At 60.0% G+C, this 112,450-nt stretch carries 108 protein-coding genes, 2 tRNA genes and 2 pseudogenes (2 of these 112 only partly in view); 55 read left to right on the forward strand and 57 right to left on the reverse strand.

From position 1 onward, the window contains the following. Positions 1-1,686, forward strand: partial view of a M23 family metallopeptidase gene (locus QA644_RS17220; RefSeq protein WP_074069794.1) — the 3' portion only. It extends 246 nt beyond the left edge of the window; the window shows 1,686 of its 1,932 coding nt (coding positions 247-1,932); its start codon lies off the left edge, out of view; its stop codon occupies positions 1,684-1,686. Between the two features lie 52 nt (positions 1,687-1,738). On the opposite strand, the gene clpB is transcribed toward QA644_RS17220, so the two are convergent. Continuing rightward, positions 1,739-4,342, reverse strand: coding sequence for an ATP-dependent chaperone ClpB (gene clpB / locus QA644_RS17225; protein WP_283069702.1), 2,604 nt, complete (start codon positions 4,340-4,342; stop codon positions 1,739-1,741). A gap of 283 nt (positions 4,343-4,625) precedes the next feature. Between clpB and QA644_RS17230 the strand changes: the two genes are divergently transcribed. Next, positions 4,626-5,222: a LysE family translocator gene (locus tag QA644_RS17230; protein ID WP_283069704.1), complete on the forward strand. Its 597-nt coding sequence runs from the start codon at positions 4,626-4,628 to the stop codon at positions 5,220-5,222. A 16-nt stretch (positions 5,223-5,238) separates the two neighbouring features. Here the strand turns inward: QA644_RS17230 and QA644_RS17235 are convergent, their stop codons facing one another. The 5 genes from QA644_RS17235 to QA644_RS17255 form a co-directional block, all read right to left on the reverse strand. Beyond that, on the reverse strand, positions 5,239-5,913 hold the full coding sequence (locus QA644_RS17235; protein ID WP_283069705.1) for a DUF4167 domain-containing protein: 675 nt from the start codon (positions 5,911-5,913) through the stop codon (positions 5,239-5,241). A gap of 340 nt (positions 5,914-6,253) precedes the next feature. Next, a complete protein-coding gene (gene prmC, locus QA644_RS17240; RefSeq protein WP_074069798.1) occupies positions 6,254-7,126 on the reverse strand; it encodes a peptide chain release factor N(5)-glutamine methyltransferase in 873 nt (290 codons plus the stop codon). Further along, positions 7,123-8,202: a peptide chain release factor 1 gene (gene prfA / locus QA644_RS17245; RefSeq protein ID WP_283069706.1), complete on the reverse strand. Its 1,080-nt coding sequence runs from the start codon at positions 8,200-8,202 to the stop codon at positions 7,123-7,125. Before prfA ends, prmC begins: the two co-directional genes overlap by 4 nt. A gap of 28 nt (positions 8,203-8,230) precedes the next feature. Then, positions 8,231-10,498: a phosphoenolpyruvate--protein phosphotransferase gene (ptsP, locus tag QA644_RS17250; RefSeq protein WP_074069800.1), complete on the reverse strand. Its 2,268-nt coding sequence runs from the start codon at positions 10,496-10,498 to the stop codon at positions 8,231-8,233. An 87-nt stretch (positions 10,499-10,585) separates the two neighbouring features. Next, the gene (locus tag QA644_RS17255) at positions 10,586-11,860 is read right to left on the reverse strand and encodes an aspartate kinase (RefSeq protein WP_074069801.1); all 1,275 of its coding nucleotides are present in this window, start codon (positions 11,858-11,860) and stop codon (positions 10,586-10,588) included. Between the two features lie 271 nt (positions 11,861-12,131). On the opposite strand from QA644_RS17255, the gene QA644_RS17260 reads away from it, so the two are divergent. Continuing rightward, positions 12,132-13,541, forward strand: a complete 1,410-nt coding sequence (locus QA644_RS17260) for an adenylate/guanylate cyclase domain-containing protein (RefSeq protein ID WP_283069707.1) — start codon at positions 12,132-12,134, stop codon at positions 13,539-13,541. 34 nt (positions 13,542-13,575) lie between these two features. On the opposite strand, the gene QA644_RS17265 is transcribed toward QA644_RS17260, so the two are convergent. Both QA644_RS17265 and QA644_RS17270 read right to left on the reverse strand, forming a co-directional pair. Beyond that, positions 13,576-14,019, reverse strand: coding sequence for a YetF domain-containing protein (locus QA644_RS17265; protein ID WP_039846247.1), 444 nt, complete (start codon positions 14,017-14,019; stop codon positions 13,576-13,578). A 12-nt stretch (positions 14,020-14,031) separates the two neighbouring features. Next, the gene (locus QA644_RS17270) at positions 14,032-14,532 is read right to left on the reverse strand and encodes a hypothetical protein (RefSeq protein ID WP_283069708.1); all 501 of its coding nucleotides are present in this window, start codon (positions 14,530-14,532) and stop codon (positions 14,032-14,034) included. Between the two features lie 159 nt (positions 14,533-14,691). Here QA644_RS17270 and QA644_RS17275 point away from each other — a divergent pair. The 3 genes and pseudogenes from QA644_RS17275 to ubiG form a co-directional block, all read left to right on the forward strand. Further along, positions 14,692-14,931: pseudogene (locus tag QA644_RS17275) on the forward strand (isochorismatase family protein); the annotation flags it as partial. Positions 14,932-15,010: 79 nt separating this feature from the next. After that, positions 15,011-16,438, forward strand: coding sequence for an amidase (locus tag QA644_RS17280; protein WP_283069710.1), 1,428 nt, complete (start codon positions 15,011-15,013; stop codon positions 16,436-16,438). 53 nt (positions 16,439-16,491) lie between these two features. Beyond that, positions 16,492-17,238 (forward strand): bifunctional 2-polyprenyl-6-hydroxyphenol methylase/3-demethylubiquinol 3-O-methyltransferase UbiG, encoded by a 747-nt coding sequence (gene ubiG, locus QA644_RS17285; RefSeq protein WP_239596726.1) that lies wholly within the window; start codon positions 16,492-16,494, stop codon positions 17,236-17,238. A 3-nt stretch (positions 17,239-17,241) separates the two neighbouring features. Here ubiG and QA644_RS17290 read toward each other — a convergent pair whose 3' ends face one another. The 4 genes and pseudogenes from QA644_RS17290 to QA644_RS17305 all read right to left on the reverse strand — a co-directional run. Further along, on the reverse strand, positions 17,242-17,670 hold the full coding sequence (locus QA644_RS17290; RefSeq protein ID WP_194728305.1) for a DUF1178 family protein: 429 nt from the start codon (positions 17,668-17,670) through the stop codon (positions 17,242-17,244). After that, the gene (locus QA644_RS17295; RefSeq protein ID WP_283069712.1) at positions 17,667-18,524 is read right to left on the reverse strand and encodes a carbon-nitrogen hydrolase family protein; all 858 of its coding nucleotides are present in this window, start codon (positions 18,522-18,524) and stop codon (positions 17,667-17,669) included. The genes QA644_RS17290 and QA644_RS17295 overlap by 4 nt, the downstream gene beginning before the upstream one ends. Positions 18,525-18,534: 10 nt before the next feature. After that, positions 18,535-18,792, reverse strand: coding sequence for a glutaredoxin 3 (gene grxC / locus QA644_RS17300; RefSeq protein WP_239596720.1), 258 nt, complete (start codon positions 18,790-18,792; stop codon positions 18,535-18,537). A gap of 114 nt (positions 18,793-18,906) precedes the next feature. Then, positions 18,907-19,364 (reverse strand): annotated as a pseudogene (locus QA644_RS17305) (double zinc ribbon domain-containing protein); the annotation flags it as partial. 76 nt (positions 19,365-19,440) lie between these two features. Here QA644_RS17305 and QA644_RS17310 point away from each other — a divergent pair. Next, positions 19,441-20,325, forward strand: coding sequence for a methyltransferase domain-containing protein (locus tag QA644_RS17310; RefSeq protein WP_283069714.1), 885 nt, complete (start codon positions 19,441-19,443; stop codon positions 20,323-20,325). Positions 20,326-20,348: 23 nt separating this feature from the next. Here QA644_RS17310 and QA644_RS17315 read toward each other — a convergent pair whose 3' ends face one another. The 6 genes from QA644_RS17315 to QA644_RS17340 all read right to left on the reverse strand — a co-directional run bounded on the left by QA644_RS17315 (position 20,349) and on the right by QA644_RS17340 (position 24,427). Then, positions 20,349-20,516 carry a Flp family type IVb pilin gene (locus QA644_RS17315; protein ID WP_239596715.1) on the reverse strand — a complete coding sequence of 56 codons (168 nt, stop codon included), beginning with the start codon at positions 20,514-20,516 and terminating at the stop codon, positions 20,349-20,351. Between the two features lie 37 nt (positions 20,517-20,553). Beyond that, positions 20,554-20,871: a hypothetical protein gene (locus QA644_RS17320; RefSeq protein ID WP_074069810.1), complete on the reverse strand. Its 318-nt coding sequence runs from the start codon at positions 20,869-20,871 to the stop codon at positions 20,554-20,556. 124 nt (positions 20,872-20,995) lie between these two features. Next, complete coding sequence (gene mutT / locus QA644_RS17325) at positions 20,996-21,409, reverse strand: 8-oxo-dGTP diphosphatase MutT (protein WP_039846256.1); 414 nt, start codon at positions 21,407-21,409, stop codon at positions 20,996-20,998. After that, complete coding sequence (locus QA644_RS17330; RefSeq protein WP_283069718.1) at positions 21,406-22,188, reverse strand: GNAT family N-acetyltransferase; 783 nt, start codon at positions 22,186-22,188, stop codon at positions 21,406-21,408. Before QA644_RS17330 ends, mutT begins: the two co-directional genes overlap by 4 nt. A 7-nt stretch (positions 22,189-22,195) precedes the next feature. After that, the gene (argJ, locus tag QA644_RS17335) at positions 22,196-23,437 is read right to left on the reverse strand and encodes a bifunctional glutamate N-acetyltransferase/amino-acid acetyltransferase ArgJ (RefSeq protein WP_239596713.1); all 1,242 of its coding nucleotides are present in this window, start codon (positions 23,435-23,437) and stop codon (positions 22,196-22,198) included. A 114-nt stretch (positions 23,438-23,551) separates the two neighbouring features. Beyond that, complete coding sequence (locus tag QA644_RS17340; protein WP_074069814.1) at positions 23,552-24,427, reverse strand: peptidylprolyl isomerase; 876 nt, start codon at positions 24,425-24,427, stop codon at positions 23,552-23,554. A gap of 247 nt (positions 24,428-24,674) precedes the next feature. Here QA644_RS17340 and secA point away from each other — a divergent pair, with 247 nt between their 5' ends. The 3 genes from secA (at position 24,675) to QA644_RS17355 (ending at position 30,242) form a co-directional block, all read left to right on the forward strand. Next, a complete protein-coding gene (gene secA, locus QA644_RS17345) occupies positions 24,675-27,389 on the forward strand; it encodes a preprotein translocase subunit SecA (RefSeq protein ID WP_194728310.1) in 2,715 nt (904 codons plus the stop codon). 163 nt (positions 27,390-27,552) lie between these two features. After that, the gene (locus tag QA644_RS17350; RefSeq protein WP_194728311.1) at positions 27,553-28,962 is read left to right on the forward strand and encodes an oligosaccharide flippase family protein; all 1,410 of its coding nucleotides are present in this window, start codon (positions 27,553-27,555) and stop codon (positions 28,960-28,962) included. Positions 28,963-28,964: 2 nt separating this feature from the next. Continuing rightward, a complete protein-coding gene (locus QA644_RS17355) occupies positions 28,965-30,242 on the forward strand; it encodes a GNAT family N-acetyltransferase (RefSeq protein ID WP_283069720.1) in 1,278 nt (425 codons plus the stop codon). Here QA644_RS17355 and QA644_RS17360 read toward each other — a convergent pair. Then, positions 30,217-31,866, reverse strand: coding sequence for an AMP-binding protein (locus QA644_RS17360; RefSeq protein WP_283069722.1), 1,650 nt, complete (start codon positions 31,864-31,866; stop codon positions 30,217-30,219). The genes QA644_RS17355 and QA644_RS17360 overlap by 26 nt on opposite strands. Before the next feature lie 208 nt (positions 31,867-32,074). Here QA644_RS17360 and QA644_RS17365 point away from each other — a divergent pair, with 208 nt between their 5' ends. After that, positions 32,075-33,052 (forward strand): aldo/keto reductase, encoded by a 978-nt coding sequence (locus QA644_RS17365; RefSeq protein WP_283069723.1) that lies wholly within the window; start codon positions 32,075-32,077, stop codon positions 33,050-33,052. Between the two features lie 23 nt (positions 33,053-33,075). Here QA644_RS17365 and QA644_RS17370 read toward each other — a convergent pair whose 3' ends face one another. Then, entirely contained in the window at positions 33,076-33,660 is a 585-nt protein-coding gene (locus tag QA644_RS17370) for a TetR/AcrR family transcriptional regulator (RefSeq protein WP_074069820.1), read from the reverse strand. Positions 33,661-33,785: 125 nt separating this feature from the next. Between QA644_RS17370 and QA644_RS17375 the strand changes: the two genes are divergently transcribed. Further along, complete coding sequence (locus tag QA644_RS17375; protein ID WP_194728316.1) at positions 33,786-35,081, forward strand: MFS transporter; 1,296 nt, start codon at positions 33,786-33,788, stop codon at positions 35,079-35,081. Positions 35,082-35,203: 122 nt separating this feature from the next. Then, positions 35,204-35,288, forward strand: a tRNA-Leu gene (locus QA644_RS17380). A gap of 329 nt (positions 35,289-35,617) precedes the next feature. On the opposite strand, the gene QA644_RS17385 is transcribed toward QA644_RS17380, so the two are convergent. Together QA644_RS17385 and QA644_RS17390 are read right to left on the reverse strand one after the other, a co-directional pair. Next, positions 35,618-36,196 (reverse strand): DUF1643 domain-containing protein, encoded by a 579-nt coding sequence (locus QA644_RS17385; RefSeq protein WP_283069727.1) that lies wholly within the window; start codon positions 36,194-36,196, stop codon positions 35,618-35,620. Continuing rightward, positions 36,193-36,453, reverse strand: coding sequence for a hypothetical protein (locus QA644_RS17390; RefSeq protein WP_283069729.1), 261 nt, complete (start codon positions 36,451-36,453; stop codon positions 36,193-36,195). The genes QA644_RS17385 and QA644_RS17390 overlap by 4 nt, the downstream gene beginning before the upstream one ends. 81 nt (positions 36,454-36,534) lie before the next feature. Here QA644_RS17390 and QA644_RS17395 point away from each other — a divergent pair, with 81 nt between their 5' ends. Then, the gene (locus QA644_RS17395; RefSeq protein WP_283069731.1) at positions 36,535-37,122 is read left to right on the forward strand and encodes a hypothetical protein; all 588 of its coding nucleotides are present in this window, start codon (positions 36,535-36,537) and stop codon (positions 37,120-37,122) included. A 65-nt stretch (positions 37,123-37,187) separates the two neighbouring features. Here QA644_RS17395 and QA644_RS17400 read toward each other — a convergent pair whose 3' ends face one another. Continuing rightward, positions 37,188-37,394: a hypothetical protein gene (locus QA644_RS17400; RefSeq protein ID WP_074069825.1), complete on the reverse strand. Its 207-nt coding sequence runs from the start codon at positions 37,392-37,394 to the stop codon at positions 37,188-37,190. A gap of 207 nt (positions 37,395-37,601) precedes the next feature. On the opposite strand from QA644_RS17400, the gene QA644_RS17405 reads away from it, so the two are divergent. Beyond that, the gene (locus tag QA644_RS17405; RefSeq protein ID WP_283069734.1) at positions 37,602-39,368 is read left to right on the forward strand and encodes a cation:proton antiporter; all 1,767 of its coding nucleotides are present in this window, start codon (positions 37,602-37,604) and stop codon (positions 39,366-39,368) included. Here QA644_RS17405 and QA644_RS17410 read toward each other — a convergent pair. After that, the gene (locus QA644_RS17410; RefSeq protein ID WP_074069826.1) at positions 39,338-39,637 is read right to left on the reverse strand and encodes a hypothetical protein; all 300 of its coding nucleotides are present in this window, start codon (positions 39,635-39,637) and stop codon (positions 39,338-39,340) included. The genes QA644_RS17405 and QA644_RS17410 overlap by 31 nt on opposite strands. A 199-nt stretch (positions 39,638-39,836) precedes the next feature. Between QA644_RS17410 and QA644_RS17415 the strand changes: the two genes are divergently transcribed. Then, the gene (locus QA644_RS17415; RefSeq protein WP_074069827.1) at positions 39,837-40,427 is read left to right on the forward strand and encodes a YqaA family protein; all 591 of its coding nucleotides are present in this window, start codon (positions 39,837-39,839) and stop codon (positions 40,425-40,427) included. A gap of 22 nt (positions 40,428-40,449) precedes the next feature. Beyond that, positions 40,450-40,965 (forward strand): disulfide bond formation protein B, encoded by a 516-nt coding sequence (locus QA644_RS17420; RefSeq protein WP_074069828.1) that lies wholly within the window; start codon positions 40,450-40,452, stop codon positions 40,963-40,965. A gap of 14 nt (positions 40,966-40,979) precedes the next feature. On the opposite strand, the gene QA644_RS17425 is transcribed toward QA644_RS17420, so the two are convergent. Then, complete coding sequence (locus QA644_RS17425; RefSeq protein ID WP_074069829.1) at positions 40,980-41,537, reverse strand: HNH endonuclease; 558 nt, start codon at positions 41,535-41,537, stop codon at positions 40,980-40,982. Positions 41,538-41,648: 111 nt separating this feature from the next. Then, complete coding sequence (locus tag QA644_RS17430; protein ID WP_074069830.1) at positions 41,649-42,338, reverse strand: DNA-3-methyladenine glycosylase; 690 nt, start codon at positions 42,336-42,338, stop codon at positions 41,649-41,651. On the opposite strand from QA644_RS17430, the gene gluQRS reads away from it, so the two are divergent. Then, positions 42,337-43,218, forward strand: coding sequence for a tRNA glutamyl-Q(34) synthetase GluQRS (gene gluQRS, locus QA644_RS17435; RefSeq protein WP_283069737.1), 882 nt, complete (start codon positions 42,337-42,339; stop codon positions 43,216-43,218). The two genes, QA644_RS17430 and gluQRS, sit on opposite strands and share 2 nt — an antisense overlap. On the opposite strand, the gene QA644_RS17440 is transcribed toward gluQRS, so the two are convergent. Continuing rightward, a complete protein-coding gene (locus tag QA644_RS17440; RefSeq protein WP_283069738.1) occupies positions 43,180-44,097 on the reverse strand; it encodes a YihY/virulence factor BrkB family protein in 918 nt (305 codons plus the stop codon). The genes gluQRS and QA644_RS17440 overlap by 39 nt on opposite strands. Positions 44,098-44,173: 76 nt before the next feature. On the opposite strand from QA644_RS17440, the gene QA644_RS17445 reads away from it, so the two are divergent. The 7 genes from QA644_RS17445 to QA644_RS17475 all read left to right on the forward strand — a co-directional run bounded on the left by QA644_RS17445 (position 44,174) and on the right by QA644_RS17475 (position 49,554). Further along, on the forward strand, positions 44,174-45,007 hold the full coding sequence (locus tag QA644_RS17445; RefSeq protein ID WP_194728323.1) for an SDR family oxidoreductase: 834 nt from the start codon (positions 44,174-44,176) through the stop codon (positions 45,005-45,007). Between the two features lie 18 nt (positions 45,008-45,025). Then, entirely contained in the window at positions 45,026-45,229 is a 204-nt protein-coding gene (locus QA644_RS17450) for a twin transmembrane helix small protein (RefSeq protein WP_074069833.1), read from the forward strand. Positions 45,230-45,251: 22 nt separating this feature from the next. Continuing rightward, positions 45,252-45,830: a cob(I)yrinic acid a,c-diamide adenosyltransferase gene (locus QA644_RS17455; RefSeq protein ID WP_183930785.1), complete on the forward strand. Its 579-nt coding sequence runs from the start codon at positions 45,252-45,254 to the stop codon at positions 45,828-45,830. 35 nt (positions 45,831-45,865) lie between these two features. Further along, positions 45,866-46,633 (forward strand): rhomboid family intramembrane serine protease, encoded by a 768-nt coding sequence (locus QA644_RS17460; protein ID WP_239596690.1) that lies wholly within the window; start codon positions 45,866-45,868, stop codon positions 46,631-46,633. A gap of 189 nt (positions 46,634-46,822) precedes the next feature. Further along, positions 46,823-47,572, forward strand: a complete 750-nt coding sequence (locus tag QA644_RS17465) for an electron transfer flavoprotein subunit beta/FixA family protein (RefSeq protein ID WP_074069837.1) — start codon at positions 46,823-46,825, stop codon at positions 47,570-47,572. A gap of 21 nt (positions 47,573-47,593) precedes the next feature. Continuing rightward, positions 47,594-48,523: an electron transfer flavoprotein subunit alpha/FixB family protein gene (locus QA644_RS17470; protein ID WP_283069743.1), complete on the forward strand. Its 930-nt coding sequence runs from the start codon at positions 47,594-47,596 to the stop codon at positions 48,521-48,523. A 149-nt stretch (positions 48,524-48,672) separates the two neighbouring features. Next, positions 48,673-49,554, forward strand: a complete 882-nt coding sequence (locus tag QA644_RS17475) for a 3-hydroxybutyryl-CoA dehydrogenase (protein ID WP_074069839.1) — start codon at positions 48,673-48,675, stop codon at positions 49,552-49,554. A gap of 2 nt (positions 49,555-49,556) precedes the next feature. Here QA644_RS17475 and QA644_RS17480 read toward each other — a convergent pair whose 3' ends face one another. Continuing rightward, the gene (locus QA644_RS17480) at positions 49,557-50,219 is read right to left on the reverse strand and encodes a TlpA disulfide reductase family protein (protein ID WP_074069840.1); all 663 of its coding nucleotides are present in this window, start codon (positions 50,217-50,219) and stop codon (positions 49,557-49,559) included. Positions 50,220-50,260: 41 nt separating this feature from the next. Here QA644_RS17480 and argH point away from each other — a divergent pair, with 41 nt between their 5' ends. From argH to QA644_RS17500, 4 genes are all read left to right on the forward strand, one after another. Then, positions 50,261-51,664 (forward strand): argininosuccinate lyase, encoded by a 1,404-nt coding sequence (argH, locus tag QA644_RS17485; protein ID WP_074069841.1) that lies wholly within the window; start codon positions 50,261-50,263, stop codon positions 51,662-51,664. 76 nt (positions 51,665-51,740) lie between these two features. Further along, positions 51,741-51,935, forward strand: a complete 195-nt coding sequence (locus tag QA644_RS17490) for a lipoprotein (protein WP_074070451.1) — start codon at positions 51,741-51,743, stop codon at positions 51,933-51,935. Between the two features lie 12 nt (positions 51,936-51,947). Next, positions 51,948-53,216 (forward strand): diaminopimelate decarboxylase, encoded by a 1,269-nt coding sequence (gene lysA / locus QA644_RS17495; RefSeq protein ID WP_074069842.1) that lies wholly within the window; start codon positions 51,948-51,950, stop codon positions 53,214-53,216. A 149-nt stretch (positions 53,217-53,365) separates the two neighbouring features. Continuing rightward, positions 53,366-56,029: a TIGR02302 family protein gene (locus tag QA644_RS17500; protein WP_283069746.1), complete on the forward strand. Its 2,664-nt coding sequence runs from the start codon at positions 53,366-53,368 to the stop codon at positions 56,027-56,029. Between the two features lie 149 nt (positions 56,030-56,178). On the opposite strand, the gene QA644_RS17505 is transcribed toward QA644_RS17500, so the two are convergent. From QA644_RS17505 to QA644_RS17515, 3 genes are all read right to left on the reverse strand, one after another. Beyond that, positions 56,179-56,538 (reverse strand): response regulator, encoded by a 360-nt coding sequence (locus QA644_RS17505; RefSeq protein WP_028740102.1) that lies wholly within the window; start codon positions 56,536-56,538, stop codon positions 56,179-56,181. A 119-nt stretch (positions 56,539-56,657) separates the two neighbouring features. After that, positions 56,658-57,200, reverse strand: a complete 543-nt coding sequence (hpt, locus tag QA644_RS17510; RefSeq protein ID WP_022718085.1) for a hypoxanthine phosphoribosyltransferase — start codon at positions 57,198-57,200, stop codon at positions 56,658-56,660. A gap of 59 nt (positions 57,201-57,259) precedes the next feature. Then, positions 57,260-57,919: a hypothetical protein gene (locus QA644_RS17515; RefSeq protein ID WP_283069750.1), complete on the reverse strand. Its 660-nt coding sequence runs from the start codon at positions 57,917-57,919 to the stop codon at positions 57,260-57,262. A 206-nt stretch (positions 57,920-58,125) separates the two neighbouring features. Between QA644_RS17515 and ftsE the strand changes: the two genes are divergently transcribed. From ftsE to QA644_RS17535, 4 genes are all read left to right on the forward strand, one after another. Beyond that, positions 58,126-58,785 (forward strand): cell division ATP-binding protein FtsE, encoded by a 660-nt coding sequence (gene ftsE, locus QA644_RS17520; protein ID WP_022718083.1) that lies wholly within the window; start codon positions 58,126-58,128, stop codon positions 58,783-58,785. Further along, the gene (locus QA644_RS17525) at positions 58,778-59,791 is read left to right on the forward strand and encodes an ABC transporter permease (RefSeq protein ID WP_022718082.1); all 1,014 of its coding nucleotides are present in this window, start codon (positions 58,778-58,780) and stop codon (positions 59,789-59,791) included. Before ftsE ends, QA644_RS17525 begins: the two co-directional genes overlap by 8 nt. 66 nt (positions 59,792-59,857) lie before the next feature. Beyond that, positions 59,858-60,574, forward strand: a complete 717-nt coding sequence (locus QA644_RS17530) for a YdcF family protein (RefSeq protein ID WP_183930982.1) — start codon at positions 59,858-59,860, stop codon at positions 60,572-60,574. 87 nt (positions 60,575-60,661) lie between these two features. Next, positions 60,662-61,459, forward strand: coding sequence for a 1-acyl-sn-glycerol-3-phosphate acyltransferase (locus QA644_RS17535; protein ID WP_194728333.1), 798 nt, complete (start codon positions 60,662-60,664; stop codon positions 61,457-61,459). On the opposite strand, the gene QA644_RS17540 is transcribed toward QA644_RS17535, so the two are convergent. After that, on the reverse strand, positions 61,456-61,986 hold the full coding sequence (locus QA644_RS17540; RefSeq protein WP_239596678.1) for a gamma-glutamylcyclotransferase: 531 nt from the start codon (positions 61,984-61,986) through the stop codon (positions 61,456-61,458). The two genes, QA644_RS17535 and QA644_RS17540, sit on opposite strands and share 4 nt — an antisense overlap. Positions 61,987-62,038: 52 nt before the next feature. On the opposite strand from QA644_RS17540, the gene QA644_RS17545 reads away from it, so the two are divergent. Then, positions 62,039-63,040, forward strand: coding sequence for a DUF2125 domain-containing protein (locus tag QA644_RS17545; RefSeq protein ID WP_283069753.1), 1,002 nt, complete (start codon positions 62,039-62,041; stop codon positions 63,038-63,040). 3 nt (positions 63,041-63,043) lie between these two features. Here the strand turns inward: QA644_RS17545 and QA644_RS17550 are convergent, their stop codons facing one another. From QA644_RS17550 to QA644_RS17560, 3 genes are all read right to left on the reverse strand, one after another. Next, positions 63,044-63,976, reverse strand: a complete 933-nt coding sequence (locus QA644_RS17550; protein ID WP_283069755.1) for a prephenate/arogenate dehydrogenase family protein — start codon at positions 63,974-63,976, stop codon at positions 63,044-63,046. After that, a complete protein-coding gene (gene hisC, locus QA644_RS17555) occupies positions 63,973-65,082 on the reverse strand; it encodes a histidinol-phosphate transaminase (RefSeq protein WP_283069756.1) in 1,110 nt (369 codons plus the stop codon). Before hisC ends, QA644_RS17550 begins: the two co-directional genes overlap by 4 nt. Before the next feature lie 87 nt (positions 65,083-65,169). Then, a complete protein-coding gene (locus QA644_RS17560) occupies positions 65,170-65,946 on the reverse strand; it encodes a class I SAM-dependent methyltransferase (RefSeq protein ID WP_039847020.1) in 777 nt (258 codons plus the stop codon). A gap of 53 nt (positions 65,947-65,999) precedes the next feature. Here QA644_RS17560 and gloB point away from each other — a divergent pair, with 53 nt between their 5' ends. Continuing rightward, positions 66,000-66,770: a hydroxyacylglutathione hydrolase gene (gene gloB / locus QA644_RS17565; protein WP_194728337.1), complete on the forward strand. Its 771-nt coding sequence runs from the start codon at positions 66,000-66,002 to the stop codon at positions 66,768-66,770. Beyond that, positions 66,770-67,192 carry a cupin domain-containing protein gene (locus QA644_RS17570; RefSeq protein ID WP_283069759.1) on the forward strand — a complete coding sequence of 141 codons (423 nt, stop codon included), beginning with the start codon at positions 66,770-66,772 and terminating at the stop codon, positions 67,190-67,192. Before gloB ends, QA644_RS17570 begins: the two co-directional genes overlap by 1 nt. 3 nt (positions 67,193-67,195) lie before the next feature. Here QA644_RS17570 and QA644_RS17575 read toward each other — a convergent pair whose 3' ends face one another. Both QA644_RS17575 and QA644_RS17580 read right to left on the reverse strand, forming a co-directional pair. Beyond that, complete coding sequence (locus QA644_RS17575) at positions 67,196-68,092, reverse strand: EamA family transporter (RefSeq protein WP_283072410.1); 897 nt, start codon at positions 68,090-68,092, stop codon at positions 67,196-67,198. Between the two features lie 28 nt (positions 68,093-68,120). After that, the gene (locus tag QA644_RS17580; protein ID WP_074069852.1) at positions 68,121-68,897 is read right to left on the reverse strand and encodes a DUF3108 domain-containing protein; all 777 of its coding nucleotides are present in this window, start codon (positions 68,895-68,897) and stop codon (positions 68,121-68,123) included. A gap of 240 nt (positions 68,898-69,137) precedes the next feature. On the opposite strand from QA644_RS17580, the gene rpmB reads away from it, so the two are divergent. Both rpmB and QA644_RS17590 read left to right on the forward strand, forming a co-directional pair. Beyond that, positions 69,138-69,428, forward strand: coding sequence for a 50S ribosomal protein L28 (rpmB, locus tag QA644_RS17585; RefSeq protein ID WP_022718069.1), 291 nt, complete (start codon positions 69,138-69,140; stop codon positions 69,426-69,428). 112 nt (positions 69,429-69,540) lie between these two features. After that, positions 69,541-70,176, forward strand: a complete 636-nt coding sequence (locus QA644_RS17590; protein ID WP_283069760.1) for a queuosine precursor transporter — start codon at positions 69,541-69,543, stop codon at positions 70,174-70,176. Between the two features lie 30 nt (positions 70,177-70,206). On the opposite strand, the gene QA644_RS17595 is transcribed toward QA644_RS17590, so the two are convergent. From QA644_RS17595 to QA644_RS17610, 4 genes are all read right to left on the reverse strand, one after another. After that, a complete protein-coding gene (locus QA644_RS17595) occupies positions 70,207-71,199 on the reverse strand; it encodes an esterase-like activity of phytase family protein (protein WP_283069761.1) in 993 nt (330 codons plus the stop codon). Positions 71,200-71,221: 22 nt separating this feature from the next. Then, positions 71,222-73,123, reverse strand: a complete 1,902-nt coding sequence (gene cobT / locus QA644_RS17600; RefSeq protein ID WP_194728340.1) for a cobaltochelatase subunit CobT — start codon at positions 73,121-73,123, stop codon at positions 71,222-71,224. A 12-nt stretch (positions 73,124-73,135) separates the two neighbouring features. After that, entirely contained in the window at positions 73,136-74,128 is a 993-nt protein-coding gene (gene cobS / locus QA644_RS17605) for a cobaltochelatase subunit CobS (protein WP_022718065.1), read from the reverse strand. A gap of 311 nt (positions 74,129-74,439) precedes the next feature. Continuing rightward, a complete protein-coding gene (locus tag QA644_RS17610; RefSeq protein ID WP_074069857.1) occupies positions 74,440-75,054 on the reverse strand; it encodes a J domain-containing protein in 615 nt (204 codons plus the stop codon). A gap of 104 nt (positions 75,055-75,158) precedes the next feature. Here QA644_RS17610 and QA644_RS17615 point away from each other — a divergent pair, with 104 nt between their 5' ends. Both QA644_RS17615 and QA644_RS17620 read left to right on the forward strand, forming a co-directional pair. Then, entirely contained in the window at positions 75,159-75,443 is a 285-nt protein-coding gene (locus QA644_RS17615) for a BolA family protein (protein WP_028740097.1), read from the forward strand. Positions 75,444-75,497: 54 nt separating this feature from the next. After that, entirely contained in the window at positions 75,498-75,821 is a 324-nt protein-coding gene (locus QA644_RS17620; protein WP_074069858.1) for a hypothetical protein, read from the forward strand. A 3-nt stretch (positions 75,822-75,824) separates the two neighbouring features. Here the strand turns inward: QA644_RS17620 and QA644_RS17625 are convergent, their stop codons facing one another. The 3 genes from QA644_RS17625 to QA644_RS17635 are packed head-to-tail and all read right to left on the reverse strand — an operon-like array spanning position 75,825 to position 78,849. Continuing rightward, positions 75,825-77,135 carry an HlyC/CorC family transporter gene (locus tag QA644_RS17625; protein WP_074069859.1) on the reverse strand — a complete coding sequence of 437 codons (1,311 nt, stop codon included), beginning with the start codon at positions 77,133-77,135 and terminating at the stop codon, positions 75,825-75,827. After that, a complete protein-coding gene (gene aroB, locus QA644_RS17630; protein WP_239596665.1) occupies positions 77,132-78,262 on the reverse strand; it encodes a 3-dehydroquinate synthase in 1,131 nt (376 codons plus the stop codon). Before aroB ends, QA644_RS17625 begins: the two co-directional genes overlap by 4 nt. Further along, complete coding sequence (locus QA644_RS17635; protein WP_194730246.1) at positions 78,259-78,849, reverse strand: shikimate kinase; 591 nt, start codon at positions 78,847-78,849, stop codon at positions 78,259-78,261. Before QA644_RS17635 ends, aroB begins: the two co-directional genes overlap by 4 nt. A gap of 146 nt (positions 78,850-78,995) precedes the next feature. Here QA644_RS17635 and QA644_RS17640 point away from each other — a divergent pair, with 146 nt between their 5' ends. From QA644_RS17640 to QA644_RS17660, 5 genes are all read left to right on the forward strand, one after another. Beyond that, entirely contained in the window at positions 78,996-79,172 is a 177-nt protein-coding gene (locus tag QA644_RS17640; protein WP_022718059.1) for a hypothetical protein, read from the forward strand. A 4-nt stretch (positions 79,173-79,176) separates the two neighbouring features. Then, positions 79,177-80,130, forward strand: a complete 954-nt coding sequence (xerD, locus tag QA644_RS17645) for a site-specific tyrosine recombinase XerD (protein ID WP_283069766.1) — start codon at positions 79,177-79,179, stop codon at positions 80,128-80,130. Between the two features lie 62 nt (positions 80,131-80,192). After that, positions 80,193-81,149, forward strand: coding sequence for an acetyl-CoA carboxylase carboxyltransferase subunit alpha (locus QA644_RS17650; RefSeq protein ID WP_074069863.1), 957 nt, complete (start codon positions 80,193-80,195; stop codon positions 81,147-81,149). Between the two features lie 198 nt (positions 81,150-81,347). Continuing rightward, entirely contained in the window at positions 81,348-82,580 is a 1,233-nt protein-coding gene (locus QA644_RS17655) for a murein L,D-transpeptidase family protein (RefSeq protein ID WP_283069768.1), read from the forward strand. A 5-nt stretch (positions 82,581-82,585) separates the two neighbouring features. Next, positions 82,586-82,810, forward strand: a complete 225-nt coding sequence (locus tag QA644_RS17660) for a sulfurtransferase TusA family protein (RefSeq protein ID WP_039846307.1) — start codon at positions 82,586-82,588, stop codon at positions 82,808-82,810. 2 nt (positions 82,811-82,812) lie between these two features. Here QA644_RS17660 and QA644_RS17665 read toward each other — a convergent pair whose 3' ends face one another. Further along, entirely contained in the window at positions 82,813-83,952 is a 1,140-nt protein-coding gene (locus tag QA644_RS17665) for a GTP-binding protein (protein WP_283069771.1), read from the reverse strand. Between the two features lie 10 nt (positions 83,953-83,962). After that, positions 83,963-85,045: a D-alanyl-D-alanine carboxypeptidase family protein gene (locus QA644_RS17670; protein WP_239599693.1), complete on the reverse strand. Its 1,083-nt coding sequence runs from the start codon at positions 85,043-85,045 to the stop codon at positions 83,963-83,965. 172 nt (positions 85,046-85,217) lie between these two features. On the opposite strand from QA644_RS17670, the gene QA644_RS17675 reads away from it, so the two are divergent. Together QA644_RS17675 and QA644_RS17680 are read left to right on the forward strand one after the other, a co-directional pair. Continuing rightward, on the forward strand, positions 85,218-86,381 hold the full coding sequence (locus QA644_RS17675; protein ID WP_239596662.1) for a M20 aminoacylase family protein: 1,164 nt from the start codon (positions 85,218-85,220) through the stop codon (positions 86,379-86,381). 72 nt (positions 86,382-86,453) lie between these two features. After that, positions 86,454-86,530, forward strand: a tRNA-Arg gene (locus tag QA644_RS17680). A gap of 36 nt (positions 86,531-86,566) precedes the next feature. Here the strand turns inward: QA644_RS17680 and QA644_RS17685 are convergent. The 4 genes from QA644_RS17685 to QA644_RS17700 form a co-directional block, all read right to left on the reverse strand. After that, positions 86,567-88,117 carry a SpoVR family protein gene (locus tag QA644_RS17685; RefSeq protein WP_283069774.1) on the reverse strand — a complete coding sequence of 517 codons (1,551 nt, stop codon included), beginning with the start codon at positions 88,115-88,117 and terminating at the stop codon, positions 86,567-86,569. Then, positions 88,114-89,391: a YeaH/YhbH family protein gene (locus QA644_RS17690; protein WP_039846312.1), complete on the reverse strand. Its 1,278-nt coding sequence runs from the start codon at positions 89,389-89,391 to the stop codon at positions 88,114-88,116. The genes QA644_RS17685 and QA644_RS17690 overlap by 4 nt, the downstream gene beginning before the upstream one ends. Positions 89,392-89,410: 19 nt before the next feature. Continuing rightward, positions 89,411-91,354 (reverse strand): PrkA family serine protein kinase, encoded by a 1,944-nt coding sequence (locus QA644_RS17695; RefSeq protein WP_074069869.1) that lies wholly within the window; start codon positions 91,352-91,354, stop codon positions 89,411-89,413. Between the two features lie 480 nt (positions 91,355-91,834). Continuing rightward, complete coding sequence (locus tag QA644_RS17700) at positions 91,835-92,374, reverse strand: DUF992 domain-containing protein (protein WP_194730247.1); 540 nt, start codon at positions 92,372-92,374, stop codon at positions 91,835-91,837. A 335-nt stretch (positions 92,375-92,709) separates the two neighbouring features. On the opposite strand from QA644_RS17700, the gene QA644_RS17705 reads away from it, so the two are divergent. After that, positions 92,710-92,874 (forward strand): hypothetical protein, encoded by a 165-nt coding sequence (locus QA644_RS17705; protein WP_194728349.1) that lies wholly within the window; start codon positions 92,710-92,712, stop codon positions 92,872-92,874. Positions 92,875-92,964: 90 nt separating this feature from the next. Here the strand turns inward: QA644_RS17705 and QA644_RS17710 are convergent, their stop codons facing one another. Next, complete coding sequence (locus QA644_RS17710) at positions 92,965-93,231, reverse strand: BON domain-containing protein (RefSeq protein WP_239596660.1); 267 nt, start codon at positions 93,229-93,231, stop codon at positions 92,965-92,967. Between the two features lie 76 nt (positions 93,232-93,307). Beyond that, positions 93,308-93,955: a hypothetical protein gene (locus QA644_RS17715; protein ID WP_283069777.1), complete on the reverse strand. Its 648-nt coding sequence runs from the start codon at positions 93,953-93,955 to the stop codon at positions 93,308-93,310. Between QA644_RS17715 and QA644_RS17720 the strand changes: the two genes are divergently transcribed. Together QA644_RS17720 and dxr are read left to right on the forward strand one after the other, a co-directional pair. Further along, complete coding sequence (locus QA644_RS17720; protein ID WP_283072459.1) at positions 93,894-94,139, forward strand: hypothetical protein; 246 nt, start codon at positions 93,894-93,896, stop codon at positions 94,137-94,139. The genes QA644_RS17715 and QA644_RS17720 overlap by 62 nt on opposite strands. Before the next feature lie 127 nt (positions 94,140-94,266). Beyond that, complete coding sequence (gene dxr / locus QA644_RS17725) at positions 94,267-95,460, forward strand: 1-deoxy-D-xylulose-5-phosphate reductoisomerase (RefSeq protein WP_074069873.1); 1,194 nt, start codon at positions 94,267-94,269, stop codon at positions 95,458-95,460. 290 nt (positions 95,461-95,750) lie between these two features. Here dxr and hemA read toward each other — a convergent pair whose 3' ends face one another. From hemA to QA644_RS17745, 4 genes are all read right to left on the reverse strand, one after another. Continuing rightward, complete coding sequence (gene hemA / locus QA644_RS17730) at positions 95,751-96,965, reverse strand: 5-aminolevulinate synthase (RefSeq protein WP_074069874.1); 1,215 nt, start codon at positions 96,963-96,965, stop codon at positions 95,751-95,753. A gap of 198 nt (positions 96,966-97,163) precedes the next feature. Continuing rightward, entirely contained in the window at positions 97,164-97,961 is a 798-nt protein-coding gene (locus QA644_RS17735) for a xanthine dehydrogenase family protein subunit M (protein ID WP_283069778.1), read from the reverse strand. Positions 97,962-97,973: 12 nt separating this feature from the next. Continuing rightward, positions 97,974-100,319, reverse strand: coding sequence for a xanthine dehydrogenase family protein molybdopterin-binding subunit (locus QA644_RS17740; RefSeq protein ID WP_283069779.1), 2,346 nt, complete (start codon positions 100,317-100,319; stop codon positions 97,974-97,976). Positions 100,320-100,403: 84 nt separating this feature from the next. After that, positions 100,404-100,895 carry a (2Fe-2S)-binding protein gene (locus tag QA644_RS17745; protein WP_074069877.1) on the reverse strand — a complete coding sequence of 164 codons (492 nt, stop codon included), beginning with the start codon at positions 100,893-100,895 and terminating at the stop codon, positions 100,404-100,406. Between the two features lie 271 nt (positions 100,896-101,166). On the opposite strand from QA644_RS17745, the gene QA644_RS17750 reads away from it, so the two are divergent. From QA644_RS17750 to QA644_RS17760, 3 genes are all read left to right on the forward strand, one after another. After that, positions 101,167-101,421 (forward strand): YMGG-like glycine zipper-containing protein, encoded by a 255-nt coding sequence (locus QA644_RS17750; protein ID WP_074069878.1) that lies wholly within the window; start codon positions 101,167-101,169, stop codon positions 101,419-101,421. A 155-nt stretch (positions 101,422-101,576) separates the two neighbouring features. Continuing rightward, positions 101,577-103,499 carry an autotransporter assembly complex family protein gene (locus tag QA644_RS17755; RefSeq protein WP_283069783.1) on the forward strand — a complete coding sequence of 641 codons (1,923 nt, stop codon included), beginning with the start codon at positions 101,577-101,579 and terminating at the stop codon, positions 103,497-103,499. Between the two features lie 62 nt (positions 103,500-103,561). After that, the gene (locus tag QA644_RS17760) at positions 103,562-110,629 is read left to right on the forward strand and encodes a translocation/assembly module TamB domain-containing protein (RefSeq protein ID WP_283069785.1); all 7,068 of its coding nucleotides are present in this window, start codon (positions 103,562-103,564) and stop codon (positions 110,627-110,629) included. Here the strand turns inward: QA644_RS17760 and QA644_RS17765 are convergent. Next, the gene (locus QA644_RS17765; RefSeq protein WP_074069881.1) at positions 110,626-111,054 is read right to left on the reverse strand and encodes an Lrp/AsnC family transcriptional regulator; all 429 of its coding nucleotides are present in this window, start codon (positions 111,052-111,054) and stop codon (positions 110,626-110,628) included. The two genes, QA644_RS17760 and QA644_RS17765, sit on opposite strands and share 4 nt — an antisense overlap. Positions 111,055-111,186: 132 nt before the next feature. On the opposite strand from QA644_RS17765, the gene rocF reads away from it, so the two are divergent. Further along, positions 111,187-112,122, forward strand: a complete 936-nt coding sequence (rocF, locus tag QA644_RS17770) for an arginase (RefSeq protein ID WP_194728356.1) — start codon at positions 111,187-111,189, stop codon at positions 112,120-112,122. 12 nt (positions 112,123-112,134) lie between these two features. Further along, positions 112,135-112,450 carry the start of an ornithine--oxo-acid transaminase gene (gene rocD, locus QA644_RS17775; RefSeq protein ID WP_074069883.1) on the forward strand. 884 nt of this gene lie beyond the right edge of the window, so the window shows 316 of its 1,200 coding nt (coding positions 1-316); the start codon lies at positions 112,135-112,137; its stop codon lies beyond the right edge, outside the window.

Here is a 112,450-nt window from a genome sequence, read left to right on the forward strand (position 1 = left end):
CGTGGCGGACGGCTGATCGCCCCCGCGATCGCCGCCAGACCTTCGGACCGGGCGATCATGGAAGTGTCGACGGTCGTCCATGACGGTGACAAGGAAATCGTGCGCCGCCAGCCCTTCTCGCATGTAAAGATGCGGCTCGCCGCCAATCACGTGGCGACCGAGGATTATCCGGATTTCGACGCGCTTGCGATCTTCGCAGCCGATGAGGCGCAGCCCGCACCGGCCGCACGCACCGGCGCGATTTACGGCTCGGACGTTGAATCCGAGGTCAGCCTCAAGACCGTTCCCTTCCCAACCGGAAAGAGCGACTTTCAGGCGGCGCCAGGCATGACTCTGGACGAAGTCGAGGAGAACGTCCGCTCGAACGGTTCGGCGCTGACTGACGGAGCCACTCAAGTCGCGGCGCTCTACTATGTCGACCCTCAGCGCTTTTCGAACGAGGACAACGATGTCGATCTGACATCAGGCCTGTCGGCCCGCGTTCTCGAGCAGAACATGACGGTGTCTGCGCCGGAATCGATCACGCCGCAGACCGAGGAATTTGCCGACGACATCGTGCCGGCCCGCCAGGATGTCACCATCGTCAAGGCGCTGATGGATTCCGGCTATCCCGAGCCGCAGGCGAAGATGCTCTCTGCCAACCTCGCGCCGCCACTCGGCAGCGACGAGCTTGCCAAGGGCGACGTCCTGCGTGTCGGCATCATCCAGAAGGGCGAACAGGCCAAACTCATCCGCGCCAGCGTCTATCGTGGCACGCGTCATCTCGTCACGATCGCTCTCGATGACAAGAGCCGCTTCGTTGAGGCAAGTGAACCGCCTAGGCTTGACGCGATCGCGACTGCCTTCGATGACAATTCGCTATCGGTTCCCGCTGGCCAGAACCTGCCGCGCGTTTATGACGGCATTTATCGCGCCGCTCTTTCCTACGGCATGACCAAGGATATGACGGCGCTGATCATCAAGCTGCTTGCGGCAAACGTTGACTTCCAGGCGCAATTGAGGGCGACCGATTTCCTCGAGGCCTTTTTCTCTGTCGCCGATTCGAGCGGCCGCGCGACGCCGAATTCCGAACTGCTTTACGTCAATGCCCGTTTTGGCGATACGGTGACACGCTTCTACCGCTTCCAGGATGCGGACGGAAACGTCGATTACTTCGATCAGGACGGCAAGAGCATCCGTCAGTTCTTGCTGCGCAACCCGGTGCCGAACGGCATTTTCAAGTCCGGTTTCGGCATGCGACGCCACCCGATCCTGGGTTTTGCCCGCATGCATACGGGCGTCGACTGGGCCGCTCCCCGCGGTACGCCGATCATCGCGACCGGCAATGGCACGGTCGAGAAGGCCGGCTGGGATTCTGGCGGCTATGGCAATCAGACGATCGTCCGTCACGCCAATGGATACGAGTCCTCCTACAACCACCAGAGCGCCATTGCCAAAGGCATCGTGCCCGGAGCCAAAGTTCGCCAGGGCCAGGTGATCGGCTGGGTAGGCACCACCGGCGAATCCACCGGACCGCATCTGCACTACGAGATGATCGTCAACGGTACCAAGGTCGATCCGCTCCGCATCCGCCTGCCGGGCGGCAAGTCGCTGGCCGGCGAAGCACTGGCTAAATTCCAGGACGAGCGCAAGCGCATCGATACGCTCCTGAATAACCAGCCGGTCGATCAGATCGCCAGCAAGTAGTCCAAAAAAATGGCGGCCGGAGCCGCCATTAGCTTTCCCGGATGCCGGTCTTTTACGCTGCTTCGCTGACGGCGGAATTGCGCGGGCGGAACAACAAGCGGTCGGAACCGTTGGTGACCTTCACCGTCGATCCGTCCGGCACCTGGCCGGAGAGAATCTGCTCGGCGAGCGGATCTTGGACATATTTCTGGATCACCCGCTTCAATGGCCGCGCGCCATAGACCGGATCGTAGCCTTTGTTGGCAAGCCAACTGCGGGCATCGTCATCGAGCTCGATCGTGATCTTGCGCTCGGCCAGCAACGCCACCAGCCGTTTCAGCTGGATATCGACAATCGCGCCCATCTCATCGCGCTTCAGGCGATGGAAGAGGATGATCTCGTCGACGCGGTTCAGGAATTCCGGCCGGAAATTGGCGCGCACGACCTCCATCACCTGCTCGCGAACCGTGTCGCTGTCCTGGCCCTCGCCCAGTTGGGTGAGGAATTCGGCACCGAGGTTCGAGGTCATGATGATTATCGTATTGCGGAAGTCGACCGTGCGGCCCTGGCCGTCCGTCAGGCGCCCCTCATCCAGCACCTGCAGCAGGATGTTGAAGACGTCGTGATGCGCCTTCTCGATCTCGTCGAAGAGCACGACCTGATAAGGCCGGCGGCGGACAGCTTCCGTCAATGCGCCACCTTCCTCGTAGCCGACATAGCCGGGAGGGGCGCCGATCAGCCGGGCCACGGAGTGTTTTTCCATGTATTCCGACATGTCCATGCGCACCATCGCCGTCTCGTCGTCGAAGAGGAAGCGGGCGAGCGCCTTGGTAAGCTCCGTCTTGCCGACGCCGGTCGGGCCCAGGAAGATGAATGAGCCGATCGGCCGGTTGGGGTCCTGCAGCCCGGCGCGCGCGCGGCGAACGGCACGCGATACGGCTTGCACCGCATCGCCCTGGCCGATGACCGAAGTCGCCAGTTCGTCTTCCATCCTGAGCAGCTTCTCGCGCTCGCCTTCCAGCATCTTGTCGACCGGAATGCCGGTCCAGCGGGAAACGACATGGGCGACATTGTCCGGCGTCACGACCTCCTGCACCATGGCGCTGCGGTCGCCATCCTGGCTTTCCGCATCGGCCAGTTGCTTCTCCAGCTCCGGAATGACGCCATAGGTCAATTCGCCGGCGCGCTGGAATTCACCCTTGCGCTGGGCAATTGCCAGTTCGTTGCGGGCGTCGTCGAGCTCCTTCTTGAGATCGGCGGCAAGACCGAGCTTCTGCTTTTCCGATTGCCAGCGGGCCGTCAGAGCGTTGGCCTTCTCCTCCAGGTCCGTCAGTTCGGCATCGAGCCGCGTCAGACGGTCGGCGGAGGCCGCATCCGTTTCCTTCTTTAGCGCTTCACGCTCGATTTTCAGCTGCATGATGCGGCGATCTAACTCGTCGAGCTCTTCGGGCTTCGAATCCACCTGCATGCGCAACCGCGCGGCCGCCTCGTCCATCAGGTCGATCGCCTTGTCGGGCAGGAAACGATCGGTGATATAGCGGTTCGACAGCGTCGCAGCCGCCACCAGCGACGAGTCCGAAATGCGAACCTTGTGGTGCTGCTCGTATTTTTCCTTGAGGCCGCGAAGGATCGAGATCGTGTCCTCGACCGTCGGTTCATCGACCATGACGGGCTGGAACCGGCGGGCGAGTGCTGCGTCCTTCTCGACATGCTTGCGGTACTCGTCGAGCGTGGTGGCACCGACGCAGTGCAACTCGCCGCGCGCAAGCGCTGGCTTCAGAAGGTTGGAAGCATCCATCGCTCCATCCGCCTTGCCGGCGCCGACGAGCGTGTGCATTTCGTCGATGAAAAGGATGATCTCGCCGTTTTCCGACTGCACTTCGTTGAGCACGGCCTTCAGCCGTTCTTCGAATTCGCCGCGATACTTCGCACCAGCAATCAGCGCGCCCATGTCGAGCGCCATCAGCTTCTTGTCCTTGAGAGACTCCGGCACGTCGCCGTTGACGATGCGTAGTGCCAGTCCCTCGACGATTGCCGTCTTGCCGACGCCGGGCTCGCCGATCAGCACCGGGTTATTCTTGGTGCGGCGGGAGAGGACCTGAATGGTACGGCGGATTTCGTCATCGCGGCCGATCACCGGATCGAGCTTGCCCTCGCGGGCCTCGCCGGTCAGATCGCGGGCGTATTTCTTCAGGGAATCGAAGCCTTGTTCCGCATTAGCGGAGTCGGCCGTGCGCCCTTTTCGAATATCGTTGATAACCTGATTGAGGCTCTGCGCCGTCACGCCAGCATTCTTCAGCGTCGCTGAGGTCGAAGCGGAAGTCTCAATCGCCAAGGCCTGCAGCAACCGCTCGACCGTGACGAAGCTGTCGCCGGCTTTCTTGGCGGCCTCTTCAGCCGTGGAAAAAACTCTAGCGAGCGGCTGGGCGAGATAGATGTTGCCGTTGCCGCCGGAAACCTTCGGCAGCTTTGCAAGCGCTGCATCGTTTGCAAGCCGCGCGGCCTTGGCATCGCCGCCGGCGCGTTCGATCAGCGAAGCGGCCATGCCTTGATCGTCGTCAAGCAGGACCTTGAGGACATGTTCCGGCGTGAATTGCTGGTGACCCTGCGCCAAGGCATAGGTTTGGGCGGACTGAACGAAACCGCGAACCCGCTCGGAATACTTTTCGATATTCATATTCTACCTCCATGGATCGCCCTGCCCTTATAAGGCACAGACCGATGATTGAGATTGAGCTCCCTCAAAAGGCGAGCCGTTGCTTCATCCTTTTTGGAAATTGGACGAAGCATTCGAGGAGGAATATGGGATGGATTTTCGCGAGTTTAAAGAGCCCGGAGCCACGAAACGCGGGCCGAAGAATCCTCCGCGAACGCGCGGCGCGGCCTGATGGCACGAACCTTCAAGACCCGATTGTAGCGCTGCTGGTATGCGTTGCAGCTTCCTAAACAGCAGAGCCTTGATGACCCTCGAGCAAACGATTGCATTTCTGACCTTTTCAGTCGTCGGCGCCATCACGCCCGGCCCCAGCAACGTCATGATCATGGCGACCGGCTCACTCGTGGGTTTGACACGCGGCCTGCCATGCGTGCTCGGTGCTGCCTTGGGAATGTCGTCGCTATCCTTCTGTGCCGGCCTCGGCCTTGCGCAGTTGTTTCTGCTTTATCCGCTTACGCTAACGATCATGAATCTGATCGGCGCTGCGTTTCTGTTTTGGCTGGCCTGGAAGATCGCGACCGCGGACGTGACGCAGGCGAAAGGCGACACGAAAGCCGTGGGCTTTCTGCAAGCGGCGGCGTTTCAATGGATGAATCCGAAGGGCTGGCTGGTTGCCGTGAGTGGGATTGCCGCCTACTCCGGCGCATCTCCAGGAAGCGCTTTCGGCTTGGCCGCAACCTTCGCAGTCCTTTTTTTTGTGGCAGCTTTCCCAAGCGGTCTCGCCTGGTTAATGGCTGGCGCATTGATGCAGAAACTGCTTCAAGACGCGCGCATTGCGCGCGCCTTCAATATCGTGATGGCAATCATACTCGCCGGCTCTGTCGCGACAATATTCGTGTGAGCCGGAGACGGCAGCCTTATTCCGTAGCCGCTTCGACCAGAGCCGGTGCTTCGGCGGAAGCAGCCTCGCCTTCGCCTTCGGCGCGGCGCGGACGGCGCGGGCGGTTGCTGGCGTTACGGCGGCGCGGCTGGCGTTCGCGCTGCGGGCCGCCTTCTTCCTCCATGGAGACTTCGGCCGGAATGCCTTCGATTTCCGGCTGAGGGCCGGTTCCGTCGTTGGTATCCTGGGCCGGGGCCGGTAGAGAAGCGGGAGCTTCTGCGCGCTGTTCGCGACGATGCTGCTCGCGCGGCGGCTGAACGACGACGGCATCATCGCCGTCTACCGTATCAAGTTCGTCGCCATCGCGCTCGCCACCTTCGCGGTCGGTATATTCGTTCCGATCGTCGCGCTGGAAACGTTCCTGCATCTGCGTCTGGGCGGCCGCAATGATGCGGTAATAGTGCTCTGCGTGCTGCAGGTAGTTCTCGGCTATGACGCGGTCACCGGAGCTCTGGGCATCGCGGGCAAGCTGCGAATATTTTTCAGCAATATGCTGAGCCGTACCGCGGATCTTCACGTCGGGGCCGGAGCTGTCGTAGGTCCGCGTCAGCGGATTGCCACCCTTGCGGTTGAAATTGTTGTTGTTATTTCCGCCGCCGTTATTGTTACTGCCACGCCCTCGACCGCGCTTGTTCTGCTGTCCTGGCCTCATAGATCGTTCACCTGAATTCTCTGTTTGTGTGGAGTTATGGCACCAACCGCCGTGGCCGGTAAACCGGCTCAGGGCCTTCGTGCCGCAAGCATAATGCGCCTTCGCGCCGACCTGCCGCTTGTTCTCAAGTCATATTGACTGATTCACGCATTGGGTCGTGTTCAACCTTTGAAACTCTCGTTTAAAAGAGTGGACCCCCGAGGCCGACCAAGTACCGAACGAATCGACGTTCCTTCTTGACTGCCCAACGCGTGAGGGCAACCTATATCGCTTCCCCGGGAAATCCAAGCCTTTTCTTCGCAATAGCAGTAATGTCCTGTTCAATGCTGCAATTTGTCGCTCAAGCGATGGGTGCGAACACGAGCACCCGGTCATTCTGGCCATAATCCTTTGCGGATTCGACGCATTTGAAACCTGCGGCCTCGAAGACCGCCGTCACGTGATTGCGCTGGTCGTAGCCGATTTCCAGTCCTATGACGCCGTTTGGCTGCATGAACCTGGCAGCATCCTTGGCTATCGCTTTATATGCGTCAAGCCCATCGGGGCCACCATCCAGAGCTGCCGCCGGATCAAATTTCGTCACTTCAGGAGCGAGATTGTCGATGACATTGGAAGCAATATAGGGCGGATTTGAGACGATTGCGTGAAACGTACCGTGAATGTTTTGAAACCAACTTGATTGCACAGTCTCAAACCGTTCCTTCAATCCGTTTCTTGCAGCGTTTGATTCAGCCGTCCTGAGGGCATCTGCAGATACATCGCTTCCGATACCCGACGCTCCCGGAAATTCGCTCAAAAGCGCAAGGCATATTGCCCCGGTTCCGGTTCCTAGATCAAGGATATGGAGATGTTCCTCCGTCTTTGCAAGGGTTCTTAAATAAGGAAGCATCGTATCGACGAGAATTTCCGTGTCTGGCCGCGGCTCGAGCGTCTCGGCGGAAAGCGAAAGCGGCAGACCGTAAAATTCCCGCTCGCCGAGAATACGGTGGACCGGCTCATGCGCTAGCCGTCGTTCCACAGCCGCCGGGATCAGCGCCTCTTTATCGGCAGCGACGGGCTCATTACCGCGTGATAGCATTTCGCTCGAGGAGAACTTCAGCAATCCGGCGACGAGCAGTCTTGCATCCGTTGCGGGATCGGCGATACCGGCTTCGGTGAAGCGGCGGCGGACTTCGGCGAGAACTTCAGAAACCGTCGGCCGCGCTCCGGTCATTGCTGCTCGCCAAGCTGAGCCAGTTGGCTTGCCTGATAATCGGCAAGCAGGGCGTCCACCACTTCATTGATCTCGCCTTCCATCATCCGGTCCAGCTTGTAGAGCGTCAGATTGATGCGGTGATCGGTAATGCGGCCCTGCGGGTAATTGTAGGTGCGTATCCGCTCCGAGCGGTCGCCGGAGCCGACCTGGCTCTTGCGCTCGGCGGAACGTTCGCTATCGGCCCTTTGCCGTTCGGCATCATAGAGCCTCGAACGCAGTACCTGCATCGCCTTGGCGCGATTCTGGTGCTGTGACTTTTCCGAACTGGTGACGACGATGCCCGTCGGCAGATGCGTGATACGGACCGCGGAATCCGTGGTGTTGACGTGCTGGCCGCCTGCGCCGGACGATCGCATCGTATCAATACGAATGTCTTCCGGCCGGATCTCAACGTCGATTTCTTCGGCTTCCGGCAGCACGGCGACCGTTGCTGCCGACGTATGAATGCGCCCACCCGCTTCCGTTTCGGGCACGCGCTGCACACGATGCACGCCGGACTCGAACTTCAGCTTGGCGAAGACGCCCTTGCCGGTGATCGTGGCGATAATTTCCTTGTAGCCGCCGGCTTCGCCCTCGCTTGCGGAAAGGATTTCGACCTTCCAGCCATTCGCCGCGGCGAAACGCTCATACATACGAAAAAGATCACCTGCGAAGAGTGCGGCCTCCGAGCCTCCCGTACCCGCGCGGATTTCAAGGATCGCGCTCTTTTCGTCTGCGGCATCCTTCGGCAGCAGCAGGATCTGGATTTCCTGCTCCAGCGCCTCGATGCGCTCCTTCACATCCGGCAATTCCTGCTCCGCGAGATCGCGCATCTCACGGTCGACGGACCTGTCTTCAAGCAACGCTTCGAGATCGGAAAGCTCGGCTTCAGCCTTTTCATAGGCGCGGATCTTGGTGACGACGGGCTGCAGCTCGGAATATTCGGAGGCGAGCTTCACGTAGACGTCCGCCGACGGGCCGGCCGACATCCGCGCTTCAATTTCGCCGAAGCGGCGTTCCAGCTCGCGCATCTTTTCAACGGGAAGCTTCGCCACCCTTCGCTCCGATTCTTCTTATAATTTGCTAAAGGGGAATATTGTGGCTCTCGGCGAAGTGGGCAAGCACCTCGCGCATCGGGGTCGTCGCGTGGATATCGTCCAACGCCTCGTTCATGACCTTCGCCAGCGCCGCGGCATCGAGACCGAGCAGCATTGCCTTTACCGGCCCGATCGAGGCCGGCGACATCGACACCGAGCGGAAGCCGAGACCAAGCAGCGCCATCGCCGAGATCGGCTTGCCGGCAAGCTCGCCGCACAATGTCACCGGCGTATTGTTGCGCTCACCGGCTCGCACGATGTCGCGCAAGAGCCTGAGGAACGGCCTGCCCAGCGTATCGAAGCGGTCGGAAACGCGCGCATTGCCGCGATCCACCGCCATAGCGAACTGGAAGAGGTCATTGGAGCCGACCGAGACGAAATCGACAGCCGCCATCAGTTCGTCGAGCTGCCAGAGTAGTGCCGGCACCTCCAGCATCGCACCGAACTGCAGCTTGCGCGGCAGGCCGTGGCCGAAGCGGGAGAGGTGCTGCACTTCCTTCTGCAGAAGCTCGCGAACGGCCGCGATCTCGGAAACCTCGGTCACCATCGGCACCATGAGCTTCAGCTCGGCCCCGGCCGCCGCCTTCAGCATGGCGCGAAGCTGCGTGCGCAAGAGCCCCGGACGGTCGAGCGACAAGCGAATGGCACGCCAGCCGAGTGCCGGATTCTCCTCCTCGTGGCCGCGGAAATAGGGCACAACCTTATCGCCGCCGATATCGAGCGTGCGGAAGGTAACGACGCGGCCGGCCGCCTGCTTCAGCACGTTGCGATAGAAGATTTCCTGCTCGTCGGCCTTCGGCATCGTCGAAGCGATCATGAACTGCAGCTCGGTGCGGAAGAGACCGATACCTTCGGCACCCGATTCCGCAAGTTGCGGCAGATCGACCAGAAGCCCGGCATTCATCAGCAGCGAAATCCGCTGCCCGTCCCTCGTCAGCGGCTCAACGGAGCGCAGCGCCCGGAATTGCTCCTGCCGGCGCGCGCGGAACCGGACTTTTTCCTCGTAAGACCTCTGATGCTCCGGCAACGGCCTCAGATGCACATGGCCGCCGTCGCCATCGATGATCACGGCATCGCCGTTTTCGGCAAGCGCGACAACGCCTGCCGCCTGGCCGATCACCGGAATGCCCATGGCCCGGGCGACGATGACGACGTGACTGGTGACGGCACCCTCCTCGAGCACCAAGCCGCGCACATTGGCGCGCGGGTAGTCGAGCAGTTCGGCGGCACCCATGGCGCGCGCGAGGATGATCGCATCACTCGGGAAACCATCACCCGACGTGTGGCCGCTGTAGCCAGTCAGTTGCCGCAAAAGGCGGTTCGCCAAGTCTTCGAAGTCATGCATGCGCTCGCGCAGATAAGGATCCGTCAGACGTATCATGCGCGCTTTGGTGTCGCTCTGGACTTTTTCGACCGCTGCTTCCGCCGTCAGGCCGTTGCGGATCGCCTCTTCGAGCTTCCGCACCCAGCCCTGGTCATGTGCGAACATGCGGTAGGTTTCCAGTACCTCGCGATGCTCGCCCTCCATCGACACGTCGCGGCTCGAAAGCAAGTCGTCGATCGAAATCCGAAGCGAACCCATCGCCTCCGCCAGCCTGCGGATTTCCTTCTCCGAATCTTCGTTGAGAAGATTGGTGACGACGATGCGCGGCTCGTGCAGCACGACATAACCGAGCCCGATGCCTTCGTTGTAGGTATCGCCGTTGATCGTGACGGAGCGCGTCAGGTCAAGTTCAAGGCCGGGCTTCGTGATCTTCTTGAGCTCGCCGGTGGCGATCATCTCGGCGAGCACCATCGCCGTGGTCTCGAGCGCTTCTAGCTCTTCCTCGCGGTAGGTGCGGCTCGCCTTGTTCTGCACGACGAGAACGCCGAGCGAACGGCCGGTGCGTAGGATCGGCACGCCGAGGAAGGAATGGTAGATTTCTTCGCCGGTCTCCGGGAGATAACGGAAAGCGGGGTGCGACTGCGCATCGGAGAGGTTGAGCGGCTGCGCCGAAGCGGCGATCGTACCGACGAGGCCCTGCCCCATCTTCAATTGCGACAGGTGGACGGCCTCTTTCTTCAGGCCCTCAGTCGCATAAAGCTCGAGAACGCCGTCAGAGCGCAGCACGTAGACGGAGCAAACCTCCGCCACCATGTTGCTGGCGATCTGCCGAACGATCCGGTCGAGACGCTCCTGCGGCTCCAGCGGCTCCGCCATCAACTCGCGCAGCCGCTTGAGCAGCACGCGCGGACCGCCGGATAGGTCTCTCATGGCGTCTCAAGCTCCAAAAACAAAAGCAAAGTAACCCGGCAGACGCCGCGTGACTTCACAACTTAAATGCGGCAGGCCTGCTGGGAATCAATTCTTATCCAGACCGTAGCAGGAATGCAAAGTCCTGACAGCGAGTTCCGCATAAGGACCGTCGATCAGGATGGAAATCTTGATTTCCGAGGTCGTGATCGCCTTGATGTTGATGCCCTTCTCGGCAAGAGCCTTGAAAGCGGTGGCGGCAACACCGGCATGCGAACGCATGCCGATGCCGATGACCGAAACTTTGACCAAGCCCGATTCGTTCTGCACGACGTCGTAGCCGATCTTTTCCTTGTTCTCGCCGAGCACCTTGATCGCCTTCTCGACGTCGCCCGAAGGCACGGTGAAGGTCATGTCGGTCTTTGAACCGTCCTCGGAAATATTCTGGACGATCATGTCGACATTGATATGGCTCTCGGCGAGGGGGCCGAAGATCGCGGCGGAAACGCCGGGCCGGTCGGCAAGACGGCGAAGCGAGATCTGAGCCTCATCCTTGGCATAGGCGATGCCGGTGACTACTTCTTGTTCCACGATTTCATCCTCGTCACAAATCAGCGTTCCGGGCGGATTCAACAAATCACCCATGCCCGGAGCATCGGGATCTTCGAAAGAGGAGCGCACGAAGGTACGGACCTTGTGTACCATGGCAAGCTCGACCGAGCGGACCTGCAGCACCTTGGCGCCGAGCGAGGCCATTTCGAGCATTTCCTCGAAAGCGATCTTCTTCAGTCGACGCGCCTGCGGCACGATGCGCGGATCGGTCGTATAGACGCCGTCGACATCGGTATAGATATCGCAGCGATCGGCTTTGACAGCAGCCGCGATCGCCACCGCCGACGTATCCGAACCGCCGCGGCCAAGCGTCGCTATCCGATTGTCCGGCCCGAGACCCTGGAAGCCGGCGATGACGGCAACCTGACCCTCGCCCATGCGCTTAATGATATCGGCACCGTCGATTTCAAGGATGCGGGCAGCGCCATGCGCATTGTCGGTGCGGATCGGAATCTGCCAGCCCTGCCAGGAGCGCGCATTGATGTCCATGGCCTGCAGCGCGATCGCCAGCAACCCGCAGGTCACCTGCTCACCGGAAGCGACGACCGCGTCATACTCGCGCGCATCGTAGAATGGTGAATTGGCACCGACCACCTTCGGCGTCCCCTGCACCCAGCCAACCAGCTCGTTAGTCTTGCCGGACATCGCCGACACCACCACCGCAACCTCGTGGCCGGCATCGACTTCACGTTTCACATGGCGGGCAACGTTCTTGATGCGGTCCAGATCAGCGACGGACGTTCCGCCGAATTTCATTACGATGCGTGCCATAAGCCTCTACCACAGCAAACGCCGGGAGAGACGAAAGCCAGACCCGGCATGACGGAGCCCTGAAAACAGCATGGCCGAAGGGTCGGATAAGCAGTCTGTGGAACCCTTCTAAGGCCTTGCACCCAAGGGCCCAAGTTGCGGCGTCTCTTAGCGAGTTTGAATGGGGGTGGCAAGGTGGCCGTCGACTGAAACGGAAAGACCCGCGGGACAATCTCATCCACCTTGAGGAAATCCGCTTATCGCGCATCGGATTCGGTGTAAGATGTTTATCATGAATGAGGCCCGGTCTTTATTCGCACAACTGCGCCAGTCGGCGCAGCCGGAAATCGTCGACACTATGGAGCGGCTCGTCCATGATGCCCCCGACCGCAAGCTTTGCCGTGTCAATGCGCTTGCCTTCGCAGCCAGCGAGAACCTCGACGAAGAGCAGGTGGTCAACGCCTTCCTGCACGCGTCCCGCCTCGGCATATTCGATCTGTCATGGAACGTGCTGTGTCCCGGCTGTGGCGGGGTGCTCGACGCCAACACCTCGCTGAGGACCGTCCAGAGTGACGAGTATAACTGCGCACTTTGCGCGGCGGGCTACGAGCCGACGCTGGACGAGATGGTCGAAGTTACCTTCACTGTCAGTCCGCGGGTGCGCCGCATTGCCGCTCACAATCCGCACGAATTGCCGCCATTGGAGTATTTCCGCCAGATCTATTGGAGTTCAGGTGTCGACCTGCCGGAGGAGGATTTTGAGGCGAAGGTCGACGAATTCGTGCTTGAATCCCTCGAACTGCCGCCGGGAGAGAAAGCCGTCATTTCCCTGCAGCTGCCTGCGGATTTCGTCATCATCTTCGAACCGGTCACCCACGCAGCGCAGTTCCTGGATATCAAAGGCGAGCCAACTAAGGAGCGGCAGAGCCTCTCGCTTGTATTCGATCGCGCGCACCGGCATAGCGAGCCCCTTGAGCTGAGGCCCGGTCCGGTGCGCATTTCGGTGGAGAACCACACCGAGGTCCGCACATTGCCATCTGTTTGCATAGCGAACGAGGCCCTGCATGGTTTGCTCGGCCGCCGCCGCCCGTTCCTGACTGCCAAGCGCCTGCTCTCCAACCAGACCTTCCGCGACATCTACCGCACCGACACGATAGAAGTGGATCAGCGGTTGAAGATCACCAGTTTGACCTTCCTCTTCACCGATCTCCGCGGTTCGACTGAGCTTTACGAAAGAGTAGGCGACCTTGCGGCATTCGACCTCGTGAAAACGCATTTTAGCATTCTCAACGACATCGTTGGCGCGGAAGCGGGTGCTGTTGTGAAAACAATCGGCGACGCGGTGATGGCCACTTTCCCGACCCCCGACCGGGCAGTCATCGCGGCCATGCGAATGCGCGAGGCGATGCGCAAGCTCAACCAGGAACGCGGCAGTGAAGATCTGCTTCTGAAGATCGGCATCCACGAAGGACCATGCATCGCGGTGAACCTGAACGAACGGCAGGATTACTTCGGGCAGACGGTGAACATCGCCTCGCGCGTCCAGCATCTGGCCACATCGCGCGAAATCTTCGCGACCGGCTCGGTGTTGGGCGACCCGCGCGCCTTCAGCCTTCTGACGGATCGCGGCCTCAATCCGATGTCGCAAAAAGTCACGCTTCGTGGCATCGCCCACGAAATCAGCATCTTTGCGATTCCATAAGCCACCTTCCTGGCCTTCGAAGGCGGCTCAGCACTCATTGATTTTTGATGATGCTGATGGCGCCGCTCACCTCGAGGATAGCGAAGCGGATGTCCTTGACGCTTTCGACACCCTGTTGATTGCGCGCGGCCTCGAGCACGTCTTCCATCTGCAGCCTGCAGCCGCGCAAGGCCTCCTGGTCTGCAACCCCATTCGCAATCAGAATGGTCGGAACGCCGTCGATGACCTTGCCCGCAAGCGGTGACCAGCTCTTGAGATAGGAGAGCAGGATATCCGCAAGAAACAGGGTCAAGATCAGCACGATCGCATTGGTTATCGAAAAATCGTCGCCGAGCATCGCCTGCTGCGTCGTCTCGGAGACCACCAACAGGATCACGAGGTCGAACGGCGTCATCTGTGCGAGCGTCCGGCGGCCCGACAGACGTATGATGACAAGGAGGGCAAAATAGATCGAAAGGCCGCGAATAACGCTTTCCATATCGAGTTCTCCTCACGGAAGGATCAAGACAAGCGGCGCCGAAACGTGATCGCCGATACCGAGACGAATGCGATGAAAGCCCGGCGACTGGGTGTGCAGGTGGAACCTGACATCGATCGGCATGCCTGGATCCCCGGGAAACTGATAATGGATCAGGCCGGCTTTGGACGTCACCGCCTTTGGTGGCGGGTCGATGCCCTCGACGAAAAAGCCCTTCAGAAACGCTGCATCGACTGTGAAGACGCAATCCGCATCGCCGGGTCCGAATCGAATATGAATCTCGTCCGGCGCATTCCATCGCGAGATGGCTGGGTAGTCGACCGTTCCTTGCGGCGTTTCCACCAAGGCGCGGGAAAGATATCCGTTTCCCAACGCGCCGACGAGGCAGCTCGCGAGGATAAGACCGAAGACAAACCAGGCCAAACGCTGAACGATCCAGACCCGCCGTTGAAAGTCCCGATGTTCAGTGACGCCGTCGGGCAAATAGTCGCTGCCGGTCCCTTTGTTCGTCATCTGCGCCGCCTTTATCCGCCTGCGAGATAACGCCGCGTGCCGCAACGAGTTTCAATAATTCAAGGAACCCGACCTATGCCGAGTTAAAAGGTCGGAGGTTCCAATGAACAGAGGACCGCTCGGAAATTGGTGCCATATCTGTGTCGACATGCAGCGGCTGTGCTTCAGGCGCAACCAGTCGAAACACTGGTGATTGCAGGCGGCGAAACCGACGTGTGCGTGATGGCGACGACACTCGGAGCGATTGATCTCGGCTACCGCGTCATCCTTGTCGAAGATGCTGCCTGCAGCAGCGACGACCAAACCTCCGATGCCTCGCTGGAATTCCTGAGAAATCGCTTCTCCGTTCAGCTCGAGCTGATGGCAACGGATGACTTTTTGCAGCAAGCACGTGGTTGATCGAGGATGCTTCACTATATCCGTTGAAACTAGAGCCGCATAAGAACGCACGCACTCCTTCACGCCGGCAGAAGCCACGATGAGTAAGCCACTGGAAACCGCCACACCACATCCGCTGGACCTTCCTGCAATGGACATCGCAAGCGGTATCTGCCAGGGCCGGTTCGCCTCCGAAAACGTGGTGGCGGAATCGATCCGCCGCGCCAAGGCGGTGCGCGAAACGCTGAATCCGTTCACCGTCCTCCGTGAGGAGCAGGCGCTCGAAGCGGCCCGCGAGGCGGATCGCGCCGCCGCCCGCGGCGAAGCAACCGGTCCACTACACGGTGTACCGTTCGCCGCCAAGGACCTGACGCCGACCGCAGGCGATCTGACGACGCTGGGCTCATGGACAAAGGGCGACTGGGTGCCCGCCGAAACAGCGCTCTGCATCCGCCGTCTTCAAGCCGCGGGTGCCATTTTGATGGGAAAAACGACAACGCCGGAATTCGCCTTTGCGAGCTTCACCGAAAGCCCGCGCTGGGGCGTGACCCGCAACCCGTGGGATCCGGAGCGCACCTCCGGCGGCTCCTCCGGTGGGTCGGCCGTTGCGGTCGCGACCGGCGTCGTGCCCTTCGCGGAGGGCACGGATATGGGCGGCTCTGTGCGTATTCCGTCCGCATTCTGCGGCACGGTCGGCCTGAAACCGAGCCTCGGACGAATTCCGATGACGATCCTGCCAAGCGTTTTCGACAACATCTCGCATTTCGGTCCGCTGGCGCGCACGGTGGGAGACGCCATCGCCTTCATGGAAGCGGCCTGCGGTCCGAGCGACGAGGACATTTCTTCGCTGCCTATCGGCTTCATGTCACATGCGGCACGAGACGGCCAGTTAGAAGGCAAGCGTTTCGCACTCTCAATGGACCTCGGTTACTATCGCATCCAGCCCGAGGTCGAGCAGGCGATACGCGTTGCTGTCGAGGAATTGCGTCGCGCCGGCGCCACCGTCGATGAAGTCCCGATGCATTGGACGCGCTCGGTTAACGATGAATGGTTCGATCTCTGGTGCGTCTTCATGTCTGGCTTCTTCGGCGGGACAATTACCGAATACCGGGAGAAAATGGATTCCGCCGTCGTTGCGATCATCGAGCGCGGCTTTTCAATGAATGCCACCGCCTACAAGCGCGTGGAACTGCTGCGCACCGCAATGTGGCGCGATATGGCAAAGCTCTTCGAGAGCTACGACGCCCTGCTCTGCCCCACCTGCGCCATCACCGCTCCGCTCGCCAGCGAAACTGACGACGACTATGTCGCGACCTGTCCGGACGGCCGTTTCGCCGGGCTCGACATGACCTGCCCTTTCAACATGCTGCCGCAACTGCCCGCGCTTTCACTGCCGGTCGGTCCTGCAGCAAATGGCATGCCGGTCGGGCTGCAGATCGTCGGACGCCGCTTTGCCGACGAAGACGTCCTGGCGATAGGCGCGGCGCTCGAGGCGCGTCTTGCCGTTCCCCGTTTTCCTTCCTCTTGACTTATGCTGCTGATCGTCCGACTTCACTCACGACGAACGCAAGGAGCAGGGTCATGAGCGACGCGGCAAAAAGCACGATCGACCAGAGCGAGGTGGACCGCTTTTCCGCAATGGCGGCGGAATGGTGGAGCCCGACCGGCAAGTTCAGACCTCTGCACAAGTTCAACCCGGTGCGCCTCACCTATATCCGCGACAAGGCAGCCGAAAACTTCGGCCGTGACCAAAAGAGCCCGCGTCCGCTGGAAGGCCTGCGCGTGCTTGACATCGGCTGCGGCGGCGGCCTGCTTTCGGAACCCGTCGCCCGCATGGGCGCAAGTGTTGTCGGTGCCGATCCCTCGGAGAAGAACATCGGCATTGCCTCGACACACGCGCAAGCGTCTGGCGTCACAGTCGATTACCGCGCAGTCACCGCCGAACAGCTTGCGGAAGCCGGCGAGACCTTCGATATCGTGCTGAACATGGAAGTCGTCGAACATGTCGCCGACGTTAATTTCTTCATGACGACCTGCGCCGGAATGGTGCGCCCCGGCGGGCTGATGTTCATCGCCACCATCAACCGCACGATGAAGGCCGCCGCACTCGCGATCTTCGCCGCCGAGAACATCCTGCGCTGGCTGCCGCGCGGCACGCATCAATATGAAAAGCTGGTCCGCCCTGAAGAGCTGGAAAAGCCGCTTGCGGCGAGCGGCATGACGATCATCGAGCGCACCGGCGTCTTCTTCAATCCGCTGTCGAACCAGTGGAACCTGTCCAAGGATATGGACGTGAACTACATGCTGCTGGCGAAGCGGCCCGAATAGCGATCAGTTCACGTCTTCGGGCAGGACCGGAAGCGCTGCAATTTCGATGCCTTCTTCGAGCAGCGCCTGGGCCTCGTCGGTCGTCGCCTGTCCGATGATGCCACGGGCGTCGGCCTCGCCATAGTGAATCTTGCGAGCTTCTTCGGGAAACTGCGCGCCGACATCCTCGGCGTTCGCCTTGATGTGAGCGACGGCTGCCTTCAGCTTCTCAAAGGCGTCGCGGCGCGCGGTATCCATCGCCAGCGTCTTCATCTCGTCCTTCTTGCGGGCGGTCGAGACGGATGGCGCCATCAACGCCTTGGAGATGGATGTGGAATTGCAGACCGGACAGGTGAGGTAACCGGACGCAACCTGGCGGTCGAAATCGGCACTTTCGGAAAACCATGCTTCGAATTCGTGGGCATTCTCGCAACTGAGGGAATAACGGATCAAGTGGCGACGCCTCCCACGACAGCCCCTGTAATTTTTTCGATCGAGAATTCACGGCCGTTCTTCAGATTCGGAATCTTGTCACGCGCGGCCTTGACCGCCGTTCGATCGATGTCCGCGACAATCACCGCCTCGCCGGTACCGCCGGCCGAGGCCAGCACCCTGCCCCAGGGATCGATGATCATCGAATGCCCGTAGGTCTCGCGGCCGTCCTCATGAAGCCCGGCCTGCGCCGCAGCAATGACGAAAACCCCGTTTTCGATGGCGCGGGCGCGAAGCAGGATTTCCCAATGCGCCTGACCCGTCTGCCTCGTGAATGCGGCAGGCACCGTCATGACTTCCGCTCCGGCGATCGCCTGGGCGCGGAAAAGCGCAGGAAACCGAACATCGTAGCAAATCGTAAAGCCCATTTCCGCAAATGGCAGCGACAAGACGCGCGCTTCCGAGCCCGGACGATAGGCGGCACTCTCCCGCCAGCTTTCGCCGTTATCGAGATCGACGTCGAACATATGGATCTTATCGTAGCGATTGAGGATTTTGCCTTCCGGGCCGAAGAGAAAGCCGCGATTGGCGATTTTGCCGTCGTCGAGTGCGATCGCCGTAGAGCCGACATGCAGGTAGATGCCGAGTTCGGCAGCGAGTGCGGACGCCGTTCTGACGACGATGTCGTCCGTCTCTTCGCGCAACGCCAGTTTCGCGGCAATCCGGTCGCGCTGCAGCATGCCGGTCATTTCCGGCGTCTGCACATAGATCGCGCCTTGGGCCGCTGCCTCACGCACCAAGTGCATCATCGAGGCTGCGTTCTTCGCGGGATCGACTCCGGAACACATCTGAACGGCAGCGGCCTTGAACGTCATCGGTCTCCCCTCAGGCTACCAGCATGGGATCGAGCCCGCCGGCCCGGTCCAACGCATGAAGGTCATCGCATCCGCCAACATGCTGCCCGCCTATGAATATCTGCGGGAATGTGGTCCTGCCATTTGACCTGCCAATCATCTCCTGGCGAAGGTCCGGCGAAAAGGTCGCATCGTGTTCGACATAATCGATCCCTTTCTCTTCGAGAAGAGATTTTGCGCGAGCGCAATAGCCGCAGAACTGCCGCGTATAGATGATGACTGGTGCCATATTTTATCTCCAGACGGATGCCGGTTTCTTTTTCTCATATAGGTTCCGAGAAAGCCCTTGCAAAGGTTAAAACCGTGATGACCACGGTGCCCGCCCGCCGAAAGAACGCGCCTTGCGGGCAAGCTCTGCTGTCTGATTGAACTTGCGTGACAGCATACGGGAGCGATGGAGCGGAATCGGAACCAATACATCGCAGGCCCCGATCATGCCGTCGCTGGCGCGAAGCATCCAGCCCGCGATCATCGGCGCCAGATCGGTGCGGTCGCGATATTTGAGACCGTGGGCGAGATCGCCGACGGCGTGATCGTGCGCGGCGACCGAGCGAAGCCGGTCAAAGGGCGGTGGATTGGCGATCGCCTCGGCGCTAACGGCAGACCCAGCACTTCGCCATAAGGCAGCTCGGTGAAGTGCACGCCGGACCAGCATTTCGGACATAATCCGCGGTGGCCAGCGGCAACAATGCCGCAGGAGGCGCGGGCCGGCGGATAGAGCCGATCGGCGAACATGGCGAAGGGCCGCACGCATTGCGTTAATCGCAGCGCCCCGGTCGTTCGAAATTGATGAGCCCCCATTTGCGAGATCGGCGCTTTCCGCAGGAAAGGAAAATCCGCCTTGCCGCCCTTCGCGCGCAGGACTATGGACATGCGCATGGATATGATCTTCGACCGGACCGCGATCGCTGCAAACCGCCGTCGCGCACTGAAAAACGCCGATCCGAAAGCTGCCTTTCTCCTGGATATCGCCGCCGCGGAACTTGCCGATCGGCTGGCTGTCGTCGAACGCCATTTCGAGACCGCCGTGGAACTGCACGGGATGACAGGAGCAGCTGCGCGGGCGGCAGTCGCAACAGGCAAGATCGGTGCGATGACCCGGGTCGAGGCGGAACAGGCATTTGCCGCGCCGAATGAAGTGCTGGCCATGGCGCCGCTTGAGGACGTGCCGATCGAGCCGCAGTCGGCCAACCTCGTTCTTGCGCCGCTGTGTCTGCATCTCACCAACGACACGCCCGGCGTCTTCATCCAGATTCGCCGCGCTCTCAAGCCCGACGGCCTGTTTCTTGCGGCAATCCCCGGAGCAGGTACTCTCCAGGAACTCAGGGATGTTCTGCTTGCAACGGAAGCGGAGATGACCGGAGGCGCGAGCCCGCGCGTGATCCCGTTCGCCGACGTCCGCGATATGGGCGCCCTCCTCCAGCGCGCCGGCTTCGCGCTGCCGGTGATCGACGCCGAGACCTATACGGTCCGCTACGATTCCCTCTTCTCGCTGATGAAAGATCTGCGCGCCATGGGCATGACCAATCCGCTCGCCGCCCGCAGCCGCAAGCCGCCCACCCGCGCATTCTTTCTGCGCGCGGCAGAAATCTATGCCGAGCGCTATTCCGATCCGGACGGGCGTATCAGGGCGACATTCTCGATCATCTATGTTTCAGGATGGGCACCGCATGAAAGCCAGCAGAAACCGTTGCAGCCGGGCTCGGCGAAAGCGCGGCTTGCCGATGCTCTGCGCGTGGAAGAGCACAAGCTGAAGCAGTGAATGGAGGCGAGCCAGTTGAGCGCCTAGTGGTTGTCGAGGTTGTTGGACACCGTATTGAAGGTGTTTTGCAGGCTGTTGCCGAAGGTCGTCAGTCCGCCGACAAGGGCGGCTGATATCAGGGCGGCCAGCAGACCATATTCGACGGCTGTCGCGCCGCGAACCTCTGCAAGGAAAGCTTTCAGAATACGCATGCCCAACCTTTCCCGCCAAGGCGGATATCCGATTTCCTCAGCAGCCGGCTCCTGAACCGTACCCCTGGACAACGCAGACCGAGCCGGGCGTCTCCTGCAGGACGCTACGTCGGATCGTGTAGCGCTTGCCGTTTTCCGTTCTCGGGATCGATCCGGTCGTGATCGTATCGAACTCGGCCGGAACACTGGCGAAAACGCTCGACTTGGACTTGTCGGCGAGCATCGGCGTGAGGATGAGCGTCAGGGCGACGACCGCGGTGCCGAAAAGCAAAACGAGATTGAGCGCGCCCGTCCTGCGCGAAGCATTCGAGCTCTGTTCTTTCTCTCGGACAGCTTTCCAGAAATCGTCGTCCATGCGTCAAGCCTTTTACTCACACGCCAGTTGCTTGAGTGAGGCCGATCTTTGACAGAAGGTGATAAACGATCGATTAATAACTCCGGCCGAAACCGACACTTTGCCGCAAGAAAGCGATAATTCGCTAAAGTAGATCCTGAAGCATAGGGATCAACGGCTCGTCGGCTGGCGGCATCGGATAATCCCTGAGAGCCATGGGTTTTACCCATTTCAAAGCCTGGCCCTCCCTGCCCTGGGGAATGCCCTCATAGCGGCGGCAGACATAAAGTGGCATCAGGAGGTGAAATGTGTCGTAGCTGTGGCTGGCAAATGTCAGCGGCGCGAGGCAGGCAACCTTGGTCTTGACGCCAAGTTCTTCCTCGAGTTCGCGCACCAAGGTCTCCTCCGGCGTCTCGCCAGGTTCGACCTTGCCGCCGGGAAACTCCCACAGGCCGGCGAGCGACTTTCCCTCCGGACGCTGTGCCAGAAGGATACGGCCGTCGGAATCGATCAACGCGCAGGCGGCAACCAGCAGAATATTCTTGCCGGTTTCGCTCATTGCGCCTGTTCCCGGCGCCAGTAGCTATAGCGGTAAGCTTCGCGGAAACCGAGACGGCCATAGAGCGCCAGAGCTGGCACGTTTGCAGCCTTGACCTGCAGCCAGGCCGAGCGGGCGCTGCGCATGCGTGCCCAGCGAAGGGCAGACGTCAGGATTTCGAGGCCGAGACCCTCCCGCCGCCGCTTCTTAGCCACCGAAAGCGACATGATGCCGGCAAGATCGTTGTCCTGAACGCAAAGCACGGTTGCAAGCGGGCCGGTTTCCGGGTCCTCGATCATGAAGAGACCGCACGGCGGTCCGATCGCGTTAATGATCTCCGCAAGCGCCGGCTTCAGCTTCGGGGAGACTTGATCCGTCGCGAGATTGGCATCGACGAAGCGGCCGATGTCATGCGTCGGCAGGTGATCGAGCGTGTCCGGCAGTTCGGCATGCGCCAGGTCGCAGGTCATGACGATTGTCTCGTCGAAATGCGTCCATTGCCGCTCTTTGACGAGATCGATCAGAACCGGCGACGAAAGCGGTGTCTGGCGAAGAACGGCCGGGCGGCCATAAGCCTCGAATTTGCGGCTGGCCTTCTCCAGCCGGACTTCGACGTCGCGATGATCGGAAGGGTCGAGCGGCACGATGGAATTCAGCCGGTTCGACGGATGGCCCGCCGTCAGCCGTACCTGCCAGCTGCCGTCATATTGCACGGAAGAAGCCGGCCACGCCCGGAAACCGACAGCTTCCAGCCTGCGTACGAGCGGCAAATTTGCCTTTTGGGACAATGTTTCAGTCAATGAACGATCAGCTCCGGTAGTCGCCGTTGATCGCCACATACTCTTTTGTGAGGTCGCAGGTCCAGACCGTAGCCGCACCCGAGCCGAGCCCAATATCGATTTTAATCGGAATATCCTGCTTCTTCATTACATTCGAGGCGGCATCCTCCGAGTAATCAGGGTCGCGCTCACCGTTAACCGCGACACGTACATCGCCGAACCAGATGGCGAGCCGATCACGATCGGCCATCTCGCCGGCCTTGCCGACGGCCATCACGATGCGGCCCCAATTCGCGTCTTCGCCGGCGGCAGCCGTCTTCACCAGGGGCGAATTCGCGATCGAAAGCGCAATGCGCTTGGCAGCCGCATCGCTCTCTGCGCCGGTCACGTTGATTTCGAGCATCTTGGTGGCGCCTTCGCCATCACGGCAAACTTGCAGCGACAAATCCTTCAACACTTCATTGAGCGCCGCGCGGAAGGCGGCAAGGCGCTGATCGTCGGCACGCTCGATGCGGACCTGACCGTCCTCGGCGGCGGCGGCCGTCGCAAACAGCATCAGCGTATCGGAGGTAGACGTATCGCTATCCACCGTCATCGAATTGAAAGTCGGGCCGACGCCGTCCGAAAGCAGTGCCTGCAGAGCGGCGGGCGCAATATCGGCATCCGTGACGACGAAGGAGAGCATGGTCGCCATGTCGGGTGCGATCATGCCGGCGCCCTTGGCAATGCCGTTGATCGTCACTTTCACGCCGCCGATTTCGGCACTGCGGGTCGAAACCTTCGGATAGGTGTCCGTGGTCATGATCGCCTTGGCGGCTTCGAACCATAAATCGCCAGTCGCCTCGGCATGCATCCTGTCGAGAACACCTGCGAATTTCGTCGCATCCAGCGGCTCGCCGATCACGCCGGTCGACGCCAGATAGACTTCATTCTCGGCGCAGCCGACGGCAGCGGCAGCCGACTTTGCCGTCAAGGCGGTCGCCTGGCGTCCCTTCAGGCCGGTAAAGGCATTGGCGTTGCCAGAGTTGACGACGACGGCGCGCGCCACGCCATGCGGCAGATTGCCACGGCAAAAGTCGACGGGCGCCGACGGGCACTTCGATCGCGTGAAAACCCCCGCAACGGCGGCCGGCTTGTCGAAGACCATCATCAGCACGTCCGTCCGGTTCTTATACTTGATGCCTGCGGAAGCGGTCGCCATGCGCACGCCGCGCAGCGCCGGCATCGTGGCAAAGGTTTTCGGAGCGAGCGGGGAAACGGAACCGGACATGAGGATCGACCTGGCTATAGGCATTTCCAGGCGACTTGGAAAACGGTTCGCCGTCCGGAAATGCGACAACAGAGGATAGTGAAGGGCCCGGAAGAACCGGGCCCTGGATGGAAATTACTGCTGCGGCTGCGTTGCTGGCGCCTGCTGCTTGTTCGCGTCGTCGTAACCCTTGCGGAGCGTTTCGTCCATGATGTCGACCTTGGACGTTTCCTTCGCCTTGGCGAGGAGTGCAAGGTACTTATCGCGCATGACAAGCTGACGAACCTGGTCCTTGACCTGATCAAGCGGCGGCGGCGGAGCGTCGCGCTTGTCCTCGACCTTAATGACGTGGAAGCCGAAATCGGTCTTCACAGGCGTCTTGGAATAGGTGCCCTTTTCGAGAGAGAAGGCTGCGTCCTCGAATTCCTTGACCATGCGACCCTTGGTAAAGTAGCCGAGATCGCCGCCGTCAGCCTTGTTCGGGTCGGTGGACTTTTCCTTGGCAAGTTCTGCAAAGTCCTTGCCGCCATCCAGCTGCTTGATGACATCCTTGGCCTCTTCCTCGGTCTTCACGAGGATGTGACGAGCATGGACTTCTTCCTGCTTCGGAAGGGCTGCGACTTCCTTGTCGTAGCGTGCCTTCACTTCATCGTCGGTAACGGTATCGACGACATGCTTCTTGAAATAGGCATTATGCAGTTCGCGATCCGAGAGATACTGTATGCGCTTCTTGAATTCGCTGGTCTGATCGAGCTTCTCGGCAGCCGCATTGCCGGCGAGCAGCTTGACGTCGATCGCGGCCGAAAGCGCGGCAACCTTCTTCTGATCGTCCGGGAGCTGCGCGAGCTGGGGATCGAGGTTGGCGACGGCCAGATCGAGTTCCGACTGATGGATCTCAAGGTCGCCGACCTTGGCAACGACTGCATCCGGCTTGTCTTCCGCATAGACCGGCGCCTGGAGCGCAACGAAAGTTGCAAGCGCCATCACGGCGAGTTTGTTGTAGCTCAACATCAAATAACCTTTCAGAGTTACATCACCGGCTTCAGCATTCGTGAATCCAGCCCAAAACAGCCATCAACACTGGAATGTGGCCTTTCTATATCAGCCAAATCCGTTGACATCATTCGACCCCCCTCTTATCTGTCACGCAACCTCGCGTCCAGAAAAGTTTCCTGGCGTTTCGAGACGTGTGCCTGATTTTCGGCTGGGTGTGCGTATAAGAAAAGCCGGGGAAGAATATTGAGAAAGGACCAGTCATATGGTCAGCTTCGGCGGTCTCGCCCGCAAAATATTTGGCTCTGCCAATGATCGCCGCGTGCGGTCCTTCCAGCCGAAAGTCGCCGCCATCAACTCGATCGAAGAGAAGACGAAGGCCCTGAGCGACGAACAGCTCGCTGCCCAGACGGTCGAGTTCCGCAAGATGCTGGCGAACGGGAAGACGCTCGACGACATTCTCGTTCCGGCATTCGCCGTCGTGCGCGAAGCCTCGCGCCGCGTACTCGGCCTGCGGCCTTTTGACGTGCAGCTTGTCGGCGGCATGATCCTGCATTCGAACGCCATCGCCGAAATGAAGACCGGTGAAGGTAAGACGCTCGTTGCGACACTTCCGGTTTACCTGAATGCGCTTGCCGGCAAGGGTGTCCACGTCGTTACTGTGAACGACTACCTTGCCCGCCGCGACGCCGCCAACATGGGCCGGATCTACAACTTCCTCGGGCTCACCACGGGCGTCATCGTCCATGGACTGTCGGATGAGGAGCGGGCTGCCGCTTACAATTGCGACATCACCTACGCCACGAACAACGAACTCGGCTTCGATTATCTTCGCGACAATATGAAGTATGAGAAGGGCCAGATGGTCCAGCGCGGCCACAACTTCGCGATCGTCGACGAAGTGGACTCGATCCTGGTTGACGAAGCACGCACGCCGCTGATCATCTCCGGTCCGCTCGACGACCGCTCCGATCTCTATAACACGATTGACGCTTTCATTCCGCTCTTGTCGGGAGAAGATTACGAGATCGACGAGAAGCAACGTTCGGCGAACTTCTCTGAAGTCGGTACTGAAAAGCTCGAAGGCCTCCTAAAACAGGCCGGCCTCCTGAAAGGCAGCGCGCTCTACGACATAGAAAACGTCGCGATCGTCCATCACATCAATAATGCGCTGAAGGCCCACAAACTCTTCCAGCGCGACAAGGACTACATCGTGCGCAATGGTGAAATCGTCATTATCGACGAATTCACCGGCCGCATGATGCCGGGCCGCCGCTATTCGGAGGGCCAGCACCAAGCGCTGGAAGCCAAGGAAAAGGTGCAGATCCAGCCGGAAAACCAGACGCTGGCGCAGATCACCTTCCAGAACTATTTCCGCATGTACGGAAAGCTCGCCGGCATGACCGGTACGGCGCAGACGGAAGCGGAAGAATTCGGCAACATCTACGGCCTCGATGTCATCGAAGTGCCGACCAACCTGCCGATCCAGCGTATCGACGAAGACGACGAGGTCTACCGGACCTTCGAGGAGAAGTACAAAGCGATCATCGCCGAGATCGCAGACGCCCAGAAGCGCGGCCAGCCGGTGCTCGTCGGCACGACCTCCATCGAGAAATCCGAACTTCTGGCTGAGCTGATGCGCAAGCAGGGCTTCAAGGACTTCCAGGTCCTGAACGCCCGCTATCACGAGCAGGAAGCGTATATCGTTGCGCAAGCAGGCGTGCCGGGCGCGGTCACGATCGCCACGAACATGGCGGGCCGCGGTACCGACATCCAGCTCGGCGGCAACCTCGACATGCGCATCGAGCGCGAGCTTGGCGAGGCCGAGCCTGGCCCGGAACGCGACGCCAAGATTGCAGCGATCGCCGAGGAGATCCAGAAGCTCAAGGAGCAGGCGATCGCCGCCGGTGGTCTCTATGTCATCGCGACGGAACGCCATGAAAGCCGCCGCATCGACAATCAGCTCCGTGGCCGTTCCGGCCGTCAGGGCGACCCGGGCCGCTCCAAGTTCTATCTGTCGCTTCAGGACGACCTGATGCGCATCTTCGGCTCCGATCGCATGGACGGCATGCTCCAGAAGCTTGGTCTCAAGGAAGGCGAGGCAATCGTCCATCCCTGGATCAACAAAGCTCTGGAGCGCGCCCAGAAGAAGGTCGAGGCCCGCAACTTCGATATCCGCAAGAACCTGCTGAAATACGACGACGTGTTGAACGATCAGCGCAAGGTGATCTTCGAACAGCGCCTCGAACTGATGGAAGCTACGAACATCTCCGAGACCGTTTCGGATATGCGCCGCGAGGTCATCGAGGACCTCGTCGAGAAGCATATTCCCGAGCGCGCCTATGCCGAGCAATGGGATGCTGCCGGATTGAAGGAGCAGGTTGGCGCGCTTCTCAACCTCGATCTGCCAATCGAGGACTGGGTGAAAGAAGAAGGCATTGGTGAAGACGATATTCGCGAACGTCTGACGGAAGCGTCCAACGCTGCCTTCACCGAAAAAGCAGAGCGTTTCGGCCCGGATATCATGCACTATGTCGAGCGTTCGATCGTGATGCAGACATTGGACCATCTCTGGCGCGAGCACATCGTCAACCTCGATCACCTGCGCTCCGTCATCGGCTTCCGCGGCTATGCCCAGCGCGATCCGCTGCAGGAATACAAATCCGAAGCCTTCGAGCTCTTCCAGACCCTGCTGAACAGCCTGCGCGAGGCTGTGACGGCGCAGTTGATGCGCGTCGAGTTGGTGCAGCAGGCGCCCGCCGAGCCGGAACTGCCGGTCATGCAAGCCCAGCACCTGGACCCCGACACGGGCGAGAATGATTTCGCGCCGATCTACCAGGCATCCGAAGTGATCGTCTCGCCGGAAAACCGGGATCCGAACAACCCGTCCACCTGGGGCAAGGTCGGCCGCAACGAGCCGTGCCCCTGCGGTTCTGGCAAGAAGTTCAAGCACTGCCACGGTGCGTTTGCCGAAGCCTGAGCGACGGCAGGCAGCTGAAGAATGCCGCCTTCGGGCGGCATTTCTTTTTGCGCGAATTAGACTGGCGGTTAAGGATAATCTGCTCGCCACAACCGTTTCTTAATCCTGATCTGACAAGAGTTCTGACACGATTTGCCTGAGTTCAGAGTGTTGCGTGTTCGTAATGGCGGTCATTGAAACAGCGGAAAGACTACTGCCTGCGGGCCTGCGTCCAGCGGGAAGCCGTCTGCTGCGCGTGCTTGCCGCAGTTCTGACCGGGCACGGCGACAAGGCAACCGCACAGCGGATGGCACTTACCGCCTTTTCGATCCGCATAGTGAGCGCCGCCCTCGCCTTCATTTCCCAGATCATCCTCGCGCGCCTCATGGGCGAATATGAATACGGGATTTTCGTGTTTGTCTGGGTTCTGATCGTCCTGTTCGGCGATCTCTCCTGCCTCGGCTTTCACACCGCGATCGTTCGTTTCCTGCCGCAATACAAGGCTGCAGGTGCCTTGGAGGAGATTCGCGGCCTGACGGGAACGGCCCGTACCTTCGCCATGCTTTCCGGAACGCTGGTGATGGCTGCCGGTATGGCGGGACTCCATTTCCTGGGCGACAGGATTGAGTCCTATTATCTCATTCCTGTCTTCCTTGGCCTTCTCGCCATGCCGATGATCGCGCTCGGCGACATTCTGGAAGGCACCTCGCGTGCCAATCACTGGCCGGTCATGGCGCTGAGCCCGGTCTACATCATCCGGCCTGTCCTCATCATTCTCTTCATGCTGGCAGCGATCGGAGCCGATGCGGAGCATTCTGCCGTCACCGCCATGAAAGCCGCGCTGGCCGCAACCTATGTCACCGCCATCGGCCAATACATCGCGACACTCCTCCGCCTGCGCCGCCACTACAGCGAGGGACCGCGCAGGGTCGATTTCCTCAACTGGCTGAACATCGCCTTCCCGATATTCCTGGTCGAAGGCGTGAGCTTCCTCTTGACCAATTCGGATGTGGTTGTCGTCGGCATCTTCCTCGAGCCGCATGACGTGGCGATCTATTTTGCCGCCGCAAAGACGATGGCGCTGGTGCATTTCATCATGTTCTCGGTAAAGGCAGCATCCGGTCCACGCTTCTCCAGCCTCATCGCAGAAGGCACCCGCGAGCAGCTTGCCGCAGCAGCAATCGACGCTGCGCGCTGGACCTTCTGGCCGGCGCTGGCCCTCGGGCTCGCAGTCGTTGCAGCCGGTCACTTGCTGCTGTCGCTTTTCGGCGGAGCCTTTACGGCAGGTTATGTTCTGATGGCGATCCTGCTTGCGGGCATCCTCGCCAAGGCCCTCGTCGGTCCGGCCGAAACGCTGCTGATGATGGCCGGAAAGCAGAACCTCTGCGTCGCCCTCTATGCGGCGGCGCTCACGGCAAACGTCTCCTTGAATATCGCCTTGATCCCGCACCTTGGCACCGTCGGCACTGCGATCGCGACGGCATCGGCAATGGGTGTGGAAGCGATCCTGCTGCACATCGCCGTGCGCCGGGCGCTCGGCATTGTCCTTTTTGCATTCAGCCGCCCTCCGGCAACGATAGAAACGAGAGCCTGATAATGGTGCGTGTCCCCCCCGTTACCGAAAGCACCGATACCAATGCCAATCGCATGGTTCACGAGCTTGCCTCGATAAACTTCGACTTGCCGCAGGCCGAAGCGCGCGTCGAGATCGGACGTCCGGGCCGGGAGCTCTGCCTCTATCCGGGCAGGCTCGGCTATGAATTGCAGGACGAACTGGATTTCCTTTCGAACCGTGCGATGGAGCCGAATGTTTTCTTCACCGGCCGCTTCCTTGCGCCCGCCATGCCGCGGCTTGAAGACCGGCAAGTGAATTTCGCACTGATCCGCGATGAGAACGGCCGGCGCAGCCGCTTGCGTTTCCTGATGCCGTTCTCTGTCGAAAGACCCGGCTTTGCCGTCGGCCCCTCGATCATCCGCGCATGGTCGAACAGCTTCGCGCCGCTCGGCACCCCCCTGGTGGATGCCGAAGATGCGGCTGAGACGCTGGACAATCTTTTTGAAGGCTTGACGGCGCGCGATCTGAACCTTCCCGCAACGTTGGTGCTGCCGGATATTCGCCTGAACGGCATCTTTGCTCGCATGGCAAAGGCGGTCGCGCTGAGCCGCAACCTGCCGGTCACGGTCACCAATCCATCGCAGCGGCCTATGCTGCAGAGCGAGGACGACGCTATGGCCTATCTTGGCCGTACCATCTCTTCTTCGCATAAAAGGGAAATGCGCCGTCAATGGCGGCAGCTCGAAGAGCTCGGAACAGCTGTCTATGGCGTCGCGCGCCAGCCCCGCGATATTCATGCGCGGTTTGAAGAATTCTTAGCAATGGAAGCCGGCGGCTGGAAAGGCAAGAGACGAAGCGCGCTGGCAACCGACCGCTACCACACGGCCTTTGCCCGCGAAGCCGTCTCGAACCTTGCGGCGATCGACGCGGTGCGCATTCACACGATCGACCTGAACGGCAAGGCGATCGCGGCAACAGTCGTGTTGATGATGGGCGGCGAGGCCTATACTTGGAAGACGGCCTACGACGAGGCCTATGCCCGCTATTCTCCGGGCAAGCTGCTGATGGCCGAACTGACGGAGTGGCATCTCGACGATGCGAATATCGTGCGTTCCGATTCCTGCGCGGTGCCGGATCATCCGATCATGAGCCGTTTCTGGCAGGAGCGCGAGGAAATGGGAACGCTGGTGATCGGCCTGACGCAGAACGGCGACCGCGATGTTCGGCAGGCCGCCGCTCAGTTGCATATGTATCGCAGCACCCGGAATATGGCGAAGATGCTGCGCGAGAAGATCATATCGCTTGCGCGGCGCGGTTAGGCCCCTCGCCGGCCGCCTTTTCGCGCAGAAGTCTGCGGATGACCTTGCCGGTCGTCGTCAGCGGCAGCGCGTCCACGAATTCTACCTCGCGCGGATATTCGTGCATCGAAAGCCGCATCTTCACCCAATCGCGGATTTCAGCGCCGAGCGCATCGCTGGGCGTGCAGCCAGGTGAAAGCACGATATAGGCCTTGACGATCTCGGTGCGCACCGGATCCGGCTTGCCGACGACGGCAGCGAGCTGCACGGCCGGGTGGCCGCACAGACAGTCCTCGATTTCGGCAGGACCAATGCGATAGCCTGACGAGGTGATGACGTCATCATCCCGGCCTTCGAAAATGACGTAGCCCTCGTCATCCTGATGACCGAGATCGCCGGTTAGCAGCCAGCCTTTGATGAACTTCTTCCTGGTTGCCTCGCCGTCGTTCCAATAGCCGAGGAACATGACCGGATCGGGCGCCTTGATAGCGATCTGGCCTGTCTCGCCGGGGGACACTTCATCGCCGCTCTCGCCGATGATAGCAACCCGGTGACCGGGAACCGCGCGGCCGATCGCGCCTGCCTTCGTGACACCATAGCCTGCACTGGAGGAGAGTACGAAATTGCACTCCGTCTGGCCATAAAACTCATTGACGGTGATGCCGAACGCCTGGCGCGCCCACTCATAGGTTTCGCGACCGAGCGATTCACCGGCGGAGCCGATGGTGCGCAGATTGAGATCGTATTTCGCGCGGGGATCACTGATCGATTTCAGCAGGCGGAGCGCTGTCGGCGGAATGAAGGCATTCCGCACCTTCATCTCGGCCATGATGCGATAAGCCATATCGGCGTCGAACTTCTGCGCCGGAGAGGAAACGACAGGAACGCCAAGCAGGAGGCTTGGCAGCAGCGCATTCAGCAGCCCGCCCGCCCAGGCCCAGTCCGAAGGCGTCCAGACCTTGTCGCCGGGCTGCGCAAAACCTTCATGCGCGAGTTGCATACCGGGAATGTGGCCCGCTAGAACGCGATGGCCATGCAACGCGCCCTTGGGCGGCCCCGTCGTGCCTGATGTGAAGATCATCAACGCCGGATCTTCCGGGCTGGTCGCAGCAACGTCTAAAAGCGGCGGATGCGCCTCGACGAGCGCTCCGAAAGCAATCGCGTCGCCGCCATCGATGCTGATGACCGTGCTGAGTTCCGGCAGGTTTTCACGAATCTGGTTCACCCGCTCCAGTCCGAACGAGTTGGTGACGATCGCAGCCGCGCCTGACGTTCTCAGCCGGTATTCCAGTGCCTCGACGCCAAAGAGCAGCGCGAGCGGCAGCGCAATCGCACCTATCTTGTAGATCGCCACATGGGCGATCGCCGTCTCGAAACATTGCGGCAGAAGCAACGCGACGCGATCGCCGCGGCGAATGCCGAGCGACGTCAATGCATTGGCAAAAGACGACGAGCGCTCCGCCAGCGCGCCGTAGGTCATCGACAAATGACGGCCATCCGGGCTGAAATGTTCGAGGCAGATGCGTTCCGGTGCCTGCGCCGCCCATTCGTCGCTGACGGCACGCCCGATATTGAAGTCTTGCGGAATCTCCCACGAAAAATCGCGATAAAGACCGTCATAGCGGTCGCGGGCGGGAAGTCTCATACTCGAAATCCAGTGAATGCTGCACCAGCTAACACCTTGCGGCGATCGAGTGCAAGTTCGCTTGATCGCGTGTTTCAAAGCTCCACCTGATGATCGCACGGATGCGCCTGAAATATTCTTTCGCCGGATTGCTGACATTCTCACCGATTGCGCCCTACATCACCCCGAGGTGTCTCGGGGGATTGAGATTCATTTACGGAGTCAATTCATGGACTATGTCAAATTCGGAGGCACTGGCCTTGAAGTTTCGAAGATCTGCCTCGGCTGCATGACCTTCGGCGATCCGGGCCGCGGCAATCACGCCTGGACGCTCGGCGAGGAGGAAAGCCGCGCGATCATCAGGCAGGCACTCGATCTTGGAATCAATTTCCTGGACACGGCGAATACCTATTCCGACGGCTCGTCCGAGGAAATCGTCGGACGGGCAATCAAGGACTTGAAGCGCGAGGATATCGTACTCGCGACCAAGGTCTTCAACCGCATGCGCCCCGGTCCGAACGGCGCTGGTCTTTCCCGCAAGGCGATCTTTGACGAAATCGACAACAGCCTGCGCCGACTCGGCACGGATTACGTCGACCTCTTCCAGATCCATCGCTTCGACTACACGACGCCGATCGAGGAAACGCTGGAGGCGTTGCACGACGTCGTGAAGGCCGGCAAGGCGCGCTATATCGGCGCCTCCTCCATGTACGCTTGGCAATTCGCCAAGATGCTCTACACCTCGCGGCTGAACGGCTGGACTCAGTTCGTGAGCATGCAGGACCATGTCAACCTTCTCTATCGCGAGGAGGAGCGCGAGATGCTGCCTTTCTGCGAGGACCAGAAGATCGCTGTCATTCCGTGGAGCCCGCTTGCCCGCGGCCGCCTGGCGCGCGACTGGGACGAAAAGACCGCCCGCACGGAAACGGATGAATTCGGCAAGACGCTCTACAGGCAGGCCGAAGATGCCGACCGCAAAATCATCGACACGGTCGGCCGATTGGCGAAGACACATGACGTCTCCCGAGCCCAGATCGCCACTGCTTGGATCTTGCAGAAGAGCGCGGTGACCGCACCGATCATTGGCGCATCAAAGCCGCACCATCTTTCGGACGCCGTTGGGGCATTGGCTGTCAAGCTCAACGCCGAGGACGTCGCCGCTCTCGAAGAGCCTTATGTTCCGCACCACGTGGAAGGCTTCAAATAAAGCAGACACATGCCGACGGGCACTCAGGCGCCGACAAATTTTGCCGGTGCCAGCTTCTCCCGCATCGTCGAAAGGAACTGACCGGCCAATTCGCGATTTTCGACCGCGCGCGCCAGACTGACGGCCCCCATCATTGATGAGAGCGTCGTAAAGCCATTCTTGCGGCGCTCCTCGAGCGTCTCACCCGGAACGATCTCCGCCAGGATATCGACAAGCGTGGAAAGCCCGTCGTTGAAGGTTTCCCGCACCGCACCGCTGCTGCGGCTCACCTCTTCCATTAGCGCCACGAAGACACAGCTCGAGCCTGGATTGTCGACGGAACACCAGGAAACATAGTGGTCGAGGAGCGCTTCCAGGGGGCGATCCGGAGCGTCGGCGATGAGAGCCTTCCATCGCACTTCCACCCTGGCGATCAGCGCACGGCTGACCTCCAGCTGCAGCTCTTCCTTTGATTGGAAGTGGCCATAGAACCCTCCATGCGTCAGCCCGCAGGCTTTCATGATATCGGCAACCCCTACGCCATCAAACCCGTTTTCGCGGAACATTACGCCCGCGACTTCCAGGATCTTCTGGCGGTTTTCTGCAAATTTTTCGCGGCTGACGCGCATGATCCGGCTCCGGAAAATAGTCCCTTGACAAATTATATGACGCCTATCATCAATACGCAAGAAACATGATGACCATCATCTAAATCAGTGATGTATCGATCATTCCCACGAATGGAACTTGCCCCATGGTTTCCACTGCGCTTGCCTCCACCCTTGCACGCCGCAACATCCATTACGGATGGATCGTTGTCGGCGCGACTTTCCTGACCATGCTGGTCACCGCCGGCGCCATGGGCGCGCCGGGCGTGCTGATCAAGCCGCTGCAGGACGAGTTCGGCTGGGAAACTTCGCAGATTTCCTCCGCACTTGCGATCCGCCTGGTCCTCTTCGGCCTGATGGGTCCCTTCGCGGCGGCTTTCATGAACTATTTCGGTGTGCGCAAGGTCATCGTCTTCGCGCTTGCGCTGATCGGCGCTGGCTTCGTTGGCTCGCTCTTCATGACATCGCTTTGGCAGCTTCTGCTGCTCTGGGGCATCGTCGTCGGTTTCGGCACGGGCCTGACGGCCATGGTTCTTGCAGCGACCATATCTGCCCGCTGGTTCACGAAGCACCGCGGCCTCGTCGTCGGGATGCTTTCGGCAAGCTCGGCCACCGGTCAGCTCGTTTTCCTGCCGCTGATGGCGGAACTAACAGAACGCTACGGCTGGCGCTCCACGGTCTTCTTCGTCTGCGCCATGATCATGGTTGCCGCACTTGCCGTGCTTGCCTTCATGCGCGACCGGCCCTCCGACTTAAACCTGCCCTCGCTCGGCGAAGCTCATGTCACGCCGCCGCCGGCACGCGGCACGTTGGTCGGCGCGCTGAAGACGCCGATCACGATCCTGAAAGAGATCTCCGGAACTTCGACCTTCTGGATCTTGTTCGCCACCTTCTTTATCTGCGGCCTCAGCACCAACGGCCTGATCCAGACTCATTTCGTCACGCTTTGCGGCGACTTCGGCATCCTGCCTGTCGCGGCGGCCAGCGTTCTCGCCGTAATGGGTATCTTCGATTTCTTCGGCACGATCGGCTCCGGCTGGTTGTCGGACCGCTTCGACAACCGCTGGCTCCTCTTCTGGTATTACGGTCTGCGCGGGCTTTCCTTGCTTTTCCTGCCCTTCAGCGATTTCAGCTTCTACGGTCTTTCGATCTTCGCGGTGTTCTACGGCCTCGACTGGATCGCCACCGTTCCGCCGACCGTAAAGATTGCCGCCGACCGCTTCGGCCGGGAGAAGGCCGGTCTGGTCTTCGGCTGGGTCTTTGCCGGCCATCAGCTGGGCGCGGCAACCGCTGCCTATGGTGCCGGCCTTTCACGGACCGAGCTGTCGAGCTACCTGCCGGCCTTCTTCGTTGCCGGCGCCTTCTGCCTGCTCGCCTCGATCCTCGCCATCACGTTGAAGAAGTCCGGCTTGACCGAACCGGCACCGGCTACCGCACACTGATTGCAAAAGGCTTTCCACGGAACATCAAGCCGGAAGCCGTATCAAATCAGCCTGATAAGCCCGCCCGCCGTCTTGCGCGGTCGGGGGTCGCATGTTAGACACCCGGCTCGTCGGTATCCGTTGCCCCATTGGCGGAATTGGTAGACGCGCTCGACTCAAAATCGAGTTTCGAAAGAAGTGCTGGTTCGACCCCGGCATGGGGCACCACCGACGAAAAACGATCCGATAATTCGTATAGGTCGTCGTCTGGCTCTTCGTCGTCCAGCCGAAGATCGCCATCAGTTCGTCGTCGGTCGCACTGTTCTCAGCGGCGATCGTCGCTCCCGCCTTGCGGGGGGCCGGGTGCAGTGGAACAGCTCGGCCTGGTCGCACCAGTCACGCATCTTGTTGCCGGGGCCGTTGACCGTGAACGGCTTGCCGAACTCCGTCGCTGGCACGACCCTTCGGCTTAAACCGGTCAGGCGACCAACTCGCCCGCCAGAGTGAAAGAATATACGACGGCGCTCGGCGATCACATCGTCGATTGCTTTTGACGTTTACGCAGCCTGCGTTGCGCGCCGGAACATGACCGGCTGCTGGTTCCGATCAATGCGATGGACGCCACGTGCCATCGGGTGTTTCGGAAATCCGTCCTTCGTCAGCCCGAGGCAGACGAGATCGACGGTGTGGTGGCGGGCGCGGCCGCAGAACCAGTCCTGTCCACCTTCCCCATCGTTCAGACCTGCGTGGTGCGCGCCGTTGGCGCCCCATGCGGCAAGAGCCGGCGTGTTCTGCGAGCGGGCGAGCGTCAAGGCGGTATCGATGAACTGGACGTTCTTCGAACCGCGCGGATAGTGCGTCGACATCATCACGATCGGGCTCGACGAGCGGAAGGCGAAGAGGTTGACGACCAGCAGGCCGCCATAGCCCCACGCCTTGCCAAAATGGATCAGCGCGCGGATCGACGGATCATCGTTGTCGGCATCGGCCGTCGAAGGGTTCAGCATGCAGGTGACGAGCAGCGGCCTGCCCTTCTCCCACACACGCGTCAGCTCGTAGCGAAATCGGCCGCAATGGGAAATGACGGCGGCCTTTTTCATTAGACCGATGCTGCCATCGAGTGCGAGCTGCGTCATGCCGCCTGTCCTTTCGAGACGTCGACGCAAGATGTTCCGGCCATGCGAACGACGCCGACCATCATTACCGTCTTGTCGTCCCCGACCGGGCTGACGAAGGCGGAGATGCGGCCTTCGCCGACAATGATCTCCACTTCGTCGCGATTGAGATGCTCAAGAGCGGCGATGACGAAGCATCCAGTATATCCCTGGCGGAGTTCGCCGGTGCAACTGATGGCGATCTCGTCGTCAACGGTCAGAGCTGTGAAAAACCTCAACCAAAGCGATTATTCTTGTCGACCTTTTCATTCTGATGATCTAGCGTTCGGGAAACCCTAACCCGCTGCCATCAAAAGATCATGATCAAAAGGCGCCTCTTCAACCTGCTCCTTCTTGTTGTCCTTCCGGTTGTTTCTTATGGCGCGGATTGCCCTTCAGCCAAGAGTGCAAAGAACGGTTTCTTATTGAGGAATTCGGGGGCGAAAAGCGAATTCCGGCCGGCGCAAGGGCCGGTGGTCGCAATAACCAATTCCTTCGGGAGTTCGGAGAAGCAGACGGTTTATTCGTACCAGGGGCTTTTCGATCTGTCGCGCTCCAGCAGCGATGAGCGTTACGCCATCTATCCACTCGATGGCTTGGACAAGCTTCTGCCCATCAAGAAGGATGGTCATCACGTCATCCCCTTTGTCCCCTTGGATCCTCAACAATCCAGTGACAAGTGGACGCTGGAGCTGACGGTAACTAAACGCGAGACAGTTGCAGTTGGCCGGTGCAAATACGAGGTTTTCAGGATCAGAGAGGAAACTAAAAGAGGCGGCGAGCGGGTTGAGCTCTGGAGCGCTCTTTACTCCCCTGACCTGCACGCGACCCTTGCCAAGATCTACGACGAGGGCACAAGCGAGGAAGCCATCGTCAGTTACGACTACATCCAATCCTTATCGCGCTGACGTCGTTACCGCGGCGGGGTTTGCGAAAAGAACTGCAAGACGTGCGGGACCACACGCGACGACTCCTACTGGATCAGCTGAATCCTGATCTCTTCCTTTGCAGCGAAGGAGCGGCATTCGTCTAGGTCGTCGCCGACGAAGATCACATCACCTTCGGAATCGAACAGACCCCAGCAGGCTTCGTCCTCAAGAAATACCTCTCGGACATACCCGAATTCGACGGCTTCGAAAGACCGTTTGAACGCGACATCAACAGCTTCTATTTCTCGCATGGAAATCTCCAATGAGACAGCGACTTCTGTTTTAGTGCGCGCTTATATTGATCTGCGAAACTGACGCCAAACTGGTGTCGCCGCGAGAACGCTCCAGTATCGCTGGAGCTCAGCATTTGCCGGTGATACGGAAACTCAAATCAAGTATTTAATTTCACTCACGCTTCGGTCAAAGTGGCGGTCGCCAACGAATATCAAGGGACGGATGTGCATCAGGAAGTAACGCTTATTGCCACAGTCGCCGTCAGCTTCGTCTTTGCGGCGGTGCTGGGATATGTGGCCGACAGGCTGCGGCTGCCGCCGCTGGTCGGCTATCTCGTGGCAGGCATACTCATGGGACCGTTCACGCCGGGCTTCGTCGCCGATACAGGGCTTGCCGGACAGTTGGCGGAGATGGGTGTCATCCTGCTGATGTTCGGCGTCGGGCTGCATTTTTCCGCCGCTGACCTGCTTGCCGTGCGCGGTATCGCCGTGCCGGGCGCGATCATCCGGATCATCATCGCTACGCTGCTCGGAATTGGCCTCGCGAAATGGTGGGGCTGGGGGCTCGGCGCCGGGATCGTCTTCGGCCTCAGCCTGTCGGTGGCAAGCACCGTCGTGCTGCTGAAGGTCCTTGAGGAACGAAACCTCCTGAATTCAGCAAGCGGCCGCGTCGCGGTCGGCTGGCTGATCGTCGAAGACTTGGCGATGGTTCTGGCGCTGGTCTTGCTGCCTGCCCTTGCGGAATTGCTCGGCGGCCACGCCGCCAGCGATGCTGCACAGGGCGCTGGGCTGCCGCTGTCGCTGGCGATCGCGCTGACGCTGCTGAAGGTCGGCGCCTTTGCGGTCATGGCGATCTTTGTCGGCCCGAAGATTGTTCCCTGGCTCCTGACGCTCGTCGCCCGAACCGGCTCGCGCGAACTCTTCACATTGACGGTCCTTGCCATCGCCCTCGGCATCGCTTTCGGCTCCGCCGAGATCTTCGGCGTTTCCTTCGCACTCGGCGCTTTTTTCGCGGGCGTCGTGATGAGCGAGTCCAATCTCAGCCACCGGGCCGCTGCCGATTCTCTGCCGCTTCAGAACGCCTTTTCAGTCCTGTTCTTCGTGTCGGTCGGCATGCTGTTCGATCCATCGATCCTGGCCCGCCATCCAATGGCCGTCATCAGCGCGCTGACGTTGATCATCGTCGGCAAGGCGATTATCTCCTTTCTGATCGTCATCCTGCTTCGATATCCGATCGGAATGGCGCTGACCGTCGCAGGCGGACTGGCGCAGATCGGCGAATTTTCCTTCATTCTCGCCGGCCTCGGCGTCTCCCTCGGATTGCTACCGACTGACGGGCAGGATGTCATCCTTGCGTCCGCGATCATTTCGATCACGCTCAATCCGCTCGTCTGCGCCGGCGCCGAGGCGCTGCATACCTATGTGCACGCCCGATGGCCGGTGCTCAGCAATCATTACGGCCGCCGCCGGCATGAGGCGCTCGGACGCGAGCTTGAAAAGATCAGGGCACTTACCGAAGCGCGGGAGCGCCAGCATCAGCTGGAGATGCAGCAACTGATCGAGACTTTCCCGCTTTTCGCCAAGGTCGATGAGCACTCGCAGGAGGAACTGCTCCTTCTCTTCCGTCCCAAATCCGCGCTGCCGGGCGAACGCGTCATGCGCAAGGGGGACCGCGGGGACGGCATGTATTTTCTCTCGTCCGGAGCCGTGGAAGTCCGTCTTCCCGGCGGCGCCGTCCGTCTCGAACCGGGTGCATTTTTCGGTGAAATGGCTCTGCTGAGCGGCGGACGGCGAACCGCCGATGTCATTGCCATCGATTTCTGCCAATTCCTGGTGCTGGAACGCCGTGACTTCAATATGTTCACCGCCCGCCACCCGGCGCTAAGGGCCGCCGTCAGCGAAATGGCGCGAGAGCGCTCGCAGATGAACGCACTAAACGCGAAGCGCGAAGAGCAGCCGGATCAACGCGAAGTGTCGGCGGAAGGCCAATAGGCATCCGCGGAGAAGTCGTGGGGGATCGGATCGAGCCGCGACAGCGTCTCGGCCGCAAAATCGAGCTGCATCTTCAGATATCTGAGCGCTTCCGGCGCAGGAACACCCGTCGCAAACTCTCTCACATAAGACGAATGATAGCCGCTTTCCCGAAGCCGCCTGACGGCTTCCCGCCGTACATCCTCCCTGCTCGGCCTTCGAGCTGAAGCTACGGTTTCGCGCGCATCGGCCGCTTCGCCGAGCCCGCCCTCAATCACCCTCAATTTCATTCATAGCCACCTGCAAGAACCAATCGGAAACCAGCTTGCAGAAGATTCACCGATTTGCAATCTCCCGAAAACCTGGGAGCACAGCCGCGATACGGATCACGAAAATTTTCGTGGCACGCTGGCATCATTGCCACACTAGGCATTTACAGCGTCAGACTGCCCCCCTAAAGCTTTTGCACCGCAGCACGAAAGGAATGGAATGCTCCGCAGACTTTACGACTGGACCATGTCACTCGCCGCCCGCAGATCGGCCGAAGTCTGGCTCGCCGTTATCGCCTTCGTCGAAAGCTCCGTCTTTCTCGTCCCGGCCGATGTCCTTTTTCTTCCCATGGCACTCGCCAAGCCCGAGCGTTCATATCGATATGCGATCGTTGCCACGGCCGCCTCGGTTCTCGGCGGCATCGCCGGCTGGGCGCTCGGCTTCTATGCCTACGAGACCGTGGCGCGGCCGGTGCTGGAATTCTACGGAAAGCTCGATGCCTTCGAGCAGATGAAATCTTACGTCACTTACGAGACGATCCTGCTTTTGCTGGTGACGTCGGGACTGGCGCACCTGCCGCCGATCAAAATCGTGACGATCCTGTCCGGGGTGATTCACGTCAACATATGGCTGTTCGTCATCTCGGCGATCGTTGCCCGCGGCGCGCGCTTCCTATTCCTTGCCTGGCTGCTTCGCCGCTACGGCGAGCCGATTCGCCATTTCATTGAAAAGCGCTTGGGGCATATTGTCAGCATCGGTGCAGTGGTCGCCATCGTGCTTTATATTGTCTATCGCTACCTTGCCCACTGAGCCAAGCTCGCGGAGTTCCGCCATGACTGCCATTGCCTCGCCTCTTTCCCGCCCGGTCGTTCTCTATTCGCTGCTGCTGGCCCTCGGCATGGCGGTGGTCGTCGGAACTGCACTCGGCTTCCAGTATATCGGCGGCTACATTCCCTGTGCGCTCTGCCTGCTGCAGCGCGAGCCCTATTACTACGGCATTCCGATCGCGATCCTCGGCGCGCTCGCATCGTTTTTCGGTCTGCCGAACTGGGTCGCCCGTGCCCTGCTTCTGGCGGCAGGTATGCTGATGGTGGTCGGTGCCGGCATGGGTGTCTATCACGCGGGCGTCGAATGGCATTTCTGGGCAGGGCCAGCGACCTGCTCGACGAGTGCAGGCGCCATGACGCAGAATGCCGGCGACCTGCTGACGGAACTCAACACAATTACCGGCCCCTCCTGCACCGATGCGGCGCTGCGCGTTCTCGGTCTTTCCTTTGCGGGCTGGAATGTGATTGCGAGCCTGATCCTTGCCGCTTTCGCTTTCGTCGGCGTCCGCAAATCGGCATAAGGAAATAGCGGCAATCAGGGCTGCAGTTCGGTATCCCAGTAGAGATAGTCGAGCCAGCTGTCGTGCAGATAGTTCGGCGGAAAGAGCCGGCCGTTGTTGTGCAGGTCCTGCACGGTCGGCTGATACGGCTTCTGCGAGGGGAACATGCCTGCCTGCTTCGGCAGCTTGCTGCCCTTTTTGAGATTGCAGGGAGAGCAGGCCGCCACGACATTTTGCCAGGTCGTCTCGCCGCCATGGGCGCGCGGGACGACGTGGTCGAAGGTCAGATCGTCATGCTCGCCGCAATACTGACATTCGAATTTGTCGCGGAGAAAGACATTGAACCGGGTAAAGGCCGGGTTCCGCGAAGGCTGAACGTAGGTCTTGAGGCAGACGACACTCGGAAGCCGCATCGAGAAGCTCGGCGAAGAAACCGAATGTTCGTATTCCGCAATGATATTCACACGGTCAAGGAAAACCGCCTTGATCGCGTCCTGCCAGGACCAGAGCGACAAGGGATAATAACTCAAAGGCCGGTAGTCAGCGTTCAGGACGAGCGCCGGCAGGGCCTGGGGGGAGACTGCAATCGTCAAGGTACTCTCCTGAGCGATTCGGCATCTGCATCCTTATATTAGGCCGGTTGTGACAGCCTTGTGAAGCCCAATAAATTCAGTCAATAACGGCAATTCGATGAGCGTTGCCCATCAGCCGACCGGCAGGAGCCCGCGACCCAGTTTCTGAGCATAGTAAGCCCAGAAAAGCCTTGCTGCGACCGATCTCCAGGGAGACCAGACCATGGCAAGCGAGGCGAGCACTTTCGCGTGCGGACGCTGTGCGAGACCAAAGGCAGCAGCGACGGCGTTCTGCAGTGCGACGTCTCCTGACGGGAAGACATCGGCGTGCCCGCCGCAAAACATCAGATAGACTTCCGCGGTCCATGGCCCAACGCCCTTCAACGCCGTCAACTCGGCAAGCGCCTCCGCCGGCGGCCTCGAGGAAAGCAGAGCGAGATCAAGGCGGCCCGATACGACTGCTTCGGCGATGCCCGACAGTGTCGTCGCCTTGGCACGCGACAGACCGAATTCCCGCCAGGCATCCGGTCGCAGTGCGACATAGCGTTCGGCCGTCAGCACTCCTTCTTCAGCAAGCGACATGCGCCGCCAAATAGCATCGGCGCTTGCGCGCGAAACCATCTGCGAAACAATGATATGGGCAAGGCCAGCAAAACCCGGCTCGTGAAGGCGCAGCGGGATCGGACCCGCCTCCTTCGCAATATCGGCGAGCCGCGGGTCGAGGCGAAACAAATGCTTCAGTCCCTCGCGGATATCCTCTTCGCTTCGAATGATCTGCACGTTGCCTCGCGATGGTTTCGAATTCGTGGCAGAAGAAAGCATGACCACGACTCAGCGTCAAAAGCCCATTTTCCGTTTTGCGCCCAGTCCCAACGGCCCGCTGCATCTCGGCCACGCGCTTTCGGCCTTCCTCAACCAGGATATGGCCGCAGCAATGGACGGACGCCTGCTGCTGCGCATCGAAGACATCGACCAGACACGTTGTACACCCGAATTCGAAGCAGGCATCTATGCCGATCTCGAATGGCTGGGAATCGACTGGGAGAAGCCCGTCCGGCGACAATCCGACCATTTCGCGGAATATCAGACAGCATTGCATGGTCTGATCGAGCGCGGATTGGTCTATCCTTCGTTTCTGACGCGCGGCGAGGTGAAAGCCAGAGTGTCCGCTTCCGAAGCCGGCGGTAACGCTTGGCCGCGCGATCCGGACGGTTCGCCGCACTATCCTTCCGACGATCGCGACCGAAGTGAAGGCGAGCGGCGCAAGATGCTTGCTTCAGGCCTGAAACACGCTTGGCGTCTGGACATGGGGCGGGCACTGCAGGGTGCCGATCGTGTTTTATCCTGGAGCGAGACCGGCGACGGCGAGACCGGGGGGATTGCCGCCGATCCATCGGTGTGGGGGGACGTCGTTCTTTCGCGCTCGGATGCCCCCTCAAGCTACCACCTTTCGGTGGTTATCGACGATGCGCTGCAGGCCGTCACTCATATCGTGCGCGGGCTCGACCTCTTTCACGCAACATCGGTCCACCGGCTGCTGCAGGTGCTGCTCGACCTGCCTCAGCCGGTCTACCACCATCATCGGCTGGTGACGGATGCAAAGGGACGCAAGCTCTCGAAAAGCGATGGCGATACCGGGCTTGCGGATTTGCGTGGCAAGGGGCTATCGGCGGCCGATATCCGGAATCTTGTCGGTCTTTGAAAGCTTGCTGCCCTGCCCGCTCAAAAAATTGCGGGCGAAGATGGCGCGCACCCGAAATTTCATCAGTGCCGCATTGATTTCCGCGCCAATGATGAAGATCACGCCGACCATGTAGAGGAAGATCAGCACGACCATCACCGATGCCAGACCCGCATAGGTCGCTGTGTAATTCGCGAAGGTGGCGAGGTAAAAGGCGAAGATCAGCGCGCCCGCGAGCCAGAGAAGCAGTGTCAGCAAAACCCCAGGGATAACGTCGTAAACCCGCCTGCGGCCGGCAGGCAGCCAGAGGTGAACGACGAGCAGACCGACCGTCAGCACGAAAAGCGTTCCGTAGATTCGCCAGCTGAAAACGATTTCGAGCGTATCGGCAAAGAGTGGAAGCCACTGCCGCGCGTAATCGAGAGCGAGCGGCACGGCGACGAGCAGGATGCTGATGGCGGCAAAAATGATCACCGCGATCAGCACGTAACCGAGGCTGGCCAGGCGCGTGAAATACCAAGGCCTCGTCTCCTGTACGCGATAGGCGCGGTTGAGCGATATGCGCAGCGCCTCGACACCGTTCGAGGCGAAATAGGCGGCCGCCAGCACCGAGACCGTCAGCAGTCCGCCGCGCGGAATCGTCAGCACCTGCAGCACCTGGTCGGCCACAGGTTTGGCGATCGCTTCCGGCCAGGTATCGAAAATGAGATGAACGGCCGTGGAGGAGAACTGGTCGGCTCCGAGGAAGTTTGCGAGCGTCGTGCCGAAGATCAAAAAAGGAAAAACCGCCAGCAGGATCGACAATGCGACATGGCTCGCCATCGCGAAACCGTCATCCTCGATTAGGTGGCAGATCGCGTCGTATGCCACATCATAGAGCGTACGCACTATCTTCGGCATTCCACCCCCGGGCTTCGTCATTGTATCGTCGGTTCGAATATGGGAAACGAGTCGCAATTTGTACAGGAATCATTCCATGGCGGAGCAGCGCACCATCATCGTGACCGGATGCTCATCCGGCATCGGTGCCTATTGCGCGCGAGCCCTGAAGACCGACGGCTGGCGCGTCTTTGCAGCGGTCAGAAAACACGCCGACCTCGGACCGCTGCAGGAGGAGGGCATCGAAGCCTTCCTGATGGACTATACGCGGTCGGATACGATCACTGATTTCGTTCGCGATGTAGCAGAGGCAAGCGGCGGGCGCATCGACGCAGTTTTCAACAACGGCGCCTACGGCCAGCCCGGCGCGGTCGAGGATTTAACGACCGACGTGCTGCGTGCGCAGTTCGAAACGAATTTCTTCGGCTGGCATGAATTGACACGGCAAATACTGCCGCTGATGCGAAGGCGCGGCTCGGGCCGCATCGTACAATGCTCGTCCATTCTCGGCGTCGTGCCCTATCGTTTTCGCGGCGCCTACACCGCTTCGAAGTTTGCGCTCGAGGGGCTGAGCATCACGCTGCGCATGGAACTTCAGGGCAGCGGCATCCACGTGTGCCTGATCGAACCAGGTCCGATTGCCTCGCGCTTTACCGCCAACGCGCTCGCGAAGTTCAAAGAACATGTCGACATCCGCAATTCCGTGCATGCGGCAGATTACCGCCGACAGCTCGCGCGTCTTGACGGGACTGGCCCGAAGAATCGACATAAGCTTCAACCCGACGCCGTCTATACTGTGTTGAAACACGCATTGAACTCGAACAATCCGAAGCCACATTATCCTGTAACGACACCGGCAAAACAGGGCATGTTCCTGAAGAGGCTGATTCCGGCGGACCTTTTTTATCGCCTGATGCGCTGGACCGATTAATCAAGAAAGCCGACTTCCATGTCCACGGCCACTTATATTCTCGCGATCATCATCATGGGCCTCGTCGCGATCGTGTTGGTCCGCGGCCTCTTCAACATGATGAAGGGCGGCGACGCGAACACTTCCAACAAGCTGATGCAGCTCCGCGTATTGCTGCAGGCGATCGCTGTGATCCTGATCATGCTGACGCTCTGGCTGACAGGCGGTGGCCGCCCTAGTTAACGCCGGGAAGAGAGGGGATATCATGGTAACACTCAACAAGATCTATACGAAGACCGGCGACGACGGCACGACTGCGCTCGTTTGCGGACCGCGCCGTCTCAAATACGACCTGCGCGTGGAAGCCTATGGCACGATCGACGAGGTCAACTCCGCAATCGGCGTCGCAAGACTGCACATGCAGGGCATGCCGGTTCTCGAAAGAATGCTGACGCTGATCCAGAACGACCTTTTCGACCTCGGCGCTGACCTTGCGACACCCGACGACGGCAAGCCGCCGGCGCACGAGCCGTTGCGCATCATCGATACGCAGGTGGCGCGGATCGAGAGCGAGATCGATGAACTGAATGCCGATCTGCAACCCTTGAAATCCTTCGTTCTGCCCGGCGGTCATTCGGCAGCTGCCTATCTTCATTTAGCGCGCACAATCGCGCGCCGCGCAGAAAGGCTGATGGTGGAACTCGCCCGCACGGAGGGCGAAATCGTCAGCGGAGCGGCCCTGAAATATGTTAACCGGCTTTCGGACTTCCTCTTCGTTGCCGCGCGCCACGCGAATGACCGCGGCAACGCGGATGTGCTTTGGGTTCCTGGAAAAAACAGATAGGCTTCTCGCGGTCACGATAGCCAGGGGCAGGCTTTATGTTCATACCGCTGCACGACGCCAATACGCTGAAACACATCAAGGTCCAGTGGGTGACGCTGGGCTTGATCGGCATGAATATCGCCGTCTGGCTTTTCACCGGCTTCTTCGCTCCGGAACAGACGGCTCAGGCGACATCGGTCGGCCTGGGCTACATACCGGCGGTCTCCTTTGACTATGCAACACTTGCACCCGGCCTCGCGATTGTTCCGGAGCCGCTGACCTACATCACCCATGCCTTTGTGCATGCCGGCTTCTGGCACCTCGTTTCCAACATGATCTTCCTCTGGGTCTTCGGCGATAATGTCGAGGATGCCATGGGGCATCTCCGCTTCCTGATCTTTTATCTCGTTTGCGCCGCCTTCGGCGCGCTTTGCCATGGCCTGCTCGTGTCGGAATCGCAGGCGCCGCTGGTCGGCGCCTCAGGTGCGATCTCAGGGGTGGTTGCTGCCTATGTCGTCCTTCACCCGCGCGTGAAAATCTGGGTGCTGGTCTTCTTCCGCGTTCCGTTGCCGCTTCCTGCCTTCGTGCCGCTGCTGCTTTGGATCGGCCAGCAGTTCTTCATGCTGCTTGTCGATCCGGACGGCAATGTGTCCTGGGGCGCCCATGCCGGCGGCATCGTCGCCGGCGCCGTTCTAGTCTTCTTCATGCGCCGCAAGGGTGTGCCGCTGTTCGACCGCGAGATCGTCACGCCCCGCGCCGTTTTCAGCACGCCGGCTGTGAGGCGGGCGGTCGTCGCCGCTGACGACGGGGCGCCTGGACACTGAAAAGAAATATCGCGCCGCCTCGATTATTGACGTAAACGTAAACGTCATATATTTGCAGACGCAATTTGTCTGTCTGCGACCGGCAAGCGTTGTATTTGGAGGAAAAACGCGTATCCATGTCGCCATTCGACAATCGGAGCGACGCCGAAGCGCGCATTTTCTTGGCGAAAGAGTTGAAGGAAGGACCCCATGAAAATTCTCGTCCCCGTGAAGCGGGTGGTTGATTACAATGTGAAGATCCGCGTCAAGCCGGATGGCACGGGCGTCGAGCTTGCCAACGTCAAGATGTCGATGAACCCGTTCGACGAGATCTCGGTGGAAGAGGCGCTGCGGCTGAAGGAAGCCGGCAAGGCTGCGGAAGTGGTCGTCGTGTCGATCGGTCCGGCCAAGGCCGAAGAGACGCTGAGGACGGCGCTCGCCATGGGTGCCGATCGCGCCATCCTGGTCGAGACCGACGAGACGCTCGAGCCGCTTGCCGTGGCCAAGATCCTCAAGGGCGTGGCAGACGCCGAACAGCCGGGTCTGATCATCGTCGGCAAGCAGGCGATCGACGACGACAGCAACCAGACCGGCCAGATGCTCGCCGCGCTCTTGGGCTCTGCCCAGGCAACCTTCGCCTCGAAGATCGAGATTACCGACGGTAAAGCGACCGTCACCCGCGAAGTCGATGGTGGCCTGCAGACGATCGACATCAAGCTGCCGGCCGTCGTCACCACCGACCTGCGCTTGAACGAACCACGCTATGCTTCACTGCCGAACATCATGAAGGCGAAGAAGAAGCCGCTCGACAGACAAGCGCCTTCCGACTTCGGCGTTTCCACCGCTCCGCGGCTGAAGGTGCTGAAGACCGAAGAGCCAAGTGGCCGCAAGGCGGGCGTCAAGGTCAAGTCGGTCGCCGAGCTCGTCGAGAAACTCAAGAACGAAGCCGGCGTCCTCTAAGGCGAGAAAGGAAATACGACCATGGCCATTCTGCTTCTGGCTGACCACGACAATGCAAGCCTTTCCGACCAGACCGCCAAGGCGCTGACCGCTGCTCGCCAGATCGGCGGCGATGTCACCGTGCTGGTTGCCGGCAAGGGTGCCAAGGCTGCCGCCGATGCCGCTGCCAAGCTTTCCGGCGTTTCCAAGGTGCTGCTGGCCGAAAGCGACACGCTTGCCAACAATCTGGCCGAGCCGCTGGCCGACCTGATCGTTTCGCTCGCCGGCAGCTACGACACGATCATTGCGGCTGCGACCTCGACCGGCAAGAACGTCGCTCCGCGCGTTGCCGCCCTTCTCGACGTGGCGCAGGTGTCGGAAATCATCGAAGTCGTCGCGCCCGACACCTTCAAGCGGCCGATCTATGCCGGCAACGCCATCCAGACGGTGCAGGCAACCGACGCCAGACAAGTCATCACCGTGCGCACCGCCTCCTTCGCTGTTGCCGAGACCAGCGGTTCGGCTCCGGTCGAGGCAATCCCGGCCGTTTCCGATCCGGGTCTTTCGACCTTCGTCAAGGACGCGCTGTCGGCTTCCGACCGCCCGGAGCTGACGTCGGCAAAGATCATCATCTCCGGCGGCCGCGCACTCGGCTCGGCCGAGAAGTTCAAGGAAGTCATCCTGCCGCTCGCCGACAAGCTGGGTGCCGCCGTCGGCGCAAGCCGTGCGGCCGTCGATGCCGGCTATGCGCCGAACGACTGGCAGGTCGGCCAGACCGGCAAGGTCGTCGCCCCTGAACTCTACATCGCCTGCGGCATTTCCGGTGCCATCCAGCACCTTGCCGGCATGAAGGACTCGAAGGTCATCGTCGCCATCAACAAGGACGAGGAGGCCCCGATCTTCCAGGTCGCAGACTACGGCCTCGTCGCCGATCTCTTCGAGGCCCTGCCGGAACTGCAGAAAGCTCTTTAAACGGGCAGAATGCCAGCTTTTCGCACTTGCGAATGACTGGAAAATTATCTCTTATGGGGCTACTACTGCTGCCGGGCGATCATTTTGCCCGGCAGTTTCATTAGAAGAAAAATACGGGCGGAGCGGGCGGCTGCCACGGGGATTTGGAGATGAGTGCGGTGTTGAAAACGATCGGTATTGTCGGCGCGGGCCAGATGGGCTGCGGCATCGCCCATGTTTCAGCAGCTGCGGGCTATAAGGTCCAGCTCTACGACCTGACGCAGGAGCGCATCGAATCCGGTCTCGCGACCATCAATGGCAACCTTGCCCGGCAGGTAACGAGCGGCAAGATGACGGATGAGGAGCGCAAAGCAACTCTTTCCCGCATCTCCGGCTCCGCCAACCTCAATGACCTTGCTCCCTCCGACCTCGTTATCGAGGCGGCAACCGAAGAGGAAGCGGTAAAACGCAAGATCTATGCGCAGGTCTGTCCAGTGCTGAAGCCGGGCGCGCTGCTTGCGACGAACACGTCCTCGCTCTCCATTACCCGCCTGGCATCGGCAACGGACCGGCCTGAGCACTTCATGGGCATTCATTTCATGAACCCCGTCCCGGTGATGAAACTGGTGGAACTGGTACGCGGCATCGCAACGGACGAGGTTACGTTTTCGACCGCAAAGGAATTTGTCGCCTCGCTGGAAAAGACCGTCACGGTAGCTGAGGATTTTCCGGCCTTCATCGTCAACCGCATCCTGCTGCCGATGATCAATGAGGCGATCTACACGCTCTACGAAGGCGTCGGCACTGTCGATGCCATCGACACGGCGATGAAGCTCGGCGCCAACCACCCGATGGGCCCGCTTCAGCTTGCCGATTTCATCGGCCTCGACACCTGCCTCTCGATCATGCAGGTGCTGCACGACGGCCTAGCCGATTCCAAGTACCGCCCCTGCCCGCTGCTGGTAAAGTATGTCGAAGCCGGCTGGCTCGGCCGCAAGTCCGGCCGCGGCTTCTACGATTATCGCGGCGACACGCCCGTCCCGACGCGGTAGCGCTAAGACCCTGTTGCACCCTGGATCAGCGCCTTTGCATCGCCGCTATCCCATGCGGCAGGGCCGTTCATCGCCGAAACCAGGCACCCTTTGTCGTCGATGAGCAGCGTCACCGGCAGGCCGAAAGCAACCCCCTCTTTCTTCAGGCTGTTGAAGACGCCGATCGTATTGTCGCGATAGAACTGCAGGGAATCGACGCCGATTTCGCTTAGGAAAGCCTTCGGTTTCTCTTCATCTCCAGTGTCGATATTGACCGCGACGACCTGGAATTTGTCACTGCCCATCTCCTTCTCCAGCGCGTTCAGCGCCGGCATTTCCTCGCGGCAGGGCACGCACCATGTGGCCCAGAGATTGAGAAGCACGGTCTTGCCCGCGAAATTCTCGAGCGTCACCGGATTGCCGTCCGGACCGTTGAAGGCGACGGACGTGAGCTTTCGTGGCGCGTTGACAGCAACCATCGCCGCCACCGCGCCTTTGGCGAGCGGCGTAATCTTCTGGACGAGATCCTTGGCCGCGGTGCATTCGGCAGAGGCCGTTTCACCGCCGGCATTGCCATAACCGGCCTCCTTAATGTAAACCGCTGCCGCACCGGCAATTACGCCTGCGACGGCGGCTACCGCGATCAATTTCAAGGATGGCAGCCCGAACAGCTTTCTTGTCGTCATTTCATTCTCCAGGGCATGCACCCTTAAGACAGGCATCTTTCATGGCCGACGGCACAAAGGACACCAAATCCTCCAACCAGATGTGGGGCGGACGTTTCGCATCCGGCCCCGACGCGATCATGGAGGAGATAAATGCCTCGATCGGTTTCGACAAGAAGCTCTTTGCCCAGGACATCCGTGGATCGATCGCCCACGCGACGATGCTTGCCCATCAGGGCATCATTTCCGTGGACGATAAGGACAAGATCGTTCACGGACTAAGCACGATCCTGTCAGAAATCGAAAGCGGCAATTTCGAATTCTCCCGCCAGCTCGAAGATATTCACATGAATATCGAAGCCCGCCTTGCCGCGCTGATCGGCCAGGCCGCCGGCCGCCTGCACACCGCCCGTTCACGCAATGACCAGGTAGCGCTCGACTTCCGCCTCTGGGTGAAGGAAGAGCTGCAGAAGACTGAAGCGATGCTGACGAACCTCATCGCAGCCTTCCTCGACCGCGCTGAAGAACATGCCGAAAGCGTCATGCCGGGCTTTACGCACCTGCAGACCGCTCAGCCCGTCACCTTCGGCCACCATTGCATGGCCTATGTCGAAATGTTCGGCCGCGACCGTTCGCGCGTACGCCACGCCATCGAGCATCTGGACGAAAGCCCCATTGGCGCTGCAGCGCTGGCCGGGACCGGCTACCCGATCGACCGCCACATGACGGCAAAGGCGCTCGGCTTCCGGGAACCTACGCGCAACTCGATCGATACCGTCTCCGACCGCGACTTCGCCATCGAGTTCCTGTCGATCGCCGCGATCTGCGGCATGCATCTGTCACGCTTGGCCGAAGAGATCGTCATCTGGTCGACGCCGCAATTTGGTTTCGTGCGGCTTTCCGATGCATTTTCGACCGGCTCCTCGATCATGCCACAGAAGAAGAACCCCGACGCCGCCGAACTCGTGCGTGCCAAGACCGGCCGCATCAACGGCTCGCTGATTGCGCTGCTGACGATCATGAAGGGCCTGCCGCTCGCCTATTCCAAGGACATGCAGGAAGACAAGGAACAGGTGTTCGACGCGGCCGAGAGCCTGGAACTTGCGATCGCCGCCATGACAGGCATGGTCCGCGACATGACGGTCAATACGCAGCGCATGAAAGCCGCAGCCGGTTCCGGCTATTCGACGGCCACCGATCTCGCCGACTGGCTGGTGCGCGAGGCGGGACTTCCGTTCCGCGACGCACATCATGTGACCGGCCGTGCCGTGGCGCTTGCCGAAAGCAAGGGCTGCGACCTCGCCGAACTGCCGCTTGCCGATCTCCAGTCCATCAACCCGGCAATCACCGGCAAGGTCTACGACGTCTTGACTGTCGAGGCTTCGGTTGCAAGCCGCAAGAGTTTCGGCGGCACGGCACCCTCCGAAGTGAGGAAGCAGATCGCCTTTTGGCGGGCTCGCAACTGAGAAAACAATCAGGGTGCACAAGGCGGATAAACTTCGCTATGAAGATGTCCACCAGCGCCGCTCCAAGAGGAATCCCATGCAGACCAGCTTGCCGCACCTCATCCGCCTGACGGTTGTCTTTGCCGTCATCGGCCTTGCCGTTGCCGGATGTGGACGCAAAGGCGATCTCGATCCGCCGAGCGCGATGGCAACGAAGGAAGGCGACGTATCGAAGCCGACGAAACAGCCGGGCGCCGTCGACAGGCCATTCCTTCTCGATCCTTTGCTTTGATAGGCACGTCCCGTGAACCACTTCGAATATCGCGACGGCATCCTTTACGCCGAGAACGTCCCCGTTCCGGAGATCGCCAAGGCCGTCGGCACGCCTTTCTATTGCTATTCGACCGCAACGCTTGAGCGCCACTACCGGGTCTTCGCCGAAGCCTTCAGCGATATCGACTCCATGGTCTGCTATGCGATGAAGGCGAATTCGAACCAGGCTGTGTTGAAGACTCTCGGCAAGCTCGGCGCCGGCATCGACGTCGTGTCCGAAGGCGAATTACGCCGCGCGCTTGCTGCCGGCATCCCGGCAAGCCGCATCATGTTCTCCGGCGTCGGCAAGACGCCCCGTGAGATGGACTTCGCGCTCGAGGCCGGCATCTACTGCTTCAATGTCGAATCCGAACCGGAACTCGAAATCCTCAATCAGCGCGCGGTCAAGGCCGGCAGGAAGGCGCCGGTCTCCTTCCGCATCAATCCGGACGTCGATGCGAAGACGCATTCGAAGATCTCGACCGGCAAGAAGGAAAACAAGTTCGGCATTTCCTGGGAACGCGCTCGCGCCGTCTATGCGCAAGCCGCCAAGCTGCCCGGTATCGAAGTCACCGGCATCGACATGCATATCGGCAGCCAGATCACCGAGCTGCAGCCCTTCGACGATGCCTTCAAGCTGTTGCGCGAACTGGTCGACACCCTGCGTGCCGACGGCCACGACATCCACCATGTCGATATTGGCGGCGGCCTCGGCATTCCTTACAAGGAAGACAACGAGCCGCCGCCGCTGCCGGATGCCTACGCGGCCATCGTCAAGAACCAGCTCCGCGGGCTGAACTGCAAGATCGTGACTGAACCGGGCCGCCTGATCGTCGGCAACGCCGGCATTCTCGTTACCGAAGTTATCTATGTAAAGGACGGTGGCGAAAAGACCTTCGTCATTGTCGATGCGGCAATGAACGATCTGATCCGCCCGACGCTTTACGACGCCTGGCACGAAATCCGGCCGGTCGTGATCTCGGCGGCAAATGCTCCGCGCATCAAGGCCGATATCGTGGGGCCGGTTTGCGAGACCGGGGACTATCTGGCGCTCGATCGAGAGATGGCGATGCCGAAGCCGGGCGATCTCTTTGCGGTCAGTTCCGGCGGCGCCTATGGCGCAGTGCAGGCAGGCACCTACAACAGCCGCCTGCTGGTGCCAGAAGTTCTGGTGAAGGGTGCCGATTTCCATGTAATTCGGCCTCGCCGAACCTATGAAGAACTGATCGGCCTCGACTCCGTACCTGCCTGGATCGAGTGACAGCCTCATCACTTTTTGGCGAATAGAGGTGAAAAAACGGCTTTGCCGACCGCCTGCCCTCGCCTTCGCCACAAAGAGTGTTATCTTTTCTTCATGCGAGCATATTGCCTAGCAAGCGCCGGAAGCGCCCTCCATTACTCCAGCATCAAATGGCGGAGACCGGATTGACGAACAGCCCCCGCAGGCAAAGACATGGCACGTATGCCCTTCGGCCCTCTCTCGCGAGGCTCGTAGCGGTAAAGCGGTTCTTTGCGCGCCTGGTACTTGTATCCGAGCAGGTCCTGCCACCGCTTGTCCCGGTTCTTTCCGTCGTTGCCTTCTATCTGGCAGCGTCCTGGTTCGGCCTCTTCCGCTCCGTTCCTGACTTCATGCGTGTCGGGCTGCTGATTGCCTTCGCCATCGCCTTCCTCGCCGCGCTCATCCCATTTCGCAATCTCCGCTGGCCCAATACCGCCGAAGCCGACCACCTGCTTGAGGAGCGCAACGGCCTACCGCATCAGCCGGTGACGGTGCAGGAAGATGAACCGGCCTTCGACACGCCCTTCGCAAAGGCGCTTTGGCGCGAACATCAGACGCGGATGGCGAAGACGATAGCAGCCCTCGACACTGGCTTCCCCCGCCCGGACATCGCAACCCACGACCGTTTCGCGCTGCGTGCCATCCCGGCCCTCCTTCTCGTCACGGCCTTCGGTTACTCGCTTTCGACCAACGGCGGCTCAATCACCGACGCGCTGCAGCCACCCGTCGCGCCGGCAGCGACCAATCCGGCTGTGCGTATCGACGCATGGGTCACCCCGCCCTCCTATACCAGCCGCGCTCCGGTCTATCTGACGGCAACCGGCACTGAGCAGGCGATCAACATTCCGCAGTTCTCGAACCTGACCGTTCGCGTCAGCGGCGGGCAGACGGACGAAAAGGTCGTATTCAGGAAAGAGAGCGGCGAGGTGCGGGAAATCGCAGCCGAGGCAAAGGCAAATCAGCAGCCTGGTGCTGCACCGCAGGCGAAGCCACAGACTCCTGCCACGCCAGCACTTGCCGCACAGACACATTTGATGAAGCTTGAGGAAAACGGTGCGCTGCTCGTCAATGGCCGCAGGTGGAACTTCAATGTCATTCCCGACAAGGCACCCGAGATTGCTTTCGACGGATTGCCCAAACCCAGCGTAAACGGCGCGCTGGAAATCGGCTTCACGGTAAAGGATGATTACGGCGTGCAGGAAGCGCGTGCGGAAATCCTGCCGGCCCAATCCGATCCGGAGGCAAAGCCGCTTTATCCACTCCCCGATTTCCGGCTCGACATTCCGCGCCGCAACGCGCGTGATGCCAAGGCCGTGACCAGCAAAAACCTGACCGAACACCCGCTGGCCGGAAAGCGCGTACGCGTTACGCTGGTTGCCAAGGATGCGGCCGGCCAGACCGGCCGGAGCCCGCCGCATGAAATGACGCTGCCGTCACGGCCGTTCAACGAACCGCTGGCCGCAGCCGTTGCGGAAGAACGCCAGGTTTTCGCACTCGATACCCGCAAGATGCCGGAAGCGATCGCTCTCAACGAGGCGCTGACGATCCGTCCTGAAGAAACGATTCCTAGGCTCACCAACTATCTGCTGCTGCAATCGGCGCACACGCGCATGAAGCTCGCCAAGGGCGACGAGCAGTTGAAGGATACGGCCGACTATCTCTGGGATATCGCGATCGGCATGGAGGACGGCGACCTTTCGCTTGCGGAACGCAACCTGCGCAACGCCCAGCAGAATCTCGCCGACGCGCTTCAGCGCAATGCGCCGGACCCGGAGATCAAGAAGCTCATGGACGAGCTTCGCAAGGCGATGAACGAATACATGAAGGAACTGGCTCAGCGCATGCAGAATGCGCCGATGCAGCCGAATCAGAACGCGCAGAACGTCATCCGCCAGCAGGATCTGGAGCGCATGATGGACCAGATCGAGAATCTGGCCCGTTCAGGCAACCGCGATGCCGCTCAGCAGATGCTTTCAGAATTGCAGCGCATGATGAACAACCTGCAGGCAGGCAGGCCGCAACAGGGCCAGCAACAGCAGGGCGACAACAGCCAGATGCGCCAGCAGATGGACAAGCTTGGCCAGATCCTCCGCGACCAGCAGAAGCTGATGGAGCAGACCTTCAAGCTGGACCAACAGTTGAAGGACCGTATGCAGCGCGGCGACCCGAATATGGGTATGAACGATCCGCTGCTTGACCAGATGATGCCAGGCCAGGATGGCCAGCCGCAGGATCAGCAGCAGGGGCAGAACGGCGAACAGGGGCAGTCACCGTCGGAGCAGATGACTGAGGAGCAATTGCGCGACGCGTTGAAACAGCTCCGAGCACAGCAGGATGCGCTTGGCAAGCAGCTCGGCGAACTGCAGAAGGGCCTTGGCGAGATGGGTATGAAGCCCGGCCCGGGCTTTGGTCAGGCACAGCGCGAAATGGAAGGTGCCGGGCGCGAACTCGGCCAGGGCCGCGGCGAACCGGCCCTCCAGGGCCAGGGCCGCGCGCTGGAAGCGTTGCGCCAGGGCGCCCGGGACATGATGAACCAGATGATGCAGGCGCAACAGGGCCAGCAAGGCCAAGGGCCACAAGGTCAGGTTGGCCAGGGCAACCAGAACGGCCGCGATCCGCTCGGTCGTCCGCGTCGCGCAGAGGGTCCCGATTTCGGCGAGCAAGTGAAGGTACCCGACGAAATCGACGTGCAGCGCGCACGCGAAATTCTCGATGCGATCCGCGAAAAGCTCGGCAACAACCCGCCGCAGGAGATGGAGCGGCGCTATCTGGAACGGCTGCTGGATATTCAGTAGCTGAACTTGGATCGCAATGCGCCATCCAACTCCTTGGGTGAAGACGATTCTCTTTCAAACGATGATTCGCTCACGTGCTGACGGAGCGTGGCGGGATTCCTGTCACAAGGACAGGAATGGGGAGCAGGGGAAGGTGCCGCCAACCCGTCTCACGCAGCCAGCGCCCGGGCAACCGCTTTTCGGATGTCTGGAAGTGCAAACGGCTTCGACACGACGTCGACGATCTTTTCTGCAAGGTCATCGGCCCGTTCGCGCTGCTCGGCATAGCCCGTCATCAGCAGGATTTTGAGCGCCGGAAAGGCGGATTTCGCCTGATGCGCAAGCTCGATGCCGTCCATGACCGGCATGCGGATATCCGAAAGCAGTAGATCGTAGATCCCGTCCTTCAGCTTCTCCAGTCCCTCGGCGCCATCGGCGGCTTCGTCGGTCTCATGACCGTCAAGGCGCAAGGCCCGGGCGACGAAAGAGCGAAGCGAATCTTCGTCTTCCGTGATCAGAATTTTTGCCATGATGTGCATCGCTCCGTCTTCATGCCCCGGAACGGAAATTGCACGGCGTTCCTTTTCGATCGGTAAACGAAAGAAGGCGATGGAAGGGATGGTTAACAACCCGTCTTACCTCGATGAGGTCAGGCGTCGCCGGTAACCACGCCGACGTAGGGCAGCTCACGGAAGGCATAGGCGACGTCCATGCCGTAGCCGACGACGAAATAATCCGGGCATTCGAAGCCGACATAGTCTGCCTCGAGCTTTTCTTTGCGCTTGACGCTCTTGTCGAGCAGCACGGCGATGCTGACGTTGCGCGCGCCGCGTTCGTAGAGCAGTTCCTTGGCGAAAAGCAGCGTGCGGCCGGATTCGAGGATGTCGTCGATCAGCAACACGTCGCGATCTTTCACGTCGCTGTCGATATCCTTGACGATGCGGACGCCCTGAGAAACCGTTCCCGTGCCGTAGCTGGAAAGCGTGATGAATTCGACTTCAGGCGCAAGCCCGCTGTCGTGTAGCGCGCGGATGAGGTCTGCGGCGAAAATGAACGACCCCTTTAACACGGCAATGACGAGCAGGTCCTTTGTCGGACCCGCAGCAATGTGCTTGGCCATCGCGTGATTGCGTTCGGCAATCTGCTCGGCAGTGAAAAGCGGTTCGATAATTTTTCCGCGCACGACAGGCATACGGCTAGCTCCATGAAACGAAGGGTAAGCCGTTAGCACATTAGAAGGGCAGAAACACCCTAAGGCATGAACGAAAGCCGGACTTCCGGCATTTTTCCGCCAGAGTGCTGCACGCGTGCCGAAAAGCCGCGGCTCTCGCCACCATAGATGACGTCTGCTGGCGGATTGATGACCATGCTGGCCACCAGCCGCTCGCCGCTCATCAGATCGGCGCGGATCGGCCGCACGGTCTGTGTGGTACCACTGCCGTTTTCGATGATGCCGTTGATAACCAGGATACGCATACCATTTGCCTCGCGCGGCGCCACCGTGACATGCGTGAAGTGAAGCGGCGAGGTCAAGGCAGCAGTATCGCTCCCCGCCAGGCCGGAGAAACCGCCCGTCAGGCCGAAAACGAGAACGAAAAGCATGAAGACCAGGGCTATAAAGCTCTTGGGCGACGCCTGCTGCAGCCATTCTTCTGCGATCGCGAGAAACATAGTCGCCTTCGAGAAAGCCGCAGGCGTCGCAGGTAACTTGGCAGCGGCAGCGGCGCGCTTACGATTGTCATTGAAACTTTTGGCGTTGAAGCCTTGGCTCCGGTTGCCGATAACGACGAATTCGGCATCGGCGACATCAGTCGGACGGCCAGGATAGCGGGGCTGACGCGCGGCAGGCTCCGGCGGCAAGAAATCGTAGGCGTTGCTCGGCGCGCGGCGCCTGAAGGCGGATGCTTCCATGTTGACGGTCTCTCCCATCTCCACATGGTTTCAGTGCACGGTTAAAATCCGGCATTGAAACGAATCCTGCCCAGTCGTAAATTTGAATGGTTAATGCTTCGCTAAGCTTGCCTTCAAACAGGCATCTTTCCGACGAAATTCACTGATTGTTAACGGTGTTGGTTAACAAGTCGATGGCGTGAAACCATGAAAGACTGGGCTGCCCGTTGATCCATTTCGAGAATGTCGGTTTGCGTTACGGCATGGGCCCGGAGATTCTCCGGGACCTCACCTTCGATATTCCGAAAAAGTCCTTTCAGTTCCTGACCGGCCCCTCTGGCGCCGGCAAGACGACGCTTCTGCGCCTGCTTTTTATGTCGCTGCAGCCGACGCGCGGCTTGATCCGCATGTTCGGACGCGACATTTCCGACATCCCGCGGCCGGAGCTGCCGCTGCTTCGCCGCCGCGTGGGTATCGTCTTCCAGGATTTCCGCCTGCTCGATCATCTCACGACCTATGAGAATGTCGCACTGCCGCTTCGTGTACGCGGCAAGGACGAGAGCTCTTACAAGACAGACGTGCTCGAACTGCTGAAATGGGTGGGGCTCGGCGAGCGTATCAATGTGCTTCCGCCGGTGCTTTCCGGCGGCGAGAAACAGCGCGCGGCGATCGCCCGCGCGCTGATCGACCGGCCCGAGGTTCTGCTTGCCGACGAGCCGACCGGCAACGTCGATCCGCCGATGGCACGCCGTCTGTTGAACCTCTTTCTCGAACTCAACCGCCTTGGTACAGCTGTCGTGATCGCAACTCACGATCTGACATTGATGGACCAGGTGGAAGCCCGCCGCATGATCCTTTCGGAAGGGCATCTTGACGTCTATGATTGAGCCCGCATCAAAGAACCGCGCGCAAAGCGCCGCCCAAGCACAGCAGAAGCGGGCGGAGATGCGCGTGCGGCCAACGGCGCCGATCCTTCCGCCCTCGAATATCCAGGGCAACGCACTGACGGTGGTCATCGCCATCATGGCCTTCCTCGCCTGCCTGACGCTTGGCGGCGTCAGCATGGTGCGTTCGACAGCGGCCAGCTGGGAGAGCCAGATTTCCCGCGAAATCACCATCCAGATCAAGCCGGACGACGGCCTCGATATGGAAAAGGCGCTGACGCAGGCACGCGATATCGCCATGACCTTTGTCGGCACCAAAAGCGGCCAGATCGTCGATGAGGCGGCAACGGCCCGTCTGCTGGAGCCATGGCTCGGCAGCGGCCTAGACATCAAGGAGCTTCCCGTCCCCCGCCTCGTGATTATAACCATCGACGAGACGAACCCGCCCGATTTTGACGCGATGCGCTCACTTTTGAAGGAGAGCATCCCTCAGGCGTCGCTGGACGATCACCGCACATGGGTCGATCGCCTCGTTTCAATGGCACATACAACGGTGATGCTCGGCACCGGCGTGCTGCTGCTCGTCTTCATCGCCATGGTGCTGACGGTCGTCTTTGCGACACGTGGCGCGCTTTCCGGCAACCGCCATATCGTCGAGGTCTTGCATTTCGTGGGCGCCGAAAGTTCCTTCGTCGCGACTGAATTCCAGAAGCATTTCCTGAAGATCAGTCTCAAGGGATCGGCAATCGGCAGCGCTTTGGCAGCTCTCTTTTTCTTAGCGGCAGGCTTCCTGCAGAGCCGTACGATTGCGACGCCGCAGACCGATCAAGCCACGGCTCTCTTCGGCACCTTCTCGGTCGGAGCCCTTGGCTACCTCGGCATTTTTGCGACGATGATCGTCATTGCATTGCTGACGACGCTCACAGCGCGGCTCACCGTGATGCGCACGATCTATGAAATCGATACGCTGCGCTCCGACCCGACCCGAAGCGATGGCATCGCGAATTGAACGGCTCAGTCTTTTTTGCCACGAAAGTGTCTGTTCCCTGCCGCAATCTGCATATATTCACGATTTATGACCATGGGCCATACTAGACGCACTCCGATTCGTCCCGACCCGGCGCTAGCCAGCTACGGTGTCGAAACCCTGCGTCGTGGTCCCCTACGCCGGATGTTGCGATGGGGCGGATTCGCCTTCGTCCTGGCGACCGCGCTGCTTTTCGTCGGCTTCCTGCGGTTCGCCGATTCCGTAACCACCTTGAAACCTCCGGCCGAACCGAAGGCCGACGCCATCGTCGTTTTGACAGGCGGCTATCAGCGCATCGATCAGGCCGTCGAACTGCTGGAGAAAGGCGCGGGCAAGCGGCTGCTCATATCGGGCGTTCATCCGTCGACAACGCCGGGGCAGATACGCAAAACCACATCGGCGTCTGCTGATCTTTTCGATTGCTGCGTCGACATCGGCTATGACGCAATCGACACGATCGGCAATGCGCAGGAAGCCGCAAACTGGATCCATGCGAAAGGCTACAAGAGCGTTCTGGTCGTCACCAACAACTACCACATGCCACGCAGTCTCGCGGAACTCGCCTACGTCGATGCCGATACGCAGTTCATCCCCTACCCGGTCGTCAATTCCGACCTGAAGACCAGGGCCTGGTTCACCGATCCAAATGCGCTTCGCGTCATGCTCGCCGAATATGCCAAGGTGCTTCTGGCAGGCGCGCGCAACATCACCGGCTTCGGGCGCCATCCGGGCCTTCGCTCGGCAAGCATCACCGGTCCGAGCTGATTTCCATCGAGCGCTTTTTATGAGAGCCATTATCGTGTAGGCAGGGCCAGCCCGCCGTTTGCGCGGATACTGGCTTTGGAAAATTTCATGATCGCCCTGCGTTCCGTTCTCTTCAACACGATCTTCTACGCCAACCTCATCATCCGGATGATCGTGCTTTCGCCCTATTATTTCGTCGTGCCCCGCAAGACCGCCTATGCGATCCCCAAGAACTGGGCGCTTTCGAACCATTGGCTGATGGAAAAGATCGTCGGGACGACCTTCGAGATCGATGGCATAGAGAACCTGCCGGACGGCAGCTACATCCTCGCCCCTAAGCACCAGTCCTTCTGGGACACCTATGCACTGCTGCCCTGGTTGAAAGACCCGGTTTACATCCTCAAGCGCGAATTGATGTGGATCCCGCTTTTCGGCTGGTATGCGAAAAAACAGCGCATGATCCCGGTCGATCGCGGCGCACGCGGCAAGGTCATGGTCGAGGTGCTGAAGCGCACAAAGGAAGAGCTTGCGACAGGCCGTCAGCTGATCATCTATCCGGAAGGCACGCGCCGGCCTCCGGGCGCAGAACCGCTCTACAAATACGGCATTGCCCGCATGTATCGGGATCTCGGCATTCCGGTCGTGCCGGTGGCCATGCATCCCGGCCTTTTCTGGCCGCGCCGCAGCGCCGTGCGCCGTCCGGGCCATTTCAAGGTTCGCATCCTGCCTGCCATTCCGCCGGGCATGGATCCGGATGCGTTCTTCGAGCATCTAATCGATGTGACCGAGAAGGCGAGCGACGAACTGCTGGTCGATACGGTGGCGCGCAATCCGCACTTGCCACTGCCGCCGACCGCCGTCGAGAGACTGGCGCAATTGCGGAAGGCAACGGCCGCTTCTGCCTAAGCGGCCCGCAGCCGCTCGACCTCGCCGGCGACCCGTTCCAGCCAATGGTCGCGAATGCCCATCTCCTTAAGATGCGAGAGCGTATTGAAAACATAGGCGTCGTTCGAACCTGACTGACCCTTTGCCGCGTGCACCGTGCGCGCAGCTACAGAGGCATCAAGTGCGCCGGCATACTGGGCGTGGTCGCGATCAACGATGTAGGCAATTGCCTTGATGTTGCGTCGGCCGGGAAGCGATAGCGGCACATGCCGCTCGAGATAGACGTTGGTGACGAGCTCGCGGGCGCGCAGATAGTCCATCACCTCGTCGCGCCTTTCCAAGGCCACGCGAAACGCTATGCCGCGGCAGGAGCCGCCGCGATCGAGGCCTAGCACGAGACCCGGATTTTGCTGCGTGCCGCGGTGAACCCAGGAATGGACGCATAGTGATCGCCGGTAGCCGTAAACGAGAGCCTGAGAGCGCTCAAGAAACTCGAAGCCCGGATTCCACATCAGCGATCCGTAGCCAAATACCCAAAATTCGTCCATATCGCAGGCCAGACCGAAATTCCCATTCGCGATTCACCATTGGAGAACCATCATGGCAGCGTCAAGCCAATCCGGCAGCGGCAGAAAATTCTGGTTGCTCGGCTTGGGCATCGTTCTGGTGATCGCGATCTATACCGGCGGCTGGTTTTACGCAGCCGCCCACCTCAAGGAGACCGTGCTCAAGGTTATTGCGCCGCGCAGCACGGCGGGCGTCAGCGGCGAATGCGCCGATATCGACTTTCGCGGCTATCCGTTCCGCATTGGCCTCTATTGCTCGAAAGTGGGTGTGGATGACAACACGAACGGCGTCTCCGCTTCCTTTGGCGAACTTCGTTCCGCAGCCCAGGTTTACGCGCCGGGCCATATCGTCTGGGAACTCGATTCGCCGGCTGAAATCCGCACGGCAAACGGCCTTTCGATCTCGGCGCAGTGGGCAAACCTGCAATCCAGCCTGGTGACGAGGTTGAGGGGCATCGACCGCACCTCCATGATCATCGACGGCCTGAAGGCGACCGCTGTTTCCTCCTATACCGGGCAAACGGTCAATGTCGATGCAGGACGCACGGAAGTCCACCTCCGCCAGAATGCAGGCGATCTCGACGGTGCCTTCTCACTCCAGGATGCAAATGCCGTCATCAAGGACTGGCCGCAGGTCTTCCCGAAATTCTCGGCGAGCGCCGATATCACCCTTGCAGGCAAAGGCGGAATGATCGACGGAAGCGATCCGCAAGGGCTTTATGGGGCAAGCGGAGAGCTGCGCAAGGCCGTGGCCGATATCGGCGACGGCAAGGTGATGAGTTTGACGGGCCCCTTCTCCTTCGATGAGCAAGGCTTTTTGTCCGGAAAGTTCAAGCTGGAGATCGAGCAACTCGGCCCCTGGCGCGACAGCCTGAAACAGGCCCTCCCGGAAATCGCCAAGACCGTCGATACCGCCGCCAAGCTTCTAAAGGCGCTCGCGGTCGGCGGCGACAGGGTTTCGGTCGACCTCGTCGTCCAGCACGGCAATGCCACCGTAGGCGGCTTCATCCCGCTCGGCACGATTCCGCCGATCTGAGGCTCAGTTCGTCTTCGTGTCCTGCGCATGTGGGCGGCCAAAGTCTGGCGTATCCACATCCTGTCCCGCCTGGACGATCGAGCGGCGGATTGCGCGAGTGCGGCTGAAGAGCTCGAAAAGCTTGTCGCCCTCGCCCCAGCGGATCGCGCGCTGCAGATAGGCAAGATCTTCCGAAAAGCGCGCCAGCATTTCAAGGATCGCATCCTTGTTGTGCAGGCAGACGTCGCGCCACATCGTCGGATCGGAGGCCGCAAGGCGCGTAAAGTCGCGAAAGCCGGAGGCGGAGTATTTGATGACTTCCGATTCCGTCACGGTTTCCAGATCGTCGGCCGTGCCGACAATATTGTAGGCAATGATGTGCGGCAGGTGCGAGACGATGGCGAGCACCTTGTCGTGGTGGTCCGCGTCCATCTCATCGACCTTGGAGCCAAGGCTTTCCCAGAATTTACGAAGCTTCTTGAGCGCACCCTCATCCGTGCCTGCAATCGGCGTGAAGATGCACCAGCGGCCTTCGAAAAGGCCTGGGAAGCCGGCGTCGGGACCGGATTTTTCCGTACCGGCCAGCGGATGGCCGGGGATGAAGTGCACATGCGGTGGCATATGCGGCTGCATCTGCGCGATGACCGACGCCTTGGTGGATCCGACGTCGGTGACGATCGCCCCCGGCTTCACGCTTCCTGCGATTTCCTTGGCAACACTTTCCGAGGCGCCGACCGGCACGGACACGATGACGAGATCGGCATTCTCGGCGGCCTCGGCCGACGAAGTCGTATAACGGCTGCCGAGCTGCAATTCCTCGGCACGCTTCAGCGTTTCGGCACTGCGCGTTGCCACGACGATTTCGTTGGCGAGCCCCAGTCGCTTGATGTCGTGGGCGATCGAGGAGCCGATCAGCCCGATGCCGATCAGCGCGATGCGATCAAACTGCGCTGTCATGCCGGGCGTCCCATGAATTCGCCGAGCGCTTCGATGACGCCGCGATTGGCTTCTTCGGGGCCAATGCTCATGCGGAGTGAATTGGGGAAGCCGTAGCTGCGAACCGCCCGCAGGATATAGCCACGGCTCGTCAGAAAATCGTCGGCATCGGCAGCGCGCTTGCCGTCGACATCCGGAAAATGGATGAGGACGAAATTGGTCACCGACGGCGTAACCTTGAGACCGATCGTTTCGAGCGCTCCGGTAACCTTCTCGATCCACATTTGGTTGAAGGAGGTCGCCTCTTGAACGAAGGCCTGATCGCGGATCGCCGCGGCGCCGGCCGCGATCGCCGGCGTATTCATGTTGAACGGGCCGCGCACGCGGTTCAGCGCATCGATGATCTCGGCAGGCGCATACATCCAGCCGACGCGGAGCGCGGCAAGCCCATAGACCTTCGAGAAGGTGCGGGTCATGACGACGTTCGCTTTCGAGGAGACGACCTCGATGCCGGATTCATAGTCATTGCGCCGGACATATTCGGCATAGGCCGCATCGAGCACCAGGACGACATGCTTCGGCAGACCGGCCTGCAGGCGGCGGACTTCGCTGACCGGGATATAGGTACCGGTTGGATTGCCAGGATTGGCGATGAAGACGATCTTCGTCTTGTCTGTCACGGCGGCAAGGATCGCGTCGACGTCGACGGTATGATCCGTCTCCTTCACCACGACAGGCGTCGCGCCCGCGCCCATGATCTGAATCTTGTAAACGAGGAAGCCGTGCTCGGTGATGATGCCTTCGTCACCGGGGCTGAGATAAACGTGGCAGAGCAAGCCGAGCAGTTCGTCCGAGCCGTTGCCACACATGATGTTAGCCGGATTCAGGCCATGAACCGCGGCGATCGCCTCGCGCAATTCGATCGCCTGCCCGTCCGGATAGCGCTCGAGATGGCCGGCGGCCGCACGGAAGGCTTCTATGGCCTTCGGGCTCGCACCAAGCGGCGTTTCGTTGGAGGAGAGCTTGTAGACGCGGGCGACGCCCGGTGCATGTTCCTTGCCCGGCACATAGGCTGCAATATCGAGGATACCGGGACGCGGAACAGGCTTGCTCATCTCAACGCTCATGGGATCGACCTTGAAAAAACGCCGGAAATTCCGGCCGGAAATTGCCTTGTGGCAATAAAGCGGAAAGCGGCCTTTGTCGAGTGAGACTTAACGGCTGCGTGTCGTCGGAACACCATGCGGCGCAAGAACCGGCACGAAGACGCGGCGCGAAGCCCGTGCGGCTACCGGCAGGCCCTGATAGAGCCGCTTCTGTGCCTCGACGATGATGACGCCTGAAAAGGCCGGCCAGAGTGTGCGGCCAATGCGTTCGAAGGCGCGGCGAAGGCTGAGAACCGTGCGAAGCTTCGACGGCGGGAAGAACAGCGCCTCGGCGGTCGCGCCGGGCGTGAAATTCGTCTCGCGCAGCAGATGCGTGAGTTGACCCCGCGAATAGGGGCGCCCGGAGCCGAAAGGCGTATGTTCCATGCGCGCCCAGACGCCGCGCCGGTTCGGCACCACGATGACGAGGCGTCCGCCGGGCGCAAGCACGCGCCAGAGCTCCTTCAAGGTCTCCCGCGGGCTTTCGGCGAATTCCAGCGAATGGACCATCAGCACACGATCAATGGACGAATCGGGAAGCGGCAGTTCTTCGTCGAAGATCAGTGCTGTCGACGACAACGACCCCACCGGCCAGTTCACGGCGCCCTGCCCGGCTGGCATGAAGGCGAAGGTGCGCTCGGTATCGGCGCTGAACCGGTCGAGGAAGGGAACGGCATAGCCGATGCCGACGAGCCGCTCCTGCGGCAGGCGCACCCAAAGCGACGACAGCGCCATGGCAATCGAGTGCTCGGCAAGGCGGCCGAGCTCGGAGTGATAGAACTGGCGCAGATCGACAATATCCGTGTGCATCGCAATAAATGTTATCAGCGGGCGATTGGACTTCAAGGCCGGAGCCTCTACATTCCGGACATGTTCGTGGGAAAGAGGCCGCTTGGACAATGAAACCTTTGGAATTAGAAGTTTTTCTTTGCCGATCCGATAATTTCGGCGTTCTCGTGCATGATCCGGAGTCCGGGCTGACGGCATCGATCGACGCGCCGGAAGAGGCGGCCGTGGCAGCGGCTGCTAAACGGCGCGGCTGGAAGATTTCGCACATCTTCGCCACGCATCACCACACCGACCACGTCGAAGGCAATCTGGCGTTGAAGGAGCAATTCGGCTGCGAGATCATCGGTCCGGTCAACGAAGCCGTGGCAATTCCCGGCCTCGACAAATCGATGGCCGATGGCGATAGCTTTCCCTTCGGCGACCATATGGTCAACGTCATCGAAACGCCGGGCCATACCGTCGGCCATATCTGTTACCATTTCGCTGACGACAAGCTGCTTTTTGCCGCCGATACGCTCTTTGCACTGGGCTGCGGCCGCCTCTTGGAGCGCCCGGCCGCGGATATGTGGCATTCGCTGCAGAAGCTGGCCGTGCTGCCAGACGAGACGGCGATCTATTTCGGCCACGAATATACGCTTTCGAACGCTCGTTTCGCTTTGACGATCGATCCGGACAACGAGCGGCTGAAGACGCGTGCTGCGGAGATCGAGGCTCTGCGCGCCGAAGGCAGGTTCACGATCCCGACGACGCTGGGCCTGGAAAAGGAAACCAACCCTTTTCTTCGCGCTGCCGATCCCGCCATCCGCCGCAATCTCCTGATGGAAAGCAAGACGAACGAGGAAGTCTTTGCGGAGATCCGCAGGCGCAAGGACAATTTCTGATGTCTCCCGACGATATTATAGAGGCGCTTGCGATGCAGCCGCATCCGGAAGGCGGCTGGTACGTGCAGACGTTTCGCGATGGCAATGGCAAGGATCGAGGGCACTCGACGGCAATCTACTATCTGCTGAAAGCCGGGCAACGTTCGCACTGGCATCGCGTTCACGATGCGGCGGAGGTCTGGCATTATTACGCCGGTGCGCCCTTGGCACTCCACAGGTCCGCAGACGGCGCGGAAAGCGAAACCTTGATGCTCGGCATCGACCTGGCAAATGGTGAGCGTCCGCAAGCAATCATTCCGGCAAACTGGTGGCAATCGGCAGAAACGCTTGGCGAATACACGCTCGTTGGCTGTACGGTGGCGCCGGGCTTCGAGTTCTCGAAATTCGAAATGGCACCGATGGATTGGAAACCGGGCGGCTGAGACCTATTCAGCCGCCGCCGCAACCTGTTTTGCGACGCTTTTACGGCGGAACATTTCCTGAGCCGCAAGCACTGCACCGCCGGTGACCAGCAGACAGGCAAGCGCAATGCGCCAGCTTGGCTCGGCAAAGCCGAATATCGTCAGGATGAGCGTCGAAAGCAATGGCGCTGCATAACTTGCCGCGCCGAGGATCTGGATGTCGCCTTTCTTGACGCCGTAATCCCAGGCATAGAACGCAGCGCCGACCGGGAAGAGACCGAGACCGGCAACGGCGATCCATTCGAAAGCCGTTTCCGGCCAAAGGGTCGTTTCCAACCCGAGATGGCAGAAGAACGACAGAATGGATGTCGCAAGGCAGAAGCCGGTAACGACATCGGTCGAGACCGCATCGAAGCGCCGCGTCAGGAGCGAATAGCCGGACCAGGTGAAGGCGCAAAGGAAGGCAGCGCCGTAGCCGATCGCATAGGCACCGTCGAAATCGATGCCGTTGCGGCCGACGATTAGGAAAGTGCCGCAGAGCCCGGCGAGCGCGCCTGCCACATGATACCAGCGCAACCGCTCGCCCGGCAGCAGCGCCGAGCCGACGACAATCAGCAGCGGCCAGAGATAGGCAATCAAGCCGGCCTCCACGGCCGGCGCGTTCCGAAGCGCGGTGAAATAGAGGAAGTGATAGCCGAAGAGGCCGGCGATGCCGATGATCCAGACCTTTGCCGGCTGCCTCAGCAGCGCCACGCGAGACGGGTTGAGGATCAAAACGGCAATGCCCGGGATGCTGCCGATCGCAAAGCAGATCGCCGAAAGCTGGAACGGCGGCATCTTGCCGGATGCAGCGGTGAAGAGCGCCAGAAACGACCACATCAGAATGGCCGTGAACCCGATCAATGTCGCCCGAAGCTTCACCTGTCCCCCTTCACGCAGACCAGCTCCGTCAGTTTGCACGGTATTTCACCGCGGTAATCGTCACCGTTCCGTACTGCGTCGGAATGCGAACATAGACCGGAGCATATACGTTGGCCGTATCCGCCTTTGCAAACCAGATTTCCATGTTGCCGCTTCTGCTCAGATAATCGATATCCTTGCGGCCTTTCCTGTAGCCAGACCTGGGCACGAAACGCACGCCGCAGACCGTTGCCTTGCCGGAAAACCCATCCGTCTTGAAATCCTGGGATCCCTTTGGCGAAAGCACAAGGTCCATGCGCATCTCGCCGTCATAGATCGGCAGGCGCTGCGAGCAGAGTTTCGTATCCGCCGGGAAGATCAACCCGGAGATGGGATCAAGCACGGAGCGCATATCGCCCGGCTTGACATCGACCCAGTTGCGTGGCTGGCGCCGTTCCGGCTTCACGGTCGTGGAGACGATATCGCCGTTTCTGTAGCGGACTTCGTAGGTACGCGCGCGTTTGCCACTCTTGTAATAGAGGTAGTAGCGCTGCGCTTGCAGTCGGTCATTGCGCAGGACACCGGTGACGTTGGTTTTCGCAGCAATGTTCGTCACAAGATCGGCAAGGCCCGCCGAACTGATATTGCCTGAAACCTGGTAGCGCTGATCATCGTCGATCTGGGTAACAAAGGCGGCGCGCGCAATTGGCAGGATTCCGAGAGCAACTCTATATTCCGTACGATGACGGATCTCGCTTGCGCCGGCCGGGATGGACATCAGCGCTGCAATTGACGATAGGAAAATCCGCCTGCCCAGATGAGCCATGAAGAGAGCCTTTTTCAAGGGCAGACAATGCCCTGCACAAGCGGTCTATACTCCTGCCGCGCATAGAAGCAAACACGAGCTTTTTGACAGAATTGCGGGAAAGGCCAAGGTTTGGCTTGACGCGGGCGGCCGGTCTGACTATAGAACCGCAACTTTCCAATTATGGCCTGTTGGATTGCAGACCCGCGTTTGCCGGGGCATGGTAATTCGATGGCCTAGAAAAACAAGAATAGGTGTTCAATGTCCCGCGTGTGCGAATTGACCGGCAAGGCCGTCCTGACTGGTAACAATGTCAGCCATGCCAACAACAAGACCAAGCGCCGGTTCCTGCCGAACCTGTGCCAGGTTACGCTGATCTCCGACGCTCTCGGCCAGCGCTACCGTCTGCGTGTTTCAGCTGCTGCGCTGCGCTCCGTCGAGCATCGCGGCGGCCTCGATGCCTTCCTGATCAAGGCAAGCGAAAACGAACTGTCGATGCGCGCCCGTCTTCTGCGCCGTCAGATTGTCAAGAAGACCGCCGAAGCCGCATAAGCTTCGACACCTTCTTCCATACGGCTTCAAAGGCTTGCACGGCTAATACCGGACAAGCCTTTTGCTTTGCCGGCCCGATAACCCAACTGGTGGCATCACCCAGGATAAAAAAATGCTGAAGACCCGCTATACCCTCCTCTACATCGCTCTGATGACACTCGTCGTCGTGGCTTCCAACTTCCTCGTCCAGTTTCCCGTGAACGCGGAAGTCGCCGGCATCAACCTCGCCGATATCCTGACCTGGGGTGCGTTCAGCTATCCGGTCGCTTTCCTGATCACCGATCTCACGAATCGCCAGTTCGGTCCTCAGGTAGCGCGAAAGGTCGTGTTCGCCGGCTTTGTCGTCGGCATCGGGCTTTCCTTCTTCACATCAGTGCCGCGCATCGCGATCGCCTCCGGTTCTGCTTACCTCGCCGGCCAGCTGCTCGATATCGCTGTCTTCAATCGCCTTCGCCGCCAGACCTGGTGGCGTGCGCCGCTCGTCGGCTCGCTGATCGGCTCGGCGCTCGACACGGCGATCTTCTTCTCCTTCGCCTTTGCCGCCTTCTTCGTCTTCCTCGGCCCGAACGATCCGTTTGCGTTGGAGCAGGCCCCGATCCTCGGTGCAATGGCCGCTCGGGCGCCGCGCTGGATTTCCTGGGCGATCAGCGATTTCTCGGTGAAGATGATCATGGGCCTCGTCATGCTGCTGCCCTACGGTGCACTCATGAACGTGCTGCGGCCGATGCAGCCGGCCCGCGCAAGCTGATCGGCAGTGGGCGGCCTTCGAAAAGGCCCTTTACTCAGTGAGACGAAATTCCAGCATGAGGTTCCGCTCCAAAATGGAGTGGTTGTCATCGGAAACGATGATCACATGCGTGCTGCCATCCGGCGCCTGAAAACTGTCCAGGCCTTCCATGTTGTCGATCTGGTAACCGAAATCGGCCGTCAACAAAATGTCGCCATCGGCGACGGCGTCCGGCCTGATCTCTGCCGTAGCGATGCGCCGGATCCGCATAGCGATGCCGTTGGCGATGTTGAAACGACGCTCCAGAAGCAAAAGATCGCCGTCCGGCAGAAACGCTCCATCGGTCGGATCGAAATCACCGTTGCGCGTGACCGCGAAGCGGCCCTTGAGCGGCCCGGATAGGATTGCGCCGTAGATATTCCCCTTCTGATCCCGGCTCTCTTCCGAAATGATGACGGCAGCGCCCTTCAAAGCGCTCTCGGGCGGAGCCACCGCTAGCGTCTCGAAGCCGCGGCCGCTTCGCAACGACCGTATCGGCACGAGAATGGGGATCGAGCCAACCGATGACGAGGTCTCGAACCCAGGATCGGGGTAGGCTTCGACCCGATGGTCTTGTTCGAAGGAAACCAGAACCTGGTCGCCCTTGAGGGCAAGACCCTCGGCATCCATGCGCCCCTTCCCCTCGAAAGTGGCCCCGCTCCCGTTTTTCATAGGCGTGATTTCAACACCGGACAAACCGGAAAGCCTTCCCTGCTGGTCGCGCTCGATGCTGCCGGTCAGCCAGTGGCCGGTATCAAGCACACCAACGAAATGCCTCCGGTCCTGCACGAAACGGATCGCCGACCAAGACCCAAAAAGCCGGTTGCCGGACACCATTTCCAGCCCGCCAAGGAATTCCAGCGGCCCGAATCTCGTCTCGCTGGAACCAATCTTGAAGGTCGAGATGACGCGGCTGCTGATATCCACGCTCTCGCGCGCAACCGCGATCGAAGCATCCCCAGCGAGACAAAGAACAAGCAAAGCCGAGCGGGACAGACGGATCATTAAGCGCCGGTTCCTTTCGCCATCAGCTTGCGCGTCGCAAACGGCCGCCACGCGGCTGCGCTGCCTGATCTTCGAAGAGCGAGGCAAGCTGCTCGGTCATCGCGCCCGCAAGCTCATCCGCGTCGACGATGGTCACGGCGCGGCGATAATAACGCGTCACGTCGTGGCCGATGCCGATCGCAAGCAGTTCGACCGGCGACCGGGTCTCGATCTGCTCGATCACGGCGCGCAGATGACGCTCGAGGTAATTGCCGGGATTGACCGAAAGCGTGGAGTCGTCGACCGGCGCACCGTCGGAGATCATCATCAGGATGCGGCGCTGTTCGCGGCGAGCAAGAAGACGATTATGCGCCCAGATCAGCGCCTCGCCGTCGATATTTTCCTTCAGCAGCCCTTCGCGCATCATCAGGCCGAGATTGGTGCGCGCACGGCGCCACGGCGCGTCTGCGGACTTGTAGATGATGTGACGCAGGTCGTTGAGGCGGCCGGGCGTCTGCGGCTTGCCGCCGGCAAGCCAGCTCTCGCGCGCCTGCCCGCCCTTCCAGGCCTTGGTCGTGAAGCCAAGGATCTCGACCTTGACGCCGCAACGCTCCAGCGTACGGGCCAGAATATCGGCGCAGGTGGCAGCAACGGTGATCGGGCGCCCGCGCATGGAGCCAGAATTGTCGATCAGCAGCGTCACGACCGTGTCGCGGAACTGCGTGTCCCGCTCCATCTTGAAGGAAAGCGGCTGCATCGGATCGATGATGATGCGCTGCAGGCGGGCGGTATCGAGATAGCCCTCTTCCAGATCGAAGTCCCAGGAGCGGTTCTGTTGCGCCATCAGGCGACGCTGCAATCGATTTGCGAGCCGGCCGACAGCGCCCTGCAGGTGCGCGAGCTGCTTGTCGAGGAAGGCGCGCAGGCGCTCCAGCTCGGCAGCGTCGCAAAGCTCCTCGGCGGTGATTATCTCGTCGAACTCTTCGGTAAAGACGTGATAGTCGACCTTCTCGTTGAAATCGGCAAAGGGCGTGTTTGGACGACGGGTTTCGCCCGGTGTTTCCGAATCGTCCTCGCCCTCTTCCATCATGTCGTCGTCGGAGATCTCGGCGCCTTCGGTCTCGCCGTCCTCCATCTGCTCGTCGGCAACTTCGCTATCTTCGACCGGCGCGGCATCGGTGCCCGCGTCATCATCGACCTCGTCCTGATTTGACTCGTCGCCGTTCGGCTGGTCTTCCTGATCCTGCTCGTTGTCCTCATCGGGTTCGCTGTCGTCGTCGCCGTATTCTTCCGCCATTTCCATAGCGGAGAGCATGTGGCGGATCACCTTCGAGAAAGCCTGCTGGTCGTTGATGACGCTTGTAAGGTCATCGAGTTCGGAACCCGCCTTCTCCTCTATGAAGGACCGCCAGAGATCGAGAACCTTTCCCGCGGAGGCGGGCGGCTTCTGGCCGGTCAGCTTCTCACGCACCATCATGGCGACGGCCTCGCCGATCGGCGCATCCTCCTGCCGCTCGATGCCGGTGAAATTCGCCTTGGAGTACTTCTCCTCGGTCATCGAACGCAGGTTCGAAGCCACGCCCTCCATGCGCAGCGTGCCGATCGATTCGACGCGGGCCTGCTCGACGGCATCAAAGATCGCACGCGCGTCCGAGCCCTGCGGCGCCATCGTCGCGTGCACTTTTTCATCGTGGCAGGCAAGCCGAAGCGCCATGGAGTCGCCTAGACCGCGCGTCACCGCCAGCTCATGCGCCGTTGGCCGCTTGGAAAGCTCGGGTAGCCGAATACGCTCAGCCGTCATGCCGGGGCGCTCGTTGGCAAAAGTCACCTCGACCTCGCCGTCGCCTGCAATCGCGCGCACGCAGCCGGTTATCGCGCGCCGCAAGGGCTCGACGTCAACCGGGCCGTTTGGTCTTGCTTTCGAATTGTCACCACGTGATGCCATGATCGACGGGCCTTAAGCCTCCAGCACGATGTTGGCTGCGCTCTCCTTGAGCTCGACACCAAAGGCGCGCTGATAGTGCTCGGCGACCAGCGGACGCTCCAGCTCGTCGCACTTGTTGAGGAAGGTGACGCGGAAGGCGAAGGCGAGGTCGCCGAAGATATCGGCGTTTTCAGCCCAGGTGATGACCGTACGCGGGCTCATGACAGTCGACAGATCGCCGTTCATGAAGGAAGCGCGCGTCAGATCGGCGACACGGACCATCTTGGAAACGGTATCGCGGCCGTTCTTGTCCTTCTGGAAGCTTTTCACCTTGGCGGTTACGATGTTCACTTCATGGTCGTGCGGCAGGTAGTTCAACGTGGTGACGATCGACCAGCGGTCCATCTGCGCCTGGTTGATCTGCTGCGTGCCATGATAGAGGCCGGTGGTATCGCCGAGGCCGATGGTGTTTGCCGTCGCAAAGAGGCGGAAGGCCGGATGCGGACGAATGACTCGGCTCTGATCGAGCAGCGTCAGGCGGCCTGAAGATTCCAGCACGCGCTGGATGACGAACATGACGTCCGGACGGCCGGCGTCATATTCATCGAAGACGAGCGCGACATTGTGCTGATAGGCCCAGGGCAGGATGCCGTCCTTGAATTCCGTGACCTGAAGGCCGTCCTTGACGACGATCGCGTCCTTGCCGACGAGATCGATACGGCTGACGTGGCTGTCGAGGTTGATGCGCACGCAGGGCCAATTGAGGCGGGCAGCGACCTGCTCGATGTGAGAGGATTTACCGGTGCCGTGGTAGCCGGAGATCATGACGCGGCGGTTGTGGGCAAAACCTGCAAGAATGGCGAGCGTCGTCTCGCGGTCGAAGAGATAGTCGTTATCCAGGTCCGGAACGTAGGCATCGCCCTTGCTGTAAGCCGGAACGCGGATATCGGAATCGATCCCGAAGACCTCCCTGACCGAAACGGTAGTGTCTGGAAGCTCGGAAATATCAAGGTCAATCTTGCTCATCATGTCTCCAAGGCGGGTGCTTCCACCCGGCCATACTATCTCAGGCCATTTCGCAACCATGACGCCGCAGCTTTGTTCTGCGCCCGTTCAAGGTGGGAACGTCGGCGATACCTCTCCGGGACTGAAGCGAAACCTCGGCGGGATAATGACCGCTTGCGAGCATTCTGGAACAAAGTCCCGGACAAGAAACGCCGCGTCCGGAAGGTTGGCAAAGGCGGCGTTGGCAAAACGCACAGATGCATGCCGCGGTTGCCTGCGGCCTCAGCCGATTTGGACCATACCCGATTGAAGGCGGAGAGCAAGGACAGGAATTAACAAAAACCGTTCTGCTTCAACAATTGATAGGCCTGGATGACGGCGCGGAAGCGCTCTTCGGAACCGCGGTCGCCGCCGTTGGCATCGGGATGATGCTTCTTGACCAATTCCTTGTAGCGGGTCTTGATCTCGGCAGAGGTGGCACTTGCCTGCAGCCCCATCGTATCGAAGGCCTTGGCCTCCAGGCTCTTCAACTTGCGTTGCTCGGGAAAACGCGGACCGCTGCCCTTGGCGCCGCTGACGAAACCGAAGGGATCGCGCACACGGCTATAGGCGCCGGAGCGGATGTCCGAATGCAGCGGGCTGTCCTTCGCCGCCTTGTTGACGCCGACGGTCCAGGTCGGACGATGCCCGGTGACCGCCTCCTTCTGGTAGCGGGCGATTTCGCCGTCCGAGAGGCCGGAAAAATAATTGTAGCCCTTGTTGTATTCCTTGACGTGCTCGAAGCAGAAAAGAAAGAACTGCCCTTCGGCATTGCGTCCGACAGGAGCGCGATGCACGCCTTTTTTATCACAGCCGTCCCACTGGCAGGTCGGAGGAGCCTGCTCGGTTTCCTGCTCGCGTTTGCGGCGGGTGCGGATGCGATCGAAATATTTGGAATCGAGTCTCATGACGGCGCTAATTATGGGCCTGCCGCGAAGCGACGACAAGAATTGACAAACACGAATGTTGCTGGCTTGGTGGGAACCCCCTTTTTGCGAAGCAACTGGACGAAATCGTGACCCTTGAGACCCGCATCGAAGAAAAACTGACCGAAGCTTTTGCGCCCGAGCGCCTGAGCGTCATCAACGAAAGCCGCCTGCATGCCGGCCATCAGCCGGGTTTCACCGGCACCGGTGAAACGCACATGCGCGTGCGCATCGTCTCAGCCAAGTTTGCAGGAATGACGAGGCTCGCCCGCCACCGCGCCGTCACCGAACTGCTGAAGCCGGAACTTGACGCAGGGCTGCATGCGCTCGCCGTAGAGCTCGCCGCACCCGGCGAAGCAACCAGCTGGTAGGAACACGTCCCTCAAATAAGCGTTTGCCCTCCTTTCACCAAGGAGGAAACAGGGATGACGAAGCCGACGATTGCCCGCATCTGGCGCGGACGTACGCCAAGAGCCAAGGCTGACGAGTACGAAGCCTATAACTACGAAGCGGGCATCAAGCCGCTGATTGAGAAAGCACTTGGCGTCCAGACTTTTCGCGAAGACCGCGACACGGAAAGCGAATTCGTGACGATCTCTTATTGGGAGAATATCGAGGCGATGAGCACCTTTGCCGGCACCGATCCCACGAAGATCCATCACCTCGAACGCGACAGCGAATTTTTGATCGAACTGCCGAAAGAAGTGCAAATCCTGCGTCTGCTCACCAGCCACGGAGCGACCGGATAAGATTCAGAGCGGTTTGGTCTCGTTCTCCGCAGCAGGACGGATGCGTAGCCTGGTGATGCGGTTCTTCTCGCGCTTCATGACGATGAAGCGCTTGCCGTAAAAAGTGAAGGCCTGCCGCTCTTCCGGGATCGTCATCGATTCATGGATGACGAGGCCGGCGATCGTCGTCGCCTCTTCGTCGGGCAACTGCCAATCGAGCGCGCGGTTCAGGTCCCGGATCGGCACACTGCCATCGACAACGATCGAGCCGTCGGATTCCTGGCGCACGCCCTGCATATCGATGTCGTGCTCATCGGAAATATCGCCGACGATCTCTTCCAGGATGTCCTCGAGCGTCACGATGCCCTGCACCTCACCATATTCATCGACGACGACGGCGAAGTGCTGCTTGCGGCGCAGGAACGCATTGAGCTGATCTTCGAGATTTGTGCTGTCCGGCACGAACCACGGTTTCTGGGCAATCTTGACGATATCGAGATTCTCCGGCTCCACGTTCGGCTCGGCCAGCGCGCGCAGCAAGTCTTTTGCGTGGACGACGCCGATGATGTTGTCGATCGTGCCGCGCCACAGCGGCATGCGGGTATAGGGGCTCTCGAGGATCGTGCGAACCACTACCTCAGGCGCGTCATCTGCATTGATCGCCCGCATCGCCGTGCGGTGGACCATGATGTCGGAGAGTTCGAGCTGGCTAAGATCGAGTATTCCGCCAAGACGATCCCGGTCAGCCTTCACCACCGCCCCCTCGCGATGCAACAGATCGACGGTACCGCGCAGTTCCTCGTGCGCCGTCAGCATCGGGATTTCACGCGATAGGGTGATGCCGAAGCTCCCCAGGATCCGGCGGACGACGGCATTGACGAGAGATGAGATCGGGCCGACGACAGCGACAAAGAGCTTGATTGGCAATGCCGCGCTCAATGCAAAACGGTCAGGCGACGAGATCGCCCAGCTCTTCGGCAAAACTTCCGCGAAAATGACGAGGATCACAGTCATCGCAAGCGTTGCAAGCGCCACGCCCGAGCTGCCGAAGAGACTGAGAAACAAGCTGGTCGCCAGAGACGAAGACAGGATGTTTGCAAGGTTGTTGCCGATCAGCAGCGCCCCGATCAGCCGGTCGCGCCGCTCGATCAGCTGGCGCACAAGACCGGCGCGCATTTCGCCGTTGGCTTCGAGCGTATGCATGCGGCTGCGAGAGACCGCCGTCAGTGCAGTCTCCGAACCAACGAAGAAGGCTGATACCAGCACGAGGGCCACGATGGAAACGATTTCCGGCCAGTAAACCGCAAGAAATGCCAGCGTGCCTTCGAGTGTCATTGCGGCTGCTTTTGCTTGAGGAAGCCCAACACTTCGGAAGCCGGCACGTCATCGGCGATGAACGACCGGCCAATGCCGTGCGTCAGGATGAAGGTGAACTTGCCGTTTTTCACTTTCTTGTCCTGCGCCATCGCGTCGAGCAGCGTTTCAGCCGGCGGAAGAGCGCCCGGAATATCGGACATGCGCGTCGGCAGGCCGACCTCTTTCAGATGTTTCTCAACCCGCTTCGCGTCATCAGGGCTTGCGAGATTCATGCGCGCGGAAAATTCATGCGCGAGGACCATGCCGATCGAAACGCCTTCACCGTGCACCAGGCGTGCACTCTCATAGGCGGTGGCCGCCTCCAGAGCGTGCCCAAAAGTATGGCCGAGATTGAGAAGCGCCCGCGGACCGTTCTCGCGCTCGTCAGCGACCACGACATCGGATTTCGCCTGACAGCTTGTGGCAATCGCCTCGATACGCGCAGAGCCGCCGGCAAAGACGGCGCTCCAGTTTGTTTCAAGCCAAGCGAAAAAATCCGGCTTGTCGATAAGCCCGTATTTCGCGACTTCTGCATAGCCGGCACGGAATTCGCGCTCGCTGAGAGAGTTAAGAACATCCGTATCGGCAAGGACCAGATCCGGCTGATGGAAGACGCCGATAAGGTTCTTGCCGTGTCGGCTGTTGATGCCCGTCTTGCCGCCGACGGAAGAATCCACCTGCGAAAGCAGCGACGTCGGCACCTGCACGAAGCGCACGCCGCGACGCACGATGCCGGCGGCAAAGCCGGCAAGATCGCCAATAACGCCGCCGCCAAGCGCAATGACGTAATCATTCCGCTCGACGCGCGCCTCCAGGATCTTGTCGCAGACGGTCATGAGATGCTCGAAGCTCTTCGTCTTCTCGCCGGCAGGCAGCACAAGCTGCGCGCACATGATACCCGAGCCTTCGAGGCTTTTAGCGAGAGCTTCGAGATAGAGTGGCGCCACATGCTCATCCGTGATGATCGCAGCTTTGCGACCCTTCAGCCGGGACGCTATTTCCGCTCCAGCACGCGCGATCAGGCCCGGCCCGATCAATATATCGTAGGCGCGCTCACCGAGCGGTACGTGAACCTTTCGTTCGGCGGAGGAGGTGATCGCATTCATGGTTCGGTACTTTCGGTTTGGGCTTCGATCACGGCTTTCAACACTTCGTCAGCCATGACTTCCTTACGCACATCGCGCGACAACACGGTGATGTCGGCTTCGGCATAGATCGGGTATCGCGCGTTCATCAGGTTTTCGAGCGTCTGCTTTGGATTCTCGGTCTTCAGGAGCGGGCGCGTGTCGCGCTTGCTGACCCGCTCCCACAGCACGTCGAGATCGGCCTTCAGCCAAACGGAAAGGCCGCTCTTCTTGATGTGCTTGCGCGTCCGATCATTGATGAAAGCGCCACCGCCGGTAGATACCACGCGCGGCCCATTTTTCAGCAACCGCTTCATCACGCGTGTTTCCAGCGCACGGAACTCATCTTCGCCATAAGCTGCGAAAAGCTCCGAGATGGTCATCCGGGAGACGCGCTCGATCTCTACGTCGCTGTCGATGAAAGGAATACCCAGCTGATGGGCGACGATACGGCCGACGGAGGATTTGCCGGCCCCCATGAGGCCGACGAGGATCAGATTGCGGGACCCGAGCGTGGCGCGAGCTCTGTCTTTCAGGCTGTCTCCCACTTTCAGAACTGGGTCACTCATCGGTCCATTCACACTTTGTTTGCAAACGGTATCGACAAATGCGGGTGTAGCGTCAAGTCGCGGACCAGGGAAACATGGTTCAAAAGCCGCTTCTTGCACGCAAACCCGCTTCTTCATAAAAGAGGCAGAGCTCATGGAGTTGCGAAATGCCGACCCTCTTGCGTCTATTGGCTGTCCTGGCGATGATCGCTGGGGCGATTTATGGCGGGATGGTGGCGCTCGTGACCTTCGTGGAGCCACAGCCGCGCGACGTGACGATCCGCATCCCGTCGGAACGGATCAACCCGCCGGCAACTGGCACGATCAAACCGGCGAAGAAGTGATCCGATGAAGGATCTGAGCCGCGTCCACGTGGAAGCCTTTCTCGAGATGATGAGTGCAGAGCGAGGTGCTGCCGTGAACACGCTGCAGTCCTACGAGCGCGATCTGGACGACCTCCATGCATTCCTGAACGGCAAAAGCGTGCGGCTGACCGAAGCGGCCTCCGGCGATCTCGCTGCCTACCTCTCCTCGCTCTCGAAACGGGGCTTCAAGTCCTCGTCCCAGGCCCGCCGGCTGGCAGCCATGCGGCAATTCTACAAGTTCCTTTATGCCGAGGGCCTGCGGGTAGATGACCCGACGGGCGTTCTCGACGCGCCGAAGAAGGCGCGAGCTCTGCCAAAGACAATGGGCGTCGAGGAGGTGACGCGACTGCTGACACAGGCCGAAACCGAAGCCAACAATCCCGCGGACGGCCAATTGCAGCGCCGGCGGATGTTGGCGCTTCTGGAGCTGCTTTACGCGACAGGAATGCGCGTCAGCGAGCTCGTTTCGCTGCCGGCACGCGTTCTCGACCAAGAAGGGCGTTTCCTGATCATTCGCGGTAAAGGCAACAAGGAGCGGCTCGTACCTCTATCTCAATCGGCAATCGCTACACTCAAGGCCTATGGCCGGTCGCTCGCAGAAGAGAACGCCAAGACGAAGGATCCGGTTGATAGTCCATGGCTTTTTCCGGCAGCCTCCAAGGAAGGCTATCTGCCCCGCCAGGTTTTTGCCCGGGAGCTGAAAAACCTCGCGATCCGTGCCGGATTGACGCCATCAATGATCTCGCCGCACGTCATGCGTCACGCCTTTGCAAGCCATCTTCTTGCTAACGGCGCCGACCTTCGCGTAGTTCAAGAACTCCTCGGACATTCCGACATTTCGACGACACAGATCTATACGCATGTCCTTGAAGAAAGGCTGCAGCAACTGGTTCAGACGCATCACCCCCTTGCCAAACAGGCGAAAAAGCACGAATAGGACCGGCGACATGGGGCAAGGCCAGCAAGATGCCCCGGGCACAAGGAACGGAAACGCACCTCATGCACAACTATCTCGACTTCGAAAAGCCGATCTCCGACCTCGAAGGCAAGATCATCGAACTGAAGAAGCTCGCTTCCGAAGACGAGAGCATCGATACGTCCGATGAGGTCGGCAGGCTGGAGGTTCGCGTTCGCGAAGCGATGGTCGATATCTATTCCAAGCTCAACGCCTGGCAAAAGACGCAGGTTGCTCGCCATCCGCAGCGCCCGCACTTCGTCGATTATGCAAAAATTCTCTTCCAGGAGTTCACGCCGCTCGCCGGCGACCGCAAGTTCTCCGAGGACGCGGCGATCCAGGCAGGCCTTGCACGCTTTCGCGGCCAGCCGATTGCCGTCATAGGCCAGGAAAAGGGCAGCGATACCAAGAGCCGACTGAAGCACAATTTCGGCAGCGCCCGCCCTGAAGGCTATCGCAAGGCGATCCGCATTCTTGAAATGGCTGACCGTTTCGGCCTTCCGGTCGTCACCCTCGTCGATACCGCTGGTGCTTATCCAGGCGTGGGCGCTGAAGAGCGCGGCCAGGCTGAAGCAATCGCGCGCTCGACGGAAATGTGCCTTGGCGTGAAAGTGCCGATCATCTCCGTCATCATCGGCGAAGGGGGCTCCGGCGGCGCAATCGCGATCGCGACCGGAAACAAGGTCTATATGCTCGAGCATTCGATCTACAGCGTGATCTCACCGGAAGGCGCGGCCTCCATTCTATGGCGAGATTCGACCCGCGCCAGGGAAGCGGCCACCAACATGAAGATCACCGCCGAGGACCTGAAGTCGCTTAGCATCATCGACGGCATCATTCCCGAACCGCTCGGCGGCGCGCATCGCGATCCGGGAAGCGTCATCGCCGCCACCGGCGATGTCATCGCCAGCGCCCTTGCCGAACTTTCGCCGCGTTCCGGCGAACAGCTGCGCAACGACCGCCGCCAGAAATTCCTCGCCATGGGCCGGAATCTCGCATAACTCCCAGCATACGTGACCGGATTGCGGCCAAACCTTGGCCACAATAATGTTATCTGTAACAGTCGCGCTTGCGGGATATCCTTGGGCAAGTCATAGGCTGGTAAGAAATTGTGAAGTATAAGCCGCCTATGATTCTGGGATCGCCCGGACTCCATGGACGCGGATCGGGTCGTATCGATTTAATGGGCTTGTTGGGAAATGCGCATTCGTCATTTTGCCTATGTTTCTGTGATGGCGCTGGCTCTTGCCGGCTGCAACGACGCTTTGGACGTCACCCATACTGATCTGTCGAAGGTCAAGAACAAGGTTGAGCAACCTCTGCCGGCACGTATCCTCGCCGATATGAGAACGAAAGGCATGGACCGCAATTCCCCGATCATGATCCGTATCTTCAAGGAAGAAGGCGCTCTCGAAGTTTGGAAGGCAAAGACGGACAACCGCTTCGACAAGATCGCGGATTACAAGATCTGCGCGTGGTCCGGCCGGCTGGGCCCGAAGGTCAAGACTGGCGACCGGCAGGCGCCGGAGGGCTTCTACAACCTGACACGGGCGAACCTGAACCCGAACTCCAAATATTATCTGGCGATCAACACCGGCTTTCCGAACCGATACGACGTCATCAACGGCCGCACAGGCTCCGACTTGATGATCCACGGCGCATGTTCGTCTTCCGGCTGCTATTCGATGACCGACGAGCAGGTTCTGGAAATCTACGCTTTCGCGCGTGATGCCTTCAAAGGCGGCCAGGCAACCGTTCAGCTGCAGGCTTTTCCCTTCCGCATGACGGCGGAAAACATGTTCAAGCATCGCCTGAACCAGAACTATGACTTCTGGAAGATGCTGAAGGTCGGCTACGACAATTTCGAGGTCACCAAGCGTCCGCCGGAAGTGAATGTCTGCGAGAAGAAATATATCTTCAACCAGCAGTTAGCGCAGGGCAGCGCCGCCTTCAATCCGGCAGGCCAGTGCCCAGCGATGTCCACGCCTCCAGCGCTGGCGTCAGCACTTGCTGCCTATAACAAAACATACGCGACCGACTTCGCCAGGGCCGAAAGGAAATTCGACGGCATGGCTTGGTACGACCCAACCGAAGCCGAGCGTAAAGCCGTCGTCGCCAAGCAGCGCAAGGGCCGTGAACTCGCTTATGCTCCGACCGGCACGTCGCTGGAGGCAGGCCGCATGGTCAAGGTAGCCGAACTTGAGGAAATGATGTCGAAGCCCGCTGCACCCGCGGCAAATGCGACGGCGACCGCCGCTGCAACACCGGCAGCAACACCTGCTCAGAACAATGCGACGGCTGTTGCAGCGGTTGTACCTGCCAATGTCCCCGTTCCGACGCAGAATCCTCTGGCCTTCGCGCCGGAACCGCCTCCGCAGGAAACGGCAGAAGCCACCAAGAAGCCGTTCTGGAAATTCTGGGCCAGGAACTGAGCGGCTTGGACGCCTTTTCCTATGACCTGCGCGGCCTGAAATGCCCCCTACCCGTGCTGAAGACCCGCCGCAAGCTTTCTTCCATGACAAGCGGCGCGCTGATTCGGGTAGAAACGACCGACCCGCTGGCTGGGATCGACATCCCTCATTTCTGTAAGGAAGACGGACACGCGTTACTGGAAACGGTGAAAACCGAAACCGGTCACCGTTTCCTGATCCGCAAGCGATAATCTCAGATCTTCATGCCAGGAATGGCGAGCGGATTGTCGTTGAGAGCCGCGCGATCGGGCGTGTCGATCCGCGGCTTCCCGAGGAATGCATCGAAGAGGTTCTTCACGAAATCCTCCGGCAGATCCTTGGTGATCAGTACCATGCGCGTGCGCCGGTCGATCGGATCCGGCCAGGCCGGAAGGCGCACCGGCGGGTGAAAGATATTCTGCACGCCATGCAGGACCAGAGGCCTCTCCGGCCTGTCCGAAACGGCAACGATGGCCTTCATGCGCAGCAGCTTTTCGCCATGCGCGGAGCGCAACAGGTCGATGAACATCTCGAGCGCCATCGGCTCGATCGGCTTGTCTTCGACAATCGAGAAGGACCGGATCGACGCATCGTGACGGTTCACATCATGGGGATCTTGGTGGTCATGACCATGATGGTGGTGGTGATCGTGGCCATGATGGTGATGGTCATCATGCTCGTCTTCGTCGCGAAGCCAGCGGCTGACGTCGGCGATCTTCGTTGCCGGGTTGTATAGACCGTTTACGAAAATCTCCGCGCTACCGGCGGGCGCGCTGTCAGCATCCATCGGCACCGCGCGCGGATTGAGGTGACGCAGCCGCGCCTTAAGCACCGGCAACAGCTCGGCGGATGCCATCGCCTGCTTCGACACGATGAGGCGATCGGCGACTGCGACTTGCCGGCGCGCCTCCTCATGATTGGTGAGCGTCTGAAGACCATTGACTGCGTCAACGACCGTGACAACGCCGTCGAGCTCAAAATTGGTGGCGATAATCGGGTTGCCCATGATCGCCTGCATGACCGGCGCCGGATCGGCAAGGCCGGTAGTCTCGATCACGACACGTTTCACGGGCTTGACCCGGCCGGTCTGCACCGCATCCATGAGGTTTGCCAGCGTATCGACGAGCTCGCCGCGCACTGTGCAGCAAAGGCAGCCGTCAGAAAGCTCGATGATCGCATCGCCCGAGCTTTCGACGAGGAGATGGTCGATGCCGACATCGCCGAATTCGTTGATGATAACTGCGGCATCCTTCATCGCCGGATCCTTGAGGATGCGGTTCAGCAAGGTTGACTTGCCGGCGCCAAGAAAGCCGGTCAGGATCGTGACCGGGATTGTGTCGTGATGACTGCTCATTTTCTTTGCCTTAGAAGGACGTCGGGCGCGGCAGCGGTACCGGCACATTGGCAAGGTCGCCGATTGCCTCGGCCTTTGCCATCTTGTCCGGCTGGACTTCCTGGCCGGGAATGAGGCCGGCAAAGACGTAACGCGGCTCGTGATCCATTTCCTGGATATAGGGCGACTGCACTTTCATGCGGCCGACCTCGTCGCGCGTTTCGCTGCGCACCTTGGCACCCTTTGCGCTGCAGATATCGGCGCTCAAGTCGGTGACCTGATCCTGCCCCAGTCCGTAGGGTTTCAACGAACCCAAGGTATCGACTGCGGGAAACTGTGCCGTAAAGCCCTTCTGCAACAGGTTCGCCGTCGCATCCGCACGCGCCGCGAGGCTGTCTGTGCCCAAAACGACCGAAATGATGGTGCGGCCGTTACGGGTCGCCGAACCGATCTGGTTGAAGCCCGACGCGCAGATGAAACCGGTCTTCATGCCGTCCGCACCGGCGAAACGGCCGATCAGCAGATTGATATTCGGCGTGTTCGTCTTGCCGTTGGTAAAGCCTTCAAGAGCGAAATAGCCCGCATATTGCGGGAAGTCACGCCGTAACGCGACCGTCAGGACTGCGAGATCGCGCGCCGTCGTATATTGGCCCCTGCCTGGCAGGCCGTTCGGATTGACAAAATGCGAATCCGACATGCCGAGCTTTGCTGCATCGGAATTCATGCGCAGGACAAAGGCATCCTGGGTGCCAGCGACGGCCTCTGCCACGGCAACCGCGACGTCATTCGCCGACTTGATCATGAGGATCTTCAACGCACTGTCGAGCGTCAGCTTCTGCCCCGGCTTGTAATACATTTTCGCAGCCGGCTGGGCAGCCGCCTGCTTGCTGATGACGATCGGCGTTTCGAGGCTGATCTCGCCGGCGCGGATTGCATTGAACACCGTATAGGCCGTCATCAGCTTCGTCAGCGATGCCGGGTACCATTTGCGAAAGGCTTCCTCATGCTCCAGCACGCGGCCGCTTTGGACATCGACGAGGATATGCGGATTGGCCTGCGCCAGCGGAACCGAGAAGAAAAAAGCGGCGGTAGCGGTGGCTGCGAGTGAAATCAAACGTTTCTGGCGCGTTGACACGGTTCGTCCCTAAGATGTCCGGAAATCTCGAAAGCTTCACCTATTTAGCTTATATGGCCATGACATGGCAAAGGTCATTGAATAAGTTATTTCCGCGGCGCAGCATTGCGCAAGCCGCCGGACAACCCGATTTCGCGACAGGAAGCTACGTATGCCGATTTTGAACAGAGCCGCTGAAATGCAAGCCGAAGTGGCCGAATGGCGCCGCTATATCCACGCCCGGCCGGAGCTTCTTTTCGCGGTCGAAAACACGGCGGCCTTCGTTGCCGGCAAGCTCAGGGAGTTCGGCGTTGACGAAATTGTGACCGGCATCGGCCGCACCGGCGTGGTCGGCCTGATCAAGGGCAAGGGAGAGGGCAGCCGTACGATCGGCCTCCGCGCCGACATGGACGCCCTGCCGCTGACGGAGATCACCGGCAAGCCCTGGGCCTCGACGACGCCCGGAAAGATGCATGCCTGCGGACATGACGGCCACACGGCAATGCTGCTCGGCGCCGCGAAATATCTTGCCGAGACCCGCAACTTCAACGGCAACATCGCCGTAATCTTCCAGCCGGCCGAAGAGGGCGGCGGTGGCGGCAACCTGATGGTCCAGGACGGCATGATGGAGCGCTTCAGTATCGAGGAGGTCTACGGGATGCATAATCTGCCGGGCCTTCCCGTCGGGCAGTTCGCCATCCGCCAAGGCGCGATCATGGCCGCAACGGACGAGTTCACGGTGACGATCAAGGGCCTCGGCGGTCATGCCGCCCAGCCGCACCGGACGATCGACCCGATTGCGATCGGTGCGCAGATCGTCACCAACCTGCAGATGATCGCTTCGCGCAGCGCCGATCCCCTGCGTTCTGTCGTCGTCTCGGTTACCAAGTTCAATGCGGGTTTCGCCCACAACGTCATTCCGAATGATGCGCAGATCGCCGGCACGATCCGCACGCTCGACGCTGAAGTCCGTGATCTGGCGGAAACACGCCTGAAGCAGATCATCAACGGCCTAGCCGCTGCCCATGGCGCGCAGGCCGATATCAGTTTCCACCGCAACTATCCCGTCACCGTCAACCATGCCACGGAGACCACCCATGCGATTGCCATCGCCAGCGACATAGCGGGCGCGGCAAACGTCAATTCTGAAATCGATCCGATGATGGGAGGCGAGGATTTCTCCTACATGCTCAACGCCCGTCCCGGCGCTTTCATCTTCATCGGCAACGGCGACAGCGCAGGCCTTCATAATCCGGCCTATGATTTTAACGACGAAGTCATTGCCCACGGCATCTCTTATTGGGTCCGCCTTGCCGAACAGCGTTTGGGCGCGTGAAAATCTATACTCGATAAGAGGCTCAAAAAAGCTTGGCTTCCCGCCAAGCCTTTTGTATGCATGGCACGGAGTGGTCCCGTAGCTCAGCAGGATAGAGCATCAGATTCCTAATCTGGGGGTCGCGCGTTCGAATCGCGCCGGGATCACCAAAACATTCCGAGGAAGCCCTCAATGCGGATAGTGCCTCACTGAATGGGCTTGCGAGGGCTGGCGGTGTGTTCCTTCACCACTTCATTTGAACTATCGATTTCCTGAAGCAAGACCTCATAGCCCCAAAGATTGGCGAGATGCTGCAGGACAAGCTTCGTATCGGCCTCCTGAAGAAACCAATCGTTCGTGACATTGTGGCACAAGAGAAGGCGGCGGTCACCGGCAAGATCGACATCGACGATGTCTATTCCCGGGTCGATCCAGCCGATGTCGTATTCGCGGGAAAGCTGACGGCGGATGCGCCGATAGCCGCGTTCGTCGTGGATTGCCGAAACCAGAATTCCTTCTTCCTGCTCAGGGTCGTCGTAAAGATGGAAAAGGCGCAACTGGCGGATCAGGTTGGGGCTCAGGAACTGATTGATGAAGCTCTCGTCCCGATAATCGGCCCAGATGTCACGCAGCACGGACATTGCATCGCCTTGTCCGGCAATGTCCGGGAACCACGCCCTGTCCTCTTCCGTCGGTGCCGTCACGATCCGCTCGATATCCTGCATCATTGCAAAACCCAGCGCATAGGGATTGAAGCCCGAGAAACGACGATCGTCGTAGTTGGGCTGGAACACGACATTGGCATGTGATTTCAGGAATTCGAGGAAGTTTCCGTCGCTGATCTGCCCGCGCTCATGAAGCCTGTTCATGATCCGGTAGTGGACGTAGGTGGCCGTTCCCTCGTTCATCACCTTGGTCTGGCGCTGCGGGTGAAAATACTGCGCGACATGGCGGACGATGCGCAAAATCTCACGCTGCCATGGCTGCAGCAATGGCGCTGATTTTTCGAGGAAGTAGAGGATGTTGTCCTGAGGAAGGCCAAGGGCGAGGCGCCGCTTCTCGAGGCCGACATCGGCTGCCGTGCGCTTCTTGCCGGCGGGAACAGTGCGCCAAAGATCGTTGAACACCCGCTCTTCGTGGACGCGGCGCTCCTGCTCCCGCCGCTCCTCGTCACGAAGGTCGACCTTCGTCTTGCCGGCGTGCCGATGCACGCCATGCGACATCAGCGCGTGCGCGGCATCGAGCGTACGCTCGACCTCGACTTCGCCGTAGCGCTCCTCGCAGCGGGCGATGTAGCTCTTGGCGAAATTGAGGTAGTCGAGGATGCCATCGGCATCCGTCCAGAGCTGGAAGAGATAGTTGTTCTTGAAGAAGTGATTATGTCCGAAAGCGGCGTGCGCGATGACCAAGGTCTGCATCGTCGCCGAGTTTTCCTCCATCAGATAGGAGATGCAGGGCGAACTGTTGATGACGATTTCATAGGCAAGGTCGCGCATGCCGCGACGGTAGAAAGCCTCGTGATGGGCGAAATGCTTGCCGAAGGACCAATGGCGATAGAAGAGCGGCATGCCGGTCGATGAGTAGGCATCCAGCATCTGTTCCGAAGTGATGACCTCGATCTGATTTGGGTAGACATCCAGGCCGAGTTCGCCGAGCGCGATCTCCTCGCAGGCGTCGTGAACGCGCTGGAGCGTTGGAAAATCCCAGTCGGCGCCGTTAAACAGCAATCGCTCCTTTGACATCGACGTGGTCGTCATGGCGCCACCTTCGACTGTGCATCGCGTTTCTGGAAGAGATCGTGGAAGACCGGGAATATTTCGTTGCGCCGGCACACCTTGCGCATGGACAGGGGCACCTGTTCGGCACGGATTCCTTCGTAAAGCGTCCAGAGCGGTGAACGGGACACGGAGGAATCGCTGTCTTCCTCGCCGACCTCGATATAGGCGAAATACTGGCACAGCGGCAAAATTTCATGACGCAGCAGTTGCCCTGTCATGGTGCCGTCCGAATAGGAGTTGTCACCATCGGAAGCCTGGGCGGCATAGATGTTCCACTCTGCCGGATCGAAACGCGCCGCGACAATCGTGCGCATCGCCGCAAGTGCGCTTGATACCAGCGTCCCGCCCGTCGCCGGACCATAGAAGAAGGTTTCCTCGTCGACTTCTTCGGCTTTGTCCGTATGGCGGATGAAGACGATCTCGACCTTCTTGTAGCGCTGCGACAGGAAAAGGTAGAGCAGCAGGTAGAACCGCTTCGCAAGATCCTTCATATGCTCCGACATAGAGCCGGAGACGTCCATCAGGCAGAACATGACGGCCTTCGCCACTGGTTTCGGCTCGCTTTCGAAGCGGCGATAGCGCACATCGAGCGGATCGATATAAGGAATGCGCCGGCTTTTTTCCGTCAACGCTTTGAGTTTAGCCTCAAGAGCCAGGCGCTTCTCGTCGTCTTCGCATTCCCCGATCTCGCGCCGAAGTGCCTCCATCTCCTGGATGCGCGGGCGGCGAAGCGCGATCCGTCGCATCATCGCCATCCGCGTCGTGCGGCCGACAGCAATGTTGGACGGTGAACCGGATACCGAATAACCGGCCCGCACAGGGCTTTCTTCCTCGGTTTCCGTCAGCCGCCGCTTGGCGAGATCGGGCAGTTCGAGATCATCAAGAAAGACGTCGAGGAACTCCTCGCGCGTCAGCACGAAGCGGAAACCATCCTCGCCGTCGCCTTCACCTGCCTCCTTCGGCCTGCCACCGCTCCTGCCAGGCGGCCGCGGGATGATGTCCCCCTCAACGAAGGCTCTGTTTCCCGGCAGAATTTGATCGCTGATGCCGCCCTCGCCCCGGCGGAAACCCGGCTCTGTCAGGCCGTCAATCGGCAGGGTGATTTCGCCACCGTCGAGCACGTCCCGAATATTACGGCTTTGCAGAGAACGTTTCACCGCCTGCTGCACGGCGCTTTTCGCGCGCCGAAGAAACCGTTGACGATTTTCCAAGCTTTTACCGCGCGGATTCAGCCGGCGGTCGACAATGTGCATGATAGCTCCCGCGTGAGCGTTAACTTGCCTGCTTAACGCGCATGTACCATTCCACTAGGCGCCGAACCTGTCTTTCGGTGTAGCCGCGCGTGGTCATGCGCGAAACGAATTCACTGTGTTTCTTTTCGGCTTCGCCGTCCTTCTTCGTGCCGAACGAAATAACTGGTAGCAGGTCCTCGACTTGCGAGAACATGCGTTTCTCGATCACCTCCCTGATCTTTTCATAGCTCGTCCAGGACGGGTTTTTCCCGCTGTTGTTTGCCCGCGACCTCAAGCAGAACTTGACGATTTCGTTGCGGAAGTCCTTCGGGTTGGCGATACCCGCCGGCTTTTCAATCTTCGTCAGCTCCTGATTGAGCAGTTCCCGGTCGAGAAGCTGGCCGGTATCCGGATCCTTGAAGTCCACATCCTCGATCCAGGCATCGGCATAGTCCACGTAGCGATCGAAGAGATTCTGTCCGTAATCGGCATAGGATTCCAGATAGGCTTTCTGAATCTCGTTGCCGATGAACTCCGCATAGCGCGGCGCGAGTTCGGCCTTGATGAACTCCATGTAGCGTTTCTCGGTCTCGTCAGGAAACTGCTCGCGGCGGATCGCCTGTTCCAGAACGTACATCAGATGAACCGGATCGGCCCCCACTTCGCTCGTGTGATGATTAAAGGTCGAAGCGAGCACTTTGAAGGCGAAACGTGTCGATATTCCGTCCATTCCCTCGTCAACGCCGCCCGCATCCCGATATTCCTGGACACTACGGGCGCGCGGATCGGTCTCCTTGAGGCTTTCGCCGTCATAGGTGCGCATCTTGGAAAAATATGTCGAGTTTTCATGCTTTCGCAAGCGCGAAAGCACCGAAAAGCGCGCCAGCATTTTAAGCGTCCCCGGTGCGCAAGGAGCATCCGCGAGTTCCGACCCTTCGATCAGTTTCTCGTAAATCTTCTGCTCCTCGGTGACCCGGAGGCAATACGGCACCTTGATGACGCAGATGCGGTCGATGAAAGCTTCATTGTTCTTGTTCGCCTTGAAACTCTGCCATTCGGCCTCGTTGGAATGCGCAAGAACAATGCCCGAAAAAGGAATGGCGCCGATATTTTCGGTACCAATGTAATTTCCCTCCTGCGTCGCTGTCAGCAGCGGATGCAGCATCTTGATCGGCGCCTTGAACATCTCGACGAATTCCAGCAGGCCCTGGTTGGCGCGGTTGAGCGCGCCGGAATAGCTGTAGGCGTCCGGATCGTTCTGGGAATAGGTCTCAAGCTTGCGGATATCGACCTTGCCCGCCAGCGAAGAAATATCCTGATTGTTCTCGTCGCCCGGCTCGGTCTTGGCGATCGCGATCTGGCGCAACCGCGAAGGCTGCATTCTGACGACGCGGAATTGGGAAATATCGCCACCGAACTCGTCAAGCCGCTTCAGGCACCAAGGGCTCATTAACCCGGTCAGCCGCCGCGTCGGAATGCCGTATTCCTCAAGGAGCAGCGACCCCATTGTGGCTGGATCAAAGAGGCTGAGCGGACTTTCAAAGACCGGACTGACCTCCTCGCCCGCCTTTAGCACAAAGATTGGATGGACTTCCATCAACTGCTTTAATCGTTCAGCTAGCGACGACTTGCCGCCGCCGACCGGACCGAGCAGATAAAGAATCTGCTTGCGCTCCTCGAGCCCCTGGGCGGCATGTGTGAAGAAGGAAACGATACGCTCGATCGTCTCCTCCATGCCGTAAAAGCCAGCGAAGGCCGGGTAGGTCCGGATCGTCCTGTTCATGAAGACCCGGCCGAGGCGCAGATCCTTGGCGGTGTCCAATACCTCCGGTTCGCCTATCGCTGCAAGGAGACGCTCCGTCGCGTTGGCATAGGCAAGCGGCTCCTGCTTGCAGAGCGACAAGTATTCTGTGATGGACATCTCAGTTTCGCGTCGCGTTTCATAGTTACGCGTAAACGCATCGAACACGGATTCATTCAGCATGGGCCCTCCATTCAAGGTTTATGCCACAGGCTCCCGAAATAGCCGTACCACCGCAATGGAAACAACATTTCGTTGAGAATCAATATGTTTCGTGAATTGATTGGACACCTGTCGGCCGTCTATAGCAATGCACAAAAATGTGCATCCACCGGTCGTTTTGGCTCCAATCAAACTAACTATACTATATCCTAATTCGTAAGGCGCCAGTGCGATATCAGCACATTTGAGGACGTGACATGAAGCCGCAAAGGGCTTCTAATGCCGCTGCTGCTGATTCCCGCGCGCGGAAAATCGAAAGATTCCACGCTTGGCCAGTTGCGCTTACGATTTTGATTTTCCCACGAGCCGGCATAAACAGCGCGGGACCGCGAGCCTTACATGCTCCAGCGGACGCTTTTGCTATATTTGCCGAACCAAACATCATACTCCTCATCCGAGCTTGGCGCCCCTTCCGACATGACGAAAGGGGCGCGCAACTTGTCAGGCCGGGGTGAGCGTCATCGACGCGCCGGCCGCTGCAATATTGAGACCGAGCTGGCCTGTTACGCTGAGAGGCTGGAGATGGATCGACCCCGCGGTACCACCGACCAAGACATTCGCACCGACACCGGCGCCAAGCGTGGCTTCAGCCACGGCGCCGACATAAAGGCCACCGAGCGAGCCGCGATGATAGCCGGCAGTCGGCGCGAAGACGGCCCAAATGAGGCGGCTGCGCGTCGTGAAGCCGAGATCCACACCGAGTTTCCTGATATCGCCGGTATAGTGATCGGAAATCTCCTGGCCAACACTCGAAGAAAAAACGCAGTCGGCCTCCTTCGCTGAACCCAGCACGTAGCCGAGGCCTCCACCGACATCGCATGTCAGGAGGCCAATCTTGACCCCACCGCGCACGTCCGGCTCCTGGTAGCCGCGTGCGTCTGGCTCTTGGTAGCGCCGGATCGTGTCTGCTGCGTTTGCAGCCGTCACGCAGGCTTGAGCCAGTGACGCTGCAGCAACTATCATCGCAATGGACTTTTTCATCATGGTCTCCTTACTCAAATTATGGTGATGGCATTGGGTTCAGCCGGCGAAGAACAAACTCTGAAACACATAACGTGCGTCATCGAAGAATGATCCAAGCTGTCTCCACCTATCTGCATGTCATGGCGCCGTGCCTTGGTTGCATGTTGCGGACAGCCAACACTGCTCACATCGCAAACGGACATTTCGAAGGCGCAGCCTAAATCGGCCCGGGTCGGCGTCCTTTTCTCCCAACAAGTGGCGGAAAAGCGACAGCGAGCAAATGGCTCCCGATATCGTCATGGGGAACTTTGAAATAGGGCTGGCGTTGAAGGCGAAACAGGGAGTGTTTCGTCATGCGTACAAAGATGACCATCCTGGCGATTGCTTACGTCGCGATCAGTGGCCTGTTGCTTGCAATCGCTTATCAGTCGTCCGGCCCAGTCACCACAGAAAAGACCGACCGCGCTGGCGGCGCAGACGATGGCTCGGTATTCCTTAGCGAGCGCTTTGCCGGCTGAATCAGCTAAAAGCAATGTGGGCCTCGCTTTCCAGCAGTCCAACTGCGGAGTGCCAATCTTTCGTCTTGGTTTATGGTGCTGCGTGTGCATTCAACCAATCAGGATCCGGTTCCGAACAGAACCTACGCCCTGAACGTCTCGCGCGACGGCCGTCGCGCGTTCGATTTCATCGACAGTACCAACCGAGCCGGTGAGTACGATGTCGTCGCCTTCGGCCGTTACTTCGACGTCCGAAGCGTCGATGCCGCCAGCTGTCGCAAGCGCGCCAGCCACTGCCCTTTCAAGCGATGCATGATCGACCGACACCGCTTCGATTCCAGGCTGCTTCCCGTGGAATGTAGCCTTCTTGAAAACCATGATCGTTCCTCCTTGTTGGATTGCGGAGAAACGCAAAGGCAACCGGCTTTGTTGCAGCCGTCGATCTCGTGATCGCCTACCAGCTTACCCGGTAGTTGACATTGACGCTGGCTGAACGTCCCGATGAAAGCGGATCGGTGACCGAAGCATTGAGATTGAGGTTCGGAAGAACAGTCTGGCTGACGCCGACTGAACTCGAAAAATCCTTGCCGAAATCCGTCACGCTGCTTCCTGCCGAAATTGACGTTCCAGTCCACGGATAGATCAGTTTCAGCGCCTGGGTTGCCGTCACCGACGTCTGACGTGTTTCGACGGCAGCGTAGCCGACGCTGACAGCCCGGTTTGTCTGCAGGTCGAGCGAGTCAGAGAGAATAAAACTGCGCGAGCGGCTCAGCATCAGGGAACCACTGCCGCGCAACGTATCGATCCGGAGGCTTGCATCCTGTTGCGCGTTGCCTGCCGGCGTGACGCTCGCCTTTGTGATCTTTCCCCAAAACGTCGCCTGTTCGGAGCCGGGCTGGATGGCCTCGCCATCGGTCGACGCGAGCGCAAGGTCGGCGCCGGCGCTCGTTTCCCATTCGAAAGGAAGGCGAAAACCCATCGTCGCCTTGTAGGACTGCTCGGAAACCCGCACTGGTGCCCAGATCAAAAGATTGTCCGCCTTGGCCGGAAAGGCCCCCAGAAGGCATACGCCCGACAATAGTATTTTCTTCAACGTTCTCATCAAATCCAATCGCACTCAGCGCGCACCGCGCAAAAACCCGCTGATGCGCTTCCACGCATCCTTTCAACTCCTCCCGATTTGTGAACTGGCCCGGCATCTGATGCCGTTTGCCATGCAGCGCGACATCAGTCGTCGGCGACTGCAGAACAACTGCGGAGTTAAAATCCCGCAGGAATTGTTATAAGGATCACATCCCAAGCTCATCGTGTAAACCACTCAACGGTAGAAAAGTGCTGCACTGCACACTTGCCGCCCATTTCAAAGCCTTGTAGAGCCAGAGGCTAATGGGAAATCTTCGGCAAAAAACCCGCATGACGACCGGCACAAACGCGCCGCGGCGCCTCAGCATCTTTGGTTCAACGGGCTCGATCGGACAAAATACGCTCGATGTCATCCAGCAGCTGGGCGGCCGTGAGAGCTATGAAATTTCCGTGGTGACCGGAAATGAAAATATTGAGCTTCTTGCGCAGCAGGCAAGATCGACCGGCGCCCGGCTCGCAGTCACCGCAAGCGACAGCAAATACAGATCGCTGAAGGCCGAACTCTCGGGCAGCGGTATCGCGGTCGCAGCCGGTGCTCAAGGACTGGCGGAAGCCGCCGACATCGAAGCGGACTGGGTCATGGCCGCCATCGTCGGCACGGCGGGGCTGGTGCCGACACTGGCGGCAGCGCGCAAGGGTGCGGCGATCGCGCTGGCAAACAAGGAGTGCCTTGTTTCAGCAGGCGATCTCTTTGTCGAAGCGGTGCTGAAGGGCGGCGGGCTGTTGATCCCGGTCGATAGCGAGCATAGCGCCATCTTCCAGTCGCTTGACGAAAATCAGCGGCACGCCGTCGAACGGATCATCCTGACGGCATCAGGCGGCCCATTCCGCACCTGGTCGCGCGCCGAGATGGCGAATGTGACTGCGGCAACCGCACGCGCCCATCCGAATTGGTCGATGGGCTTGAAAATCTCCATCGGCAGTGCCTCGATGTTCAACAAGGCACTGGAGATGATCGAGGCTAAGCACCTCTTCAGTGTCCGCCCGGACCAGATCGAGGTGGTCGTGCATCCGCAATCTATCGTCCATTCCATGGTCGGTTATACCGATGGATCCATCATCGCCCAACTCGGCAGCCCGGATATGCGAACGGCGATCGGCTATGCGTTGGAGTATCCGCGCCGACCGAAGCTGAATGTCGAGCGCCTGGATTTCGCAAAGCTCTCTCGTCTGGACTTCGAAGCGCCGGACGAAATGCGTTTCCCCGCTCTCAGACTTGCGCGCACGGCATTGGAGCGAGGCGGCTTGCAGGGGGCGATCATGAATGCTGCTGAGGAAGTGGCCTTTCATGCCTTCGTCGACGAACGGATCGGATTCCTGCAAATGGCCGATATTGTCGAAGCCGTTATGGACAGGATGGCCGGCACGGGCGGCGCGCACACGATGGATGACGTCTTTGCCGCCGACGCTGAAGCCCGCAGGCTTGCTGCCGAACTGGTTGCGCTCAACGAAAAAGCCGCCTGACGGCAAGCCGCCGATTGGCGGTCCTTTCTTCCCGACCAGCGCGACCGCAGGTGCACAATCGCAACGACGAGCGCGGCGACTGCAATGGCACCATGTCGGAAGCGCTGCTGGCCGAATTCGAAACGGCTGTCAATTACGTATGCCGATAGCGGTCATCCGCTATCCGTATCGCCGGAGCCGCAAGGCCAGCAAAGGCGAAACGGAGCGGCCCGTTGCGGTCGGCGTTCCTATCCCACGGCCGGACGGCGACCTCGCGTTGTTCTTCCCGATGACCACGAAGCCAATCGACTTTACGCGACCTGCCTTGCGAGCGCGCAGCGCGACCAGAGGGAATGGAGTGCTGCGACCAGCTGTTCGATGTCGGCATCGGAATGCAGCGGCGTCGGAGTGATGCGCAGCCGTTCAGTTTTCTTCGGCACCGTCGGATAGTTGATCGGCTGGACATAGACGCCGAAATTGTCGAGCAGCAGATCCGAGATCCATTTGCACTTCGCCGCATCGCCGACCAAGACCGGCACGATGTGGCTCGGGTTCGGCATATGCGGGATGCCGCGCTGGTCAAGCAGTGATCTCAGTTTGCGCACCCGGTCCTGATGGCGGGCGCGCTCGAACTGGCTGACTTTCAGGTGCTGGATCGAGGCCACCGCACCGGCAGCAAGTGCCGGCGGCAGCGCCGTCGTGAAGATGAAGCCGGAGGCAAACGAACGGATGAAATCGCACAGCGCCGTTGAGGCGGCGATATAGCCGCCCATGACGCCGAAGGCCTTGCCGAGCGTGCCTTCGATGATGGTCAGCCGGTCCATCAGGCCCTCGCGCTCGGCAATGCCGCCGCCGCGCGGACCATACATGCCGACGGCATGCACTTCGTCGAGATAGGTCATCGCGCCATATTTGTCGGCGAGATCGCAGATCTCCTTGATCGGCGCGATATCGCCATCCATCGAATAGACGGATTCGAAGGCGATCAGCTTCGGCGCCTTCGGATCGGCGGCTGCAAGCTTGGCTTCGAGATCGGCGACGTCGTTGTGCTTCCAGATCACCTTGCCGCATTTCGCATGGCGGATGCCTTCGATCATCGAGGCATGGTTCAGCGCGTCGGAGAAGATGATCAGCCCGGGGATCCTGGCGCCGAGCGTGCCGAGCGACGCCCAGTTGGAGACATAGCCGGAGGTGAATATCAGCGCTGCTTCCTTGCCGTGCAGGTCGGCCAGCTCGCGCTCGAGCAGCACGTGGTAGTGGTTGGTGCCAGAGATATTCCGGGTGCCTCCCGCACCCGCGCCACAGTGGTCGATGGCGTTCTTCATCGCCTCGATCACCTTCGGGTTCTGGCCCATGCCGAGATAGTCGTTGGAACACCAGACGGTGACGTCCTTCTGACCGTCCGCCGTGTGGCGCGTGGCGCGTGGAAAGCTGCCGCGATGACGCTCGAGATCGGCGAAAACCCGATAGCGACCTTCCTTGTGAAGCCCGTCCAGCTCGCTCCTAAAAAATCCTTCGAAATCCATGCATGTGCTCCAGTATCGCGCGACGGTTTTGCTGAGCGGACGATCGCGCGTCAACCCTTACTTCACGCTTTAGCATCAACTGCGGCAAATGGCCCATATTTTTGAATGATTCCAGATAAAAAATTGCGCGAACCTCGCTGATCCGGCGCGCGTTCTTGCACAATTGATGGAGCCGGCAAGCCGGCTCCGCTCGATATGTTAGCCCGCTGCGGCAACGGCGCGCTTCGCCATCACCTTCACCAGATTGGCGCGATATTCCGCGCTGGCATGCAGGTCCGACATCAACGCGGCCGGATCGACATTGACGCTCGTGACCGCATCCGGCGACCAGTTGGCGCCCAGCGCCTGCTCCATCGCAGATTGGCGAAAAACACCGCTGGAGCCCGCACCGGTGACGGCGACGCGCACGCCGCCGGATCCCTTCGCAACGAAGACGCCGGTCATGGCATAGCGGGAAGCCGGATTCGGAAACTTGGCGTAGCCGGCCCTCTCCGGCGCCTCGAAGCTGATCGCTGCGATCAGTTCACCCTCCTCAAGCGCCGTTTCGAAAAGACCGGTGAAGAAATCGTCGGCTGCGATCTCGCGTTTATTCGTGACGATAAGGGCATTCAGCGCCAGCATCGCAGCCGGATAATCGGCAGCAGGATCGTTATTGGCGATTGAACCGCCGATGGTACCCATATGCCGCACATGCGGATCGCCGATCCGTCCGGCGAGTTCGCACAAGGCGGGACAGATTGCGCCGATTGCGGCAGAAGACGCCACTTCCGCATGTGTCAATGCCGCGCCGATCCGCACCTTGCGGCCTTCGACCTGGATACCTTTCATCGACTCAATGTGGCGTAGATCCACCAGATCGCTTGGCGCGGCAAGCCGTTGCTTCATCGTTGCGATCAAAGTCATGCCCCCGGAGACATATTTGCCCTCCGATGCGCCCGTGATCATGCTCACGGCCTCATCGACTGTCGAGGCGCGGTGATAATTCGTCTGATACATGGCCGTTCCTCCTCAGTGGGTTGCTTGCGCAGCCGTCCACACCTTCTGCGGCGTGGCGGGCATCGTCAGCATGTTGTTGCCGATCGCATCCGTGATCGCGTTCATCAGCGCCGGCGGCGAGCCGATCGCGCCCGCCTCGCCGCAGCCCTTGACGCCCAGCGGGTTGCTCGGACATGGGGTGTTTTGATGCGACAGATCGAAGGATGGCAGGTCGTCGGCACGCGGCATGGCGTAATCCATATAGCTCGCGGTCAAAAGCTGGCCACTCTCGTCGTAGTGAACGCCTTCAAGCAGCGCCTGGCCGATGCCTTGGGCAAGGCCACCGTGGACCTGGCCTTCGACAATCATCGGGTTGATGATATTGCCGAAGTCGTCGGCAGCGACGAACTGCACGATCTTCGTCGTGCCCGTTTCGGGATCGACTTCGACCTCGCAGATGTAGCAGCCTGCCGGGAACGTGAAGTTCGACGGATCATAGAAGGCCGTCTCCTTCAGCCCCGGCTCCATCCCGGCAGGCAGATTGTGGGCGGTGTAGGCGGCAAGCGCTACCTGGAACCACGGCAGCGTCTTGTCCGTGCCCGCCACCTTCAGCTCGCCGTTTTCGATCACAATATCGCTCTCATCCGCCTCCATGAGGTGCGCGGCAATCTTTTTCGCCTTGGCCTCGACCTTGTCGAGCGCCTTGGCGACGGCCGACATGCCAACGGCACCAGAGCGCGAACCATAGGTACCCATGCCCATCTGCACCTTGTCGGTATCGCCGTGAACGATGGAAATGCTATCGATCGACACGCCGAGCCGGCCCGCAACGAGCTGTGCGAACGTCGTTTCATGTCCCTGCCCGTGGCTGTGCGACCCGGTCAGGACCTCCACGGTACCGACGGCATTGACCCGCACCTCGGCGGACTCCCAAAGGCCAACACCGGCGCCGAGGGAGCCGACCGCCTGCGACGGAGCAAGCCCGCATGCCTCTATATAGCAACTCATGCCGATGCCGCGCTTCATGCCACGCCGACTAGCCTCCTCCTTGCGCGCGGCAAAGCCGTTCCAATCGGCCGCCTGCATCGCCGCATCGAGCGAAGCTTCATAATCGCCTGCGTCGTAGTTCAAAATGACCGGCGTCTGGTGGGGGAACGAGCGGATGAAATTCTTCCGCCTGAGTTCAGCAGGCGAGATGCCGAGCTCGCGCGCCGCCGTTTCCATGGTCCTCTCAAGGAGATAGGTCGCCTCCGGCCGCCCCGCGCCGCGATAGGCGTCGACAGGCGCGGTGTTGGTATAGACCGTACGCACATTGGCGTGGATTGCCGGTATATCGTACTGGCCGGAAAGCAGCGTCGCGTAGAGGTAGGTCGGCACGCAGGACGAAAACAGCGACATGTAGGCGCCGAGATTGGCGATCGTGTCGACCTTCAGTGCCGTGATGCGATTGTCTGCATCGAAGGCCATCCTGACCTTGGAGACATGATCGCGGCCGTGCGCATCCGTGAGAAAGGCCTCCGTGCGGTCTGCAGTCCATTTCACCGGCACGCCGGTCTTCTTGGATGCCCAGAGACAGACGATCTCCTCCGGATAGATGTAGATCTTGGAGCCGAAGCCGCCGCCGACATCCGGCGCGATGACCCGCAGCTTGTTTTCCGGAGCCACGTTGTAGAAAGCGCTCATGACCAGCCGCGCCAGATGCGGATTCTGGCTGGTGGTGTAGCAGGTATAATGGTCGTCGCCCGCATCGTAGATGCCGAGCGCGGCGCGCGGCTCCATCGCATTGGGGGAGAGACGGTTATTGACGATATCGACCTCGATCACATGTGCTGCTTGCGCAATTGCCTGGTCGGCAGCGGCAGCGTCGCCGATCTCCCAGTCGAAAATCAGATTATTGGCCGCTTCCGGATGGATTTGCGGCGCACCGGGTTCCAGAGCATCGACCGCCTCGATCACAGCCGGCAGTTCCTCGTAGTCGACAACGACCGCTTCTGCCGCGTCGCGCGCTTCGTCGAGCGAGTCCGCTATGACGATCGCAACAGCATCGCCCACATAGCGCACCGTCTCCACCGCCAACGGGCGCCACGCGCCCATTTTCATCGCCGAACCGTCCTTCGAATGGATCATCCAGCCGCAGATGAGGTTGCCGATGCCGTCAGCGAGCAATTGCTTGCCGTCCAGCGCGTCGATGACGCCAGGCATGGCTTTCGCAGCGGAAATATCGATGCTCTTGATTTTGGCATGCGCATGCGGACTGCGAACGAAATAGCCGTATTTCATGCCGGGCACGACCATATCGTCCGTATAGCGGCCCTTGCCGGTTAAGAACCGCTTGTCTTCCTTGCGTGCGACGCGTGCACCAACTCCTTCGACACCCATGATGTCCTCCCAATGGGGTTTTGGCCTGGCCTTCCGCCAAAGAGCATCGTGTGCGGCAGTCAGCCAGACAATTCCGGAAAGATGTTACTCGGCAGCCTGCTTGGCGCCGCCATGCATCTCCGCATTGGCGGAAAGCACGGCCTTGACGATGTTGTGATAACCGGTGCAGCGACAGATGTTGCCTTCGAGCTCCTGGCGAACCGTCTGTTCATCCAGTTGCCCGCCGTGACGATTGATCATGTCGACCGCGGTCATCACCATGCCGGGCGTGCAGAATCCGCACTGGAGCCCGTGATGCTCCTTGAAGGCGGCCTGAACCGGATGAAGTTCGCCATTTGCGGCCAGGCCTTCAATCGTCGTGACCGACGAGCCCGATGCCTGAACGGCGAGGATCGTGCAGCTCTTGACCGACTTGCCGTCCATATGAACGACGCAGGTGCCGCACTGCGTCGTATCGCAGCCCACATGAGTTCCCGTCAGGCCTAGTTTTTCGCGAATGAAATGGACGAGAAGCGTGCGCTCTTCACAGTCGCCGCTCACCGCCCGGCCGTTCACCGTCAGTTTCACCTTCGCCATGATTTTCTCCTCGTGCCTCCTCCAGGCACAGGAACATCATTTGACTTTTTCGCTTGGGGATCAACCGCTACTTTGGGGAGTTCTGCCAAATTTGCTCTACGGACGACTGCATGACTCCTCATGACATCTGAATCGGATTGAAAACAACCGTGATCACAAAAATTTCAGCTGCAAACTGGACGCCATCCTCTTGCGACATAGTTTCAATTGTCAAAAAGACACCGTGAAGGGACAGCGGCTGCCAAGCGGCAGTCAACCTCGGAGAGAATAAATGAAGAAAGCAATTGCATTTGCTCTGATCGGCCTCTCGATCGCGAGCTGCACGCCGACGGAGCGGGGTGCCGGGATCGGTGCGGCATCTGGTGCGGTCATCGGCGGGGTCGCCACAGGCAATGTTCGCGGAGCCGCAGTCGGCGCTGCGATCGGCGGCGTCACAGGTGCCGTCATTGGCAGAGTCTCGGAACAGCCCGGGCAATGCTACTATCGCGACCGCTATGGTCGCCGCTACATCGACGATTGCCCCTGAGACGGAGTGCCAAGGTCCTAAAATCCCGGCTGCAAACCGGGATTTTTCATCTTTCGTGCTAAATTAGCTCGAAAATAGCTTAAATCGGTACACCTCGTGCATTTTTGCCGCTAAGCTGTTAATTGCTGGGCAACGCATGTAATCAAAAGCGGCGGATGCATATCAGAGGGAAGACACCGAAATCGGGTTTTGCGTATCGGCGGGTAGGCACCATGATGGTGATCGCGGCGACGGCTGCGTTTTCACCGGTTCTGACTGGCGAGGCCCATGCATTCAAGCTTTTCGGAATTACCATTTTTGGCGAAGACGAGAATGACAGCGAGCAGGTGCCTGATCCTGTGCGCTACGACGCCAATCTTACAACGAATACCGCCGATCCTGATCTCAAAGAGTCTTTGGAGAATAGTTCGCGTCTGATCGGCGACGAGGAACGCCCCGTTTCCGGCGATCTCGGCATTGTCGTCAAGGCACGCGACGACCGCGACCGCCTGATCGCGGCGCTCTATGAAAATGCGCGCTACGGCGGCGTCGTGACGATCACGATCGACGGAAAGAACATCGACGACCTGCCTCCCAACCCGACCTTCGACCGGTCCAGGCCCGTTCCCGTTCAAGTCGCCATCGAGCCCGGACCGGTCTTCCGGGTCAAGGAAGTGCAGTTCGGCGGCGATGCTGCAAGCCGCAATCCCGCCGATTACGACCTGGCGCCTGGCGAAGTGGCCGGATCGCTGACGATCATTAAGGCCGGGGACAAGATCGTCGAACAGCTGAAGAGCGAGGGCCGACCGCTTGCGAAGCTGACCACACGCCAAGTGGTGGCCGATCACCGCACCAAGACGGTCGATATCGTCATCGCGACGGAAGGCGGTCCGGTAGCCCCGATCGGCAATATCGGCGTCACCGGGCAGAAAGCCGTCAAACCTGCGTTCATCCAGCGTTATTCGCGCCTCGAAAGAGGGGGAGCCTATTCTCCCGAGGCACTCAAGAAGGCTGGCGAACGGTTGCGCGCGCTCGGCGTTTTTTCGAGCGTCACCATTCACGAAGCCGATAGCCTCGCCGCCGATGGTACGTTGCCGATGACGATCGAAGTCTCGGAAGGCAAGCAGCGCTATTTCGGTGTCGGCGCCAATTATTCGACGATAGACGGCATGGGGGTCCAAGGTTATTGGGGACACCGCAACCTTTTCGGCGAAGCGGAATCCCTTCGAATCGAGGGTACCGTTGGCCGCCTCGGCGAAAACGACATCGGAAATCTCGACTACTCGACAGGTATTCTCTTCACCAAACCCGGCGCCTTTTTCCCTGCCGCAACGCTGAAGGCCGGCATTCTCGCAAAGACCGAAAATCCGGATGCCTACAACGCATCCCTGGTCACCGCGTCGCTCGGCCTGTCTTACGAGCTGACGGATCAGGATACCGTCTCGGCGAGCACTGAAATCAGCTATGAAAAGGACGATGACGCCTTCGGCGACAATGAATATCTGACTTTCGCCCTGCCGCTTACTTACGAGCGCGATGCGCGCGACAACAAACTCAACCCCACGGAAGGGTACCGGGCAACGCTTGCAGCGACGCCGAGCTATGAGATGTTCGGCAGCACGATCTTCTCGTCCTTCGAGGGTTCGATAACCGGCTACCAGTCGATCGGCGCGGAAGACAATGTTGTCTTCGCTGGCAAGGTGGCGGCCGGCCTGCTGATTGGCGCAGAATTGCCGGACATTCCCGCAACGAGACGTTTTTTTGCCGGCGGTGGCGGCTCGGTTCGGGGGTATGGCTATCAGGAGATTTCCCCCTACAACGCTGAGGATGAAGCGACGGGCGGCAAATCCTATGTCACCGCCTCGCTGGAAGCGCGCGTCAGGATCACCGAGACCATCGGCATCGTTCCTTTCATCGACGTCGGAACAGTGGGGAGCGAGGAGTTTCCCGATTTTTCCGACATCCGGGCCGGTGCCGGCATCGGAATACGTTACGCCACGCCTTTTGGGCCCCTGCGGCTTGATTTTGCCGTACCGTTGAACAAGTACGAGAATGGCACGAGTTACGGCATCTATGCCGGGATCGGCCAGTCATTCTAGAATGCGATGTTCGCGGATTTCAAACCCGCGAACAATGACGAGAACAGGGTAGTTCCGCCTTCATGCAAGCGCTGACGAAATTCGTGAGTTGGACCATCCGTGTGATCGGCTTTGCGACCGGTGCTGCACTGATCCTTGCCGCGATAGCCATTGCGATCTTCGGCTTCACCTCGTTCGGCTCGCGCATTGTCACGGAGGAAGTCGCGGAAGCCCTTTCGAACCGCGACATGAAAATTGCGGTCCGCGAGCCAAGCGGCCTGCTGACCGGCGGATTACGCGCTGCGGAGATAACGATCTCAGATACGCGCGGGGTATTCGCGCAGATAACCGGTCTCTCGATAGACTGGAACCCGCTGGCGCTGCTCCGCGGCGCATTCCACGCAAGCGAACTCTCCCTCGGCTCGGTCAATATTATCCGAAAGCCGGTGCGTACCATTCCCTCACCACCAGCAAGCGGTGAGGACGAGGGATTCAGCCTGCCGATCAAGATCGATGTCGACAGGATCGCCATCTCGGACATCAATCTGAGCGAGAAATTCGCGGGACGCGCGTTTACTTTAACGGCGCGCGGCAATCTGCAGGCCGACCAGAATGGCGGGAATGCCGTAATCAATATCAGCCGTCACGATGTGCCGGACGCCAAGCTCTCGGCTGATTTGGCGTTCATGCCCGATCAGAACCAGTTGCGGCTGAAGGCGCAGCTATCTGAACCGAAGGGGGGGCTGGTTGCAGCTTTCCTATCGCTGCCGGGCGACCCTTCAGTCGATATCGTCGTCGATGGCGAAGGGCCGGTTTCGGATTGGAACGGCAGGCTTCAAGCCGCCCTGGACGGTCAGCAACGCGCTTCGATCAAAGGACATCATGCGCTCACACAGGACGGCCTGCACCATCTTGATCTCAAGGGCGGCGGCGATCTGAGCACCCTTCTGCCGCCGGCCTTCCGGCCATTGTTTTCCGGCCAGACGAACATCGATGTCTCCGCCACCTTCAACGATAGAGGCAAACTCGACATCCAGACCGGCAACATAGCAACCGGCAGCGTCGTCATTGCGGCATCCGGCGCCCTGGATCGGGCGGGAAACAACAGCCTGAACGTCAACGTGCTCGGTACGTCAGGCCCCGTCGATTTTCGTTGGCCGCTTGCCGATGGCGAAGCCCGTTTCATGGTGACCGGTCTAAACCTCGCCCTCACGGGCGATGCGCAATCGGCACGGCTGAACGCCAGTGCTTCGCTCGATGCCGCAACATTGCCTCAGGCGACGATCGGCAACGTAAAGCTGACGGCAAAGAGCGACGCTTTCAACCTGGCCAAGCGTTCCGGTGCCGTTCAATTGCGCATGGTTGCCGGTGATACGACGTTCCTGAACCCGGATGTCAATCGGGCAGTACGAGGTCCTGTAACGCTTGCCGCGCCGCTCCAAATCTCCGCCGATGGCGTAGGCTTCAACGGGACGACATTTGAAAGCGCCAATGCAAGCGGCACCGTCAACGGCACCTACAAGCTTACCGACAACACGCTGACGGGAAATGCGAAGCTTACAGTTCAACCCGCGGCACTGCCGCCTGCTATCGCATCGCGCTTCGATACGCCGATCTCGATCGATACACAGATCGCCGGAACCATTCCGTCCAAGATCAACCTCTCGGATCTCGTCGTCAAATCCGGAACGATCGAAACTGCCGGCTCCGTGGTGCTTGACGGCGAAAGCCTCACCGCCAGCCTTTCCGGGCGGCTGCCGGATGTAAGGAAGCTTCTGGAAACTGCCGAAGGCGAGGCGAGCTATACGGTCAATGCTAGCGGCCCGCTGACAGCCCTGGCGATAAAGGCAAATCTGAAGGCCGCAACTCTTCGCACCGCTGGCCGCACGCTTGGTGACCTGGACGTCAACATTTCCGGCGCGGCTGATCCTGACGCACCGCAAGGTACCATCAATGCCAAGGTCACGATCGACGGCCAACCGATTTCCATCGTTGCCGACGCACAGTTCAAAGGCGGCGTCATCAACGTTCCGTCTTTCAGTGCGGACGTCGGCAGCAACCGGCTGCGAGGCAATGTCCAACTGTCTTCACGCTTCGAGCCGACCGGAGCGCTCACCTTCGATTTTCCGGACATCGGCCTGCTAGCCGCACTCGGCGGGCAGAGAGCCCAAGGCGATCTCAAGGGTGCGCTCGACATCGCCAACGACAATGGCAAGATCGCGCTAAAGGTGACGGCCGCAGGAAATGGCTTGCAGCGCGACACGTTTTCGATCGTGAGACCGGACATCGCTATCACCGTCACCGATCTCAAAGCCCTTTCCGCCAACGGCATCGTCAAGGCCGGCGAGATGTCGGCAGGCGCCAACAAGCTCGCTGAACCGGTGCTGAACTTCGTGCAGCAACAGAACCGCACGAAGTTCGATCTTAACGCTGCCTACGACGATAATCCGGTGCTTGCCGAAGGCGATCTTGAAACAAAAGCAGGCGCGACGACGATCCGGCTCGATCGATTTTCAGGCAAACCACGCAACATTCCGGTTGAGCTCTCCCAACCCGCCGAAATCGCGATTGCGAACGGCCAGGCCGCGTTGAGCGGCCTCACGGTCAAGACCGGAAGCGGTTCCGTGGCGGTGACCGGCTCGGCGGGCGAGACGCTCGACATCAATGCGGTCATCAGCGACCTGCCCGCAAGCCTCGCCAACGGTTTCGTTCCCAAGCTGAATGCCGAAGGTGCCATCTCCGGCACGGTATCGGTCAAGGGAACGCCGGCGACGCCGATTGCGGATTTCAAGCTCGACTGGAAGAATGCCGCAACTAGCCACACCAAGAGCGCGCATCTTGCGCCGTTCGGCGTCGCCGCGACCGGAAAATTCGCCGATAACAAGCTCGACTTCGACGCAAGTGTCGATGGTTCCGAGGGACTGTCCTTGAAATCCCGCGGAAATGTTGTTGTGGCCGGAACGGACGGACAAAGCCTGAAAATCGATGCCGATGTCGTCAACCTTCCGGCGCGCATCGCCAACGGCTTCGTTCCGGATCTTGCCGCCGAAGGCGCGATAACCGGGACCGTATCCGCTTCTGGGAGGCTCTCCGCACCGGCCGTCGATTTCGATCTTGATTGGAAGGACGCAGCCACAAGCCAGACCAAGGGTGCCGGATTGAAAGCGCTCGGGCTGAGCGCCACTGGCAAATTTGCCGATAACAAGCTCGACTTCGATACGAACCTATCGGGCCCAGCCGAAATGGGTCTCAAGGCAAACGGCAATGTCGTGATTGCCGGCACGGCGGTCCAAAACCTCGACGTCAATGCCAATCTCAACAATGTCCCGGCAAACATTGCAAATAGCTTCGTGCCCGGACTTGTTGCCGAAGGAACGATCTCTGGAACTGCCAAGGCATCGGGAACGCCGACTGCGCCGGCCGTCGATTTCGATCTCGACTGGAAAGACGCAGCCACGAGCCAGACGAAACAGGCAAAGCTTGCTCCGTTCGGCCTGAGCGCCACCGGCAAACTCGCAGATAACAAGCTCGACTTCGATGCAGATCTGACCGGGGCAGCCAACACGGGACTGAGCGCGGACGGGAGCATTGTTATCGCCGGCACGGCGGTCCAAAGTCTCGACGTGAATGCCAATCTCAACAATGTCCCGGCAAGCATTGCAAACAGCTTCGTGCCCGTACTTGCCGCCGAAGGAACGATCTCTGGAACTGCCAAGGCATCGGGAACGCCGACTGCGCCGGCCGTCGATTTCGACCTCGACTGGAAAGACGCAGCCACGAGCCAGACGAAACAGGCAAAGCTTGCTCCGTTCGGCCTGAGCGCCACCGGCAAACTCGCAGATAACAAGCTCGACTTCGATGCAGATCTGACCGGGGCAGCCAACACGGGACTGAGCGCGGACGGGAATATTGTTATCGCCGGCACGGCGGTCCAAAGTCTCGACGTGAATGCCAATCTCAACAATGTCCCGGCAAGCATTGCAAACAGCTTCGTGCCCGTACTTGCCGCGGAGGGCACGATCTCCGGAACTGCCAAGGCATCGGGAACACTTGCTGCGCCGGCCGTCGATTTCGACCTCGACTGGAAAGACGCAGCCACGAGCCAGACCAAGGGTGCCGGATTGAAAGCGCTCGGGCTGAGCGCCACTGGCAAATTTGCCGATAACAAGCTCGACTTCGATACGAACCTATCGGGCCCAGCCGAAATGGGTCTCAAGGCAAACGGCAATGTCGTGATTGCCGGCACGGCGGTCCAAAACCTCGACGTCAATGCCAATCTCAACAATGTCCCGGCAAACATTGCAAATAGCTTCGTGCCCGGACTTGCTGCCGAAGGAACGATCTCTGGAACTGCCAAGGCATCGGGAACGCCGACTGCGCCGGCCGTCGATTTCGATCTCGACTGGAAAGACGCAGCCACGAGCCAGACGAAACAGGCAAAGCTTGCTCCGTTCGGCCTGAGCGCCACCGGCAAACTCGCAGATAACAAGCTCGACTTCGATGCAGATCTGACCGGGGCAGCCAACACGGGACTGAGCGCGGACGGGAGCATTGTTATCGCCGGCACGGCGGTCCAAAGTCTCGACGTGAATGCCAATCTCAACAATGTCCCGGCAAACATTGCAAACAGCTTCGTGCCCGGACTTGCCGCGGAGGGCACGATCTCTGGAACTGCCAAGGCATCGGGAACGCCGACTGCGCCGGCCGTCGATTTCGACCTCGACTGGAAAGACGCAGCCACGAGCCAGACCAAGGGTGCCGGATTGAAAGCGCTCGGGCTGAGCGCCACTGGCAAATTTGCCGATAACAAGCTCGACTTCGATACAAGTGCGAATGCCGCCGATGGCGTGGCTTTGAAAGCGGCGGGTAAGGTCGTTGTTGCTGAAAAGACTATTCAGAGCTTGGAGATTGACGCGAACGTCACCAACGTTCCAGCAAGCATCGCAAACGGCTTCGTCCCGGGCCTGGCTGCCGGGGGTACCGTTTCGGGAACGGTGACAGCCTCTGGGACGCTCTCCTCACCTGCCGTTGATTTCAGACTCGATTGGAAGGACTTGGCGACAAGTCAGACGAAGGGCGCCAAGCTGTCGTCGCTGAACCTCAGCGCGACCGGAAAGTTTGCCGACAACAAGCTCGATTTCGACGCGAATGCGAGCGGTGCTGACGGAGCTTCGTTGAAAGCTATCGGCAATGTCGCAATTGCCGGCAAGACAGTCGAGAGCCTGAAGGTGGACGCCGACATTGCCGATCTACCGGCAGGCATCGCCAACAATTTCGTGCCAGGCCTTGCGGCAGAAGGTGTCCTTTCTGGCACGGTTGTGGCTGAGGGAAGCCTTGCTTCCCCGACAGCCGATTTCAAACTCAACTGGAAGAACGCGGCAACCAGCCACACCAAGAAGGCAGGACTGTCCCAGCTCGCGGTGAACGCGACCGGCAAGCTTGCGAACAACAGGCTCGACTTCGATGCTAACATGAACGGCGCTGACAACGTCACGCTGAAAGCCGGCGGCAATGTCATGATAGAGGGCACAGTCGTCAAGAGCCTCAAGGTGGACGCCAATATCTCCAATCTTCCGGCGAGCGTGGCAAACGGTTTCGTACCGGGCCTCGCCGCCGAAGGAACGATCTCCGGAACCGCATCGGTTTCGGGGCCGCTTTCCGCTCCGAAGGTTGATTTCAAGCTCAACTGGAAGAATGCGGCGACCAGCCAAACCAAAGGCGCCGGGCTCTCGCCTTTCGCAATCACCGCGAACGGCGAGCTCGCCGATAACACACTCACCATCGATACCGACCTTACCGGCGACAGCGGCCTTTCGATGAAGGGTGGCGGCACCGTTGCGATCACCGGCAGTCGGGCCCTCAACCTGCAATTCCGCGGCAACCTCCCCTTTGCCATCTTGGCTGCACAGTTGGCGCAACAGGGCTTTGTCGCGGACGGTACCGCCGACATAGACCTCCGTATCACCGGCACGGCCGCCGGCCCCGTCATCAACGGGTCTATCGCGACCAGCGGCGCCAAGCTGGTCGATGTCCGCAGGAACCTTGCGCTCGACAATGTCGTCGCCAACATCACCATGAATGGCGAGCAGGCCACCATTTCCCGCCTAAGCGGCAATTTCGCGAGCGGCGGCAGCGTTACGGCGAGCGGTACGGTCGGGATCCGGCCGGGCAGCGGCTATCCGGTAAACATCGAGGTTAGGCTGGACAGGGCAGTCTATGTTGACGGAACGCTTGTCGTCGCGACGGTCGATGGCAATCTCGGTCTGCGGGGTCCGCTTCTCACCAACCCGGTGCTGAGCGGCAGGTTGAACGTCGAAAAAGCATCGATCACCGTGCCGGACAAGCTGCCGACTTCACTGCGCGAAATCAACATTAAGCACGTGAATGCACCACCTGCGGTGCGTGCCCAGCTGCGCGACGAAAACGCGCAGAAGGCCGGCGAGAAATCAACGACGCTCGCGCTCGACCTGCAGATTAGCGCGCCGTCGAAAATCTTCGTCCGCGGCCGCGGCATCGATTCGGAACTTGGAGGCAGTGTCACGATCAGAGGAACGGCGGCAACGCCCGTCGTTTCCGGCGGCTTCACCATGCGTCGCGGACGCTTGACCATGCTTAATCGCCGCCTGAACTTCACCGACAAGAGCCGCATTACGTTTGCTGGCGACTTGACGCCGGCGCTCGATATGGAAGCGAGCTCCACTTCGGGAACGACGACGCTCACCGTCGATGTCACGGGACTTGCGACAGATCCCTCGATCACCTTCTCGTCCTCGCCGACCTTGCCGCAGGATGAAGTGCTGGCGCAGCTCATATTCGGCCAATCGATGTCGAAGCTCTCGCCGGTCCAGATCGCGCAGCTCGCCGATGCGGTGAGCCAGCTGGCGGGTGGACGTTCGACCTCGCTTTTCGAGGGGCTCCGCAACCAACTTGGTGTCGACGACCTCAACATCAGCACCGACGAGAAGGGGCAGACAAGTGTCAGCGTCGGCCGCTATCTGAACGAGCGCACCTATTTCGAGTTGCAGCAAGGCGGCGAAGCAGGCGCCAAGGCAGTCATCAATCTCGATGTCGGGCGTGGCGTGAAATTACGTGGTGCTGCGGGTGGAAATGGCGCCGGCGAAGCCGGCATCGTCTACGAACATGAATACTAGAATCCGGACTTCCGGGTTTTCAGCAGGATACTGGTTTCAGTCGAATTGATGCCGTTGATGAGCCGGATACGGCGGAGCGTCTCATCGAAGGAGACGAGATCGCGATCCTCAAGCTCCGCGACGAAATCCCATTTGCCGTTGGTGCTATGCAGCGCGCGTACCTGCGGGAGACCGCGCAACTGATCGGCTACTCGGTCGGCGAGCTTGCCGAGTACCTCGATCATGACGATGGCACGAACGCCGGCGGCGCGCGTTTCATGGCCGGTCCGGATGGTAAAAGCGGCAATGGTGCCGCTTGCAACAAGCCGGTCGATACGGGCGGCAACGGTCGCGCGCGACGCGCCAGTCATCGCGGCGAGAGAGGATACCGGCGTTCTAGCATTATGGCGAAGCGCGCTTAGAAGTTCTTGATCAAGGTCGTCCATGGCGATCACTTTGTCGAAACACACTTAGCAAAGTGCATAATCGGATTTCATTTCTGACACTTTTCCATCTTTTTGCCGTCACGTCGATATCCGAATATGCGCTAATCCAATTTCGAATCCGGAGCGCCCAGAATGGAAGTTCAATCTCGATCAGTCACACTCATTGGTGTTCCGGTAGAGGAAGGCTCGGGCCGGCGCGGGGCGGCGATGGGGCCGGCAGCGCTACGCATTGCCGGTGTGGACCAGACACTGATAGACCTCGGCCATGATGTGCGCGATGAAGGCGACATCCACGTCGTTCCGGCACGTGACCTTCCGAACCATCCGAAGGCGCACAATCTGCGTCTCATTGGCGCCTATACGCGTGCGCTCGAAGCCAGCACCTACGAGGCCGCTGCGGCCGGACGCTTTCCGCTGATTCTCGGCGGCGACCACAGCCTGTCGATGGGCAGCGTCTCCGGCATGGCACGTTACGCGGCCGAAAAAGACCGCCCGCTCTTCGTGCTCTGGCTCGACGCCCATTCCGACTTCAATTCGCCGGCGACGTCGCCTTCCGGCAATATGCACGGCATGCCCGTCGCTTTCTTCAGCGGTCAGGCTGAGGTCGCCGAAATCCTGCCTAAGGACCGGCCCCTCGTTGACCCGCGCAATGTGTTCCAGGTTGGCATCCGCTCCGTCGATCCGTCCGAACGCGTGGAAATCCAAAAGCACGGCGTCAACGTCTTCGACATGCGCTCGATCGATGAGCAGGGCATCGCAGCCACCATGCGCCATATCGTCAGCACAATCGAAAAAGCGAACGGCCTTCTGCATGTAAGCCTCGATGTCGATTTCCTCGACCCGGATATCGCACCTGGCGTCGGCACCACCGTCCCGGGCGGCGCGACATTTCGCGAAGCGCACCTCGTCATGGAAATGCTTTCCGACAGCGGGCTCGTTTCGTCGCTTGATCTCGTCGAGCTCAACCCGTTTCTGGACGATCGCGGCAAGAGTGCCCGCGTTCTCGTGGAACTGACGGCAAGCCTCTTCGGCCGCCGCATCTTCGATCGTCCGACACGCGCCGCATAAGGGGAAGCAGCCATGAGCACATCCGCAGATCTGATCGCCACCGAACACCAGCTTGGTGCGCATAACTACAAGCCGCTCGACGTCGTCCTGACCCGCGGCGAAGGGGTGTACGTCTGGGATACGGACGGCAAGCGGTATCTAGATTGCCTTTCCGCCTATTCGGCGGTCAATCAGGGACACTGCCATCCGAAGATCCTGGCGGCGATGGTCGAACAGGCCGGAAAGCTCACTCTTACCTCGCGCGCATTCCGCAACGACCAGCTCGCACATCTCTATGAGGAGCTGGCCACGCTCACCGGCTCTCACAAGATCCTGCCGATGAACTCCG

The sequence above is a fragment of the Rhizobium sp. CC1099 genome, from assembly GCF_029714385.1.
Taxonomy (GTDB): Bacteria; Pseudomonadota; Alphaproteobacteria; order Rhizobiales; family Rhizobiaceae; genus Rhizobium.

What these genes read in the sequence shown, in the direction of transcription:
- QA644_RS17470 (WP_283069743.1), top strand. Translation starts at nt 47,594, where the DNA reads ATGGCCATTCTGCTTCTGGCTGACCACGACAATGCAAGCCTTTCCGAC.
- QA644_RS17395 (WP_283069731.1), top strand. Translation starts at nt 36,535, where the DNA reads ATGATCAAAAGGCGCCTCTTCAACCTGCTCCTTCTTGTTGTCCTTCCG.
- QA644_RS17610 (WP_074069857.1), bottom strand. Translation starts at nt 75,054, where the DNA reads ATGAGACTCGATTCCAAATATTTCGATCGCATCCGCACCCGCCGCAAA.
- mutT (WP_039846256.1), bottom strand. Translation starts at nt 21,409, where the DNA reads ATGAGCGAAACCGGCAAGAATATTCTGCTGGTTGCCGCCTGCGCGTTG.
- argJ (WP_239596713.1), bottom strand. Translation starts at nt 23,437, where the DNA reads ATGTCCGGTTCCGTTTCCCCGCTCGCTCCGAAAACCTTTGCCACGATG.
- QA644_RS17280 (WP_283069710.1), top strand. Translation starts at nt 15,011, where the DNA reads ATGAGTAAGCCACTGGAAACCGCCACACCACATCCGCTGGACCTTCCT.
- QA644_RS17355 (WP_283069720.1), top strand. Translation starts at nt 28,965, where the DNA reads ATGGTGCGTGTCCCCCCCGTTACCGAAAGCACCGATACCAATGCCAAT.
- QA644_RS17255 (WP_074069801.1), bottom strand. Translation starts at nt 11,860, where the DNA reads ATGGCACGCATCGTAATGAAATTCGGCGGAACGTCCGTCGCTGATCTG.
- QA644_RS17480 (WP_074069840.1), bottom strand. Translation starts at nt 50,219, where the DNA reads ATGACGACAAGAAAGCTGTTCGGGCTGCCATCCTTGAAATTGATCGCG.
- QA644_RS17635 (WP_194730246.1), bottom strand. Translation starts at nt 78,849, where the DNA reads ATGAGTGACCCAGTTCTGAAAGTGGGAGACAGCCTGAAAGACAGAGCT.
- QA644_RS17260 (WP_283069707.1), top strand. Translation starts at nt 12,132, where the DNA reads ATGAATGAGGCCCGGTCTTTATTCGCACAACTGCGCCAGTCGGCGCAG.
- QA644_RS17755 (WP_283069783.1), top strand. Translation starts at nt 101,577, where the DNA reads ATGCATATCAGAGGGAAGACACCGAAATCGGGTTTTGCGTATCGGCGG.
- QA644_RS17640 (WP_022718059.1), top strand. Translation starts at nt 78,996, where the DNA reads ATGCCGACCCTCTTGCGTCTATTGGCTGTCCTGGCGATGATCGCTGGG.
- QA644_RS17315 (WP_239596715.1), bottom strand. Translation starts at nt 20,516, where the DNA reads ATGCGTATTCTGAAAGCTTTCCTTGCAGAGGTTCGCGGCGCGACAGCC.
- QA644_RS17745 (WP_074069877.1), bottom strand. Translation starts at nt 100,895, where the DNA reads ATGGCGAAGGTGAAACTGACGGTGAACGGCCGGGCGGTGAGCGGCGAC.
- hisC (WP_283069756.1), bottom strand. Translation starts at nt 65,082, where the DNA reads ATGAGCGTTGAGATGAGCAAGCCTGTTCCGCGTCCCGGTATCCTCGAT.
- dxr (WP_074069873.1), top strand. Translation starts at nt 94,267, where the DNA reads ATGACGACCGGCACAAACGCGCCGCGGCGCCTCAGCATCTTTGGTTCA.
- QA644_RS17310 (WP_283069714.1), top strand. Translation starts at nt 19,441, where the DNA reads ATGGATATGATCTTCGACCGGACCGCGATCGCTGCAAACCGCCGTCGC.
- QA644_RS17235 (WP_283069705.1), bottom strand. Translation starts at nt 5,913, where the DNA reads ATGAGGCCAGGACAGCAGAACAAGCGCGGTCGAGGGCGTGGCAGTAAC.
- cobT (WP_194728340.1), bottom strand. Translation starts at nt 73,123, where the DNA reads ATGGCATCACGTGGTGACAATTCGAAAGCAAGACCAAACGGCCCGGTT.
- QA644_RS17230 (WP_283069704.1), top strand. Translation starts at nt 4,626, where the DNA reads ATGACCCTCGAGCAAACGATTGCATTTCTGACCTTTTCAGTCGTCGGC.
- QA644_RS17650 (WP_074069863.1), top strand. Translation starts at nt 80,193, where the DNA reads ATGCACAACTATCTCGACTTCGAAAAGCCGATCTCCGACCTCGAAGGC.
- QA644_RS17360 (WP_283069722.1), bottom strand. Translation starts at nt 31,866, where the DNA reads ATGAGACTTCCCGCCCGCGACCGCTATGACGGTCTTTATCGCGATTTT.
- QA644_RS17710 (WP_239596660.1), bottom strand. Translation starts at nt 93,231, where the DNA reads ATGGTTTTCAAGAAGGCTACATTCCACGGGAAGCAGCCTGGAATCGAA.
- gluQRS (WP_283069737.1), top strand. Translation starts at nt 42,337, where the DNA reads ATGACCACGACTCAGCGTCAAAAGCCCATTTTCCGTTTTGCGCCCAGT.
- QA644_RS17270 (WP_283069708.1), bottom strand. Translation starts at nt 14,532, where the DNA reads ATGACGAACAAAGGGACCGGCAGCGACTATTTGCCCGACGGCGTCACT.
- QA644_RS17760 (WP_283069785.1), top strand. Translation starts at nt 103,562, where the DNA reads ATGCAAGCGCTGACGAAATTCGTGAGTTGGACCATCCGTGTGATCGGC.
- QA644_RS17340 (WP_074069814.1), bottom strand. Translation starts at nt 24,427, where the DNA reads ATGTTGAGCTACAACAAACTCGCCGTGATGGCGCTTGCAACTTTCGTT.
- QA644_RS17735 (WP_283069778.1), bottom strand. Translation starts at nt 97,961, where the DNA reads ATGTATCAGACGAATTATCACCGCGCCTCGACAGTCGATGAGGCCGTG.
- QA644_RS17750 (WP_074069878.1), top strand. Translation starts at nt 101,167, where the DNA reads ATGAAGAAAGCAATTGCATTTGCTCTGATCGGCCTCTCGATCGCGAGC.
- QA644_RS17370 (WP_074069820.1), bottom strand. Translation starts at nt 33,660, where the DNA reads ATGCGCGTCAGCCGCGAAAAATTTGCAGAAAACCGCCAGAAGATCCTG.
- rocF (WP_194728356.1), top strand. Translation starts at nt 111,187, where the DNA reads ATGGAAGTTCAATCTCGATCAGTCACACTCATTGGTGTTCCGGTAGAG.
- QA644_RS17740 (WP_283069779.1), bottom strand. Translation starts at nt 100,319, where the DNA reads ATGGGTGTCGAAGGAGTTGGTGCACGCGTCGCACGCAAGGAAGACAAG.
- QA644_RS17705 (WP_194728349.1), top strand. Translation starts at nt 92,710, where the DNA reads ATGCGTACAAAGATGACCATCCTGGCGATTGCTTACGTCGCGATCAGT.
- QA644_RS17695 (WP_074069869.1), bottom strand. Translation starts at nt 91,354, where the DNA reads ATGCTGAATGAATCCGTGTTCGATGCGTTTACGCGTAACTATGAAACG.
- xerD (WP_283069766.1), top strand. Translation starts at nt 79,177, where the DNA reads ATGAAGGATCTGAGCCGCGTCCACGTGGAAGCCTTTCTCGAGATGATG.
- QA644_RS17500 (WP_283069746.1), top strand. Translation starts at nt 53,366, where the DNA reads ATGGCGGAGACCGGATTGACGAACAGCCCCCGCAGGCAAAGACATGGC.
- QA644_RS17690 (WP_039846312.1), bottom strand. Translation starts at nt 89,391, where the DNA reads ATGCACATTGTCGACCGCCGGCTGAATCCGCGCGGTAAAAGCTTGGAA.
- QA644_RS17595 (WP_283069761.1), bottom strand. Translation starts at nt 71,199, where the DNA reads ATGATCCGTCTGTCCCGCTCGGCTTTGCTTGTTCTTTGTCTCGCTGGG.
- QA644_RS17570 (WP_283069759.1), top strand. Translation starts at nt 66,770, where the DNA reads ATGTCTCCCGACGATATTATAGAGGCGCTTGCGATGCAGCCGCATCCG.
- QA644_RS17525 (WP_022718082.1), top strand. Translation starts at nt 58,778, where the DNA reads ATGATTGAGCCCGCATCAAAGAACCGCGCGCAAAGCGCCGCCCAAGCA.
- QA644_RS17655 (WP_283069768.1), top strand. Translation starts at nt 81,348, where the DNA reads ATGCGCATTCGTCATTTTGCCTATGTTTCTGTGATGGCGCTGGCTCTT.
- QA644_RS17620 (WP_074069858.1), top strand. Translation starts at nt 75,498, where the DNA reads ATGACGAAGCCGACGATTGCCCGCATCTGGCGCGGACGTACGCCAAGA.
- argH (WP_074069841.1), top strand. Translation starts at nt 50,261, where the DNA reads ATGGCCGACGGCACAAAGGACACCAAATCCTCCAACCAGATGTGGGGC.
- QA644_RS17675 (WP_239596662.1), top strand. Translation starts at nt 85,218, where the DNA reads ATGCCGATTTTGAACAGAGCCGCTGAAATGCAAGCCGAAGTGGCCGAA.
- QA644_RS17445 (WP_194728323.1), top strand. Translation starts at nt 44,174, where the DNA reads ATGGCGGAGCAGCGCACCATCATCGTGACCGGATGCTCATCCGGCATC.
- cobS (WP_022718065.1), bottom strand. Translation starts at nt 74,128, where the DNA reads ATGAGCAAGATTGACCTTGATATTTCCGAGCTTCCAGACACTACCGTT.
- QA644_RS17430 (WP_074069830.1), bottom strand. Translation starts at nt 42,338, where the DNA reads ATGCTTTCTTCTGCCACGAATTCGAAACCATCGCGAGGCAACGTGCAG.
- QA644_RS17700 (WP_194730247.1), bottom strand. Translation starts at nt 92,374, where the DNA reads ATGAAAAAGTCCATTGCGATGATAGTTGCTGCAGCGTCACTGGCTCAA.
- QA644_RS17540 (WP_239596678.1), bottom strand. Translation starts at nt 61,986, where the DNA reads ATGGACGAATTTTGGGTATTTGGCTACGGATCGCTGATGTGGAATCCG.
- QA644_RS17385 (WP_283069727.1), bottom strand. Translation starts at nt 36,196, where the DNA reads ATGACGCAGCTCGCACTCGATGGCAGCATCGGTCTAATGAAAAAGGCC.
- QA644_RS17375 (WP_194728316.1), top strand. Translation starts at nt 33,786, where the DNA reads ATGGTTTCCACTGCGCTTGCCTCCACCCTTGCACGCCGCAACATCCAT.
- QA644_RS17515 (WP_283069750.1), bottom strand. Translation starts at nt 57,919, where the DNA reads ATGGAAGCATCCGCCTTCAGGCGCCGCGCGCCGAGCAACGCCTACGAT.
- QA644_RS17580 (WP_074069852.1), bottom strand. Translation starts at nt 68,897, where the DNA reads ATGGCTCATCTGGGCAGGCGGATTTTCCTATCGTCAATTGCAGCGCTG.
- clpB (WP_283069702.1), bottom strand. Translation starts at nt 4,342, where the DNA reads ATGAATATCGAAAAGTATTCCGAGCGGGTTCGCGGTTTCGTTCAGTCC.
- QA644_RS17665 (WP_283069771.1), bottom strand. Translation starts at nt 83,952, where the DNA reads ATGAGCAGTCATCACGACACAATCCCGGTCACGATCCTGACCGGCTTT.
- QA644_RS17410 (WP_074069826.1), bottom strand. Translation starts at nt 39,637, where the DNA reads ATGAAATTGAGGGTGATTGAGGGCGGGCTCGGCGAAGCGGCCGATGCG.
- QA644_RS17415 (WP_074069827.1), top strand. Translation starts at nt 39,837, where the DNA reads ATGCTCCGCAGACTTTACGACTGGACCATGTCACTCGCCGCCCGCAGA.
- QA644_RS17625 (WP_074069859.1), bottom strand. Translation starts at nt 77,135, where the DNA reads ATGACACTCGAAGGCACGCTGGCATTTCTTGCGGTTTACTGGCCGGAA.
- QA644_RS17590 (WP_283069760.1), top strand. Translation starts at nt 69,541, where the DNA reads ATGCTGAAGACCCGCTATACCCTCCTCTACATCGCTCTGATGACACTC.
- QA644_RS17440 (WP_283069738.1), bottom strand. Translation starts at nt 44,097, where the DNA reads ATGCCGAAGATAGTGCGTACGCTCTATGATGTGGCATACGACGCGATC.
- QA644_RS17460 (WP_239596690.1), top strand. Translation starts at nt 45,866, where the DNA reads ATGTTCATACCGCTGCACGACGCCAATACGCTGAAACACATCAAGGTC.
- QA644_RS17505 (WP_028740102.1), bottom strand. Translation starts at nt 56,538, where the DNA reads ATGGCAAAAATTCTGATCACGGAAGACGAAGATTCGCTTCGCTCTTTC.
- grxC (WP_239596720.1), bottom strand. Translation starts at nt 18,792, where the DNA reads ATGGCACCAGTCATCATCTATACGCGGCAGTTCTGCGGCTATTGCGCT.
- hpt (WP_022718085.1), bottom strand. Translation starts at nt 57,200, where the DNA reads ATGCCTGTCGTGCGCGGAAAAATTATCGAACCGCTTTTCACTGCCGAG.
- QA644_RS17490 (WP_074070451.1), top strand. Translation starts at nt 51,741, where the DNA reads ATGCAGACCAGCTTGCCGCACCTCATCCGCCTGACGGTTGTCTTTGCC.
- QA644_RS17365 (WP_283069723.1), top strand. Translation starts at nt 32,075, where the DNA reads ATGGACTATGTCAAATTCGGAGGCACTGGCCTTGAAGTTTCGAAGATC.
- hemA (WP_074069874.1), bottom strand. Translation starts at nt 96,965, where the DNA reads ATGGATTTCGAAGGATTTTTTAGGAGCGAGCTGGACGGGCTTCACAAG.
- ptsP (WP_074069800.1), bottom strand. Translation starts at nt 10,498, where the DNA reads ATGAGAGACCTATCCGGCGGTCCGCGCGTGCTGCTCAAGCGGCTGCGC.
- QA644_RS17545 (WP_283069753.1), top strand. Translation starts at nt 62,039, where the DNA reads ATGGCAGCGTCAAGCCAATCCGGCAGCGGCAGAAAATTCTGGTTGCTC.
- QA644_RS17350 (WP_194728311.1), top strand. Translation starts at nt 27,553, where the DNA reads ATGGCGGTCATTGAAACAGCGGAAAGACTACTGCCTGCGGGCCTGCGT.
- secA (WP_194728310.1), top strand. Translation starts at nt 24,675, where the DNA reads ATGGTCAGCTTCGGCGGTCTCGCCCGCAAAATATTTGGCTCTGCCAAT.
- QA644_RS17420 (WP_074069828.1), top strand. Translation starts at nt 40,450, where the DNA reads ATGACTGCCATTGCCTCGCCTCTTTCCCGCCCGGTCGTTCTCTATTCG.
- QA644_RS17320 (WP_074069810.1), bottom strand. Translation starts at nt 20,871, where the DNA reads ATGGACGACGATTTCTGGAAAGCTGTCCGAGAGAAAGAACAGAGCTCG.
- QA644_RS17450 (WP_074069833.1), top strand. Translation starts at nt 45,026, where the DNA reads ATGTCCACGGCCACTTATATTCTCGCGATCATCATCATGGGCCTCGTC.
- QA644_RS17455 (WP_183930785.1), top strand. Translation starts at nt 45,252, where the DNA reads ATGGTAACACTCAACAAGATCTATACGAAGACCGGCGACGACGGCACG.
- gloB (WP_194728337.1), top strand. Translation starts at nt 66,000, where the DNA reads ATGAAACCTTTGGAATTAGAAGTTTTTCTTTGCCGATCCGATAATTTC.
- QA644_RS17295 (WP_283069712.1), bottom strand. Translation starts at nt 18,524, where the DNA reads ATGACGTTCAAGGCCGCTGCCGTTCAGATGTGTTCCGGAGTCGATCCC.
- aroB (WP_239596665.1), bottom strand. Translation starts at nt 78,262, where the DNA reads ATGAATGCGATCACCTCCTCCGCCGAACGAAAGGTTCACGTACCGCTC.
- prmC (WP_074069798.1), bottom strand. Translation starts at nt 7,126, where the DNA reads ATGACCGGAGCGCGGCCGACGGTTTCTGAAGTTCTCGCCGAAGTCCGC.
- QA644_RS17765 (WP_074069881.1), bottom strand. Translation starts at nt 111,054, where the DNA reads ATGGACGACCTTGATCAAGAACTTCTAAGCGCGCTTCGCCATAATGCT.
- rpmB (WP_022718069.1), top strand. Translation starts at nt 69,138, where the DNA reads ATGTCCCGCGTGTGCGAATTGACCGGCAAGGCCGTCCTGACTGGTAAC.
- QA644_RS17465 (WP_074069837.1), top strand. Translation starts at nt 46,823, where the DNA reads ATGAAAATTCTCGTCCCCGTGAAGCGGGTGGTTGATTACAATGTGAAG.
- QA644_RS17265 (WP_039846247.1), bottom strand. Translation starts at nt 14,019, where the DNA reads ATGGAAAGCGTTATTCGCGGCCTTTCGATCTATTTTGCCCTCCTTGTC.
- QA644_RS17400 (WP_074069825.1), bottom strand. Translation starts at nt 37,394, where the DNA reads ATGCGAGAAATAGAAGCTGTTGATGTCGCGTTCAAACGGTCTTTCGAA.
- QA644_RS17715 (WP_283069777.1), bottom strand. Translation starts at nt 93,955, where the DNA reads ATGAGAACGTTGAAGAAAATACTATTGTCGGGCGTATGCCTTCTGGGG.
- QA644_RS17550 (WP_283069755.1), bottom strand. Translation starts at nt 63,976, where the DNA reads ATGACAGCGCAGTTTGATCGCATCGCGCTGATCGGCATCGGGCTGATC.
- QA644_RS17685 (WP_283069774.1), bottom strand. Translation starts at nt 88,117, where the DNA reads ATGACGACCACGTCGATGTCAAAGGAGCGATTGCTGTTTAACGGCGCC.
- QA644_RS17475 (WP_074069839.1), top strand. Translation starts at nt 48,673, where the DNA reads ATGAGTGCGGTGTTGAAAACGATCGGTATTGTCGGCGCGGGCCAGATG.
- QA644_RS17535 (WP_194728333.1), top strand. Translation starts at nt 60,662, where the DNA reads ATGATCGCCCTGCGTTCCGTTCTCTTCAACACGATCTTCTACGCCAAC.
- QA644_RS17530 (WP_183930982.1), top strand. Translation starts at nt 59,858, where the DNA reads ATGACCATGGGCCATACTAGACGCACTCCGATTCGTCCCGACCCGGCG.
- ubiG (WP_239596726.1), top strand. Translation starts at nt 16,492, where the DNA reads ATGAGCGACGCGGCAAAAAGCACGATCGACCAGAGCGAGGTGGACCGC.